Below are 115,343 nucleotides of genomic sequence, written 5' to 3'. Positions count from 1 at the left end.
TGCTGGGCTTGTTCGTAACGGCGTTTTTCTTCGCTGTTCTGCGGTTGCAATGGCGGGACGGCGGCGGGTTTGCGCTGGTCGTCCACCGCAACCATGGTGAAGAAGCAGCTGTTGGTGTGGCGCACCGAGCGTTCACGAATGTTTTCGGTCACGACTTTGATGCCTACTTCCATTGACGTGTTACCGGTGTAGTTCACCGACGCCAGAAACGTCACCAGCTCGCCGACATGAATCGGCTCGCGGAAAATCACCTGGTCAACCGACAGCGTCACTACATAGCGCCCGGCGTAGCGGCTGGCGCAGGCGTAGGCGACTTCGTCGAGGTACTTGAGCAGGGTGCCGCCATGCACATTGCCAGAGAAGTTGGCCATATCGGGGGTCATCAGCACCGTCATCGACAGCTGGGCGTTTCCGGGTTCCATAACGTACTCACGGTTCAAGGCAGCAATTTCGGGAGTGCACCTCTGCGGGTGCTGGAAGGTTTTCAAACTACCAGTATCGGGACGCTGCGCCTGTGGCTGCCGTCACGCCCCGGTGGATCTGTTTCCATATATTGCACTGTCTTTTTGTCGGAAGTCGCGGTGGTACCCTTCAAAAGCCCCTTGCAAGGGTATTTCCTACAAAGGAAACGGACTCGTCCAGCTCTGTGATGAGTCATTTGAACAGGGAGCCCCACCATGCATGCCATCAGTTTTATTCAAGACCTGGCGATCATCATGATGGCAGCGGGGCTGGTCACGGTACTCTTTCATCGTTTCAAACAACCCGTGGTGCTGGGGTACATCGTTGCAGGCTTCATCATCGGCCCGCATACGCCGCCTTTCGGTTTTATCCACGACGAAGAGACGATCAAGACCCTGGCCGAGTTGGGGGTCATCTTCCTCATGTTTTATCTGGGCCTGGAGTTCAGCCTGCGCAAGTTGTTCAAGGTGGGCGCCACGGCGTTCATCGCGGCGTTTCTCGAAATTGTGTTGATGATCTGGATCGGCTACGAAATCGGGCGCTGGTTCGACTGGAACACCATGGACTCGTTGTTCCTCGGGGCGATCCTGGCTATCTCCTCGACCACCATCATCGTCAAGGCTCTCAATGACCTGAAGATGAAGAACGAGCGCTTTGCGCAACTGATCTTCGGGGTCCTGATCGTCGAAGACATCCTGGGCATCGGCATTATCGCCTTGCTGTCGAGCATCGCTGTCAGCGGGACGGTCAGCTCCGGCGAAGTGTTCTCCACGGTCGGCAAATTGTCGTTATTCATGATTGTCGCCCTGGTGATCGGCATATTGCTGGTGCCCAGGCTGCTGGCTTACGTGGCGAAGTTCGACAGCGACGAGATGTTGCTGATCACCGTGCTGGGCCTGTGTTTCGGCTTTTGCCTGCTGGTGGTCAAGCTGGAATACAGCATGGTGCTGGGAGCGTTTCTGATCGGCGCGATCATGGCCGAGTCGCGGCAGTTGCTGAAAATCGAACGGCTGGTGGAGCCGGTACGCGACTTGTTCAGCGCAATCTTCTTCGTCGCCATCGGCCTGATGCTCGATCCGGTCATATTGCTCCAATACGCTTGGCCGATTGCCGTGATTACCGCCGCAGTGGTGCTGGGCAAGATGCTCTCTTGCGGCCTCGGTGCTTTTATTGCCGGCAACGACGGGAGGACCTCGCTGCGAGTCGGGATGGGCCTTTCGCAGATCGGCGAATTTTCCTTCATCATCGCATCGCTGGGGATGACCTTGCAGGTCACCAGCGATTTCCTTTATCCGGTCGCGGTCGCGGTTTCGGTACTGACCACTCTGCTGACCCCGTACCTGATCCGGGCCGCCGACCCTTTATCGGTCAGGCTGGCTGCCGTTATGCCACAACGGCTGTCGAGGGTACTGGGGATGTATGGCGAGTGGCTTCGCAGCATTCAACCCCAAGGGGAGGGGGCGCTGGTGGCCGCCATGATCCGGCGGATTTTGCTGCAGGTGGGCATCAATCTGGCGCTGGTCATCGCGATTTTTATCGCCGGTGGCTACTTTGCCGAACAGATGTCGGCCTATCTGCAAGCCTGGATCAGCGACCCGAGTTGGCACAAAGCACTGATCTGGGGCGGGGCGTTGTTGTTGTCGCTGCCGTTTTTGATTGCCGCGTATCGCAAGCTCAAGGCGTTGTCGATGCTGCTGGCGGAAATGGGCGTGAAGCCGGAGATGGCCGGCCGTCACACCCAGCGCGTGCGTCGAGTGATCGCAGAAGTGATCCCGATCCTCTCGCTGCTGATGATTTTCCTGCTCTTGGCAGCCTTGTCGGCCAGTATTCTGCCGACCAACAAGTTGCTGGTACTGATCGCGGTGGTGGCCACGGTGGTGGCGGCGTTGCTCTGGCGCTGGTTCGTCCGCCTGCATACGCGGATGCAGGTGGCCTTGCTGGAGACCCTGGACAATCACAAGGAATCGTCCGGGCATTGACCGGCGGCGGGCGTGCGGCGGATCAGCTTTCCAGCCAGACGTCCCGGGCCCAGTGCCAGACCGATTCCCAGGTTTCTTCGGCAATCAGCTCTTCTTCGGCCTGCCACAACACCACGGTCCCGTCTTCTTCGACGCAGTAATAGTCGTCGCCGTCCTGGCAGATCGGGATCAGGCTACGGTCGACACCGGCATCCCAGGCGTTGGCGGCCACATCTGGCAGATAGGTGTGGGACTGCGGATCGGTGACGGTCACGGGTTCCAGGCTGCCGTAGACAACATCGCTGACCGTCAGCAAAAACTCTCTGAATACGAACGGAATATCGATGAACAGCTGCTCTTCGATCTCCACCAGCAAGTCTTCGTCAGGTAACTCCAGTGGAACCGGCACGGGTTCGTTGGCTTCACGCAATTGTTCGATGATTTCTTCCACGTCCGGGATCCTCTTTCTCGATGGCGCGGTTTATATGGAGCGGTTTATACAGTAGCTCGCTATAGATGCAACCGCGAAATAGAAAACCCCGGCCTGAGCCGGGGTTCTTTTATTTCAACATGCAAAACGCGCAGAGGTTCAACCGTTCTGGCGGATACCGGCCACCAGCCAAGGCTGGTCATCGCCCTGGGGACGTTCCATGTTCCAGCTTTCGCTGAACGCTTCGCCTTTGTCGAAGCGCGAGTCCTTCGACACACCGCTGAAGGTCAGGGTGGCGATGGTCTTGTCGGCGCGATCATCGACACCGTCCAGCTGTACTTGCAGATTGTCGATGTAGGTCGACTGGAAGCCATCGCCCAGTTCGGCCCGCTCGCGCTTGAGGAATTCCAGCAGTTGCGGGGTCACGAACTCAGAGATCTTGTCCATTTCGTTCGCATCCCAGTGTTGCTGCAGGGACATGAAATGGTTGCGCGCAGCTTCGATGAAGCGCTCTTCGTTGAACCAGGCTGGCGCATTGATCACCGGTCGAGCAGCCACCGGTGCTGCCGAACCGCCGAAGATCGAACCACTGGCCGGTTGCTGGTTGAACACCTCACGTTGCATCGGCGCATGACCGGCCGGAGCCAGTTGCTCCTGCTGCTTGCGACGACGGGCGGCAATGAAGCGGAAGACCAGGAAGGCGATGACCGCCATGATCAGGATGTCGAAGATTTGCATGCCCTGGAAGCCGTCGCCCATGAACATGGAGGCGAGCAGGCCACCGGCGGCGATGCCGGCCAGGGGGCCGAGCCAGCGCGAAGCACCGCTGGCTTTGGTGGCGGCGCCAGCCGCACCGGCCGCGCCCGCAGTAGCCGCGGTAGAGCCGGCCGCAGAGGACGGCGCCATCTGGCTGGTCTGGTGGGTCGGGGCAGCGCCCGAACTTTTACCACCGCCAAAGCGCTTGGCGGCATTGGCGTCGATGGCCATCGTCAGGCCGATGCACAACGCCATGGCGATGCTAAGAAAACGTTTCATATAAGGGCATTCCCATTTGTGGATAGCACGCGCGCCATGTTGCACAGGTGAACTGTTGCTGGCTAGCGGCAGAGTGTTTCGGGCTTTTGCGTGACAGGTTAGGTTCAGCTTCAGCCGCGCAAGAGGGCTTGTTGGCTTTTGGCTGTAGGAAAGGGGGACAAGTTCTATCGGAAAGGCAGCAGGCGTGAGCAATCCGACCTGTGGGAGCGAGCCTGCTCGCGATCGCGGTGGGTCAGTCACTGTCAATGTTGCCTGATCCACTGCTATCGCGAGCAGGCTCGCTCCCACATAAAAAGCTTTCAGAACGCCTAGATCGCTTCCAACTTGGCATACCCCAGCATCAGCCACTTGCTGCCTTCGCTGAAGTTCACCTGAACCCGGGCCTGGGCGCCGGCGCCTTCGAAGTTGAGGATCACGCCATCGCCGAACACCGAATGTCGCACGGTCTGGCCGAGACTGAAGCCGGTTTCCGGAATGTCGCTGCCGCCAAACAGACTGCTGGTGCTTTGCTGCTGGCCGCCGCCGAACGGACGGCTGACGCTGTTGGACAGCCGCACCTCCTGAATCAGGCCTTTGGGCACTTCACGGACGAAGCGCGACACCTTGTTGTAGGTTTCGCTGCCGTACAGGCGTCGGGTCTCGGCGTACGTCAACACCAGGTTCTGCATGGCGCGGGTGATGCCAACGTAGGCCAGGCGTCGTTCCTCTTCCAAGCGTCCCGGCTCTTCCAGGCTCATCTTATGCGGGAACAAGCCTTCTTCCATTCCCACCAGGAACACGTAGGGGAATTCCAGACCCTTGGCACTGTGCAGGGTCATCAACTGGATACTGTCTTCATGCTCGTCGGCCTGGGTGTCGCCGGCCTCCAGAGAGGCGTGGCCCAGGAAGGCCGACAGTGGCGAAAGCTCTTCGTCTTCCTCGGTGTTCTCGAAGTTGCGTGCGGCGCTGACCAGTTCCTCGAGGTTTTCCACCCGGGCCTGGCCTTTCTCGCCCTTTTCCGCCTCGTGGTAGGCGATAAGGCCGGACTGCTCGATAACGGTCTGAGTCATCAAATGCAGCGGCATGTCCGTGCACTTGGTGGCCAGGTCGTCGATCAGGTCCATGAACGCCTTCAGCGCACCGGCGGCGCGGCCGGTCATGCCCTTGTTGGTGACCAGCTGGCGCATGGCTTCCCACATCGACACATGGCTGTGGCGCGCGTGGTCGCGAATCGCTTCGACGGTTTTCTCGCCAATGCCCCGGGTCGGGACGTTGATCACCCGCTCCAGGGCCGCGTCGTTGCCGCGTCCTTCGAGCAGGCGCAGGTAGGCCATGGCGTTCTTGATTTCGGCGCGCTCGAAGAAGCGCTGGCCGCCATAGATGCGGTACGGGATACGTTCGCGCAACAGGGCTTCTTCCAATACCCGGGATTGGGCGTTGGAGCGATACAGGATGGCGATGTCGCTGCGGGCCAGACCGGTTTTCAGCGCGCTTTCGATGGTTTCCACCACGTAGAGGGCTTCATCGTGTTCGTTGAAGGCGGCATAGAGGTTGATCGCTTCGCCTTCGCCGCCGTCGGTCCACAGTTCTTTGCCCAGGCGCCCGGTATTGTTGGCGATCAGGGCGTTGGCGGCCTTGAGAATGCCGGCGGTGGAGCGGTAGTTCTGTTCCAGGCGGATCACTTGGGCGTCGGGAAAATCCGCCGAGTACTGATGAATGTTCTCGATTTTGGCGCCGCGCCAGCCGTAGATCGACTGGTCGTCATCGCCCACCACCATCAGGCTGTCGCCGCCCTTGGCCAGCAGGCGCAACCAGGCGTATTGCACGGCGTTGGTGTCCTGGAACTCGTCCACCAGCACATGCCGGAAGCGCTTCTGATAGTGCGCCAGCAGTCCTGGATGATCGCGCCACAGGTCCAGTGCGCGCAGTAGCAGCTCGGAGAAGTCGATCACGCCAGCCCGCTGACACGCCGCCTCGTAGGCTTCATAGATGCTGCGCATGGTCGCCAGGAACAGATCGCCGCTGGCCTGGATGTGTTGCGGGCGCAGGCCTTCGTCTTTCTGGCCGTTGATGAACCACTGGGCCTGACGGGCCGGCCAGCGCTGTTCGTCCAGGCCCAGCTCACGGATCACCCGCTTGACCAGCCGCTGCTGGTCGTCGCTGTCGAGAATCTGGAAAGTCTGGCTCAGGCCGGCTTCCTGCCAATGCGCCCGCAACAAGCGGTGCGCCAGGCCGTGGAAGGTGCCGACCCACATGCCGGCCGGGTTGATGCCCATCAGTTGCTCGATGCGATGGCGCATCTCGGCAGCGGCCTTGTTGGTGAACGTCACCGACAGGATCGAATGGGGCGAGGCGTTCTCGACCTGGATCAACCAGGCGATACGGTGCACCAGCACCCGGGTTTTACCGGAGCCGGCGCCGGCCAGGACTAACTGACGACCCACGGAGGCCGCTACGGCCTGGCGTTGGGCATCGTTGAGGGAGTTCAGCAGAAGGGAGAGATCATCGCGCATCGGGGCATTCTAGGGTGCGGCGGCAGCCCGGGCAAACCGAGCTTTGCCCCAGCCGATAAAAGACCGGTCGGTGATGACCGGTCGGTCATGGGCCACAGGCATTGGCCGGGCTCGCTTGAAGGGCTCGCGACCCAATGAAATAGCGACTTTTTCAGCATTTTTATGAGCTTGGGCAGTGTGGGATGGCCGTTGCCTTGTGTATGCTCGCTGCATGTTTCGGGTTCTCCATGCTCCGCTGAATAAGAACAAGAACAGTGCCTATGACCCTAAATTCCGATCTGGCGGGCCCCTGTGTGGAGCCACGGATCATCTGCAAGCAGTACGCCACGGAAATGGCGGTCGAACGCACAAGGCTGTTGTATCAGGGTTCGCTGCTGCCCACGCTGTTCATGTTGGTCAACGGCCTGGTTTGCGCCGCGTTGTTGTGGGGGCCTTCGCGTCATTTTCAGGTCAGCGTCTGGCTGGTCTGGTTGCTCTCGCTGGTTGCGCTACGGGTCATTCAGGTGGCGGCCTTCGATTCGGCGATACCCAGCCGCCAGGCGCACCCGATATGGTTGCGAATGTTTTTGCTCGGCTCGGCGATGACCGGGCTGACATTGGCCGGAGCAGGTATTGCACTGGTACCGGCCGACAGCTTTCAGCAACAGGCCTGGGTATTCGGCCTGATTGGCGCGGCCACCTTGTCAGCCAGCGTTGCCTATGCCGTGAGCCTTCCGGCATTTTTGTCCTTTACCTTACCGTGCCTGTTGCCGGCCATCGGTTATCTCTTCTGGGGCGGCGATGAGCAGCAGCGCGGATGGGGCTGGCTCGGACTGGTCGTACTCGTCTCGCTCAGCGTGGTGGCCTGGCAGGTCAACCGGTTGATACAAAGTGGCATGCTGCGAAGGTTCCAGAATCAGGCGCTGATCGAGCATTTGCAGCAGGCGCAAGCGCGTAGCGCACAGCTCAACGAGGCACTCGGCCGGGAAGTCGAACAACGTCGCAGCGCCGAGGAAAAACTGCGGTCGGCCCAGGTAGGGCTGGAGGCGCGCGTGGTACAGCGCAGCCTCGAGTTGGAGGCGACCAGCCAGGCCCTGAGCAAGAGCGAAGCCCGTCTTGACCTGGCGCTCAAGGCCAGTGAGTTGGGGCTCTGGGATTGGAACCTGCAAACCGACGAAGTCCATCACACCCAGCTCAAGGAACTGTTCGGCCTGGAGCCTGAGTACATCACAGCGATGCTCAGTCACCTGACCCCGCGTCTGCATCCTCAAGACGTGCCGGCCCTCAAACGCGCCCTCGTTGAGCACCTCAAAGGCCGCAGCGAGGACTACCAGATCGAATACCGCGTACGTCACGGCGATGGCCATTGGGTCTGGATCGAAGACCGCGGTCGGGCTGTGGAGCGCAGCCCGAGTGGCCGCGTGTTGCGCATGGTCGGCACCCGGCGAGACATCAGCACCCGTAAAGAACTTGAGCAACAGCGCCAATTGGCGGCCACGGTTTTCGAGGCCGCCAGCGAAGGCATTGTGATTTTTGACCCGCATTACGCACTGCTGGCCGCCAACCAGGCGTTCACGCGGGTCACCGGTTTTAATATCGATGACATGCTGGGACGCAATGTCGTCGATTTGCCCTGCAGTCGTGATGCCCGCCGGCACTACCCGATCATCCGCCAGGCGCTCAAGCAACACGGCACCTGGCAAGGTGAACTGGTGGAGGCCCGGGCCAATGGCGAGTTGTATCCCCAGTGGCTGCAACTGAACGTGGTGCGCGATGCGCGGGGAAATGTGAGCCATATCGTGGGCTTTTTCGCCGATCTTTCGGCCCGGCGCGAGTCCGAAGAGCGAATGCGCTACCTGACCCATTACGATGAACTCACCGGGCTGGCGAACCGCTCGTTATTCCGTGAGCGCCTGCACGAAGCCCACCAGCGGGTGCGTCAGGGCGGACGACGCAGCCTGGCACTGCTGCATATCGACCTGGACCGTTTCAAGCTCCTCAACGATAGCCTCGGCCATGATGTTGCTGACCAACTGTTGCAGAAGATGGCCCGCCGCCTGATCAATGCGTTGCCCGAAGCGGACACCATCGCCCGCTTGTCTGGCGATGAGTTCGGGGTGCTGTTCGACGCCTACGGCAACCTTTCCAGCCTGGCGCGGGTGGCGACCCGCCTGTCCGCCAAGCTGCGCCTGCCGCTCACCATCGAGGGCCACGAACTGGTGGTCAGCGCCTCGATCGGCATCAGCATGTTGCCCGACAATGCGCGGGAGATTTCCACGCTGGTCAGTCAGGCGAACATGGCCATGCAACATGCCAAGCATCTGGGCGGCAACAATTTCCAGTTCTATACCGACAGCCTTCAGGCCAGCACGTTGGAGCGCCTGCAACTGGAGAATCAGCTGCGCAAGGCCCTTGAAGAGCAGCAGTTGAAGGTTTTCTATCAACCCAAATTGTGCCTGGCGACCGGCCGTCTGAACGCTGCCGAGGCGTTGGTGCGTTGGGATCATCCGCTCATGGGCCGAGTCCCGCCGGGAGACTTCATCAGCCTGGCCGAAGAGACCGGGCTGATCGGGCCGATCGGCGAGTTCGTGTTGCGCCAGGCCTGTTGGCAGGCGTGCCAATGGCAGCGTGAGGGGCTGGCGCCGATCAGGGTGTCGGTCAACCTGTCGGTGCATCAGTTGCGCCAGGGCAAGCTGGTCAGCCTGGTTCGGCAAGTGCTGGAGGAAACCGGTCTGGCGCCGCAATACCTGGAACTGGAACTGACTGAAAGCCAGTTGCTCGACAGCGTTGAGCACATCATCGCGACGTTCCAGCAATTGCGCGACCTCGGCGTCAAGCTGGCGATCGATGACTTTGGTACCGGCTATTCGTCTCTGAGTTATCTCAAACGCATCCCTGTGGATTACGTGAAAATCGATCAGGCGTTCATTCGTGGGCTGACGGAGGGTAGCGAAGACGCAGCCATTACCCGGGCAATCATTGCAATGGCCCATGGGTTGTCGCTCAAAGTGGTGGCCGAAGGCGTCGAGCGGCCAGAGCAGCTCGAGTTTCTGAAAGCTGAACAATGTGATGAGGTTCAGGGCTATCTCATCAGCCGACCGGTTGAAGCACAAGGGTTGGCCGCGCTGTTATGGGCTAATCGGGATGATTGCTAGCCCGCCGTTGCTACATGGCGTGCATGCGGCATGAAACCGGGAGATTGAGTTACGGATTGGGCGGGCAAAAAGCCGATTCTTGTAGTATAACTACAAGCTTGCTACATCCCGGCTTCTGCCAATAACAAGAGTCCAATCCCTTGAACCTGTTGCAACACATCGCCCAGTCACGCCATCTGCTGCGCAAGTCGGAGCTGAAAGTCGCCGATCACGTATTGCTTGATCCTGCGGCCGTGATGCACAGCTCCATGGCCGATCTTGCCCACAGCGTCGGCATCAGCGAACCGACCATTGTGCGTTTCTGCCGAGCCATCGGTTGTTCGGGTTTCCAGGACCTGAAACTCAAGCTGGCGCAAAGCCTCGCCGCGGGTGCGAGCTTCGGCCAGTTTGCGATCCATGAAGACGATTCGGTCGCCGACTACAGCCTGAAAATCTTCGACACGACCCTGCATACGCTGATGGAGGTTCGCGAGAAGCTTGATCCGGTGGCGTTGCAAAAAGCCGTCACGGCCATGTCCCAGGCCCAGCGTGTCGAGTTTTATGGTTTCGGCGCTTCGGGCGCGGTGGCGGCCGATGCCCAGCACAAGTTCTTCCGGCTACTGCTGACGGCCGCGGCTTATTCCGACCCGCACATGCAGGCGATGTCGGCGGTCACGTTGAAACCCACCGATGTGGCGATCTGCATTTCCCAGTCGGGCCGTTCCAAGGATCTGCTGATCACCGCCAACCTGGTGCGCGAAAGCGGCGCCTCGTTGATCACCTTGTGCCCGAGCCAGACGCCATTGGCCGAACTGTCCACGGTGAACCTGGCCATCGACGTGCATGAAGACACGGAGATCTACACGCCGTTGACCTCGCGCATCGCCCATCTGGTGGTGATCGATGTGCTGGCGATGGGCGTCGCCATGGCGCGCGGCCCAAGTTTGGTCAATCACCTCAAGAGCGTGAAACGCAGCCTGCGCAGCTTGCGGTTGTCACCCAAGTCGGTGAAAGCGCTGGACGATTGACCGCTGGTCTTGAAGTTGAGGGCATCTGTGGCGAGGGGATCTGCGAATTCATCGTTCTGTAACGCTCGCGCCGCCAAACCGTCATCGCGCGCCTTCATCGTAAAGCTCCCGTATACGTCTTGGGAGTCTCGACATGACCCAGTCCTACGAAGAACGCAGCGCCGTCAAAACCCGTCGTCAGCAGGAAGACCAGCGCCGCATGGCGTTTCGTCGTGCCATCGAAGACCGCTGTGAGCAGCGCCAGCTGCTGGCCGAAATCAGCGAGTTTCCGGACGCAGCAGAATTCAACTATTGGCAGGCAACATCGGCGGCTTCCCGTCGAAACGCTCAACCAGGCCAATGATCTGAGCACGCTCGCCGCGAACGAACGCCAGGAAGGCGTGAGCCACCGGTGACAAGCGTTTCGCCCTGGCTTGTACCAGGCACCAACTGCGGTACAGCGGCAGCTCCTCCACCGGCAACTCGATGAGAGCGCCGGACACCATCTCCCGGCTTACGGCGTGGCGCGTCAACAGCGCCACGCCCAGCCCTGCGAGAACGCATTCGCGTTGGGCCTCCGCCGACGCCACTTCCAGCGTCTGGGTGAAGTGCACCCGTTTCTCCTTGAAATATTCCTCGCAGGCCAGCCGCGTGCCTGACCCTGGCTCGCGCAGCAGCAGCGTATACGGCTCAAGGTCTTGCAAGCGCAACGGGCCCATGTGGCACAGCGGATGGTCGGGCGGCGCCACAGCGACGATCGGGTTATTGAGAAATGGCAGGAATTCCAGGCCCATGTCCTGAGGCACCATGGACATGATCACCAGATCGTCGCGGTTGTCCGAGAGCCTTCGGATCACTTGGCCGCGGTTGACCACCGTGAGGTTCAGGTTGACCTCCGGGTGCTGGCGCTTGAAGGCGGCGAACAGGTGCGGCACGAAGTACTTGGCGCTGGATTCCACCGCCAGCTTCAGTTGGCCTTGCAGCGAGCCCTGCATGTCCGACAACTGCATGTCGAGGTTTTCCAGGCGCCCGAAGATGTCCCGGCTGGCGCGTTGAAGGGCTTCGGCGGCTTCGGTCATGTAGAGTTTTTTGCCAACGTACTCAAACAGCGGCTGGCCAATCAGCTCCTCAAGTGATCGAATCTGTAGGCTAACGGCCGGTTGTGTGAGAGACATTTCGTCGGCTGCGCGGCTGTAGGACCTCAGGTCGCACACCTCATTGAAAATCTGCAGTTGACGCAATGTCATACGCATCAATGACTTACGCATTTTCTATAGGCTCTCGGGCGGGGCGGATGAGTCAACTATAAGTCTTTGCTTATGCACGACCCAATAAATATTCATTTTTGTTAATCAACAGCCAGGACTAGTGTGGTGCTGCGACCGATTGTTACATCTGGTCACGCGTCGACCTGAAGCTCCAGGTCGTGGTACCACCGGCTCAAGGGAACCTCCAATTGATAACAAAGATCCTGATCGCCAACCGTGGTGAGATTGCCGTCCGCATCGTGCGCGCTTGCGCCGAGATGGGCATTCGCTCGGTCGCGGTCTATTCCGACGCTGACCGTCATGCGTTGCATGTCAAGCGTGCGGACGAGGCCCACAGCATCGGCGCCGATCCGCTGGCCGGCTATCTCAACCCGCGCAAACTGGTGAACCTGGCTGTGGAAACCGGTTGCGATGCGTTGCATCCCGGTTATGGCTTTCTCTCGGAAAACGCCGAGCTGGCGGACATCTGCGCCGAGCGCGGGATCAAATTCATCGGTCCGTCGGCTGAAGTCATTCGCCGCATGGGCGACAAGACCGAAGCGCGTCGCAGCATGATCAAGGCCGGCGTACCGGTCACGCCGGGCACCGAAGGCAACGTATCGGGCATCGAAGAGGCCCTGACCGAAGGCGACCGCATTGGTTACCCGGTGATGCTCAAGGCTACGTCCGGTGGTGGCGGTCGGGGTATCCGTCGTTGCAACAGCCGCGAAGAGCTCGAACAGGCTTTCCCGCGGGTCATTTCCGAAGCCACCAAGGCCTTTGGTTCGGCGGAAGTGTTCCTGGAAAAATGCATCGTCAATCCCAAGCACATCGAAGCGCAGATCCTGGGTGACAGTTTTGGCAACGTGGTGCATCTGTTCGAGCGTGATTGCTCGATCCAGCGTCGCAACCAGAAGCTGATCGAGATCGCCCCCAGCCCGCAACTGACGCCTGAGCAGCGCGCCTACATTGGTGACCTGTCGGTGCGCGCCGCCAAGGCTGTGGGCTACGAGAACGCCGGCACCGTGGAGTTCCTGCTCGCCGAGGGCGAGGTGTACTTCATGGAGATGAACACCCGGGTGCAGGTGGAACACACCATCACCGAAGAAATCACCGGCATCGACATTGTTCGTGAACAGATCCGCATCGCCTCCGGCCTTCCGTTGTCGGTCAAGCAGGAAGACATTCATCACCGTGGCTTCGCGCTGCAGTTTCGGATCAACGCCGAAGACCCTAAAAACAACTTCCTGCCCAGTTTCGGCAAGATCACCCGCTACTACGCCCCCGGCGGCCCGGGCGTGCGCACCGACACAGCGATCTATACCGGCTACACCATTCCGCCCTTCTACGATTCGATGTGCCTGAAGCTGGTGGTCTGGGCGCTGACCTGGGAAGAAGCAATGGACCGTGGCCTGCGAGCCCTGGACGACATGCGTCTGCAAGGGGTCAAGACCACCGCGGCGTATTACCAGGAAATCCTGCGCAACCCGGAATTCCGTAGTGGCCAGTTCAATACCAGCTTCGTTGAAAGCCATCCTGAGCTGACCAACTACTCGATCAAGCGCAAACCCGAAGAGCTGGCCCTGGCCATCGCCGCCGCCATTGCCGCCCACGCAGGCCTGTAAGGAAAATAACAATGTCCAAGAAGATTCACGTAACCGATACGATCCTGCGCGACGCTCACCAATCGCTGCTCGCCACTCGCATGCGCACCGAAGACATGCTGCCGATCTGCGACAAGCTCGACAAAGTCGGCTATTGGTCGCTGGAAGTCTGGGGCGGCGCAACATTCGACGCCTGCGTGCGCTTCCTGAAGGAAGACCCGTGGGAGCGCTTGCGCCAACTGCGCGCGGCGCTGCCCAACACTCGCCTGCAAATGCTGCTGCGTGGTCAGAACCTGCTGGGCTATCGCCATTACAGCGATGACGTGGTCAAGGCGTTCGTGGCCAAGGCTGCGGTCAACGGCATCGATGTGTTCCGTATTTTCGATGCGATGAACGACGTGCGTAACCTGCGGGTCGCCATCGAGGCGGTGAAAGCCGCCGGCAAGCACGCCCAAGGCACCATCGCCTACACCACCAGCCCGGTGCACACCATTGAGGCTTTCGTAGCCCAGGCCAAGCAAATGGAAGCCATGGGTTGCGACTCGGTGGCGATCAAGGACATGGCCGGTTTGCTGACCCCGTACGCCACTGGCGAGCTGGTGAAGGCATTGAAGACCGAGCAGTCGTTGCCGGTGTTCATCCATTCCCATGACACCGCTGGCCTGGCCGCGATGTGCCAGCTCAAGGCGATCGAAAACGGCGCCGATCACATCGACACCGCGATCTCCAGCTTCGCCTGGGGCACCAGCCATCCGGGCACCGAGTCGATGGTTGCGGCCCTTAAGGGCAGCGAGTTCGACACTGGCCTGAACCTGGAATTGCTGCAGGAAATCGGCCTGTATTTCTATGCGGTGCGCAAAAAATACCACCAGTTCGAAAGCGAGTTCACGGCGGTGGACACCCGCGTCCAGGTCAATCAGGTGCCGGGCGGGATGATTTCCAACCTGGCCAACCAGCTCAAAGAGCAGGGCGCGTTGAATCGCATGAACGAGGTGCTGGCAGAGATTCCACGGGTGCGCGAAGACCTTGGCTTCCCGCCGCTGGTGACCCCGACCTCGCAGATCGTCGGCACTCAGGCGTTCTTCAACGTACTGGCCGGTGAGCGCTACAAGACCATCACCAACGAAGTGAAGCTCTATTTGCAGGGCGGCTACGGCAAGGCTCCGGGTTCGGTGAATGAGAAGCTGCGCCGTCAGGCCATCGGCAGCGAAGACGTGATCGATGTGCGTCCGGCCGACCTGCTCAAGCCGGAAATGACCAAGCTGCGTGGCGAAATCGGCGCACTGGCCAAATCCGAAGAAGACGTACTGACTTACGCCATGTTCCCGGACATCGGGCGCAAGTTCCTCGAAGAACGCGAAGCCGGCACCCTGACCCCGGAAGTGCTGTTGCCAATCCCTGAGGCGGGCAGTGTGAGCTCGGCGGGTGGTGAAGGCGTGCCGACCGAGTTCGTCATCGATGTTCACGGCGAAACCTACCGCGTCGACATCACCGGCGTGGGCGTCAAGGCTGAAGGCAAGCGTCACTTCTACCTGTCCATCGATGGCATGCCCGAAGAGGTCGTGTTCGAACCGCTCAATGAGTTTGTCGGCGGCGGCAGCAGCAAGCGCAAACAAGCCACTGCGCCGGGCCATGTCAGCACCACCATGCCGGGCAACATCGTCGATGTGCTGGTCAAGGAGGGCGATGTGGTGAAGGCCGGCCAAGCGGTGCTTATTACCGAAGCCATGAAGATGGAAACCGAAGTGCAGGCGGCTATCGCCGGCAAGGTCACCGCCATTCATGTCGCCAAGGGCGACCGGGTCAATCCGGGCGAGATCCTGATCGAGATCGAAGGCTGAGCTAACAGCCTCGATACAACCGTTTAACCTCGGGGGGGCATGTGCTCCCCTTTTTTTTGCCTGTCAGAACATCATTCGCCATTGGCCCATCAACGCCCCGTTACGGTTGTCCTGACCGGTTTCACCCTTATAACTCACCCCCAGGGTATGCCTGGGCGAAACGGCCAGGTCCAGCCCTGTTTCGAAGAGCAGGCTGTCACGGTCCAGTTCGACGCCTTCGACGGTATACGACTTGCCTGCGCCGACCAGGCCCTGGCGGGAAGCGCCTCGGGTCTCGCCGTAGAGATGTTTCCAACCGAGACTCAAGCGCGGCGTCAGTCGCATGCCCTGGTCAAGAGAGAATGACCGGGCGAGGTGCAGGCCCAGGTTGCTGTGGAAATAGTCCTGGGTCTGACCGTTGAACTGCAACGCCGCGTCGCCACCGTTCTCCGAATAGCGATCGCGTTGGTAGCGTTGGTAACCAAGGTCGATATAAGGCTCGATATCGAAGTGACCGATGTTCAGGTTGTAACCGAGCTGGCCAAAGACCTGCTGCGTATTGGCATCGTAGCGACCTTTGAGGCGATCCCTGAAACCGTTGAAGAGCACATGACGCTTGGTACTGCCGTCATGATTGCCGTAAACGGCGCCCAGGCGCAGCGCCCATGGCCCGTCCTGGCGCAAGGCGTAGGCGCCCAGGTGCCAACTGTCGAGCCGACCATCGAACTGCTGGCCGTCCAGCCGGGTTTGCGTCTTGCCGCCGATTATCCCCAGGCGCCAATCCGGGCTGATGGCCCAGTCGGTTCCCAGCATCACACCTTTTGTCGAGTGTTTCAGGGCATAGCTGCCCAATTGTTTGCCGATACTGCCGCTGTTCCCGATGGCCTGGACCCAGACTTGACCGTCAGCGTGCACGCTCCCGGGGTTTTTCTGGCCCATGGCCGAAAGCATTCCGCTGCTGATCGGCGCGATGCTGCTCAAGGTGGCGTTGCCCAGATCCGCAGTGTTGTAGCCACTCAGTTGGTCGATGGCGCTGGCGGCGGTCATCATATCGCTGCCGAGCAAGGCGTTGATGGCGGCGTTGGGTTTTGCGACTGGCTGGGTGGTTTGCAATTGGCCGGTGGGTTTGGGAGCGGTGCTGGTGATTTTGGGTGGCTCGACGGGTTTGATTGCTGGGGCTTCGATCACTGGTCGGGCACCAGCTGCCAGTGCAACGGTAGGCACGTCGATGGGGGCGGGCGCTGCTGGTTTGACCGGTTGCAGCGCTTCGATATGGGCCGCAAGTTCTTGCCCGTTTTCGGTAGTTGCTGCTTGCTTGAGGGGAACATCGTTGCGCGCGTAAGTCAGGTTGACTTGCGTATCGGTGGGGCTCAGCGTCGCCGTCATGAAGGCCAGATTGCTGGAGACCGTGCCGAACGTTCCTTCGATCTTCCCCGCGCGGATGACCGTGTGCTCGCGCGCCTCAATGTATTCGCCCGGCACGGCAGCGACGGTCAGCGTCGCGTTGTTGAGGAGCGCGGTGCCTTCAACGTTGATCGTGGAGCTACCACCATCTGCATTGACCCCGTAGATCAGTTCGGCACTCTCCGCCAACGAGAAGTCCTGAGTAATGGAGGGTGCGCCTATTTCGGGGCCGACTTCCAACTGGCCCGCGACACTCAAGAACTCCACAGTGCCATTGCCGCTGAAGCTGGCCCTTTCGCGTACATGAACCTGTCCATTGACCACGCCGGAGTTCGTCATGCTGGCACCTGGCTCGACAGTCACGCGATTGGCGACCACGCCCTGGTTGTCCAGCTTGCCGAGAACCCCTACCTGGCCGTCGATTCGGCCAGTATTAAGCAACGTGGCCTCTGGCTCGATCACCCCCCAGCCTGCGAAATGCCCGGTGTGTTGCCATTCACCTTGCGCAACCTGCAAAGCCATGAAGTTTCGGGTTTCAGCCAATATCGGATGCTTGGCGGCGTCCAGGCGCAGAACGTTTTTTCCACCGCCACCATCAATGATCCCGGGGAATTTTGCGTTTGCGCTGATGATGACCCAGTCATTTTTGCCCGTCCATTTCGCGTCGCCTTTACGGGAGGTGTTGGCATTTTGCCGCTTGGTATCCTTAGCTTCGGCGAAGGCCCTGAGGTGCTCTTGTTGCTCGGCGGTTGTGAGAATATCGGCTGATGGCTGAGCCATCGAAACATCGGCGCAGCCGAGCGCCAAGGCGATTGCCAGGGCAAGGTGTTGGGGTGGGTGTAAATGTTGGATAGACATCGAGTGCGGCCTCTCTTGAAAGAAGTCCGCACTTTAAAAATTCCACACCCGGTCACGCTGCCAGCTAACGCCGCGCCTTGGGCAAGCCACAGCAGATGGAATCTGTAGGCCGGTCGTGTTGCGATCCAGAGATCGTCGCGTTGGCTTCCATGACCTGAAGCGTCGCCCTACAAGATCCTCGGAACTGTCCTGTCAGCTGCGCTTGAGATAAGCCTTCCCATAATGCCGCTCCATCCGCGCCTGGATCAGCTCCAACGCGATGGACATCAACCAGTAAATGATCGCCGCCGTGGTGAGCATTTCGATGTAGCGGTAGCTGGAACGACCATAGGATTGCGCCAGGAACATCACTTCCCAGACGCCCATCACCGAGATCAGGGACGAGTCCTTGAGCATGGAGATGAATTGGTTGGTGGTCGGTGGAATGATGGTGCGCATGGCCTGGGGCAGGGTGACGCGCCAGAAGATCACGGTTTCACCCATGCCCAGCGCAAGGGAGGCTTCGCGCTGGCCGTGGGGGACGCCAAGGATGCCGGCGCGGAAGATTTCGCTCAGGTAGGCGCCGTAGTTCAGCGACAGGGCGATGATCCCGGCGGCAATCGCGCCCGGCACCAGCCCCAGTTGTGGCAGCCCGAGGTAGATCAGCAGAATCTGGATCAGCAGCGGCGTGCCGCGAAAGAACGACGCGTAGAAACTGGCGATGCCGAACGCCACCGCGCTGCTGGACAGCCGCGCCAGGGCGGTGATGAAACCCAGCAAGGACGAAGCGCCGATCGAACACAGGCACAGGAACAGCGTCAGCGCCGCGCCCTGCAGAAAGCCGTTGGGTGCCAGGTGCACGCCCAGCAGATTCGGCAGCTTGTCCAGGATGATGGAGAATTTCAGGTCGAAGCTCAGGAAAAAACTCGCGAACAACACCAGCATGGCTGCCCAGGTCAGGTACAACCGTGTGCGAAAACCGAAGATCTTTTTCAGGCGCGACTCGGCCACCGGTTGCGGTGGCCGAGAAGGGGATGGAAAGGAAGTCATTGGCTGATGTCGGCGCCGATCCATTTCTGGGAAAGCTTGCTCAAGGTGCCGTCCTGTTTCAACTGGGCGAACACTTCACGCACCTTGCTGTTCCACTCGGCGTCGCCTTTTTCGATGGCCACCGAGTTCGGCTCGGAATAGAGCGCCTCGCCCGCCAGTTTGAAGCGTTTGTCTTCGCTCAGGCGCGGCTGCGCAGTCACCAGGTTGGTCAGCACCGCGTCCAGCCGCACCCCGGCACCCAGGCCGAGATCCTGGAAGGCCACGTTGTCGGTGTCGTACGGGGCGATCTGCACGTCCTCGAAGGGGTAGCTCAAACGGGTGTCTTCGGCGCCTTCGATCACCAGGTTCTTGTTCAGGTAGCTCTCGTAGCTGGAGGCGCTGGTGAGGCCGACTTTCTTGCCGCTCAGGTCACTGGCGCCATGGATGCTGTCGTCCTTGGCGTTGACTACGATCACCGCTGGCGAGGCGTAATACTGGACCGGGAAATCGAACACCTCGGCGCGGGCCTTGCTTGGCGTCATGGAGCAGATGCAGATGTCATAGCGCCCGCTCCAGCGCCCGGCGGCAATCACGTCCCAGGAGGGGGTTTCCAGGCGCAGCTTCACGCCCAGTTTTTCGGCGACCGCTTTGGCAACATCCACGTCAAAACCGTCGAGCTGGTTCTGATCGTTGAGGAATGAGAAGGGCGGATAGCTTTCCATCAGCACGCCGACCAGTTCTTTTTTCTGCTCGATGCGATCCAGCGTGGCGCCTGCGAGCGCATGTGACGAAACGGCCAGTAGAGTCAGGCCGAGGGCCAGCAGCGGTTGAAATTTCACGAGAGATCCCTGGCTGAAAAATAAGTTGTGGTTAACCGATGGGTGCGTATTAAATAGTTATAAGAAGGACTCCGGTAGTGAGTATTTTTCATAAGCTTATGAGTGAATCGCATATGGGCGCAGCAACGATAGTCATCCTTGATGGCGGCATGGGCCGCGAACTGCAACGCCGGGGCGCCCCGTTCCGACAGCCCGAGTGGTCGGCGTTGGCCTTGAGCGAAGCACCCCAGGCGGTCGAAGCGGTACACGCGGCCTACATCGCCAGCGGCGCCAACGTGATTACCAGCAACAGCTACGCCGTAGTACCGTTTCACATCGGAGAGGAGCGCTTTGCAGCCGAGGGCCAGGCATTGGCGGCGCTGGCTGGGGAGCTGGCGCAGCGGGCGGTACAGGCCTCAGGCAAATCAGTACGGATTGCCGGGTCGCTGCCACCGTTGTTCGGTTCCTATCGACCCGATTTGTTCGATGCTTGCCGTGCCAATGAATTGCTGGCGCCGCTGGTGACAGGCCTGGCGCCTCATGTTGACCTGTGGTTGGCCGAAACCCAAAGCTCCACGGTTGAAGCGCGAGCGATCCACGCCGGGCTGCCGAAGGACGGCAAGCCGTTCTGGCTGTCATTCACCCTGAAAGATGAAGACACCGATGAAGTGCCGCGCCTGCGTTCCGGTGAGCCGGTGGCGGACGCGGCGGCAGTGGCCGCCGAGCTCGGCGTCGAAACGCTGCTGTTCAATTGCAGCCAACCAGAAGTGATCGGCGCAGCAATCGATGCCGCGCGGGACACCTTCGAGCGTCTGGGGGTGAAGATCCACATTGGAGCCTACGCCAACGCGTTCCCACCGCAGCCGAAGGAGGCGACGGCCAACGACGGGTTGGACCCGCTGCGCGAAGACCTTGATCCACCAGGGTACCTTCAGTGGGCGGCTGACTGGCGCAAGCGCGGGGCAAGCCATCTGGGCGGCTGCTGCGGGATTGGGCCGGAGCATATTGCGGTGCTGGCGCAAAAGCTGGTCTGAGCCTGGTTCATCGTACTGTGGAATAACCCTGTGGCGCGGGGCTGCGCAGCGGCCCTAAGAACTTGCGGTTGCTGCGCAACCGAGCGCAAGCGCCTTCGCCACGGAGTCGTGAGATTCTGCTGACATTTGGACTTACGCTTTTCCCCGAACCCTCTAACCCCTCCATACATATGTATGTCATTTCCGCTCGAACGGCGCGATAGGGTCCCAGCCCTGATCACAACCGGACACTGAAATGACTGTTTTCTCTGAAAATGAACGTGGCGTGCCTTCTTTCGCGCGCTTGAAACCCATCAGCCTGTTACCCAACGGGAGCCGATTTCAACCCCATACATTTGCCGATCAATGGTTAGCCCAATGGGGCCTCACCGGCGAGGCGCAGGTTCAGGTCACTTATCTGGAGGTCGAGACTGTTGATTCGGCCGCTGAACGCAAAACCGCCGCGGTGGCGTTGCGGGACGCCGTGACACAAGGCTTTCTGAGAGCCCATCAAAGCCGGGCTTCCTCCTCCGCCTTGTCCCCGCGAGAGGGCTGGGTTTATCCCCACCGAAGTCAGATGTCCCTGGACTTTTCGTCACTGCGGGCCAACGGTAAAGCACTCTCGCAAGACGTCCTGCAGCAATTGCGAGCCGGCATCGAGCCCGGTTATCAGGGCACTGGACAGCCCCTCATCACCGAGGTGGATGCTCACGGCAATCTGCTCGGCGCCCGTGAAAAAGAGCAGCTCCGGCAATTGGGGCTTCTGGATGCCAATCAGGTGAAGCTGGCCCGGTTGCTCGCCGCGCTTCCAACGTTCGACACGGTACTCAAGAGTCTGCTGGTCGGCAGAATCAAGGCAAAGCTTGCGCAAGGGAAATTCCGTGCCTCGGCGTTTGAGCACCTGGACCCGGATCACTGCTACGTGAACCACTTTAGCGTCGACTCGACGGGTAAGCGTGCGTTGATCTCCTCGCAGCGTTTTACCGACGTCATGTTGAGCTGCCTGACAACGGACACACGGCCCACCTACACGGTCGATGGCGTGGGATTCTTCAGTCGTGCGGATACGGTGGAAGAGGCTGACAGCCTATTTGTCAGCCCATTGGATCGGAAAACTGCAGCGATCATGGAGTCGGCATTCTATGTCGCTCAACCGGCCACCAACGAAAGTCTCAAGCGGCAGTTTCAGGATGACCTCCTTGCGTTTCGCACGGGTAAGTACGTAGCGGACTGGCTCGATACACCAAGCCCATCCACAGCTGAAGCGGCGCTTGCTTTTTTGCTGTCCCGGCGCTTCTTGTATTTGTTCGATCTGTACAAGGCTGATCGGGATCCGGCCCTCCAATTGACTCTGAGTGAGCGCAACCTGCAGAACGATGAGGATCGCCTGCTGGACCTCATCACGACCCATCCTCGCATGACGGACAGAAACCGCCTGTTGCGGGCGCCCATTCCCCATGTTTATGCCGTCATGCTCGACATGGGTGCCGCAGCGCCCCGCAAATGGCCCGCTGCAATGACCATCAAGCGGGCCGATCAGTCCGCATTGTTCCTGTACTCGCTGGAAGGAGGGATCCAGAAATTCCGTTCCTTCAAGGATCTGGTCAATAAGGTCAGCCCTGTCTATGAGGGACAAAAACGCAGGATTCGGGATATCGCCTCTGAATTGTCTGGACACGCCTTTGAAATCGCCGCAGATGACCTGCTGCGGTTTCAAAGTGCCGCGCTGGAAACGTTTCTGAATGCGCCTGTAAACGAAACACTCGCCTTGCCTGCCTTTGCCCTGAATGTCGAAAATGCGCTGGACCTGCCCATGCTGTCCCTTGCCGGGCCACTGGCTGCGCGCCAGGAAACCCTGGTTGAAGACAATCGCCCTGATTTCTTTAAAACGGCGACCTCTGCGGAAAAATCGCATTATCGCGGTCTGGAGCTGCTGGTATTGGAAGCCGCCTATAAATCGGCAGCCAGTGATATCCAGACGTTGTTGCAGTTCACCCGCCAGAAGATCAGGCAATATCTGCAAAGGGTCGTGCACGCGGACATAGACCCCGATCCGGACCTGTCCATGGTTACGTTTTTCTATGGGAAGAGGGCCAACCCGGGGCAGTCCCGTGTCAGCAGCCTGACCCAGTTGCTATTGGATAACCTGCGACCGTCTCAGCACCCGAATGCAATGAGGGAGGTACTGAGCGCTTACCTGATCGATTCCGACGGCGAACGTATCCGCAACCCGGCCAACGGCTATTTCATTACGTTGAGCGGGCGCGAACTGGCCAAGATGGTGACGAGCATCGATGCCGGTGGCAGTTATGAGGCCATGCTCAGGGAGCAAATGAATAAACCGGCCTACAAGAAGGCCTGGCAGACAGCGTACCTGGCCAATCTGAAATTCAAAGGCTATGAGGCCTCGCTCAAGGGCGACACAGTGTTCAAGGCCCTGGTGGTCGATAAGACCTTCAACCCACCCAAATCAACGAAGAAACTCGCCCTCTGGCTGGACACTGTCCTGAGCTCGCCGTCGGTAGAGGCCCGCGCCTCCGTCATGGGGCGCAGCGTGCATGTGTACGGTCTGATGTTGGGTGGAAGCATGGCCGTCGGCGGCCGACACGCCCATATGGGCAATGCGGTCAGCATCAATGGTGTGCTGGTGTTTTCCGATCAGGAAGGGCCGGATATCAAGGGCACCGTGGGGGTTTATTTTCCCGACAGTCCCGAGGGCGAGGACTTCCACGAGTTTGCCGATCTGAGCGAGGGCGTTGCCGAGCTGTTGTCACGGGAGGATTGGCAGGCGTATTTCCGTTCGCGTATCTCCACGCGTAACCCTTCCGAGATAAAACGCACGCTGGGGCAGCAAGGGGGGCGTCCGCTGATTCGCGGTTCGTTGATCACCGGCGATCTTCTTGAAGCCCTCCACCGGGCGCACATCAACTTTCACAGTGCCCATGCCGATCAGCGTTCCAACAGTAACCGCGATGTCCGTCATCAAACCTATGGCAGGTTCGGGCAGATGGCGATCGAGGTTGTCATGGAGTTGGCCGGTATGTTCCTGGCGCCGGGTTTCCAGATGCTCAAGAGCGCCGTCAAGACCGGCTTGCTGGTGTACAGGACCGGGGCTATTCCGCTGAACCTGAAGACTCTGGCGCTTGTGCATGCGGTAGCGAACCATGGCGGATCGCGTCTTGCCCGAGGCACCGTGCCCTCCCGGGGCCAATCTTTTTTCCGCGCGGTGACCGCGCGCCAGAGTCAGGATGAAGCGCTGTCCGGGTTGCCATTGGACATGGCGATCTATGCTCCTTATGCGGTGAAGGATGTCTCGGTGATCCGTGGGCTGACCGCGGACGCGCGAGGCTTTTATCGTGCCACGATCAGCAATGTGGCCACCGGCAGTGTGACGGCTCGCCCCGTGTATGTGCGACAACCCGACGGGACGGTGTTCCGTGTGCATGACCACACGAAGCTGGATGCAACCGAAGCCACCCTGGTCAACCCGATGACGGGGCTGGACATCCGCTCCAGTGGGGTGATGCGCAGCACCGTGGCGCGCATGTCCGATGGGCAGTGGCGTGCCGTGGGCTTTGGCCGGGGCGGCGGCAAACGGCCGGCGCAGACGCCTGCCCAACCGGGCCCGTCAAAGAAGCCTGCCCTATCGGTTTCCGCTGTTTCCAATTCGATACGCACGCCGGGCAGTTGGAACAATCGGATCATAGACCTGGTGCCGTCAATCATGACGCGCCTGGCGATCTGGCCACAAAACCGCAGCTTGCTGATCATTGATGAAATATCCGCACAACGTGCCTGGTCGGTGCGTTTTACCCCGGGGCAACATGAAACGATTTATCCGGTGGCCGAGCATCCGGATAGAGCAGATACAGATGTCGTTTTGAGACGAACCGGTCATGACCATTACAGTTTGCTCTTGGGTGAGCGCGTGGTGGATATCGATGCCGATGGTGATTGCCTATTCAAGGCCTTGGCGGCTGGGTTGAATGAAGGGCAGGCCCAGGAGACGTTCACGATGCAGGGGCTGCGCGATGCGGCAGCCGATCATGTCGATCTACATCCGGAGTTGAGTCAATACGTGGCGCCGCCAGTCTCCAGAGTGCAGCAAGCGCTCTTTGAAAATGCGCCATCGCTGGTCAATCTTCTGGACAATGCGGCGATGCTCGATCTCACCCGGATCGTCTACGGAACGCCCAACCCGCAGCGCTTGTTCCAACCGACCTTGGATTACTTGGACCTGCATGCAAACAGAACTGTTCGTATGGCAATTACTGGGGCGCCAGGGACTAAGTTACCCCCTGAGATCCTGCAGGAAGTCGGCCGCATGTTATCGCCCCGGCCCCCGGCAAATCTGGCGGCAGGCACCAGCGGCCCTTTTTCCGCGCAGGAAAAAGTCACCATGAAGCAACTGTTCGAGGACATTCTGCTGCCGCCTGTCGATGATCAGAACATTCTCCGGCTGCTCGATGACAAGTACCTGCTGGTTTCCAAAGACGTGGCCCATATCATGTTGGAGTATGGGGTCACCGCCCGGCAGTTGGTCGGTCATCATCCCCGCAATAGCCTGGCCTATGTCAGGCATGAGGAGGCACTGCACAATCATTTGGACCCGGATGAGCTTGAAAGGCTGCTGGACGGTGCCCGTCTCGTGGATCGCAATGATTTGGATGACGTAAAAGACCAGCTGATGCGCGTTCGGGACAAGTTCGTCGATGACGATGCTGAGCTGTTTGATCAGTTCATGTATGCCGACATGGTCGAGCGGACCGTTGATTTATTCAGAACGGCCCTTGGGCGCTTCCCTGATCTGCTGCGGCGGGCCAACATTATCCTGAGATCCCGCGTTATCGCTCACAACCTCGGTGGCATGTTGTCCGTGAGTGACGTCGCGAGGTGGATCCGTAATCCGGCGCTGTCCGACAGGCGCTTTGAACTCATTGCCGCGTATGCAGACGCCCGTTATGCCGAACTGGAGCGTACGGGACGCATCGACCTTGACTGGATGCAGGTGTTCAATGATCAGAACCTGCAAAACATTCTCGTTTATCGACTTAATTTGATGGCGTTCATGAAGTTCCTGGGCGGGGCGCGGAAGAACGTTGAGAGCATAGACGTACCTGCCGTCGCGAAGTTGTTTAGCCCTCCAGGGGAGTCGCCGTCCAATAACCGGGTGGCCATCTTGTTAAATACCCCGGGTTTAGTGGGAAACCTTATGCGTCTGCGAGCCGATTACGCCATGCAGATCTGGCTTGACCTGATTGGGCCGCATTTTAGCGATGCGACTATTCGGCAGGCGCTTGGACGACCGGGATCGCTGCGTTCTGGACTGGAATTTGGATTGGCATTAAGAGAAAGCCTGGGGGCAGAAGAAGCCCGTGCGAATCGAATCATCCAGACCCTGTTCGCCATCGGCCAACGACGGGCCCAGCTCTATCTCTACAACTTTAACTTCCCAGCTAACCGCTTGGGGCATAGCCGTCTGGATTTTGCCGTGTACCTGGAAAGTCATCTGAGCATCCCGCAATGGGCCTGGCAGTATGCACGACGGGGCGTAACTCCTGACTCGCTCAAGCAGTTTGGTGAGGTGAAGCGCAAGTCGGAGTGATTTGACGGTGGGCAGGCGACGAATGTGTCGACTGCCCACTAGCCATCGCGAGCAGGCTCGCTCCCACAAGGGATTGGCGGCGAATACAGATTCTGCATTCGCCCTGGGCTCCTGTGGGAGCGAGCCTGCTCGCGATAGCTGACTGTCAGGCGAAACAATTCAAGAGCGACACTCCACCAACCCAAGCACCTGCCCACCCGCGCTCTGGTTCTCCTCACTCAGCCAGCGCTCGAATCCTGCCCGGATCGCCGGCCACTCCGAATCCAGCATCGAGTACCACGCGGTGTCGCGGTTCTGGCCCTTGACCACCATATGCTGGCGGAACACCCCTTCAAAGCTGAAGCCCAGCCGCTCGGCAGCGTATTTGGAACGGGCATTGGCGTTGTTGCACTTCCACTCCAGGCGCCGATAACCCAGAGCGAAAGATTCCTTGGCCAACAGATAAATCGCCTCGGTGCTTTTCGGCGAGCGCTGCATCGGCGCGCCGAAGGTCACATGGCCGATCTCGATGCGGCCTTGTGCTGGCACGATCGACATCAGGCTGAGGATGCCCTGCACCTCGCCGCTGGCGCGGTCGATCACGCTGAAGAAGTACGGGTCGACGTTGGCGGCGTGATTGGCCAGCCACGCATCGAACGCACTGCGATCCTTGAACGGGCCGTAGGGCAAGTAATCCCAGAGTTTCGGGTCGGCACCGGGCCCTTCGAGGGCTTGCCACAGGCCGTCGGCATGGCGCGCCGGATCGAGTTTTTCCAGGCGGATGAAGCGCCCTTCGAGCAACTGCGTAGACGGCGCCGGAGCGCCTTTCCAATCGGCAGGGGAAATCGACATGCTGCGCTCCTTACAGGGCTTTGCGAAATTGAATGAAACCCGGGCGTTCGGCGATGCGCTCATAGAGCTGGATCGCCGTCGCGTTGGTTTCGTGGGTCAGCCAATGCACCTTGCAGCAACCATCGGCCTTGGCGGTGGTGTAGACAAATTCGATGAGCTGGCGACCGACCCCGGTGCCGCGGCTGTGCTCTGTCACCAGCAGGTCTTGCAGGTAGCAGGAGTTTTCGATGCTCCAGTTCGACCGGTGATAAATGAAGTGCACCAGGCCTACCGCCGTGTCGCCGTTCCAGGCGAGGGCGCCGTGGGTCGGCTCGCGATCATCGAGCAGGCGTTGCCAGGTGCTTTGGCTCACGGCCTGCGGCAGTTCGGTGTTGTAGAAACGCAGGTAGGCCTGCCACAACGGCAACCAGGCGGCGTGATCGTCAGCGCTGACGAGGCGGATCTGGGGATGGCTCATGTTCACTCCTTGGAGGATAGGTCATGCATCAGGTGTGCGAGGGCCTGGTCCTGCGGGTCCAGGCTGGCGGCAAGACCCTGGCGCACCCCGCTGATGTCCGCGGGGCTGCGGTTCTGGCTGAGTTTGCGTTTGCCTTCCAGGCGCTGGATGGGCAGGGTGAAACCGACGATGGCCTTGAGCATGCTGTCGATGTACTGCGCCGGTGCATCATCGATTTTCCAGGGCTGGGCGCGGCCGGCTTCGTGACGATCGGTCAGGGCGCCCACCAGGTTACGCAGGCGATGGGGATCGCTGAACACCTCTGCGCGGCCATAGGCGTGTACGGCCAGATAGTTCCAGGTCGGCACGACTTTGCCGTGTTCGGCCTTGCTGGGATAGAAACCGGGACTGACGTAGGCGTCGGCCCCGGCGAAAACCACCAATGCTTCGGCACCGGCTTCCAGGTCATGCCATTGTGGATTGGCCCGGGCCATGTGGCCGTAGAGGCTTCCGTTCGGGCCTTGTTGCGGGTCCAGCAACAACGGCAAATGACTGGCTTGCAAGCCGTATTCACCTTGAGTGATCAAGACGGCCAGGCGGCAATCACCCATCATGGCATGCAGTTGGGGCAGGTCTTCGACGACAAAGGCTTGTGGGTTGTACATGACGATTTTCCTTGGCGAATGCGAGCATCCTAGGCAGGCTATTGGTCTGTTGTAAGAGCCACTTATGACCAATTCGATAGGTCCATTTTCGAGGACTCTCATGAACAATGCCGTGCCGCCACTGTCGTTCAACCCCGCCGGCATTGAGCTGGACCGCCGTCAGGGGCTCAGTCGCCAGCTTTACCAGGCTTTGCGTATGCGGGTGCTGGATGGGCGGTTGGCCAGCGGTACGCGTCTGCCGGCCAGTCGCGATCTGGCGGCGGCCTTGGCGATTTCCCGCAATAGCGTGGTGCGGGCCTATGACCAGCTCTACGCCGAGGGTTTCATCGAAGGACGGGTCGGTGACGGCACTTATGTGGCAAAACTGTCGTCGACGGCCCTGCCGCTGAAAAACATATCCACAAAAGTATCCACAGGGTTTTCAACAGGCTTATCCACTGGTTTATCCACAGATTGGCTGGATTTACCTGTGGGTCCATCCAGTAAAGTTATCCACAGCGGTGCATTGGAACGGGTCGGAAAGCACCATTTGCCCCAACCACCCCTGGGTCCGCCAAGGGCATTTCGGGTCGGTGTTCCGGCGTTCGATCTGTTTCCTTTCGAGGTTTGGGCCAAGCTGAACGCGGCTTTCTGGCGCAAGCCGGATCTGCAACAACTGTGCTATGGCGATTCCCAAGGTGATGCGCGCTTGCGCGGTCTTATCGCAGCGTATCTGCGCAGCTCCCGAGGCCTGCACTGCACAGCTGAACAAATTGTGATCACCAGCGGAGCTCAGCAGGGCATTAGCCTTTGTGCACAGCTACTGGTGGACCCGGGTGACGTCGTGGCTGTGGAAAACCCCGGCTATCGCGCTGCCGGGCATGCGTTCTCGGTCGCCGGTGCCGAGGTCAGAGGGGTGCCCGTGGATGGCGATGGTCTGGATTGCGCGGCGCTGGGTACGTTGAACCACTGTCGGCTGGCTTATGTCACGCCGTCCCATCAGTACCCGACCGGGGTCGTCATGAGCCTTGCGCGGCGCTTGGAGCTGCTGACCTGGGCCGAGCGCAATAATGGCTGGATCGTCGAGGATGACTATGACGGCGAGTATCGCTACAGCGGTGCGCCGCTGGCGCCTCTGGCTGCACTGGATCGCCAGGGGCGGGTTCTTTATGTCGGGACGTTCGGCAAAGTCGCGTTCCCGGCCTTGCGCCTGGGTTATCTCGTGTTGCCACCCGGCCTGGTAGACGCCTTCGCCCGACGTCGCGCGGTGGATGTACGCCACTCTGAAGTCAGTACCCAGGCGGTGATGGCCGAATTCATGGCCGCCGGGCATTTCCAACGGCACATCAGGCGTATGCGCCGGGCCGCCCTGGCCCGGCGTGACGCGCTGCTGGCCGGCTGGCCGAAGGCGGTTCCAGGCGTTGGCGCCATGCCCACGGTGGTGGCGGGCCTGCACGTCACTGTGCCGGTGGACAGCGTCGAGCGTGAGCAAGAGCTGATAGCCCGAGCGACCCATGCCGGTGTCGAAATCAATGGCTTGAGTGGTTATTGGTTGCCCACCACAACGACGCCAGTGCGAGCCGGGCTGGTGCTGGGGTTCGCGGCCGTCCCGCCAGCAGCGATTGGCACCGCGCTGGCGAGCCTGGCCAAGGCCTGGAGAACAGGAGGCTGAGCGCCTGGCACAATCCCTGTGGGAGCGAGCCTGCTCGCGAAGACGTGGGCGCATCCAACATGGCGGCTGGCTGATCCACCGCTTTCGCGAGCAAGCCCGCTCCCACAGATTCAGATCCTGACCGTTATGAGGGCCGCTTTGGAAAGAACACTTCCCTGGCCTGATCCACCGCAATTTCGCTGCGGTAAAGATCGATCAATTGACGCTGGGTGAGATCCTGGGTGGCGTCGGCGCGTGCTCCCTTGTTGACTTGTTCCGGTGTTTTCAAGCGACCGGAAAGGTAGGCGTGGGCGGGGACCCAGTCGGTGGAGTAACGGAAATCGGCAAACCAAAGCGTTTTGTTTTCCTTCACGTCCCTGATCTCATACCGGTCGAGATAGCCGCGAAGAGGGCCTTTGTTTTTTTGTCGGTTCTTTAGTTTGGTGATGGAAATACGGTTGCGGCTTTTAAGCCAAATGACGCCATCCATGGTCGGAGGGCGATGTTTGATGACATTCAGTACGGCATCGAAGGCTTCCTCGTACAGGGCCTTCGCTTGCGTCTTGAGTGCCATGCGCAGGGCTTCGGCGGTACGCTTTTGTTTTACTGACACTTCAACGGTTTCGTTCGAGGCACTGTCCACTGCCTTTTTGATTGCAATGCCGACTTTCTCCATCCTGTTTGCATGGGCGTTCAGGATCATTCCGAGACCGGTGGGCGATCGGCCTGGCGCATTCATGTGCTCCTCGACCTGCGCCTGGAACGCCTCCAGCCCATCGATCAGGGCTTGGCCCTTTGCGAGGCTGGTTGCCAGTGGCGGGACGATCTGCGGCGTGTCGGCGAGCGCATGGGGCACCCACTCACCGGTTCCCTTGCGGTGGAAGGTGGCGATGATCTTGTCCGTGACCGGGTTCTTCACATCGACCCAATCGGTTTCTTCCTGCATTTTCGTTAAACGAGGCTCACCACTGACAAGGCCCCAAAAGCGTGCCCTGATGAACTTCTTCCTGAACCTGGGGCGTGGCTCGTAAGGGTTGCCCATGCTGCGCCGGTTGCTTCTCTCATCCAGGGCCTGGGCCAAATGTTGCAGTGCCCGTTTTTTCAGGCCGCCGATCTGCTTGTTCAGCCGATTGAGTTCGGCCGGCCGGGCGCTGTCCTTGTATTCAGTGCCCACGTATTCGAGTTGTTCTTCAAGGGCGGTGAACTGTTCGGTGAGACTGCCAAATGCATCGATTTGCTCATCCAGCCGGATCACGCTGCGTTCCTCAATGGTGTCGTGCAGGCTTTGGAAGGCGATCGTGGCGCTATCAACCAGTTGGTTAATGACCGCCCAACCTTCGGGCACTGTATTGATGCTGTCGAGCGACAGGCAGAGGTGGCGATACATGTCCAACTGGATAAGACGAATACCGTCGCTCTTGTAGGTCGGCATTCTTCCACGGTGTTGCCGGATAAACTCAAAACCTTCACGCCCCAGTATCTTGAGCCTGGAAAAACGGGTCTCCATGTAATCCAGGCGCTCGTTCATGTCCTCGCCGACCCGGATCATGCTTTCGGCTGCATCGACGTGCTGCTGCTCCACGACCGCGACGCCGGTGGTGGCCATGTCCATGGCTGTTCTCAGGGCAGGGGTAAACCGCTCTTTCAGCGCGTCTATCTCTTCGAACGTGAAGTTGATCTGTGCGTTCAGGTAGCCAAGCCTGGCTTTAGGCGCGTCGGGTCTTGATTGGAAGACGGGCCATTGCGTCAGTATGTTCAGCGCTTCTTCATAGCTTTCGCGCTGGGTTTTCAAGGTGCTCAAGTAAACGTTGCGCTTGGTCTCCTTGGCGGAGCCCGAGGCGCTGTTCAATTCTTGTGCATTCATTGTCAGCAGTGCCTGGTGCTCCGGTTTTTTTTCTTCGAAGCGGTTCAGTTCGGCCAGCAGTTGAACGCTGCGGCGGTGAGTGTCGGCGATGACTTTTTCCATCGCACCTTTTGAGCCCGTTCCGCGCAGGCGCAAACGGATGTCGATATGCCAATTGCCGTGTACATCCAGCCTCAGGGGAGGGCCCAGGCGCGAGGGATTCTTCCCGTCGACGACGCAGACCTTATCGCCCACCATCAGCACGTTGAACCATTTTTCTCCCACTTTGGCGTACCACCGCCCCTGTCGTTGATAGAGCCCTTTGGACATGCCATCGGTATGGGCCTGCCCTGGTGTTTCGGGCGCGTCGACACTGAAACTCTCAAGGAGCTTGGCACCCTCTCCCGATTTGCCTGTCAAGGCACCGCTGGAATGGATGGACTCATAGTGTTCGGGGTGCGGTTGCTTAGCGGTGGAAGGCGCGAGTTTTTCGATAATGAGCTTGGGTTTAACCAGCTTGACCGGCTCCTCTAACACCTCCGGCGCCGCTGCCCTGCGACTGCGTGTGCCTTCTCTGGCATGGTCGATAGCGTGGGTGGTGATCGCCATGGCCAGGTTCAGCAGCAGGTCGACGAATGCCTCCCATGTGGCTTGGTCGTTGGCGTGTTCGCTGTCCTGCATCAGCGTTTCAATGTCATCCAGAATTTGCCAGAGCCAGACGGCGGTGCCCACGGCAGCGCCCAGATAAGGCAGGGCCAGGTTGAAAATCAGCCAGCCTGCCTGCTTGAACGTACTCCAGCGGGTTTCGCTGTTGGAGACCGATTGCCGGTCTGCAAGCTCGACCAGGGCATTGGCATTGGCCTTGAACAACAGTGGCAGGAAATCGGGGCCCAGGGTTTTTTCGCTCAAACCGACGGGGGCGCTATCGAGCCATGATGTAAAAGGGTCCGTCGCAAACTCAACGATGACCCAGGGTGAGGGCAGCGGGCCCGAGAAAATGTATCGGCTGTAATTACTGCGCACCTCATCGGGCAGCCAGGCCAGGACCGATTGGCGCAATTCAGGGATTTGCCTGATCGCATACAACAGGTTGCTGGAGGAGGGGTACTGGCACAACTGCGGCTCAAGCAGCGGTCGATAAAGCAGGCAGGGACCGGCGTCTGGATTCTTCGGACCGATCACGAACATGTTGGTCACGATGTCTTCCGAGGGGATCAGTTTCTGTTGGGATATGAAGGCCAGCCTGCGCAAGACGATGGGTTGTCCGTCGACCTTGCGATCGGCTTCCTCCGGTTCCATCAGTGCGGCGACATAACGGTAACCCCGTTCGTCGATGTTCCCACGCCCTCGGATCTTTCCCTCCAGCGCCAGCATGGGCAGTTGAATGCGCAACTGGGAGGTGTACAACTCTTCGCGGCGGGCCGATTCGGTCGGATCGTCGAGCAGTTTGCTCTTCACCAGATCGGGATAGACGCGACCGATATCGATTTTGGTGATCAGGGTTTCGATGTAGTCGGTCGTCATCCAGGTGGGCAACACCTTGCCGGTGAGGGACCTGACGGTTTTGTTGCCCAGGGGCAGTGCAATCAGGTTTTGCAAGGCCAGCTCAACGAGATTGAACCGGGTGGTCTCGAATTTGCCCGGAACGATAAAAGACCCCCAGGCCACGAGGCTGCGAATCTGGATCTCGATTTTTTCCGGATCGAGTGTCGCAGCGTCGGCATGGTCCGCTTGCATCTGCTTCTTGAGGGCGTTCAAGGCAAACTCCTTGATAGGAGCAATATCGTCCAGGTAGGTCTTGCCGGCATGGGAACTGCTCAACGCCGAAAGGTTTTTCATGTGCTGGGCGAACAGAATCTGATCGGATATCGACGCTGCCAGCAGCCAGTCGGGGATCTTTTTATCGAACCAGGTCGCGCCAAGACCTTTTTCTGCGTCCAGCCCGCTGGTCACTGGCTGGTCGTCTTCGATGGATGCAACTTTTTTCAGAAAGCTGGAGGAACCGAGGATCTTGACCTGCATGGCGATCAGGCCGCAGGCCTTTTGATCGAAGATGTTGCCGGTGGGCTCATACAGCCGCCACTGGATTTTCTTGCGGAACGTGGTGTCCAGTTGCGTCGGGAGAAATTGCCCCAGCGCCTGCTGTGAATCGAATTTTTTATAGCTGTCGCGCAGCGAGTACGTAAGGATGACCTCTTTACTGGCGATGGTTCCGATCAGTACCACCAACGAATTTTCGTTCAGGCGGCTCACTTTGGTCCCGTCAACTTCATCGATGTCGATCAGGTACGCGTGAGTGTCGTAGCGATCATGTTGCTTGCGGTCCTCCGGGTTGGGGTAAAGGAACAATTGCCTGGCCATGTCGCATTCGGTCGTGGTCCAGCCATTGACCTCTTTGACGTCCCAGATCTTGCGCAGCGTTCTGGAGAGCTCATGCCAGCGTGGGCCGGATGTGCCCACTGGCGCGTTCCAGTACGCCAGTTGTTGTTCCTGGCAGGCGGACAACATGACGGGCTCCAGTTCGTTGATCAGGGCTCCGATCTGTTCGATACGTACCGGCAGATGCACCTCCGGGGTGCTGATCGGTAGCTGAGTCAAAAAGTGCACGCCTTCAATCAGCATGGTCGAATCGCTCACGCCTACTCGTTCGGCCACCATATCGCTGAGGGTTTCGTAACGGGTGGGCAGTTCCAGGATTTCGCCGTCGACAATGTCCCAGCGAGGCTCGCCAACGACTGTGTTGAGCGGATCGAGGTCCAGTGTCGGATACATTTTCTTGAGGGCCCTGCGCAGGAGCACGGCGGCAACTTCCGGGGAGGTGGGCCCCGCGAGTAGCTGGTTGAGCACAGCATTCTTGAGACTGGCTTCAGGTGTTGTGTTCGTGGTTGTAGAGGTTTTTTTCATCTGACGCTCCCTGTCTTGCGATAGGTGGAATCCCCGTCGCTGAATGCTTCGGGGATTCCATGCTAGGGAGGTACAAGACAGGGAAGGTGGTAACTATGTATAGGCCGCCTCACTATGCCTGGGTGGGAATAAATCCCCTTGCCACAGGTGCCTTACTGCCCGGATTTGATCCGGGTCCAGGCCCGTGTCCGCGCGCGCTCGGCATCCCGGGGCAAGGGTTGCAGGGTATACAGCGTGGCCATCGCCGCCTCGGTCGGATACAGGTTGGGATTGTTGCGGATCGCCGGGTCGACCATGTCCGTGGCGTCCTTGTTCGGGTTTGGATAGCCGACAAAATCGCTGACCGGTGCGATCACCTCCGGTTGCAGCAAGTAGTTGATAAAGGTGTAGGCGTCGTCCGGGTTTTTCGCCCCTTTAGGGATGGCGAGCATGTCGAACCAGATTGGCGCGCCTTCCTTGGGCAGGCGCATGTCCACGGTCACGCCGTTCTTGGCATCCTTGGCGCGGTTGGCCGCCTGGGAGAAGCTGCCGGAGTAACCGACCGCCACGCAGATATCGCCGTTGGCGATGTCAGCCATGTACTTGGACGAGTGGAAATAGGTGATGTGCGGGCGGATCTTCATCAGCAGCGCTTCGGCCTTGGCATAGTCCGCCGGTTGCTTGCTGTTGGGGTCCAGGCCCAGGTGCTGCAAGGCCAGGGGCAGGATCTCCGACGGTGAGTCGAGCAGCGCCACGCCACACTGCTTGAGCTTGCTGATGTTCTCTTCCTTGAAGATCAGGTCCCAGCTGTCCACCGGCGCGTTGCCACCCAGGGCAGCTTTGATTTTGTCCGGGTTGAAACCGATCAGGATGGTGCCGTACATGTAGGGCACGGCGAATTTGTTGCCGGGGTCGTTGGCTTCGATCAGCTTCATCAGCTTGGGATCGAGGTGGTTCCAGTTTGGCAGTTTGCTGCGGTCCAGGGGCTGGAACACCCCGGCCTCGATCTGCTTGGCCAGGAACACGTTGGACGGCACCACCACGTCGTAGCCGGAATTGCCGGTCAGCAGCTTGGCCTCCAGCGCTTCGTTGGTGTCGAAGATGTCGTAGACCAGTTTGACCTGGCTGTTCTGCGCCTTGAAGTCGTCCAGGGCCTTGGGCGTAATGTAGTCGAACCAGTTGTAGACACGCAGGGTGCGCTCTTCGGCCTGGGCAGCGCCGCACAGCAGCGCGGCGCACAGGCTGGGAACCATCAAACGCTTGAGTCTGTTCATGCTGTTATTTCCTCATTGGGCGCTTTGAAAACCTTCGAGAACGTTCACGGCATTGATGCCGATTTCTGCCACCGCGTAGCCGCCTTCCATCACAAACAGGGTCGGTTTGCCGAGCGCCGCGATGCGTTTGCCCATCGCCAGGTAATCCGGGCTATCGAGCTTGAACTGCGAGATCGGGTCGTCCTTGAAGGTGTCCACGCCCAGGGACACGACGATGACATCGGCGTCGTAGCCTTGGATTTGCCCGCAGGCCTGCTCCAGCGCGGCGCTCCAAGTGTCCCAGCCTGAGCCGGCCGGCAAAGGATAGTTGAAGTTGAAGCCCTCACCGGCGGCTTCACCGTACTCGTCGGCGTAGCCAAGGAAGAATGGAAACTCGGCTTCCGGGTGGCCGTGGATCGAAGCGAACAGCACGTCGCTGCGCTCGTAGAAAATCGACTGGGTGCCGTTGCCGTGGTGGTAATCGACATCGAGGATCGCGACCTTCTTATGGCCCTGGTCGAGAAACGCCTGGGCGGCGATGGCGGCGTTGTTGAGGTAGCAATAGCCGCCCATCAAGTCGCCGGCGGCGTGGTGCCCCGGCGGGCGACACAGCGCAAAGGCACTGCGGGCGCCGCGCTGGATCTCGGCCTGGGCGGTGAGGGCGACTTGCGCGGCGCTGTAGGCTGCCTGCCAAGTGCCGGCGGTAATCGGCGCGCCGGCGTCGAAACTGTAATAACCCAACTGGCCGTGCAGGCTCGTGGGTATGACCGTGCGAAAGGTCCGCGCCGGCCAGGTGAAGGGCAACAAATCGCCCTCGCGGTTGTACTTGGCCCAGCGGTCCCAAGCACCTTTGAAAAATTCCAGATACGCCGCGCTGTGGATGCGCTGGATCGGCCCCAGGCCAAAATCCTGCGGCGCCTCCACCGGCCCCAGTCCCCGCGCCTTGACCCGCTCCAACACATGATCGGCCCGGGACGGCATCTCGAAGCAGGGCATCAATTGCCCGTCCATCAACTCGCAACGCCCGTGGTGCAGGTGGTGATCGTCGGAATAGATCGTCAGCATTTTTTTGTTCTCCGCAAGGCTGGTCGGTTTGAACACAGTCTTGCGGCGTGCGGCGTTTCAGAGAACGGCAGGAGAGGCCAAAAGGGGATCGAAATGGCCAAAAGGTTTGACCGTAAATCGCCCCTTGTTGGCGCGGGTGTGCGAGGGGTTGGGGCATGGAGCCCCTGTGGGAGCGAGCCTGCTCGCGAAGGCGGCAGCACATTACACCTGATCTGAAGGCATACACGGCATGTGGCGAGGGAGCTTGCTCCCGCTCGGCGGCGTAGCCGTCGTAAACCGGCTGATGCGATTTGTCTGGAGAATGCGTCAGCCTGTTTTGGGGCGGCTTCGCCACCCAGCGGGAGCAAGCTCCCTCGCCACGGGGTTGATGGTGTAACGGCTAGCGTGGCTCGACGTTATCCAGCGCTCGGTTCGCCAGCATTGAACTCAGTTCGATCAGTTGCTGGATGCCGAGGAGGAAGTGGCGGTGCGAGCCTTCCAGATCGAAAGCCAACTCGTTGACCATCGCGTCGGCAGAAGCCAGAGTTTCGCTGAGGTTGGCCAGCAGGCATTCGTTGTCGAGGCCTTTTACGACGGAGAATAGCTGGCCGGGTTGGATGGTTTCCGCGGGTTTTGCTGGTTTGGCCGCCAGGTAATAGTCCAATGCGCGTTTGGAGGCTTCGTCGAGCTTTTTTGCGTTGAGACCGTCCAAGTAGGGGGAGTTGGGATCTGCTTCTGCTGGGTTTGGTTTGATCTTGAACATAGTGAAGCTCCTTTCACGTGAGGAACTTTCGTCAACAGGGCCGCCAAACCCGTTCGCTGGTGTCAGCGACAGGGAGACGATAGGTGGTGAGGGCAAGGCGCACAAGCAGGCGGATTCTGGCGTAGTTGTAGGCAACTGCGCAGGGTTGCGTGGGGTGGTGGAAGTGTGACGGCGGGTGGGTAAACAGAGCTTCGTGTCGCTCTGCGATTCGTGGCGAGGGAGCTTGCTCCCGCTCGGCGGCGCAGCCGTCGTAGACCGGTTGTTGCGGTCTACCTGGCGTCAGCCTTTAGGACGCCGGATGTGTCTGAGCGGACGCCATCGCGGGCAAGCCTTGCTCCCACAGGGTTAGGTGTTGTGCGTGAAAGCGGCGATTCCCGAAGGTTCAGGACCTGAACTGACTCGGCGCCACCCCACTCCAGCGCACAAAGGCATGTCGAAAACTGGCGGTTTCGCTGAAACCGAGCATTTCGGCAATCTGATAGATCGGCAATTTATCCTCGCACAGCATCTGCTTGGCCCGTTCGAAGCGCAGTTCGTCGAGCAGTTCCTGATAGCTGCAGCCCATATTTTTGAGGTGACGACGCAAGGTGCGCGACGAGCAGTTCATTTGTTCTGCCAAGCCTTCCAGGCCGGGAGCGGCGTTCAATTGTGCACTGAGCAGTTGGCGAATCCGCCCCAGCCAGGCCTGGCGACCGGTGAACTCGGTGTTCTGCCGACGGCAACGTTCGGCCATGGCGTGGTGGGTGATGAGGTCGGCCAGGGGCAGTGGTTGTTCCAGCCAGTGACGGTCGAAGGCGAACGCGTTGTCGACGCTGTCGAAACGCACCGGGCAGTCGAAGAGCGCTGCGTAGCGCGCCTGGTAATCGGGCGCCGAATGTTCGAAGCGCGCCGCGCGCAGAGGCAGCGTCTGGCCGAGCAGGTCGTTGCAGATGACTTTGAGCGAAACCATGCAGAACTCGGCGTTGAACACCGCCAGGGCCGGGTTCTCCCGATAATCGCTGGCGCTGAGCCAGACCGTTTCATGGCCTTCTTCCAGGTGCAGGTCGAAGAGTGTTCCCAATAGCGCCGGATAGCGCAGCGCCAAACGCAAAGCGTCACCCAAAGTGGCACTGCTGAGTAGGGCATACCCCAGCATCCCGTAGGACGACACGTGCATGCGCAAGCCCAGTTCCAGGCCGATGTCGCGCTTGAGGGCCACGGCATTGGCGCAGACCTGCATCTCCTGATTGGTGGTGATGCGCGTGTCGGCCCGGCTCAGATCCGCCGCGCTGATGCCGCTGCCGGTCAGCAATGCATCACTGGGCAGGCCTTCGTGCTTGAAGGTATTGAGTACCAGGGAGACGGCGTTGAGTGTGGTCAGGTGGGAGTGCAGCATGTTCGTTTCCGGCCGGAGGAGGCTGGAAATGGAGCAAGTTGTATGCCGAACGAAGATTGCCAGGCTTGAGCGAACCCCTGTGGGAGCGAGCTTGCTCGCGATAGCGGTGGAACATTCAATATTGATGCTGAATGAAAGTCAGCCATCGCGAGCAAGCTCGCTCCCACAGGTTTTGCCGGGTGTCAGCTCAACTCGCCACACAGATCCAGCTCAACCAGCCGCCGAACCTCATCCACCGGCAGCCCAGCGCCAATCAACGCCTGCAACTTGCCGAATGCCGCCTCACGGGTCATGCCGCCACCGGACAGCACGCCGACGCCACGCAAGCGACTGCCGGCCTCGTACACGTCCAGCTCGACGCCACCTTCATGGCATTGGGTCACTGCCACCACGACCACGCCGCTGTCCCGCGCCCGCTCGAGGCTGGCGAGGAAGGCCGGGTTGTCGCTCGGGCCGGTGCCGCTGCCGTAGCATTCCAGCACCAGGCCCTGGATGCCGCTGCCCAGCAGGCCATCGAGAATTTCGGCGCTGATGCCGGGAAACAGCGGCAGCGCCGCGACGTTCGCCAGTTGCTTGGGCTGGTCGTAATTGAGCTGTGCCGGCAGCGAGGTTGCCTTGATGCCACCGCCCTGACGCTCCAGGCGTTTGAACGGATGGCGACCGAAGCTGCGCACCTTGGCGCAACGGGTCGGGGCCAACAGCTCGCCGTGGAAATACAGATGCACACCCGGCGCCAGCCCCTGGCCGAGGGCGACCAGCGCGCCACTGAGGTTTTCCCAGGCATCGCTGTCGGTCACGCCGGCGGGCAACATGGAGCCGGTGAAACACACCCGCGCATGCAGGCCGAGTAACTGGAAGCTCATGGCGGCCGCGCTGTAGGCCAGCGTATCGGTGCCGTGCAGGATCAATACGCTGTCGCAGCCTTGCACATCCACGGCGTCGACCACTGCTTCGCGCAGTTGCTGCCAGTAGGCCGGGGTCATGTTGGCGCTGTCGATCAGCGGCGACATTTCCCGGAAACGCCATTGCGGGATGACGAGTTCGGGTTGGCTGTGCAGGTAATCGCGCATCCGTGCTTCGAAACCGGATGCCGGGGCCAGGCCATGGGCGCTGGCCTGCATGCCGATGGTGCCACCGGTGTAGAGCACCATGACGTGCTGGGCGGCAGGGTAGGTCGAGAAATTCATGGGTGTTCTCCGAGGACGAAAGCGACAGCTCATCGGGCTGTCACAACATAAGGTCGAGCATGACGCCGACCTTACGCTGTGTCACGCCGGGCGCAGAGGGTGCGCCCGGCTTTTTCCAATCAGCCTACCGATCAGCGTTGCGCGGCGGCCACGCCTGCCGAAGCCTTTCCAGGCGCGGCTACTGGTGCCGAAGGGTTGGCTGGCCAGGCCTTGCGGTCCAGATCCAGGTCCGGGAACTTGCTGGAATCGAAAACCGGAACCTTGATGCCGGCCGAACGCTGGTCATCGTAGTCACGCAGGATGCGCATGCCGACCTTGAACAGCAGGAACAGCGCGATCAGGTTCACGAACGCCAGCAGGGTCATGGTGATGTCGGCGAAGGCGAACACGGTGCCGAGGTTCTCGATGGCACCCCAGAAGATCAACACCAGTACCAGGGTGCGGTAGCCGATCAGCACCTTGCGGTTTTCGCCGACCATGAAGCGCAGGTTGTTCTCGCCCAGGTAGTAGTTGTAGAGGATCGAGGTAAACACGAACAGCGACAGGGCCACGGAGATGAATACCCGCCCCCAGTCACCCACCACGGCGGCGAGGGAGTTCTGGGTCAGGGCAATACCGTCACCTTCGAAGCCCGGGGTGTAGAAGCCCGACAGCAGGATCAGCAGCGCGGTGCAGGTGCAGATCAGAAAGGTGTCGAGGAACACGCTGAACGCCTGAATCACACCCTGAGCCACCGGGTGCTCGACCGAGGCCACGGCGGCGACGTTTGGCGCACTGCCCAGGCCCGCTTCGTTGGCGAACACGCCACGCTTGACGCCCATGACGATGGCGCTGCCGATCAGGCCGCCAAAGGCCTGGTCAAGGCCGAAGGCGCTTTTGACGATGGTGGTCAGCATGGCCGGAACCTGATCGAACTGCAGCACGATCACGTAGAGGGTGACGCCGATGTACGCCAGGGTTTTGACCGGCACCAGCAGGTCAGCGACCTTGGCGATGCGCTTGATCCCACCGATGAACACCAGGCCCAACAGCACCGCCAGGCCAATGCCTGTGTAGGTGGTGTCGAAACCGAAAGCGTTGTTCAGCGAGTGAGTCACGGCATGGGCTTGCAGGCCGTTGAAGGCGAAGCCGAAGGTGATCAGCAGCAGGAACGCCATGATCATGCCCAGCCAGCGCTTCTGCAGGCCGTGCTGGATGTAATAGGACGGGCCACCACGGAACTGGCCTTCGGCGTCGCAGCGCTTGTAGAGCTGGCCGAGGGAACATTCGAAGAAGCTGCTGGACATGCCGACCAGCGCGGTCACCCACATCCAGAACACCGCGCCGGGCCCGCCGAGGGTGACGGCGATGCCGACACCGGCGATGTTGCCCGCGCCGACACGACCGGCCAGGCTGAGCATCAGGGCCTGGAAGGAACTGAGCTGGCCGGCGCTGCTTTTGAGGCTGTCACGGAATACCGCGAACATGTGAAAGAAGTGGCGGAACTGGACGAAACGCGAGCGGATCGTGAAGTAGCTACCGAGCCCGACAATGAGCACGATCAGCACTTTCCCTGAGAGGAAGTCGTTGATGACTTCGAGCATGAGTATTCCTCGCTGTTTTTTGTTTAAGCAAATGCTGGCCATTTGGAAACATCGTGTTACATCGGTCGGCGCGCGGCACGACAGGTGAGGCGATGTTTCGTCCCGGTCCATATTGCGGGTTTGTTATTAGTTCGGTTTTCGCATGTGTTGGGGGTCTCGTTTCTGACGACCGCTCACGCGAAGAGGGGCGGCACTATACCTACCAGTGCGGCGCCCGTCTGCACGATTGTGGTGCGTGCGACGAAACGGACCTTTGAATCACCTGGCCTCGCGGTCAGGTTCTTGCGGGGGCGAGCCTGCTCGCGATGGCTGGCGACGCGGTTTTTTCAAACGGCAGCGCGTCATCGTTTATCGCGAGCAGGCTCGCTCCTACAGGTTCTCTAATCGTTTGTAGCTATCAGTTAAAAAAAAGGGCTTGGGGAATAAATCCCCAAGCCCTCAAAAGGTGAGAGGTGTCTAGTCCCTCGACCTGGTGAGCAGTCATTGCGTCGATCACGCCTTCAGCGGGACGAGACGCGGAGCAATCATGTTTTCGGGGCGCAGGATGTCGTCGAGCATGGCGTCGTCGAGCAAGCCTTCTTCGCGCACCAGTTCCAGTACGCCGCGGCCGCTTTCCAGCGCAACACGGGCGATACGGGTGGCATTTTCATAGCCGATGTACGGGTTCAGGGCGGTGACCAGGCCGATTGAGTGCTCGACCAGTTCGCGGCAGCGCGCTTCGTTGGCGGTGATGCCGACGATGCAGTGTTCGCGCAGCATGTCCATGGCCCGTTGCAGCAGGCGGATCGAGTCGAAGATCTTGAAGGCGATCAACGGCTCCATCACGTTCAATTGCAGTTGCCCGCCTTCGGCCGCGATGGTCAGGGCCAGGTCGTTGCCGATGATCTGGAACGCTACCTGGTTGACCGCTTCGGGGATCACCGGGTTGACCTTGCCCGGCATGATCGAGCTGCCTGGCTGGCGAGCCGGCAGGTTGATCTCGTTGATGCCGGTGCGAGGACCGCTGGACAGCAGGCGCAGGTCGTTGCAGATCTTCGACAGCTTGACCGCGGTGCGCTTGAGCATGCCGGAGAACAGTACGAAGGCACCCATGTCGGACGTGGCTTCGATCAGGTCGGCGGCCGGTACCAGCGGCTGGCCGCTGATGGTTGCCAGGCGCTGCACGGCCAGGGCCTGATAGCGCGGATCGGCGTTGATGCCCGTGCCGATGGCGGTGCCGCCCAGGTTTACTTCGGTGAGCAGTTCAGGCGCCAGGGTTTTGAGGCGTGCCAGGTCTTCGCTCAGGGTGGTGGCGAAGGCGCGGAATTCCTGGCCGAGGGTCATCGGCACAGCGTCCTGCAGTTGGGTGCGGCCCATTTTCAGGACGTGGCTGAACTCTTCACCCTTGGCGGCAAAGGCTTGGATCAGGCTGTCGAGGCTGGCCAGCAACGCGTCGTGACCCAACAGCAGACCCAGGCGAATCGCGGTCGGATAGGCGTCGTTGGTGGACTGCGCCATGTTCACGTCGTTGTTGGGGTGCAGGTACTGGTATTCGCCTTTGTTGTGGCCCATGGCCTCCAACGCAATGTTGGCGATGACTTCGTTGGCATTCATGTTGGTTGAAGTGCCAGCGCCGCCCTGGATCATGTCCACCACGAACTCTTCGTGGAAATCGCCGCGGATCAGTCGTGCACAGGCTTCGCTGATAGCGGCGTGCTTGGCTTCGCTGAGTTGGCCCAGCTCGCGGTTGGCATCAGCGGCGGCCTGTTTGACCATTGCCAGACCGACCACCAGCTTGGGGTAATGCGAGATCGGGACGCCGGAGAGACGGAAGTTGTTCACCGCTCGCAGGGTCTGGATGCCGTAATACGCTTGCGCCGGTACTTCAAGTACGCCAAGCAGGTCTTTTTCTGTGCGGAATGATGCAGCGGAAGACATGATAGAAATCATCTCGATAAGGACCCGGTCTGAGCCGGAACGCTGTGAATCCTAGGCTTTCAGAAAAATTAGGGCCAATGCTGTTAAACACTGCCCTATGCACATTCGGCATAATGCGGGTGTGACGCCGACGGTACGGCGAGCGTGTGACCTGTTTTGGTGCGTGCCTTGGGAGGACGTGATGAATCTAGAAAGCAAATGGCTCGAGGACTTCAGTGCCCTGGCCGCGACTCGCAGTTTTTCCCAGGCGGCCGAACGGCGCTTCGTGACGCAACCGGCCTTCAGCCGACGCATCCGCAGCCTCGAGGCGGCGCTGGGGCTGACCCTGGTCAACCGCTCTCGCACACCGATCGAACTGACAGCAGCGGGGCAGTTGTTCCTGGTGACGGCGCGCACCGTGGTCGAGCAACTGGGTGAAGTGCTGCGTCATCTGCACCATCTGGAAGGCGGGCAGGGCGAAGTGATGCAAGTGGCGGCCGCGCACTCCCTGGCGCTGGGCTTCTTCCCGCGCTGGATCGCACAACTGCGCAACGAAGGCTTGAACATCGCCACGCGGCTGGTGGCGACCAACGTCGGCGACGCCGTGCATGCGTTGCGTGAAGGGGGTTGCGATCTGATGCTGGCCTTCTATGACCCGGATTCGGCCATGCAAATGGACCCGGAGATTTTCCCCTCGCTGCACTTGGGCCAGACCGAAATGCTGCCGGTGTGTGCCGCCGATGCTGAGGGCAAACCGCTGTTCGACCTTGAAGGCGAGGCCAGCGTGCCCTTGCTGGCCTACAGCGCCGGTGCATTTCTCGGACGCTCGGTGAACCAGTTGCTGCGCCAGCGGGCCCTGCGTTTCACCACGGTTTACGAAACGGCCATGGCCGACAGCCTCAAAAGCATGGCGCTGGAGGGCCTGGGTATCGCCTGGGTGCCACAACTGAGCGTGCGTGCCGAACTGGCCCGGGGCGAACTGGTGGTCTGCGGCGGCGCGCAATGGCACGTGCCCCTGGAAATCCGCCTGTACCGCTGCGCGCTGGTGCGCAAGGCCAACGTGCGCTTGTTGTGGCGCAAGCTCGAGGGCGGCGCGGCGCAAGGCGTGACTGGCACCTGATACCACGAAGATCTTCTGTCGGAGCGAGCTTGCTCGCGATAGCGGTGTGTCAGGCAACGTTGATGTTAAATGTCAGTCCGCTATCGCGAGCAGGCTCGCTCCCACAGGGGAATTGTGGTGCTTTTTCGCTGACCTGAGAGTCAATAAAACCGCCGTTTAACCACAAATGACAGATGGTCGCGACAGGGGCTGTTTATCTATTTCATTGAGGTATACTGCGCGGCCTTCGGCCGGTCCAGATCGGCCATAATTCGTACAACAAGCCACGCCGGTTTCCTGCGTGGCTTGTTGTTTTTTGACGCGCCTGCGGGCGCCCAGAGAGAAGAGGCACGACGATGAGTGCACTGGTTGGCGTGATCATGGGCTCCAAGTCCGATTGGTCCACCCTTAGCCACACCGCCGATATGCTGGAAAAGCTCGGCATCCCTTACGAGGTGAAAGTGGTCTCCGCCCACCGCACCCCGGACCTGCTGTTCCAGTACGCCGAAGAGGCTGAGGCGCGTGGCATCGAGGTGATCATCGCCGGTGCCGGTGGCGCGGCCCACCTGCCAGGCATGTGTGCGGCCAAGACTCACCTGCCGGTGCTGGGCGTGCCGGTGCAGTCGTCGATGCTCTCGGGCGTCGATTCGCTGCTGTCGATCGTGCAGATGCCGGCCGGCATTCCGGTCGCGACCCTGGCCATTGGCAAGGCCGGTGCGATCAACGCGGCCCTGCTGTCGGCGAGCATCCTGGGCGCCAAGCACCCACAATTTCATACCGTGCTGAAAAAATTCCGTGCTGAGCAGACAGACAGCGTCCTGGACAATCCAGACCCACGCATTGCCTGAGGTGGTTGACGAATGAAGATCGGTGTAATCGGTGGCGGCCAGTTGGGTCGCATGTTGGCCCTGGCGGGAACGCCGCTGGGAATGAACTTCGCTTTCCTCGATCCGGCACCGGACGCCTGCGCCAGCGCGCTGGGTGAACATCTGCGGGCCGACTACGGTGATCAGGACCATCTGCGCCAACTGGCCGATGAAGTCGATCTGGTGACCTTCGAGTTCGAGAGCGTCCCGGCCGAAACCGTTGCCTTCCTGTCCCAGTTCGTCCCGGTCTACCCGAGTGCCGAAGCCTTGCGCATCGCCCGCGACCGCTGGTTCGAAAAGAACATGTTCAAGGACCTGGGCATCCCTACACCCGCGTTCGCCGACATCCAGTCCCAGGCCGACCTGGAAGCCGCCGTTGCTTCCATCGGTCTGCCGGCGGTCCTCAAGACTCGCACCCTGGGCTACGACGGCAAGGGCCAGAAAGTCCTGCGCAATCCTGAGGATGTGGCCGGCACGTTCGCCGAGCTGGGCAGCGTGGCCTGCCTGCTGGAAGGTTTTGTACCGTTCACCGGGGAAGTCTCGTTGATCGCCGTGCGGGCTCGCGACGGGGAAATCCGTTTCTATCCGCTGGTGCACAACACCCACAAGGACGGCATTCTCAAGCTGTCCGTTGCCAGCACCGATCATCCGCTGCAGGCCCTGGCCGAGGACTACTCCAGCCGTGTGCTCAAGCAACTGGACTATGTCGGCGTGATGGCGTTCGAGTTCTTTGAAGTGGACGGCGGCCTCAAGGCCAATGAAATCGCCCCGCGCGTGCACAACTCCGGGCACTGGACCACCGAAGGCGCCGAATGCAGCCAGTTTGAAAACCACCTGCGGGCGGTGGCCGGGCTGCCGCTGGGCTCTACCGCCAAAGTCGGCGAAAGCGCGATGCTCAACTTCATCGGCAAGGTGCCGGACAGCGAGAAAGTCCTGGCGATTGCCGATTGCCACCTGCATCACTATGGCAAGGCGTTCAAGGCCGGGCGCAAGGTCGGCCACGCCAACCTGCGCTGCGCTGACCGGGCCACGCTGGCCCAGCAGATCATCAAGGTCGAGACACTGATCGCCGAACAATAGTCTTCAGTGTCGGTGGAACCATTGGTCGGCTAACTTCTCTGATGGCTAGGTGCCAAAGCCCGAACGGGCTTTGGTCTAGCGACTTACCTCAGAGGGAAATGCCATGGGAATCATTGGAACCATCTTTATCGGCTTGATCGTGGGCCTGCTGGCGCGCTTCCTGAAACCGGGCGATGACAGCATGGGCTGGATCATGACCATCCTGCTCGGTATCGGCGGTTCGTTGGCAGCCACTTACGGCGGCCAGGCCCTGGGCATCTACCAGGCTGGCGAAGGCGCCGGTTTCATCGGTGCCCTGGTGGGCGCGGTGGTGTTGCTGGTGATCTACGGTCTGATCAAAAGAAACTGATTCTGTGACAAAGCCCCCTCTGCGTTGGCGCGCAGGGAGGGCTAGAATGCCCGGCGTCGCACTTCCTACTTATTGCCGAGCCCATTCATGCGCCGTTTAGTCTTGACCCTCCTTCTGCTGGGCAGCGGCCTGGCCCACGCCGCCGAACTGCCGGAAACCGACTGGCTCGAACTGATGCCCAAGTCGGACCAGAAAGCCCTCGAGGCCATGCCCGAGATTGACCACAACACCCCCGAAGCCAGCGGCACCTTCACCGAAAAAGGTGGCTTGAAACAAAGCAAGGGCTTACCGGCGGTGATGTATTCGAGCAAGACCGTGGCGTCGATGAACGACCGGCATATCCGCCTGGGCGGCTACCCGGTGCCGCTGGAGTCCGACGCCAAGGGCCGCAGCACGCTGTTCTTCCTGGTGCCTTACCCCGGTGCCTGCATCCACGTCCCGCCACCTCCGCCCAATCAACTGGTACTGGTGCGCTATCCCAAGGGTTTGAAGCTGGACGACATCTACACACCGCTCTGGGTGACCGGCACGCTGAAGATCGAAAAGGTCGACAACGACCTGGCCAGTGCGGCGTACGCGCTGGAAGCGGAAAAGGTGAGGGTGGTGCAGGAGGCGGATCTGTAACGGCCGGCTGGCCTGATACAAATCCCAATGTGGGAGCGAGCCTGCTCGCGAAGCGGTGGGTCAGTCTCAACGATATTGACGGTCAGTCCGCTATCGAGAGCAGGCTCGCTCCCACAATGGTTTTTGTGGTGTGGCTTAGAGCGGCTTGCTACCGATGCTCACCCCGAGGGTATGACTGGCCTGCGGCAACAGCGTTACCACATCGTCCATCACGTTCGCCGTCTCGATACACAGCATGCGCTGCCAGCCATCGTCGGCCATGTCGCTGAAGGCCTTGGCGCGTTCGGTCCAGGGGTTCCAGATCACCGCCGAGCGTGAACCGCTGCTGGTCAGTTCGATGCGTCGTTCCCAGTGCGGGTCAACGATGCTCAGCTTCGCTGGGGTATCGAGATAGATGCGATCAGTCTCGCCGGCAAAGTGCAGATCGCCGGCCTGGGTCACGGTATTCCAGTCGTCCAGTGTTTCGATATAACGCAAGCCATCCACGCCTTCGACATGCACGTTGCGCACGTCACTGACAGCGAAGTAACTGTGCAGCGCCTGGCTCAGACTGACGGTTTCGCTGCCGCGGTTATGGCTGGTGAGGTGGATGTGCAACTGCTCGTCCATCACGATAGTCAGCGTCAGGTCCACCTGATGGGGCCAGCCCGAGAGGCCGTTTTCGGGGTAGGGCAGCACGAATTCCACTTTCAGGCTCTCGCCCTGGGCTTCGATGCCCTTGAGCTCCCAATCCATGGCCCGCACCAGGCCGTGAGCGGTGGCCGGATCGTTGCTCACGCGCATGGCCTGCACGCTGTCGGGGTTGCGCGTCAGGTTGCCGAACCACGGCCAGCACACCGGCACCCCGGCACGGATGCTCTTGCCCGCCTTGAACGTTGCCTGGTCGTTGAGCCAGATCAGCGGCGGCTGGCCGTCGACCTGATAGCTGAGGATGTGCGCGCCTTGCTGGGCCACCAGCAACTCGGCCTGACCGTGGCGGATGCGCCAGCCGTTCAGTTCATCCAGTTTGACGGCTTCGACATGGGGCGTAGGCATACTGCAAGTCTCGCTCAGGAACATGAACTGCAATGGACCGCAAAACGGCCCCCGTGTTTAACGGGCGCGCGGCGGAACCGAGCGGGTACGGCCACTGCCATCGATGGCGACGAACACAAACACCGCCTCGGTGACCTTGCGCCATTCGCTGGACAGCGGATCGTCACTCCAGACCTCGACCATCATCTGGATCGAACTGCGGCCGATCTCCAGCGCCTGGGTATAAAAAGACAGCTGGGCACCCACGGCCACCGGCACCAGAAACGCCATGCGATCGATCGCCACGGTGGCCACGCGTCCACCGGCCACTTTGCTGGCCATGGCCGTGCCGGCCAAGTCCATCTGGGAAACCAGCCAGCCGCCGAAAATATCGCCAAAGCCGTTGGTTTCGCGGGGAAGCGCGGTGATTTGCAGGGCCAGGTCGCCTTGCGGGATTGGATCTTCCTGTTCGAGCTCTATCATGCCGGGGGTGCCTCTGACCCGTAACTCTGTCTTATGTATCAGGTGAATAGCCGTCTTTGAAAAAAACGATTCAGCCCGAACATGCGTTCGTCACGTTTTTCGTAAAGGCGTGCCAAAGGGAAACTCTGCGAAACCGGCTGGCAGGTTACTACGCCACCAACGACGTTTTCGCACAGCAACCCCTTACAGAGTGTTGCAAGGTTGCGAGTATATCGAGCGATAGACGTCGAGACGACCACCCGGTTCCGATTTTGACTGTCAATTACGCACCTCTATGTGCTTTTTTGAACAATTTGCTATCGTGCCGAGCCTGCCCACCGTTGTCCGGGGTTGCAGAACTGACTATAAGAGAAGCCCTTGCCATGACCACTGCGCCTTCGAGCACGGCGACACCCGTTCAATCGGCTCGTCCGTTGACCCGTAACGATTACAAGACCCTGTCGCTTTCTGCCTTGGGCGGTGCGCTGGAGTTCTACGATTTCATCATTTTCGTGTTCTTCGCCACCGTGGTTGGCAAATTGTTCTTCCCCGCCGAAATGCCTGAGTGGCTGCGCTTGATGCAGACGTTCGGCATTTTTGCCGCCGGTTATCTGGCCCGGCCGCTGGGCGGGATCATCATGGCTCACTTCGGTGACCTGCTGGGACGCAAGAAAATGTTCACCTTGAGCATTTTCATGATGGCCGTGCCGACCCTCATCATGGGGTTGCTGCCGACCTATGCCCAGATCGGCATGTGGGCGCCGATTCTGCTGTTGCTGATGCGCGTGATCCAGGGCGCGGCCATTGGTGGTGAGGTGCCGGGGGCCTGGGTGTTCGTTTCCGAGCACGTTCCGGCGCGCCACATCGGCTACGCCTGCGGCACGCTGACGTGTGGCCTGACCGTGGGGATTTTGCTGGGGTCGCTGGTGGCCACGGCCATCAACAGCATCTATTCGCCGGTGGAGGTCGCGGATTACGCCTGGCGGATTCCGTTCCTGATGGGGGGTGTGTTCGGCCTGTTCTCGGTGTACCTGCGCCGTTGGCTGCACGAAACCCCGATATTCGCCGAGCTGCAACTGCGCAAGGCCCTGGCTGCGGAAGTACCGCTGCGAGCGGTGCTGCGTGATCATCGTGGCGCCATTGCCCTTTCGATGTTGCTGACCTGGCTGCTGTCGGCCGGCATCATCGTGATCATCCTGATGACCCCGACCGTGCTGCAAACGGTGTATCACTTCAGCCCGACCACCGCGTTGCAGGCCAACAGCCTGGCGATCGTATTCCTGAGCTTTGGCTGCATCGGCTCGGGCGTGCTGGCCGACCGCTTCGGTGCCGGACGAGTGTTCGTGTTCGGCAGCGCGTTGCTGTTGATCACCTCCTGGACCTTCTATCACAGCCTGTTCAACCACCCCGACTGGCTGTTTCCGCTCTATGCCCTGAGCGGGCTGCTGGTGGGCACCATCGGCGCGGTGCCCTATGTCATGGTCAAGGCGTTCCCGGCCGTGGTGCGCTTCAGCGGCCTATCGTTCTCCTACAACCTGGCCTATGCAATCTTCGGCGGCCTGACTCCGATGATCGTCACCCTGCTGCTCAAGGAAAGCCCGATGGGGCCGGCCTATTACGTGGCGGTTATCTGCGGTATCGGGATTGCGGTGGGGGCGTATCTCTGGAAGGAAGGTCGTTAAGCAGTTATTGACTGTATTGACTTCATCGCGAGCAGGCTCGCTCCCACATTGGATTCTGTGTTCACCGCACATCCCCTGTGGGAGCGAGCCTGCTCGCGATTGGGCCTGCTCGATCGTCTTTTAAATCTCAATAATGGCCTTTCATCCAATTGTCATATTTCAGCCATAGAGTGTTCACACGGCTTACCGATACTTGGCCGACTTAACACACCTATCTGCTAGGAGTAAGGCATGAAACTGAAGCGTTTGATGACGGCAATGACCTTTGTCGCCGCTGGCGTTGCGACCGCCCACGCGGTTGCCGCTGTCGACCCAGCCATCCCGAGCTACACCAAGACCACCGGTGTGTCGGGCAACCTGTCCAGCGTCGGCTCCGATACTCTGGCCAACCTGATGACCCTGTGGGCCGAGAACTACAAGAAAGAATACCCGAACGTAAATATCCAGATTCAGGCCGCCGGTTCTTCCACTGCGCCACCTGCGCTGACCGAAGGCACCTCCAACCTGGGCCCGATGAGCCGCAAGATGAAGGACAACGAGCTGCAGGCCTTCGAAACCAAATACGGTTACAAGCCTACTGCTGTTCCAGTGGCCGTGGACGCCCTGGCTGTGTTCGTACACAAGGACAACCCGATCAAAGGCCTGACCATGGCTCAGGTCGATGCAATTTTCTCGTCGACCCGCCTGTGCGGCGCCAAGGCTGACGTCAAGACCTGGGGTGACCTGGGCGTGACCGGTGACCTGGCCAACAAGCCAATCCAGCTGTTCGGTCGTAACTCGGTATCCGGCACCTACGGCTACTTCAAAGAAGAAGCCCTGTGCAAAGGCGACTACAAGTCCAACGTAAATGAACAGCCTGGTTCGGCGTCGGTTGTACAGTCCATCAGCAGCTCGCTCAACGGCGTTGGCTACTCGGGCATCGGCTACAAAACCGCCAGCGTGAAAACCGTTGCTCTTGCCAAGAAAGAAGGTGGCGAGTTCATCGAAGACACCGAAGAAAACACCCTGAACGGCAAGTACCCACTGTCGCGTTTCCTCTACGTTTACATCAACAAGGCTCCGAACAAGCCTCTGGCCCCGCTGGAAGCCGAGTTCCTGAAGCTGGTTCTGTCCAAGCAAGGTCAGGAAGTTGTGGTCAAGGACGGCTACATCCCACTGCCAGCCAAGGTTGCCGCCAAGGCCCTGGCTGACCTGGGTCTGTCCGAAGGCGAAGGCTCCAACGTCGCCAAGAAGTAATACCTGAGCCCGGGCCACACCCGGGCTTTTGTGGGGGCGAGCTAGCTCGCGATAGCGGTAGGTCAGTCAACATTGAGGTTTGAATGTGATGACCCCATCCCGAGCAAGCCCCCCACACCCCAATTTCTGTCCGCTGCCGGTATTCACGGGCGGCGGATTTGTTGCGTCACTGCATTGTCATCTTTCTGTCATACAGGATCGCTAGGGTGTGCGCATGAATGATCTGGCCAATTCCACAATGACTACGACTTCCCCTCCCAAGCGCATTGACTTCAATACGCCTGAACTGCAACGCAAGCGCCGCATCCGCGCGCTCAAGGATCGCCTGACCCGCTGGTACGTTCTGGTCGGCGGGCTCGCCGTGCTGGCGGCCATTACCTTGATTTTCTTCTTCCTGGCGTATGTGGTCCTCCCGCTGTTCCAGGGCGCGGACCTGACCTCCAAGGACTCGATTACTCCTGCCTGGATGCAGGACGCCGGCAAACCGCTGATGATCGCCATCGAAGAGCAGAACCAGGTGGCGATGCGGATTTCCGACAAGGGCCAGGCGCTGTTCTTTGATGTAGACACCGGGGCAGAGCTGCGTCGTGTCGACCTGCCGGTGCCGGCGGGTGCCAGCGTGACCTCCATCGGCGAAGACCAACCCGGCAGCCCGCTGGTGGTGATCGGTCTGTCCAACGGCCAGGCACTGGTGGTGCGTCATACCTATAAAGTCAGCTATCCGGACGGCAAGAAAACCATTTCGCCGGCCATCGAGTACCCGTACGGCGAAACGCCGATTGTGCTCAACGAGCAGGGCGCGCCGCTGGAGCATGTATCGCTCAACGCCACTGATTCGACCCTGTTGCTCGCCGGTTCCACGGGCGCGCAACTGCAGGTGCTGTCGATCACCAGCGAAGAAAACATGATGACCGGTGAAGTCACCAGCGAGCAGACGCGTATCGAGCTGCCGCAGATGACCGAGCCGGTCAAAAACATCTTCGTCGACCCGCGTCAGCAATGGCTGTATGTAGTCAACGGGCGTGCCCAGGCCGATGTGTTCAGCCTGCGGGACAAGAGCCTCAACGGCCGCTACAAGCTGCTTGAGAACGGCGACGCCCAGGTCACCGCCAGCACCCAGTTGGTAGGCGGGATTTCCCTGATCATTGGTGACTCCACAGGTGGCCTGGCTCAGTGGTTCATGGCCCGCGATGCGGACGGTGAGCAACGCCTGAAACAGATTCGTACGTTCCAGATGGGCACTGCGCCGATCGTTGAGATCACCGCCGAGGAACGGCGTAAAGGTTTCGTGGCCTTGGACGCTTCCGGCAAACTCGGCGTGTTCCACAGTACCGCTCACCGCACCTTGCTGGTGGACCAGGTGGTCGACGGCCAGGGCCTGTTCGGCATGTCGCCTCGGGCCAACCGTCTGATCGTGGAGCAAGGCGGCAAGTTGCAACCGTTGCTGCTGGATAACCCGCACCCGGAAGTCTCGTGGAGCGCGTTGTGGGGCAAGGTCTGGTACGAAAACTACGACGAGCCTAAATACGTCTGGCAATCGACCGCGGCCAACACCGATTTCGAACCCAAGATGAGCCTTTCGCCGCTGACCTTCGGCACCCTGAAAGCGGCGTTCTACGCGATGCTGCTGGCGGCGCCGCTGGCGATTGCTGCCGCGATCTACACCGCGTACTTCATGGCCCCGGGCATGCGCCGCAAGGTCAAGCCGGTGATCGAACTGATGGAAGCGATGCCGACGGTGATCCTCGGTTTCTTCGCCGGCCTGTTCCTGGCGCCCTACGTCGAAGGGCACCTGCCAGGTATCTTCAGCCTGCTGATGTTGTTGCCCGTTGGCATCCTGGTGGCCGGTTTCGTCTTCAGCCGCTTGCCTGAGTCCGTGCGCCTGAAGGTGCCAGAGGGCTGGGAAAGCGCGATGCTGATCCCGGTGATCCTGTTTGTGGGCTGGCTCTCGCTGTACATGAGCCCGTACATGGAAGCCTGGTTCTTCGGTGGCGACATGCGCATGTGGATCTCCCATGATCTGGGCATCACCTACGACCAGCGCAACGCCCTGGTAGTTGGTCTGGCGATGGGTTTTGCGGTCATCCCGAACATCTACTCCATCGCTGAAGACGCCGTGTTCAGTGTGCCGCGTGGCCTGACCCTGGGCTCGCTGGCCCTCGGTGCCACGCCGTGGCAGACCATGACCCGCGTGGTGATTCTCACCGCCAGCCCCGGCATCTTCTCGGCGCTGATGATCGGCATGGGCCGTGCGGTCGGTGAAACCATGATCGTGCTGATGGCCACCGGTAACACGCCGGTCATGGAAATGAACCTGTTCGAAGGTCTGCGCACCCTGGCGGCCAACGTGGCGGTGGAAATGCCTGAGTCGGAAGTCGGCGGCAGCCATTACCGCGTGCTGTTCCTGTCGGCGCTGGTGCTGCTGCTGTTCACCTTCATCATGAACACCCTCGCCGAGCTGATCCGTCAGCGTCTGCGCAAGAAATATTCGTCGCTTTAAGAAAGGTAGAAGTCTGTGAAACAGAACTCCCTGAAAGGATGGTTCAAGAGCGGCGCCCCCGGCGTCTGGATCAGCGGTGGCGCGGTGTCCATCGCGGTCATCATGACCATTGGCCTGCTGGCAGTGATTGCCGTGCGCGGTCTGGGCCATTTCTGGCCGGCGGACCTGATCCACGCCAGCTACAACGTGCCGGGCATGCCCGCGCATCTGGTTGTAGGCGAAGTGGTGCAGAAGGAATCAGTGCCCCGCGAGCGTCTGAAAAGCGCTGGCCTGCCGGTGCCGGACGAAGGCCCCGAGTTCATGACCCGCGAGTTGATCAAGGTCGGCAACCGGGACCTCAACGGAACGGATTTCACCTGGATCGTCGGTGACTGGCTGACCAACCAGACCACGCCGCCGGAGCTGATGGCCATCGAGCGTCGTGAGTGGGGTAATTTCTACGGCTACCTGGTCAACGTCAAAGAGAACGGCAAGGTCATCGCCGAAGGCGAAGCGGCCTGGCCGGAACTGCAAGCTCGCGTGGCCCGGGTCAACAAACTCGCGGCTGAGCTCAAGACCCTGGAAAAATCCGACATCGGCGCAATCAACGCAGGGCTTGAGCGCATTCGTCTCAAAGGCCGCAAGCTGGAGCTGGAAGGCAAGCTGGACGCTGCTGCACAAGCGGACCTGGACGCTGACCGCGCCGAGCTCGATGCCCGCTACAAAGACATCGAAGCGCGTCTGGGCGACCTGCATTCGCAGTTCAACCGCGACAGCCTGACCGCCCGCGATGCCAATGGCAAAGAACTGGAAATCGAGATCGGCAAAGTGGTGCATGCCTACCAGCCGAACGGCATGGGGACTTTCACCAAGATCGGTTTCTATTTCAGCAAGGTCTGGGAATTCCTCAGCGACGATCCTCGTGAAGCCAACACCGAAGGCGGGATCTTCCCGGCGATTTTCGGCACCGTCATGATGACCCTGATCATGGCAATGGTGGTGACGCCATTCGGTGTGCTGGCAGCGGTGTACCTGCGCGAATACGCTCGCCAGGGACCGATGACCCGCCTGATCCGCATCGCGGTGAACAACCTGGCGGGCGTACCGGCCATCGTCTACGGTGTGTTCGGCCTGGGCTTCTTCGTTTATGTGTTAGGTGGTTCGGTTGACCGGTTGTTCTTCCCCGAAGCCCTGCCGGCACCGACATTCGGTACCCCGGGCCTGCTCTGGGCGTCCCTGACCCTGGCGCTGCTGGCGGTGCCGGTGGTGATCGTCGCCACTGAAGAAGGCCTGGCGCGTATCCCGCGTACTGTGCGCGAAGGCTCCCTGGCCCTGGGCGCGACCAAGGCTGAGACACTGTGGAAAATCGTGCTGCCCATGGCGAGCCCGGCGATGATGACCGGCATGATCCTCGCGGTGGCTCGCGCCGCGGGTGAAGTGGCGCCATTGATGCTGGTAGGCGTGGTGAAACTGGCCCCGTCGCTGCCGCTGGACGGCAACTACCCGTACCTGCACCTGGACCAGAAGATCATGCACCTGGGCTTTCACATCTATGACGTAGGCTTCCAGAGCCCGAACGTCGAAGCGGCGCGACCGCTGGTATACGCCACGGCGCTGTTGCTGGTGCTGGTGATTGCCACGCTCAACCTGTCGGCGGTGTGGATCCGTAACCACCTGCGCGAGAAGTACAAAGCACTCGATAGCTGATTTCACACTGATCTTTTGTGGGAGCGAGCCTGCTCGCGATGGCATCACCTCGGTTTTAAAGCCAAACCGAGTTGCCTGAATCGCGAGCAGGCTCGCTCCCAGACAACCGAACCGAATTTGTTAGCACAGGGAGCCTCCCATGCAACACGAGACACAAGCACGCGGCATCAACATGTCGGCCCTGGGCCGCGACAAGCAGAGCCTGGACCTGGCTCAGGAAACCGTCGCCATCGAAGTGCCCGGCCTGAACCTGTTTTACGGCCAGAAGCAGGCGCTGTACGACGTCAGCCTGAACATTCCGAAACAGCGCGTCACCGCGTTCATCGGTCCGTCGGGCTGCGGCAAGTCGACCTTGCTGCGCACCTTCAACCGTATGAACGATCTGGTGGACGGCTGCCGCGTCGAGGGCGAAATCAACCTCTACGGCAACGACATCTACCGCAAGGGCGAAGATGTGGCCGAGCTGCGTCGTCGTGTGGGCATGGTGTTCCAGAAGCCTAACCCGTTCCCCAAAACCATCTACGAGAACGTGGTCTACGGCCTGCGCATCCAGGGCATCAACAAAAAGCGCATTCTTGACGAAGCCGTGGAATGGGCGCTCAAGGGCGCGGCGCTGTGGGACGAGGTCAAGGATCGTCTGCACGAATCGGCACTGGGCCTGTCCGGTGGTCAACAGCAACGTCTGGTGATTGCCCGTACCATCGCCGTTGAGCCGGAAGTCTTGTTGCTCGACGAACCTTGCTCGGCCCTGGACCCGATCTCGACCCTGAAAGTCGAAGAGCTGATCTACGAGCTCAAATCCAAATTCACCATCGTCATCGTGACCCACAACATGCAACAGGCGGCGCGGGTTTCCGACTACACCGCCTTCATGTACATGGGCAAACTGGTGGAATTCGGCGACACCGACACCCTGTTTACCAACCCGGCCAAGAAGCAGACCGAAGACTACATCACCGGTCGTTATGGCTAGTCGAGGCCGCTGCAAGCCGCACGTTTGACGCGGCGATACAGAAGCGGTGCGGTATCAGGATCAACATTCAACTGCTTGAAGCTTGCAGCTTGAAGCTTGCAACTTTCGCGGAGCGCACAAGATGATTTCGAAGGAAGGCCTTACTCACCACATTTCCGCACAGTTCAATGCCGAGCTCGAGGAGGTGCGCAGTCACCTGCTGGCCATGGGCGGGCTGGTGGAAAAGCAGGTCAACGACGCGGTGACCGCGCTGATCGAGGCCGACTCCGGCCTGGCCCAGCAAGTGCGCGAGATCGACGACCAGATCAACCAGATGGAGCGCAACATCGACGAAGAGTGCCTGCGCATCCTGGCCCGTCGTCAACCGGCCGCTTCCGACCTTCGCCTGATCATCAGCATCTCCAAGTCGGTGATCGATCTGGAACGAATCGGCGACGAAAGCACCAAGATCGCCCGTCGCGCCATTCAGCTGTGCGAAGAAGGCGAGGCGCCGCGCGGTTACGTCGAAGTTCGTCACATTGGCGACCAGGTGCGCAACATGGTGCGCGACGCACTGGATGCCTTCGCCCGTTTCGACGCCGACCTGGCACTGTCGGTGGCCCAGTACGACAAGATCATCGACCGCGAATACAAGACCGCGCTGCGTGAGCTGGCGACCTACATGATGGAAGACCCGCGCTCCATCTCCCGGGTGCTGAGCATCATCTGGGTGCTGCGTTCTTTGGAACGTATCGGCGATCATGCGCGCAACATCTCGGAACTTGTGATCTACCTGGTGCGCGGCACCGACGTGCGTCACTTGGGGCTCAAGCGCATGAAGGCCGAAGTGGAGGGCACCTCGTCCGAAACCGCTAATGTTCCGGGCGAAACTGACGATAAGTAAGATTGCCCAAGAAAAGCGCCCGGCCTTCTGGTCGGGCTTTTTTTTGCGGCTTTTTTAATCGAAAGCAGCACCCCGCGAACGAAGAGTCCCGGCGTGACTGAAGGTTTTTTGGCAATATGCCATCAGTAAAAGCGGTATGCTTGCCGGGATTTTTTAGAGGTGTATCTGGATGAGTAAGGTCAGTGTGTTGGTCGTGGACGACGCTTCGTTCATTCGTGACCTGGTGAAGAAGTGCCTGCGCAACTACTTCCCGGGCATCCGCATCGAAGATGCGGTGAACGGTAAGAAAGCCCAATCCCTGCTGGCCCGTGAGGCGTTCGACCTGGTGCTGTGCGATTGGGAAATGCCGGAAATGTCGGGCCTGGAGCTGCTGACCTGGTGCCGCCAGCAGGACAATCTCAAGGGCATGCCGTTTGTGATGGTCACCAGCCGCGGCGACAAGGAAAACGTGGTCCAGGCGATCCAGGCCGGCGTTTCCGGCTACGTCAGCAAGCCGTTCACCAACGAGCAACTGCTGACCAAGGTCAAGCAGGCCCTGCACAAGGTTGGCAAGCTCGACACCCTGATGAACAGCGCTCCGACCAAGATGAACTCGGCGTTCGGCAATGATTCGCTCAGCGCGCTTACCGGCGGCAAGGCGGCTCCGGTTGCGGCGGCGGCTCCGGCGGTCAATCCATTTGCCAAGCCTGCTGTCGTTGCAGCTGCCGCGCCCGCCGCTGTTGCTGCTCCAGCCCGCGGCATGCTCAACAGCCCGCCGGTCAAGGCGCCTTCAGCCTCCACCGCCCCGGCTGGCGCCAACCGTGGTCAGGGCCAGTTGCGCCTCTCCAGCGGCACCCAGCAATGCGTGATCAAGGCCCTGAGCCTCAAGGAAGCGCTGCTGCTGGTCAAACGCACCGACACCCTGCCACAGGTGCTGGAAAGCGCCGTGCTGGACATGGAGCAGGGCGACAACGCCGAAACTGCTCGCCTCAACGGTTACTTGCACGCCATCGTTGCTCACGAGCAGACCCCCGACAGCGAATGGCTGCAACTGACCTTCCGTTTTGTCGATAAAGACCCACAGAAGCTCGACTACATCTCCCGCCTGATTGCCCGCGGTACAGCGCAGAAGCATTTCGTACCTGGCGCCTGATTCGGCGGCGTCCTTCAGTCAGTCATCGCGAGCAGGCTCGCTCCCACAGTGATCTCTGTTGTTCACAAAATTTGTGTCCACAGCAGATCCAGTGTGGGAGCGAGCCTGCTCGCGATGGGGTCACCAGCGACAATAGCGCCCTATCGGCCAACCCATTTTGAAACATCCGTCGACTACGCTGGTCCATCCAGCTGCTAGGCTGCTGTACAGGCCTTCATTTCGACAGAATTTTTGCCCATGTTTTTGCCCCTGCTGTTTGCCTGTGGTCTTGTCCTGGCCTCCACCTCGGCCGTGGCCATGACGATCTACAAATCCACCGATGCCAATGGCGTGGTGTCCTACAGCGATCGCCCCAGCAAGGGCGCGCAGGTGTTCGTGTTCCGTGATCGCATGGTCGAACGTCTCGAGCGCCAGGTGTTTCTCGATATCAAGAAACAGAAGGGCGCGGACGCGGTGTTCGTGCGCAACGACTTGTACGCGCCGGTGGAGATCGAATTGAGTTTTGCCGGGCTACGCAACGTCAGTGGGGCGCCGAGCCGGCCGATCCGGCGGGTGCTGCCGGCGCGCAGTAACCTGCGTCTGGCGCTGCTCACGGCCACGCGCCCCGGAAAGCCTTTGGTGTACACCCCACGGTTCGAATACTCCCTGGGCGACCCTGCAGGCACGGCGCAGGCCTATCGATACCCGCTGCCGTGGCGTGGCGGTCCGTTTCGGCTGAGCCAGGGGGCCAACGGTCAATACAGCCACTATGGCCCCAAAAACCGTTATGCCATGGACATCGCCATGCCCGAGGGCACGCCGATCATCGCGGCGCGCGGCGGCGTGGTGGTCAAGACGGAAAATCACCAGACCGGCCGTGGCACCGACCCGTCGGGCAACTTCGTGCGGGTGCTGCACGATGACGGGACCATGGGCGTGTACCTGCACCTGCAAAAAGGCTCGGTGAGCGTGCGGGAAGGGCAACGGGTGATGGTGGGAACGCCGCTGGCGCTGTCGGGCAATACCGGCAACAGTTCAGGTCCGCACCTGCATTTCGTGGTGCAGCGCAATACCGGGTTGGGGCTGGTGTCGATTCCCTACCAGTTCAATCAACCGGTGGGCGACTTGCCCAACTTTGCGTTGGGCAAGCAGTAAGCGGCTGGCGCCGATCTACTGTGGCGAGGGAGCTTGCTCCCGCTGGGTCGCGAAGCGGCCCCAAAAGCGACGACTGCTTCGCAGCCGAGCGGGAGCAAGCTCCCTCGCCACAGAGATTGCGCATGCCTTGTAGAAAGGTGGGGCTCAACCGAGCATCAACACCTTCGCCAGAATAATCTTCGGTCCTTTCATCTTCTTGATGATGATCCGCAGGCCTTCGACTTCCAGCACTTCTTCCTCTTCCGGCACGCGCTTGAGGGTTTCATAGACCAGCCCGGCGAGGGTCTCGGCCTCGATGTGGTCCAGGTCGATGCCCAGCAGGCGCTCGACCTTGAACAACGGCGTGTCACCGCGCACCAGCAGCTTGCCCGGCTGATAGGCCAGGATGCCGCGCTCGGCCTTGCGGTGTTCGTCCTGGATGTCGCCCACCAGCACTTCGAGCACGTCTTCCATGGTCAAATAACCGATGATGTTGCCGTCGGCTTCTTCAACCAGGGCGAAGTGCGAGCCGCCCTTGCGGAACTGCTCCAGCAGCTGCGAGAGCGGCATGTGCCGCGACACGCGCTCCAGTGGGCGGGTGAGTTCGGCCAGGTTGAACGACTCGGGAATGTGATCCAGGGCCGCCAGTTCCAGCAGCAGGTCCTTGATGTGCAGCAGGCCGACGAACTCCTGGCGATCGCTGTCGTACACCGGATAGCGGCTGAACTTGTGGCGACGGAACATCGCCAGGATCTCCTTGAGCGGCGCATTGAACTCCAGCGTCACCAGGTCTTCCCGGGAGTTGGCCCAGTCCACCACTTCCAGCTCGCCCATTTCCACGGCCGAGGCCAGCACACGCATGCCCTGGTCGCTTGGGTCCTGGCCACGGCTGGAGTGCAGGATCAGTTTCAGTTCTTCACGGCTGTAATGGTGCTCGTGATGCGGGCCGGGTTCGCCTTGGCCGGCGATACGCAGGATGGCGTTGGCGCTGGCATTGAGCAGGTAGATCGCCGGGTACATGGCCCAGTAGAACAGGTACAGCGGCACGGCGGTCCACAGCGACAGCAGCTCGGGCTTGCGGATCGCCCAGGATTTGGGCGCCAGCTCACCGACCACGATGTGCAGGTACGAAATGATGAAGAACGCGGTGAAGAACGACACGCCCTTGATCACTTCCGGCGACTCAACGCCGACCGCGCCCAGCAGCGGCTCCAGAACGTGGGCGAACGCCGGCTCACCGACCCAGCCCAGGCCCAGGGAGGCCAGGGTGATACCCAGTTGACAGGCCGACAGGTAAGCATCGAGCTGGCTGTGAACGGTACGCAGGATATGCCCGCGCCAGCCGTTTTTCTCAGCGATGGCCTCGACCCGGGTCGAGCGCAGTTTGACCATGGCAAATTCGGCCGCAACGAAAAAGCCGTTGAGCAGAACCAGGATCAGAGCAAAAAGAATCATGCCGAATTCGGCGAAGAGTGTTGCCAGGGACAAGCCAGGGGAAGGGTCCATGATGGAGTTTTGCGGGTTCCGTATATTCGAAAGGATTGGAAATGAGTGCCTGAAAAGGCAGGCACAAGTCAGCCAATGTAGCGGCTGACTGGGCCGTTGCCTAGTGGCGAGTGCTGGCCGGTCTCAATCGGCGGCGCGGGTGAGGCGCGCGCGAACCGTCTGTGCCGGGGCAAAATGGCAGGTAAACGTACTGCCGTGGCCGGGCACGCTGCTGATTTCCATGCGCCCGCGATGCCGCAGTAACACGTGCTTGACGATCGCCAGGCCCAGCCCGGTGCCGCCGGTATTGGAGTTGCGGCTGGAATCGACGCGGTAGAAACGTTCGGTCAGGCGCGGCAGGTGTTTGCTGTCGATGCCGATGCCCGAATCCTGCACGCTCAGGTGTGCGCCTTGGCCGTCGCCCCACCAGCGAACGTGAATCCGGCCTTGTTCCGGCGTGTATTTGACGGCATTGAACACCAGATTGGAGAAGGCACTGCGCAGTTCGGCCTCGCTGCCCTTGAGCTGCACGTTCGGGTCGGCTTCAAGGGTGATGGTCTGCTGCTTGGGCCCGGAGAGTTCCTGGGCATCCTCAACAATGATTTGCAGCAAGTCGTCGACAGGCACCGGCTGGTTGTCCGAGGGGTAATCGGTGGCTTCAAGTTTGGCCAGCAGCAGCAGGTCATTGAGCAGGGTCTGCATACGCCCGCTTTGCTGGTGCATCTGCTGCAACGCGCGGCTCCAGCGTGGGTTCACTTCCTCGACATTGTCCAGCAGGGTTTCCAGATACCCGCAGATCACGGTCAACGGCGTGCGCAACTCATGGGAGACATTGGCGACGAAGTCTTTGCGCATCTGTTCCAACTGATGGATGCGCGTCACGTCACGCACCAGCATCAAGTGCTCGTTGTTTCCGTAGCGCGTGAGGTACAGCTGAATGCGCACCCGGTCATTGGTGGGCGAAGGAATCTCCAGCGGCTCGGCGTAGTTTTCCTGTTCGAAGTATTCCTTGAAGCGAGGGTGGCGCACCAGGTTGGTCACCGGCTGGCCGCTGTCTTGAGGGGTCTTGAGGCCCAGCAGGGTTTCGGCGGCGCGGTTCCACCATTCCAGGTTGCCATCGCTGTCGAGCATGATCACCGCGTCCTTGAGCGCCGCAGTGGACTCCTGGACCCGGTCGATCACCGCTTGCAGGCGGCCACGCACGCGCTGGTCACGCCGTTGCAGGTGATAGATGCTGTCGAATACCTCACCCCACAGGCCATAGCCGTCGGGCGGGGCCTCGTCGGGTTTATGCAGGCGCAGCCACTCATGCATGCGCAGCAGTTGCTTGAGCGTCCAGGCCAGGTACAGCGCCAGGCCCGCAGCCAGACTCCAGCCGTAGAAGCCGGTGATCAGGCCCACGACCAGACAGCCGGTCACTAGCAACAACATGTGGCGAATCAGGGTGCCATGCCAGTTTTGATTCAATTGAACGCGCGTCCTTGTCAGCTTGTCGGGCGGTAAGGGCTCGGGTCAGGCCTTGGTCGAAAAACGATAACCGGTGCCGCGCACAGTTTGTACCAGATTCTCATAGGCATCGCCGAGGGCTTTGCGCAGGCGACGAATGTGCACGTCCACGGTGCGCTCCTCGACATAAACATTACCGCCCCAGACCTGGTCCAGCAGTTGCCCACGGGTATAGGCGCGCTCCTGGTGGGTCATGAAAAATTGCAGCAGGCGGTATTCGGTCGGGCCCATCTCGGCGGGTTTGCCGTCGATGGTCACGCGGTGGCTGATGGGGTCCAGCAGCAGGCCGCCGACTTCAATCGGGGCCTCGCCATCGGTCGGACCGGCGCGCCGCAACACGGCCTTCAGGCGTGCCACCAGCTCCCGTGGGGAAAACGGCTTGGTGATGTAGTCGTCGGCGCCGACTTCCAGGCCCTGGATCTTGTTGTCTTCTTCGCCCTTGGCGGTGAGCATGATGATCGGGATATCACCGGTCAGCTCATCGCGCTTGAGGCGTCGCGCCAGTTCAATGCCAGACGTACCGGGAAGCATCCAGTCCAGCAGAATCAGGTCGGGCTTGCGGTCGACGATGATGGCGTGGGCCTGTTGGGAGTTTTCTGCTTCCATGCAGTCATAGCCGGCCATCTCCAACGCAACGGCGATCATCTCGCGGATGGGCGCTTCGTCGTCGACGATCAGAATGCTCCTGCCAACCATGGGGTAATCCTCTTGTCATTTAACTGTCTTGCGCCGCATTAGATAACGGAATTATTGCAGTCGTGTGACACTTGTCTCGGCACCCGGCAGTGTAGAGGATCCTGGACTAAGCTTTTGAGTCCGATTCCTGACAACTGCAAAAGAAGGTTTCCATGACTTACCTTACCCAATCCATCAAGGCTCTGGGCCTGGCGGTTGCCTTGGTGCTGCCGGCGCTGGCGTACGCGGCTGACGAACCGGCGATGATCAAAGATGGCATGCTGACCGACCACAAGGGCATGACGTTGTATACCTTTGAAAAAGACCAAGGCGGCAAGTCAGCGTGCGTCGCCAAATGTGCCGAGAACTGGCCACCGCTCAAGGCTGAAAGCGCTGCCATGCCCATGGGTAAATGGACCGTGATTACGCGCGACGACGGGTCGTCGCAGTGGGCCTACGACGGCAAGCCGCTGTACACCTTCGTGAAGGACGAGAAAGAAGGAGACAAGACCGGTGACGGCGTAATGGGCGGTGCCTGGAAGGTTGCCAAGCCCAAGTAGCTGATCGGTGCTAAAACGCTTTTGTGGCCGGGGAGCAAGCTCCCCCGCCACAAAGATTTCATGACCGTGGGTTCAGCGCTGGGTCAGCGGTCTCACCGCAACGCGTAATCCAGCACAATCCCCACGAAAATCGCCAACCCGGCCCAATGGTTGTGCAAAAAAGCCTTGAAGCAGCGCATCCGGTCTCTGCTGCGGGTGTACCAGAATTCCCAGGCAAAACACCCGGCAGCGGCCACCAGCCCCAAGTGGAACCAGCCGCCCAACTGGAATTTCGACCCGGCCAGCAGCAGGCAACCCAAGGCCAGGCCCTGCAGCGTCAGGATGATCACCCGGTCGGCATCGCCAAACAGAATGGCCGTGGACTTGACGCCGATCCGCAAGTCATCGTCCCGGTCAGTCATCGCGTAATAGGTGTCGTAGCCCACCGTCCACAGCAGGTTGGCGATGTACAGCAGCCAGGCCGCCGCCGGCAAATGCCCGGTTTCGGCAGTGAACGCCATCGGCATGCCCCAGGAGAACGCTGCCCCCAGCACCACTTGCGGATAGTAGGTGTAGCGCTTCATGAACGGGTAACTGAACGCCAGCGCCAGCCCGCCGAGGGACAGCAAGATGGTCGGTGCATTGGTACACAGCACCAGCAGGAAGCTCACGCCCATCAGCACCGCGAAGAACACCAGCGCCTCTTTCGAACTGATCTTGCCGCTCACCAGCGGGCGCTGTTCGGTGCGTTTGACGTGGCCGTCCACCTTGCGGTCGGCCCAGTCGTTGATCACACAACCACCGGCGCGCGTCAGGACCACGCCAAGCACGAAAATCACGATGTTGGCCAGGGACGGCGAACCTTCCCCGGCAATCCACAAAGCCCACAACGTCGGCCATAACAGCAGATAGATGCCGATGGGCTTGTCCAGGCGCGTCAGTTGCACGAAGTCCCACGCCCGCGGGTTCAGGCGGTTCAAGGATTTGAGCAGTTGCACGTACATCAGCAGTTCTCCGAATAGGCGCGGGCGACGGTCCACAGGCGCGGCAGGAAAATTTCCGCCACCAGCACACTCAACGTTCCGCGATCAAAACGCGAACGGCGGCCCCACAGTTCACGAGCGCGCACCTCAGCCGGCAACCATTGTTCGGGGTAATGGCAAACCTCGATGGCCCGGCGCTGGAACGCCTGGTCGCAAAACAGCAACTCGCCCAGGGAACGACTGCCCAGCTCGTCCATCTGCAAACCGTCGCCCTGCAACGCGCTACGCGCCGCCACACTGCGGGCAAACACCCAGGCCTCGCCATGGCCGCGCAGATACACCTCGCGTACCCAGCCTTCGCTGCCCTCGGCCAGATCCAGCGCGGCACATTCATCGGCCCGCAAGGGTTGCCAACCTTCGAACAGCGGCGTCACGCTGAAACGCTCATCCGACAGCCGCGTCAGGCGCCGGGTCAGGGACCCTTCGTCGAATAGCCAGTCGAGCACACAGGCGTCAGGGCGAGGCGACAGCAGGGGCTGGGGCAACCATTGGAGTGTAGGAAATATCGAATTTGTATGCGGCACAGAGGTCTTGAATGGCAGCAAATGAGGCCGCGAGCTTACCATGTCGGTTGGCGAATTTGATTCAGCGGGGCGGTCTTAGCGTCGATCATGCTTGCATCTATCGCGACCGATCAGTACAAAACGCCCTGAGCCGGAAGGGGCAGCTTTACATCGACCCAACCATACCGGCAAATGCCGACACCTGAGGAAGTACCTGAATGAAAAAGTGGCAATGTATTGTCTGCGGCCTGATCTACGATGAAGCCCTTGGCTGGCCGGATGACGGCATCGCGCCCGGCACTGCCTGGCAAGACGTACCCGAAGACTGGCTCTGCCCGGACTGCGGCGTGGGTAAATCGGATTTCGAAATGATCGCTATCTGATCGTTTCCTGCATGGAGAGCTACATGGAGAGCAACATGAGTGCACCTGTCGTCATCGTCGGTACGGGCCTTGCCGGTTACAACCTGGCCCGGGAGTTTCGCAAACTCGACAGCGAAACTCCGCTGCTGCTGATCAGCGCCGATGACGGTCGCTCCTACTCCAAGCCGATGCTCTCCACAGGCTTTGGCAAAAACAAAGACGCCGACGGCCTGAGCATGGCCGAGCCGGGCGCCATGGCCGAGCAACTGAACGCCGAAGTGCGCACCCACACCCGCATCAGCGGCATCGATCCGGGCCACAAACGCTTGTGGATCGGCGAAGAAACGGTGAACTACCGCGACCTGATCCTGGCCTGGGGCGCAGAAACCGTGCGCGTGCCGGTACAGGGTGATGCCTCGGACCTGATCTTCCCCATCAACGATCTGGAAGACTACGCACGCTTTCGCGCAGCGGCCGCCGGCAAGCGCCGGGTGCTCTTGCTCGGTGCCGGGCTGATTGGCTGCGAATTCGCCAACGACCTGATCCTGGGCGGTTACGAAGTGCAACTGGTCGCGCCGTGCGAGCAAGTCATGCCGACCCTGCTGCACCCTGCGGCCGCCGCTGCGGTACAGGCCGGGCTGGAAAGCCTCGGTGCGCGTTTCCACCTGGGGCCGGTGCTCAATCGCCTGCAACGGGTGGCCGACGGGCTGGAGGCGCACCTGTCCGACGGCCAGGTGATCGCCTGCGACCTGGTGGTCTCGGCCATTGGCCTGCGCCCCCGCATCGACTTGGCCGCCGCTGCCGGCCTGGTGGTCAATCGCGGCGTGGTGGTCGATCGCCACCTGAAAACCTCCCACGCCAACATCTACGCCCTGGGCGACTGCGCCGAGGTCGACGGCTTGAACCTGCTGTACGTCATGCCGCTGATGAGCTGCGCCCGTGCCCTGGCCCAAACCCTGGCCGGCAACCCGACCGCGGTGCGCTACGGTGCCATGCCAATTACCGTGAAAACCCCGGTGTGCCCACTGGTGGTTTCGCCACCACCACGGGGCAGCGAAGGCGTGTGGAGCGTCGAAGGGCAGGGCTGTGACATCAAGGCCCTGTGCCGCGACGCCAACGGCAACCTGCTGGGTTACGCCCTGACCGGCGCGGCGGTGATGGAAAAACTGGCACTGAACAAAGAGCTTCCAGCGCTGCTGGCGTAAATGCCAGTCCTTCTGTCGTAAATACCCTGCTTTCGGCGCGACAAAGGCCGCCCTGACACTGGCGCCGCCTGCGGCCCCGTGCCATCCTCACTCCCGTCTGCCGCAGAGTAGAGCCTGCGGCGCCTTAGGGGCTGTTTCCATGAGTACAGCCCAGACATAACAACAAAAAAACCGTCAAAAGGGGCTTCATTCATGCGTAAACCAGAACTCGCCGCCGCCATCGCGGAAAAGGCTGACCTCACTAAAGAGCAAGCCAACCGCGTCCTCAACGCCGTTCTCGAAGAAATCACCGGCGCCCTGCACCGCAAGGACAGCGTCACCCTGGTAGGCTTCGGCACCTTCCTGCAGCGCCACCGCGGCGCGCGTACCGGCAAAAACCCACAGACCGGTGAGCCGGTGAAGATCAAGGCCAGCAACACGGTCGCCTTCAAGCCGGGCAAAATGTTGAAGGACAGCGTCAATCCATAATCGCCGCGGGTTCCCCGGTTAGGGGGCAAACGGTAGAAAAAAAGGGCATGCCGATTGAGTCGGATGCCCTTTTTTTATGCTTGTGTCCCGAACGTCGAAGGCACCCAACCGCCAATGTGGGAGCGAGCCTGCTCGCGATGGCCGCCTGTTGGTTGGGCGAGGGGATTTATCCCCGCTCGGCGGCGCAGCCCAGATTAACGCCCGTATACCTTCTGCAACTGCGCCTCTGTCAGCGCATCCTCGAACGGCACCGGCACTGATTTCACCGCGCCGTAGAGGTTGCGATAACGCCAGTAACTGCCGTTGTGGGCCAGTTGATAACCGCGCTCGACCACGCGCTGACCATCGAGCACATAACGCAAGGTTTCCTGGGCGGCTGGCGGTGGGGTCGGCAGCATCAGGTCGGTGGTCAGCACGCGCATCGATTCGTCGATGCACTCGTCCAGCACCGCCGTGACTTGCGTCAGATCCAGGCTGCCATCATCAATGCAGCGGCTGCCGCAACGCCGAATCGGCTGGCTGGTGACTTCGATGCGCATGCGGTACAGCGCCGAACCGGCAATATCCTGGACCTGCACCTGATTGATCAGCACGAAACTGCCGCGATCGGGGGTGAGCATCAGTTTAGGTTCGACCAGTAGGCGCGCGGTCACGGGCCCCATTCCCTGCTTGAGGCCGGCCGCCAGCGAAGCCTGCTGGAAACGCTGTTGCAGACGTTCCTGCAACGGCACGCCCGCCAACAGGTCGGCCAGCGGGCGCGACTCCTTGGCCGCAGCGGTTTCCGCATCCCGCTGCAAGCTGCCGCTGCCCATCTGGGTATTGATCAGGCTGGCGACCAGCAAACCGGCAAGCCCGGCGGTGTTGCCGGAACTGGCGATCAGATTATGGCTCGACGACGCGGCCTGCTGCGCGGCCTTGGCGTCGACCACAGTGCTGGCCCCCACGAACGCCGGCGGCAGTTGTACATCCACCTTGACCCCATGGGCCTGGACGTAAGTCACCGCCTCTTGCGACTTGAAACCGGCCGGCGGCGCAGGCTTCTGCGCGCAACCGGCCAGCACCAGCAGGGCCAGCGTGGCGGCCGCTAACAGCGCCCGTTTCATTGTTGTTCGAACGGGGTGATCATTTGCTGGCGGCTGGTATCCATCGCCTGGTAGAAGGCGTTGGTCAGATTGGCGTAGTTAGGCTCGTCCCACTCACCCTGAGCGGCCTGCACGACGGCAAAAGGTTTGAACCACAGCAGCTTGTTGTCGGCCAGATCAACCACCATGCCTTGCCCGCCCACCTGCGCCATCGGCACGCTGGTCGGCACGACGCTGTAATAGCTGCGAGTGGCGCCGGTAGCCAGAATGTTGACCAGCAACAGGCGATCCACCCCGTAAGTCGCCTTGAGCGGCGTCAGGTCGCGGACCGTGTAGCCTTCGCGGAAACTGACTTCCTTATAGACCTTCAGATCCACCGGCTCGTCGATTCGTTTGGCCTTGTAACCCTTGGCCTGCAACTTGGCGACAATGGCGTCCGGCAGCGTGTTGAGGTCCTTGACTTGCCATTTCTCGACACTGTCGCTGAGCGTGCTGTTAACGCCCTTGTTGATGGCAAAATCCAGAAGACCCTGATTGCCGGTCAGCGCCAGCACAGGCTCCGGCACGACGGTAATCGCCACGCCGATAGTCGGCTCCTTGGCGTCCCAGAATTGATGATCCAGCGGTACTGGTGGTTGAACGTGGGCGCAGCCGGTGAGCGTGAGGCAGGCGAGCAACGTCAGTGCAGCGAGGGTGCGGAAGGTGTGAAAAGACATGCATCAAGTCCCTATGATTAAAAACGATGCTGCCTGTGTCGGCAGCATCGGGCGGAACAATAATGGCAGATTGATATATTTTTTTCAGCTGGGCTACAGCTAGGAGTGGGAAGTGACTTCGTCACCCTGCGGAAATTCAGAGTCTGCAGCGCCAGCCAGAGTTCTTGAGTCAAATGATCGAATCAACATCCAGTGTGTAATGTTTACCGACGGAGTACCCGTGCGCACCGCTTATTAATTCGATATCAACCTCCTCAGTCGGCTCCATCGCCAGTTGCTCGGCGACCCTGTTCTGCGGATGTTCGTGCCAGCGGGCTAAACTTTGCGCCAATCGTTCGGGATGCTCGGACAAACTTCCATAAACGTCTTTTTCGTTGACTGACGCCGTACGCAGTGTGGCTAGACGAGCGCGGGTGGTTTGGATCTTGTCTATCTCGCGAGCGAGTGCAATGTTAACGGGCCTTTCGCTACGCCTATTTGGTGCCGAGCGTCTCGTCTGGTGACGGTTTTCGTCGCGTAACTGCTGGGTAATCCGTTCCAGCGCACTACCTATCCATTCATATTCGAGCTTTGTCACTAGGCTGTCTCCAGTAGCCTGCGCTTGCTGCCAGCGGCGCAAGGTCGCCCAACAAGCGGGGATATAGCTGGGGATCATGAAATGGTTTCTAACGTCGAAGAGTTGAGATAGGAATGAAGGACGATCCGGCAAGCCGCGCTTATGGTGAAGGGCTATTTCGCAGGCGGCGTGTTGAGTAATGGTGTCGCAACTGGGTGTCCAGAGAATCGAGGACTTCTCCCCGCGACCGAGTTCAACCGGCAAGAAATGTCGCAAGATACCGTGGTGTTCGTAGGCCTCGCCCGTCCAGTTCGTGATGCCTGCCACGAACATTGAAAGGCCGAGCGGCACGTTGGCGAACATCAGTGCCGTGCCGACGCCATACACACCTGTTCTGGTGTTCATCCAACTGCCGGGTAAGCTGGGTACCGGGTCGTTGTGGTTGACCATGCGATAGTGCAACAGGGGGCCGGCGTTTTTAATGAACGTGGAATCGGCGGCGCGGGGTGCGCCGTAGGTGTAGAGCTGGATGCTGTAGCTTTCATGTCTGCAACGCAGCATCTCGGAAAGTAATAACGCCACTGCGCCTCCCAGGCTGTGGCCGCAGATCAGCAGTTTTTGTCCTGCGTAGAATCGGTCCAGATAACTCGTCACGAAGGTCGCGGCATGTTTGGCGGCCCGATAGAAACCTCGATGCACATGGCCCGCACCTTCTTCAAAAGATACTTGGAGTGCATCGGCGTCGCGCAGGCCGTCGGCGAATTGCTGGGTTCCACGCACTGCGATCAGGATCAATTCGTCGTTGTGGGTGATGAAGGCTTGGGTGTCCGTGCTGTCTTGCTCGTCGGTGTCGTCGAAAAAATGAATGTTGGCGGGATGTTCCTGATGTACGCCTGACTCTGGATCGTTGGCCGCGTAAAGAGTTGGGTCGAACGGGACGATCTCCAGGCGCTTGGAGTAGGGCACGTCCTCGTACAGAGGGTAGAAGTAAGGTTCTGTTTGCTCTGGGTTGAGCTTCCAGATCTCTTCGAATTTGGCCAAAGCATCCGCGAACCAATGACCCATGCTTGGCTGTTGGGTGAAACTTACCGGTGTTTCTATCGGCGATTTGTCAGGTGTCTGGCCGAAGGGGCAATAGGTCAGGGTCGACATGAGCGCCAGTTGGTATAAGTTGAGCGCGCAGAACTCGGGTGCGGTGGACAGCATGGGCCGCAAGGCCCGCAGTGGACGTACCTCCAGCACGGTGTGCCTTTGGGGCATCAAGGCCACCCCGAACTTGCCATGTTCTCCCATGAGTCTCGCAGGCCCCGTGCCGGGTGGGTAGTGACGGTTCACCTCTGGTGGCAGATGCGTGGAATGTTGGACCAAGTGGCGCACTTCCACTTGGAAAAATTCATCAGCGCTGGTTTGCGCGGGTTTTTCTCGGGTGCGGGAGGCGTTGCTGTTCAGGTAGCGTGTTTGTTCGGCGCGAACTTGCAGTTCGGTAATTTTGAGGGGGTAATGCTCCCTGTTAATCAGTTCGTTGTACCCTGCGTCGTTGCCTTGATAGAGTTCAGTGAACACAAGGGCAATGGGCCCCGCACAATGGTTGGCCACTTTCCCTGCCCCATCAGTGTCTAGCTGGCCGTGATATTCAAGCCCTTCGGCATCAGTCGCGGTATACGCCAACCCGGCATACGGTTCGCCTGAACCGAACTCGTCAATGAGTTGAAAAGTGGTCCACTTGCCTTGTCGAGGGCAAGAAACCATTCGTCCATTTAAAGAAGACGTCATTTCCTTATTTGAAACTGCCATTGAGTCCTTTCCTTATTCGATGCATCCGGGATAGACGGAGCAGATACGGCCGTCAATCATTTGAAATGTGCTGAAGTCTTTAAAGTTTCCGAGACAGAAAGCGTGTTGATCTTCAAAGCCCTTGCCCATACAGCGTTTATATCCATTTTTGAACTTCACCCATTTACCGGTGAAGTAGGGTTCCTCCTCCGGCGCCAGGGAAATTTTCATCTTCACGGTCTTGCCTGGTAGCTGTTCGAGGGCGTACGCAGTGAAAGGACGCCCGTGTCCAGGTTCGCCGAGTGGGTTGGTTTTTTTACAATCGAGGATTTTTCTGAGAATGCGAGGCTTTCCTGAGGTACGAAATAGCCATTGGCATTGACCAAAAAAGAGGCTTTCTCCCGCTTCGTTGAAAGTCCCCTTATATGTGTTTTCCAACTCATCACGAATAACGACGTTGGCCGTGTCATGACTGACATCGCTCCAGTCTTGGCCGTAGGCGGAGTTGATTTTGAGTTTGATGCGGTTGATCACCAGCGGACAGCCCTTACGGGTGGTTCGAATAGTGATCCGGGAGTCAGGTGTGTATTCCTTTCGCCACTCTCTGTTAAACACGGGGGCTTTGTTGTCCCTTTTCTCTACGGTGCAGCTCTCACCCCTGGCGGGGGAGTAGTACACCGCCGCAACGTAGGCAAAGTCGGGCGGCAAGTCAGCGGTAAAGATGAAGGTATTCACCTGTTCCTGGGCGCAACCCGCCGTTATCGCCAGGCATAAGCCAAGGTTCATCATCCGCAGGTGATTGTTCATTGCGGCGCGTCCCCTTGCCAAACCTGCGCCGCCAAGCGCACTCGTTCAAAGTGTTCGTCGGGGGGTTCGCCAGGACGCGCATGCCAGTGCGACGCCAGCTTCTGGGTGAGGGCTTGCAGGCTTTGGGTGAGCAAAAACTCCAGAGGGTCGGGCGCCAGCCAATTCCATGCCTCGGCCTGATCAAGCGTGGCGCGCAACCATATCTGCGGATCCTGTTGTTCGGCGAGCTGAGCGTAGGCCTGAAGATGCTCGGCCAACAAAAAGCGGTGGGCGTTGATCAGGCGAGTTTTCATCGCTTGCTGTTGAGCAAGTGGTAGCTGTAGCCAAAGAGGAAAGTCAGGCACCGCAATAGTGCCTGGCGCCGGGTTATCCGTGCATTCCCAACAGGTGCCCTGCCAATAGCACACGCTGATCGCCGGCCCGAGGTAGCCCGGATAGGCCTCAACGGGCAGATTCCTGAGAGCCTTGGCCAATACTCGATTGTCCTGAAAGCGATACAGTGCCTGATGCGGGCGATCTCCGATGATCAACCGTTTGCGCCAGTGTTCCACAAACATGGGCATGTGCCCTTTGGGAACGCTGGCAAACCACCCCCAGTCACTGTCCGGGCGCATGAGCAACTCGTTGATATTTTTGTCGCCGGGATCGACCGTGAAGACAAACGGCCCGGCATCACAGAGGTCTGCGACCACCGTTTGCCCATAGACACTGAGGTACTGGTGAGGGCGGCTGTTCTTCAGCAATGTCTGGCGTATCTGGCGCTCATTTTCGGAGTCCAGAACGAGACACAAGGTGTGGCCGAGACTCTGGTGTGTGAGTAACCATTGATAAGGGCGTGAATGAGTCATGCAGCGGCTTCCATTGGGCAGATACCCTCCCGGCAGGCCTCGCAGATAGGGCAAAAGTCGGACCCTAAGGCTTTACTGGCCGCCATCAGGGCGCGTTGAGTAGGCGCAAGCAGCGGGAGCTGATCCGGTAACGTTGCCAGGGGGGGCGCTAATCCGGGCTTGAATGACGGGGCGGTTGCACCGGACAGTGGTGATCCACCGATCTGGATTTCACTGCTGCTATGGATACCGCTGTGGTCGATCACCAGGTGTTGGCCCCCGGCATTCAAACTGAGGGTTGCGCCTGCCTGGAGAACCACATGGGCGCCTGCCTTGATATGTACTTGCTGTCCGGCCTCAACGACCAGTGTCTGTTCAACGCTCGTGTGACGGTTGGCGACACGCAGATAGTCGTTGCCTCCAATCTGGGTTACGCGATCGGCAGCCGTGGTTCGATACTCACCGGCTTGCAGTACAGTGGTGCTGTTGCCCTTGATAATCTCTCGTCGTTCGTTGCCAACCTCCAGACGACTGTCGTTCTCAACCTTCTGCTCCATGTCACGCTGAGCATGCAGGTAGACCAGCTCCTGACCCACGCGGTCTTCCAGATGCAACTCATTGAACCCCTTGTTGCCTGGCGAGCTGCGAGAGCGAAACACCGTGCGGGTCTTGTGTGCAGGGAGCGGGTAGGGCAAAGGGTTGACGCTGTTGGTCAGGCATCCACTGATCAAGGGTTTGTCGGGGTCGCCCTCCATAAAGGTCACCAGCACCTCCATGCCCACCCTTGGAACCGTGACACTTCCGTAGCCGTTGCCGGCCCAACTGGACGCAACTCGTAACCAACAACTGCTACGGTCATTGAGATGACCCGCGCGATCCCAGAAAAACCTGACCTTGACGCGACCATAGGGGTCGCAATGGATGTCTTCGCCTTCAGGACCAGTGACTATGGCGGTCTGGCTGCCCGATATGTGTGGTTTCTGATGGACCCGCTGCGAACGGTAGGTTGCATCCCAAGGTGTGGCAATGAAACGATTGCGGTAGCTCTGATAGAAGTCGCCTTCATTCGCGGAGGGGGTGTAGGTGAGGTTTTCTTCCAGCACTTGCGGTTGCCTGCCTTGATGATGCACTTCGGTCAGCAGCCAAAGATCATTCCATTCCTGGCGAGGGTGCCCACTCAATGCCAGGAAGTGTCCCGTAGCCAGCTCCGGTTGATTACTTTTGCCTTCAGCCTGGCGGTAGTCGGCACGATGCCGTTCCAAGGCTCGTTGACTGAGTAACCTGCCGCGTTTGTCCTGAGCAAAATCGGCGGGGTAATCGTAGTCTTCCAAGTCTGGCCAGATGCTGTCGCTGTCTGGCTGACAGCCGTTCTCCAAAGGAAATGCCGCCTTCCTGAAATCGTAATTACGACGAGTGACCCTGCTGGGTCGTATCTCCAATCGCAGATCAAAACGCTGGATAACCGGTTCGTCGTTAACCAAGTCCCTTTCGTGCCTATAAACAATGGACCGTTTCAGTCGGCGAAACACCGTTTGATCATCGCCAAATACCAAGCGATGGTCCGATGCACTGTGTTGGAAGTGATAATGCAAGCCTTCTTCGTGACACAGACGCTCAATGAAATTTAAGTCAGACTCGTGGTACTGCACGCAGTAATCACGTGGCGGATAGTTGGAGTTTAATTGAAAGCGATGAGCGTCGGCGAGAATGCCATGTTCTTTTAAGATTAATGAGATGATTTGCGGGACATTGATGTGTTGGAAAATTCGTTGATTAGTACGGTGCTGCAAATAAGCCAGTCGTGGAACCAACCTGATCGTGTAATGAGCCAGACGCTCACCGAACTCACGTTGTACAACGCGATAAATTAGTCCATGTACACCGCGGCCCTGTTTGTTTAAACAAGAAATGCCCGTTTATTTAATAAGCTTTCAAGGTCCATGTTCTTTCGTTCGCTGACGAGGTCAATATCGAAAGAATAAGCCGTACTAATGGCTTCATAACCATTGAAGGCCAAGACCTGTAGATCATGGTCGAGGTCAGGAATCGAGAGGTGAAAATTGGGTAACTCAATAGTGGAGTGCATCAGTTCATCCTTGGGTAATGGCTTCGGCTCCTTATTCCATTGAAGCAGCCCCCGATGCCCGACAAGGTCTGAAGCTTAAAAAAAGAAAAGGATGTAGGAATTTTCTCCGAGATAAATGCATCGGCGTCCAGAAATTATTTGAAGTAACTTAAAATTGACTGGATGGCGTATTTCAGTAGGCAGATGCGGCAGTGGAGGGAAAAAATTCTGATCATTCGATTTGTTATTATTCTCTTGCGAAAGGAGAAAATTCCTACTTTTTTATGTTCCGTATTTTGGCATTCTTGGCGGCATCCGAGTGATTGGAGAGCGATGTAATATTTTGTGTTGAAGGGGCTCGATTGTATTGGGTGAAAACCCTACGAGTGACATCGAATGCTGACCTTAAATAATCATGCTGTCCTAACTACTTTGCCTCCCTAACTGAATTCCCTGAATCGAGAAGTGAATGCCGTATTCCGGAAAACTGCCCGCCCATTATCTGGCTCTCGCCGAGTCTCCTGTGTCTGCAGAGAGTTTCGCCGGTGCGGACGTGCGTTTTTCTAATGAATACGAAGCGTTGGAAAGCGAGCTGGGTAAATCCCAGTCGATGCATCAGGGCGGTCAGGTCGATTGGCTAAAAGTACTTGAACAAAGTGAAGCCCTGTTGCGAACCCAGTCGAAGGATCTGCGCGTAGCCGTCTGGCTGACATGGGCGTTGTATCAGCGTGAATCTCTACAGGGGTTGCTTGCCGGCCTTTGTGTCCTGCAATACCTGTGTAAAAACCATTGGTCCGAGATCTACCCGGCCAAGGCCCGAACCCGCGCCGCGAGCATCAATTGGCTGGTGCCTCGCCTGGAGCAGGCGATAGGGGATGACATCGCGATTAGGGACCAACTGGCGTTGTTCCGACATCTGGTGGAGCAACTGGAAGGCCTTGACGCCGCTTGCACCGCTCACTTGGGCGATGAAGCGCCGTTGTTGTTGCCGCTGTGCCGGCGACTCAGAAATATGATCCGGCGCGTTTCTGAAAATCGACCGCAATCCGGCGTGGTTGGGGATGTAGCGGTTCAGGTGGAGCAGGCAGCAACACAGATGCTCGCAGTCGGTGTCGTGATAGAGAACGAAAAAGAGGCCCAAAAGGCCCTGCGAGTACAGCAGGACGGCGCTCGTATGTTGTGCACCTGGTGGCTCAAACAGAAAGCGACTGACGTTCGCGCTCTTCGCCTGAATCGCACGCTGATTTGGCTGCCCATCGACGCTTTACCCGAGCGCAACGCTGAGCAGATTACGTCGCTGCGCGGGCTGCCTACGGACAAACTCAAAAGTTATCAGGACAATCTCCAACAAGGCCATTTTGCGGATTTGTTGTTGGAGATCGAAGGTAGCCTGGCGAAGTCCCCGTTTTGGCTCGACGGCCAGCGACTCGCGTGGGAGTGCCTGCAAGGCCTGAACGCTGAGTTGGCCATGCGTGAAGTGGAAGTCCAATTCGCATTGTTCATTCAACGGCTAGAGGGGATTATCGATCTTCGTTGGCATGACGGCGCGCCGTTCGCCGATCCGGCTACCCGAGCCTGGATTGCTGCCCAGGTCATGCCTCATCTACAAAACCACACCCCGCAGCCCAAAGCTGATGTCACCGGCAGTCAGATGCTTTGGGAGCTGGCTCTGGAAGAGGCTCAGTTGGTCCTGCGTCAGGGGGGCCTGAAACCCGCCATCCAGATGCTCAAACAAGGTATGCAAAACGCTTACGGTGCGCGCGAGCGGTTCTGCTGGCGTTTTGCGATGGCTCGTTTGTGCTTCTCGGCCAGGAAATACGAACTTGCCAAGGTCCAGCTTGAAGCCCTCGATCAGACGCTACAGAACGCGGACTTGAATGCCTGGGAGCCCGATCTCGTGTTGCAGGTGCTGCATCTGTTGCATAACTGCTGTGAGCTGCTGCCCCAAAACCATGCAGTGCGCGAGCGCAAGGAAGAGACCTACCGCAGGTTGTGTCACCTCGACCTCGAACGGGTCATTGAATAGGCCTCCAGGCCTCAATCGTTAGGAGAAAGTCATGGCCAAAGAAGGCTCGGTCGCCCCAAAGGAACGCATCAACGTCACCTTCAAACCCGCTACCGGCGGAGCTCAGGAAGAGATCGAGTTGCCGCTGAAGTTGTTGGCAATCGGTGATTACACCCACCGCAAGGACGAACGCAAGGTCGAGGATCGCAAACCGATCAGTATCGACAAGATGACCTTCGACGAGGTGCTGGCCAAACAAGAGTTGAACCTGACGCTGAGCGTGCCAAATCGTTTGCAGACCGAGAGTGGGACAGAAGAGCTGTCCATGCATTTGCGCGTCAATTCGATGAAGGACTTCAACCCGGCCAACCTGGTCGATCAAGTGCCTGAGCTGCGGAGGCTGATGGAGTTGCGCGACGCGCTGATGGCCCTCAAAGGCCCCTTGGGCAACGCACCTGCGTTCCGCAAAGCCATTGAAGGCGTACTCGCCGACGACGAATCGCGTGCACGTGTACTGGGTGAGCTGGGCCTGAGCGCCTAAGCCCAGCAAGCCTGAGTCCCTATCAGTCAAGGAAACCTCCACTATGAGCACCCGAGCAGCGCAGCAAAAGAACAGTGAATACGGCGGATACAGCATTCTCGACAGTATCATCGCCGAAACCCGCCTGACCCCGGATGACGAAGCCTACGACATCGCCAAGCGTGGTGTGTCGGCGTTCATCGAAGAACTGCTCAAGCCGCAAAACAGTGGTGAGCCGGTCAAGAAAGTCATGGTTGACCGCATGATCGCCGAGATCGATGCCAAGTTAAGCCAGCAGATGGACGAGATTCTTCATCACCCGGCGTTCCAGGCGCTGGAGTCGGCGTGGCGCGGTTTGCAGTTGCTGGTCGAGCGCACCAACTTCCGTGAGAACATCAAAATCGAGATCCTCAACGTTTCCAAGAATGATCTGTTGGACGATTTCGAAGATTCGCCGGAGGTGATGCAGTCGGGGTTGTACAAGCACATCTATACCGCGGAGTACGGCCAGTTCGGTGGCCAGCCGGTGGGCGCAATCATCGCCAACTACTACATGTCTCCGAGCTCACCAGACGTGAAGTTGATGCAGCACGTGTCCAGCGTCGCTAGCATGTCCCATGCGCCGTTCATTGCTGCCGCCGGCCCAAGCTTCTTCGGTCTGGAAAGCTTCTCCGGCTTGCCGGACCTGAAGGATCTGAAAGACCACTTTGAAGGTCCGCAATTCGCTAAGTGGCAGAGCTTCCGTCAGTCGGAAGACGCTCGCTACATCGGCCTGACCGTGCCGCGCTTCCTGCTGCGCAACCCATACGACCCGGAAGAAAATCCGGTTAAGTCATTTGTGTACAAGGAGACCGTAGCCAATAGCCACGAGCACTACCTGTGGGGTAACACTGCGTACGCATTCGGCACTCGCCTGACCGACAGTTTTGCCAAGTTCCGCTGGTGCCCGAACATCGTGGGCCCTCAAAGTGGAGGGGCGGTCGAGGATCTGCCGCTGCACCACTTCGAGAGCATGGGAGAAATTGAAACCAAGATTCCCACCGAGGTGCTGGTTTCCGACCGCCGCGAATACGAGTTGGCGGAGGAGGGCTTCATTTCCCTGACCATGCGCAAAGGGAGCGATAACGCCGCATTCTTCTCCGCCAGCTCCGTGCAGAAGCCCAAGTACTTCGGGATCAGCGCCGAGGACAAGCATGCAGAACTCAACTACAAGCTCGGCACCCAACTACCGTACATGATGATCGTCAACCGCTTGGCTCACTACTTGAAAGTGTTGCAGCGCGAGCAACTCGGTTCGTGGAAAGAGCGCACCGATCTTGAGCTGGAACTGAACAAGTGGATCCGCCAGTACGTCGCCGACCAGGAAAACCCAAGCGCCGAGGTTCGTGGTCGTCGTCCACTGCGTGCTGCCCAGATCACTGTCAGCGATGTGGACGGCGAGCCGGGCTGGTATCGCGTCAGCTTGAATGTGCGCCCGCACTTTAAATACATGGGGGCCGATTTCACCCTCTCGTTGGTTGGCAAATTGGATAAGGCATAAGCGGGCGTCGTCTATGGCTGGGTACGGCAGTCTTTTCGAGCGCTTGAACGGCGATGTCGAAAAACGTTCAGGTTTGAGTCGCGATGTCTGCGTCATGGCTTCTGTGGCTGCACATCTGGCCAAGATGCTCAGCACCCGTGCGGGTAGCGTGCAGACGTCTCCCGATTATGGATTGCCGGATCTCAATGACATGCGCTTGAACCCGCACGATGCCCGGAGCCAAGCCCGCAAGGCGATCAAGGCGCTCATCGAGTCCTACGAGCCACGTCTCAGTAGTGTTTGTGTCGCGTCAGTGCCAAGTAGCGCTGATCAGCTCCGGCTGTCCTTCAACATCGACGCTTTGTTGGTTATGGACGGTGACAAGCAGCAAGTGAGTTTTACCGCGTGCCTGGACGGTCGCGGCCAAATCAAGGTCAGCCAAGGATAGCTATCGATGTCGTTCAACCATTACTACCAGAGCGAGCTGACCGCACTTCGCCAACTGGGTAGGCGTTTTGCTGAGCGAAACCCGGCATTGGCGCCATTCCTGGGGCACGCCGGGCGTGACCCGGACGTGGAGCGGTTGTTGGAAGGGTTCGCCTTTCTGACAGGGCGCTTGCGCCAGAAACTCGATGACGAACTGCCGGAACTGAGCCATTCGCTGATGCACCTGTTGTGGCCAAACTACATGCGGCCTTTACCGGGGTTCAGCATAGTGCAGTTCGATCCGCTCCAGCGATCCGGCCCTGCCATTCGGGTGGCGCGTGACACGTCGGTCGAGAGCAAGCCGGTACAGGAGGTACGCTGCCGTTTTCGTACCTGTTACCCGACCGAAGTGCTGTCGCTAGACCTTACCGGGTTGAGTTACTCGATGCAGGGCGATGGTTCGCTATTGAGCCTGCGTCTGGAGATGGGGTGCGAGGGGCATTTGGGTGAGTTGCAACTGAGCAGTCTGCGTCTGCACCTCGCCGGCGAGCGTTATATCAGCCAGATGCTTTACCTCAACCTGTTGCGCAACCTCAAAAGCATCGAGCTGATCCCGCTGAATGGCGCTGGCATGCCCTTGAGCATTGCAGATGGCTCGCCCCTAACCTTCAGGATCGGTGCCGACCGTGTCCAGCCAGTAGGGTTTGCCGAAGAAGAGGCCCTGATTCCCTATCCGCTTAATACCTTTCGCGGCTATCGTTACCTGCAGGAATATTTTGCCTTCCAGGACAAGTTCCTGTTCGTCGATGTCCACGGGCTGGACGTTCTCAGCGCGTTACCGCAAGAGACCCTCAAGCAGATGCGCGGCCTGGATCTGCGCTTCGATATTGGCAAGTGCGGTGTCCAGCAGCTGCGTCCGACGCTGGATAACGTGAGGCTTTATTGCACGCCTATCGTCAATCTGTTCACCCATGATGCGCAGCCGATCCGTCTGGATGGCAAACAGGACGAGTACCTGCTTCTGCCAGCCAATTATGACCGGGAGCACTGCGGTGTGTTTTCTGTCGAAAGTGTCATCGGCTGGAACCCCGGCGGTTTGGGTTATCAGCCCTATGTGCCGTTCGAGTCGTTTGAACACGACTCAAGCTTCGAAGCGCCCCATCACCGCCCCTATTACAGTGTCCGCCAACGTCTGTCCTTACTGCACGGCGGCCTAGACACCTGCCTGGGCTTTGATGTTCGGCACGCTCAGCCCCATGAGACCCTGTCGATCGAGCTGATGTGCACCAACCGGAACCTGCCGCAGCAACTGCGTGTGGGTGACATCGACCAACCCGGTGAAGGCAGCCCTGAATCGCTGAGCTTTCGCAACATCCGCCCGGTCACTCCGAGTTTCGCCCCCCCGCTCAACCGCGACTTCCTCTGGAAGTTGGTCAGCAACATGTCACTCAATTATCTGTCGCTGGCGGACGTGAACGCCCTCAAGGTGATTCTCGAAACCTACGATTTCCCGCGTTATTACGACGAGCAGACAGAGAAGGTCAGTAGGCGTCTGCTGGACGGACTCAAATCAATCAGGCATCAGCACGTCGATCGCCTGCACCGAGGGTTGCCGGTTCGTGGCTTGCGCACCGAACTGACCATCGACCCGCAAGGGTATATCGGCGAAGGCGACTTGTTCGTTTTCGCCTCGGTCCTTAACGAGTTTTTCTCGCTATACGCCAGCCTCAATTCGTACCACGAACTGCGGGTGAGCAGCACTCAGGGAGAGGTGTATCAATGGACACCCCGCATGGGCCAGCAGCCGCTTCTATAAGCGCGCTGACGCAAGGGATACGTGAGTACTCGCTGTTTCAGGCCGTGCTGCTGGTCATTGATCGGCTGCGTGAGGTCTGCCCGTTCTTGAATGATGAGGAACTCTATGAGCGTCTGGAGTTTCAGGCTAATCCAAGCCAGGGATTCCCTGCGAGTGACATCGATCGTGTGGAGTTTTTTGAGGAGCATGGGCAGGTACGGGCTCGTTTGTGTCTGAATCTGATCGGCTTGGTGGGTACAGGCTCGCCGCTACCGGCGTTCTATGGTGAGCAGGCCCTCGGAGAGGACGGGAACGGCAATCCGACTCGCCATTTCCTTGATCTGTTTCATCATCGACTTCATCGGCTGATGCTGCCGATCTGGCGTAAATACCGCTATTGCGCCAGTTTTCAGAGCGGTGCCGACGATCCATTTTCCGAGCAATTGTTCGCGTTGATCGGCTTGGGCGGCGAAGAAATCCGCAAGTCCACTCAATTGAACTGGAACCGTTTGTTGCCGTATCTGGGCCTGCTGAGTCTGCGGGTTCATTCGGCGGCGTTGATCGAAGCCGTACTGCGTTACTACTTCAAGCACGCCGAGATGAACATCGAGCAGTGTGTTGAACGCTGTGTAGACATCCTGGATGAGCAACGCAATCGTCTTGGAAGTTCCAATAGCCTGCTGAGCGCAGACCTGGTCCTGGGGGAGCAGGTTCGTGATCGCAGCGGCAAGTTCCGGATCCATATCCACGAACTGGATTGGCAACGCTTCCATGAATTTCTGCCCATCGGAGTCGGTTATCAGCCGTTGTGCTCGCTGGTGCGTTTCACCCTGCGTGCCCCCCTTGAATATGACATTCGCCTGGTCCTTCACCAGCGAGAGATACGTGAACTGCGTATCGGTGAAGGGAATACCTGTCGCCTCGGCTGGACCAGCTGGATGGGGCAAGAACACGCCGATGGTGTAGTGACCCTGGGCAGTAAATTCATTTGGAATGGATGACATGATCAACGTAGATCTACAGCAACTTATTCAGGCGTTGGACGCCGATACGCGCAGAGACTTGGAGCGTTCTGCCGAGCGCTGCGCGTCTCGTGGTGCCAATAAAGTCCTGGTGGAAGATCTGTTGCTGGGCTTGTTGGAGCACCCGCAGGGTCTGCTCGCGCATGCCTTGCTGGATGCCCGGATAAGCGCCAGCGAACTGAGCGCCGCCCTGCAACCGCGGATTGAACACGGCGCTTCCCATAACCCGGTATTCGCACCTGAGTTGGTGCAATGGCTACAAGATGCATTGCGAGTGGCCGATCTAGAACTGAGGCAAAGCCAGGTCGGGCAAGCCGCTTTGATCCTGGCAATGCTGCGTAATCTGGATCGTTACGCAGACAGCCCTTATCAGGCATTTCTCGCTCGGATGAACGCCGGGCGCTTAAAGGCGCTGGTCTTGTCGCGAGGAGCCCAACCGGGTACGAATCAATTGATCGCACCAGACGATTCCCTACTGCAGCGCTTCACTCAAAACCTGACCCAGCAGGCACGCGACGGCCATCTCGACCCTGTGCTTTGCCGGGATGACGAGATCAGGCAAATGATCGATATCCTGGTTCGTCGCCGCAAGAACAATCCGATCGTGGTCGGCGAAGCGGGAGTGGGCAAAACTGCCATTGTCGAAGGACTGGCCTTGCGCATTGCCGGCGGGGAAGTGCCGTCTGTACTCGAAGCCGTTGAAGTGCTGTCGCTGGATATGGGGTTGCTGCAGGCCGGAGCCAGCATCAAGGGCGAATTTGAGCGACGCCTCAAAGGTGTGATCGACGGGATCAAAACTTCACCTAAGCCTATCATCCTGTTCATCGACGAGGCTCATACGCTGATCGGCGCGGGCGGTAACGCTGGCGGCTCCGATGCGGCCAACCTGCTCAAGCCAGCCCTGGCTCGAGGTGAGCTTTGCACCATAGCGGCTACCACCTGGACTGAATACAAGAAATATTTTGAGAAAGATCCGGCTCTGGCCCGGCGTTTCCAGCCCGTGCGAGTGAACGAACCTACCGTCGGTGACGCAGTGACGATTTTGCGGGGGCTGGCTAGGGTTTATGAGGCCAGTCACGGTATTTACCTGCGAGATGATGCGGTGGTCGCTGCAGCACACTTGTCGGCCCGCTACCTGGCCGGCCGTCAACTGCCGGACAAGGCTGTCGATGTGTTGGACACTGCCTGCGCTCGAGTGCGCATCAGCTTGGCTACTGCGCCGCAAAGCCTTGAACGATTGCGGGGTGAATTGGCCGAAGGCGAGCGGCAGCGCCAGGCGTTGCGACGTGACGCAGAGGCTGGCCTGTCGATTGATATCCCGCAACTGGCGGCCCTGGAGGCACGTCTGGTTGCTGTTCAAGACGAGTGTCAGGTGCTGGAAACTCGCTGGACGGAGCAACGAACACTGGCCGAACACCTCCTGTCGTTGCGCCAACAATTGGCCGGTACGCGCTCAGCAGCAATGGATCAAGCACTGAGTGTCGAAACCCTGGAAGTGTCGTTGCACGAGACCCACAGCGCGTTGATGGCTGCGCAGGTTCACGAGCGCCTGATCAGTTTCGAGGTTTGCCCACGACTGGTAGCCGAGGTAATCAGCGCCTGGACGGGTATTCCGTTGGCGCAACTGGCAAGGGAGCACAACGCAAGAGTCGCCAGTTTCTCTGCTGACTTGCGCGCTCGCATTCGCGGTCAGGAGCAGGCCGTGCAGGCACTTGATCGCGCAATGCGCGCTGCCGCTGCTGGCCTGAACAAACCCGACGCCCCGGTGGGCGTATTTCTGCTGGTGGGACCGAGCGGGGTCGGAAAGACTGAAACGGCGCTGGCCATGGCCGACCTGCTGTACGGGGGCAGTCGCTTCATTACCACGCTCAATATGGCAGAGTTCCAGGACAAACATACCGTCTCGCGGCTGATCGGCGCGCCACCGGGTTATGTCGGTTTTGGTGAGGGCGGCATGCTTACAGAGGCAGTGCGGCAAAAGCCCTATTCAGTGCTGTTGCTTGATGAGGTCGAAAAAGCCGACCCGGATGTGCTGAACCTGTTCTACCAGATATTCGACAAAGGTCTGGCAAATGACGGGGAAGGGCGAGAGATTGATTTTCGTAACACCCTGATTCTGCTGACGTCGAACCTGGCCAGCGAACTCATCAGTGATCTGTGCGAAAACGGCGTGCAACCGAGTGTCGAACATCTCGAAACAACCATTCGCCCGATACTCAGTAAACATTTCAAACCGGCACTGCTTTCGCGCATGTGTGTGGTGCCGTACTACCCGGTAAGCGGGCCGGTACTGCGCGAGCTGGTGGAAATCAAATTGGATCGCTTGGGAGAGAGGCTGCTTCGTCGGCAGTTGGGGTTCAGTTATTGCGGGCGCCTCGTTGATCAATTCGTCGAGCGCTGTACCCGCAGCGACAGTGGCGCGCGGCTGATTGACCATTTGCTTGACCGACAACTAATGCCGCTGGTTGCCGACCGCTTGCTCGCGGCCATGGCGGGTGGTGAACAACTGCGACACGTACACGCCACGCTCACCGGTGAAGCAAGCGTAACTTGCGAGTTCACTTGATGGGCACGATGTTCAAGCAGGTTGCGCAACCGCTGGCCTGCGCTGAAGCCCTTCTGGCGCAGTTTTCCCGCCTGTCGCGGGCGGTGGATGATGCTGCATTGTCGGCCGATTTCATCCTGGGTGTGGCGAGTCTCAGTGGCTGCGAATTGGCGCAGTTGTACGTGTTTGACGCTACTCACTCTCGCCTGGAAATGCACACCGAATGCCTGGAAGGCCAGTTGCAGTTTCGTGAGCGCAGCAGCCTCCCTTCCGATTACAGCAGTGAGCAACTGTTGCAGTTCGCCTTGGATCAGAATCGCGTGGTGTGTCTTGGCACATTGAGTGGCAGCCTGCACAAAATAAGTTTTCTGCCGACGCGGGCAGCACCGTGGCAGTCGCTGCTCTGCGTGCCTCTCGTCAATCAGCAGGAAACCGTAGAAGGTCTGTTGTTATGCGCTAGCGATCGGCATATGGACCTGCATGGGTTTGCCGAGCCTCTGGGGGACCTTGGGGCGTTCGCCCTCAACCGGATGCATCAGTTACAGCGTGTGCCTCGTCCAACCCGGCCCGTCCCCACAAGCTTGCCCGGCGTAGATGGCTCTGGCCTGGTCGGCAACAGCGCGGCAATGCGCCAGACCTGGTCATTGATCAGCAAAGTCCTGCACAGCCCTTACACCATCCTGCTGTGTGGTGAGACCGGCACAGGCAAGGAAGTGGTGGCTCGGGCGATCCACGATTGCGGTGGACGGCGTTCCAAGGCGTTCATCGTCCAGAACTGCGCGGCAGTTCCCGAACATTTGCTGGAGAGCGAGCTGTTCGGCTATCGCAAGGGGGCTTTCACCGGGGCCGATCGGGACCGCCCAGGGCTGTTCGATGCGGCCAACGGAGGCACTCTGCTGCTCGATGAAATTGGCGACATGCCGTTGTCCCTTCAGGCCAAGCTGCTGCGGGTGTTGCAGGAGGGAGAGGTCCGTCCGCTGGGGTCCAACGACACCCACACAATCGACGTGCGCATCATTGCCGCTACGCATCGCAACCTGAAGCAGTTGATGGAGGAGGGAAAGTTCCGCGAGGACCTGTATTACCGCCTTGCTCAGTTTCCGATCCAGTTGCCGGCGTTGCGTCAGCGCGACGGAGACATCCTTGAGCTGGCGCGGCATTTCGCCGACAAGGCTTGCACGTTCTTGCGACGAGATCCGGTGCGCTGGTCCGACGCGGCGCTGGGCCACTTGGCTGCGTATGGTTTTCCCGGAAATATCCGTGAACTCAAGGCCATGGTGGAAAGAGCCGTGCTGCTGTGTGAGGGCGCAGAACTATTGGTCGAACATTTTGCTTTGCACATCGAAACTCCTCCAGACCAAGACCACTTAAGTCTGCGTGAACGGATGAGGCAGATCGAACGTAAGTTGCTGATCGATTGCCTTCGCAAAAACGCCGGTAATCAGACGCTTTCCGCCCGCGAACTCGGCTTGCCGCTGCGCACACTGCTGTATCGCCTTGGGCGCCTGAAGATCTGTCGCAGGGACTTCGATGAATGACTCTCGCTCTTGTTCACTCCTACCTATCCCTGTCTGCTCCTTTCACTTCTGGAGACTTTTTTCCATGTCTGTCTATTCCCGGCAAACCGTCCTGCTGACCCTGGCGGTGTTACTTGGCCTCGGCGGTTGCAGCGGTAATTACAAATTCAATGACAGCAGTTATCGCCCACTGGGCGATCCGCAGGCGGTCAATCGCGGCAAATGACCGCAAGGAGCTCATCAATGGAACTTGTTTTCGAAATATTGAACGCCAGACAGTTTGTCGCGGTGCAGTCGTGTCAGAAGACTTTCGGACCGGTCGGCGGCGTGATCGGACGGGGCGAGAGCTGCGACTGGGTTATTCCCGACCGTCAGCGATTCCTGTCCAAGCGTCATGCACAGATCAGTTTCCATGAAGGTGTGTTTTTTCTCACCGACATCAGTGGCAACGGCGTGACCGACAGTGAAAGTGGTGCGCGCCTGCCCAAGGACGAGCCGGTACGTATCAAGGATGGTAAAGCCTACCTTCTGGGCGATTTCGAAATTCGGGCCCGGTTGATATCCGGCCCTGCGAGCAGCCGTGCTGAACCCCAACGTGCGGTACCGGCCGGCAGCCTGATCCCTGACGACATGTTTTTGGATCTAGACCCGCTGAAGGCCATGGACCAACGAGAGCAGATGTTTTCTGATATCGATAATCTGATAAAACCCGCTGCGGTCCCGTCCGACACCCCGTGGCGTTCGGACTACGCTCGTATCGATATGGAAAGCCTGCTGCTGCCGGACCTGATCGACGCCGTGACCACACCTGAGCCGGTCACGGGCCTCCCGTCCGGCGCATTGGAACCCTCAAGCGATAGTTTCTGGGAGCGCTTCGGCAGCGCGCTGGGCATGGACCTCAATAGCCTGGACGGCGAGACCCGCGAAGCCTTGGCGATCAACGCAGCTGTGCTGCTCAAGCAAAGCGTCAAGGGTTTGCAGCGGAGTCTGCGGATTCGTTCGGAGTTGAAAAACGAACTGCGTCTGGCCCACACCGTCGCCGAGGGCGAGCAGAAGAACCCGTTGAAATTCGCCGACGACAGCCATCACGCGCTGCAGATGCTGTTGCGGTCGGACAAGCCTGGTCAGCTGTCGGCCGAACAAGCCGTCGCTCGGGCATTTCGCGATCTACAGGCCCATCAAGTGGCCTTGCTCAGTGCCAGTCGCGCGACCTTGCGTGCAACGCTGGAACATTTTTCACCCCGGCAATTGATTCTTCGTCTGGAGCTGGGTGACAAGCCACTGGTCAATACCTCGGGCCGCTACTGGAGGGCTTACGGCCGCTATCACCAGTCCCTGTGCCAGGACGATGAGTGGACCGATCGTCTGCTGGCTCGCGACTTTGCCCAGGCTTATGAAGAACAGATTCGTTTAATTTCCACTCTGCACAACGATTGCCACGGATGATGGACATGTCTCGCTGCACGATGTTTTTTCTCCGAAGTTTGACAGCGCTTGTCACTACGGTGCTGTTGGCCGGTTGCGCCTCTCTATCGCCATTTTCGACGATAACCAAGCTCAACCTCACGCTGACTGCCACTGATCAACTCAACCCGGACCTCAATGGACGACCATCGCCAGTGGTGGTGCGGTTGTTTGAACTCAAGCATGCGGTGGCTTTCGAGAGTGCGGATTTCTTCAGTCTGTATGAGCGCGCCAGGGAAACCTTATCGCCCGATCTGGTTTCCAGCGAAGAACTGGAGCTGCGTCCGGGTGAAACCATCGAACTAAGGCTTGGCATCGTGGGGGGCGGTCGTTATGTCGGCGTGCTGGCAGCGTACCGCGACCTGCCGCAAACCCGATGGCGCTACACACTACCACTCGCCGCGGCGCAGGTGACCGAAGTGAACCTGACTCTCGATCAGGAAGGTATCGCTAGCACCCTTGAAAAAACAGCCAAGGTAGATGACCGATGAATCACGATAAAGTCATCTGGCAGGAAGGCATGCTGCTGCGTCCGCAGCATTTGCAGCACAACGATCGCTACTTCGATCACCAGTTGAAGGTCCGCACCCGCTTGTTGGCCAGTTATGCCTGGGGTTTTCTGGCGCTGGAAATCGATGCTCAGTTTCTTGGCATGGGCCAGTTGGTGGTCAGCCATGCTTCGGGGGTCCTGCCGGACGGCAGTTTGTTCGAGTTGGGTAGCAACGCCGAACCAGTGACCCTGGAGGTGCCATCCAATACCCGCAATACGTCGATTTACCTGGCCCTGCCGCTGGTGACCGGCAATCACATCGAGGCCCGCCGCCCAGAGCAGTCTGATGTGGTGGCCCGCTTCACGACCTATGAATCGCGGGTCACCGACTCCAATGCAGGAGATGCTAACGCAAGCGTGATCAGTTGTGGTCGCGCGGACTTGCGCCTGCTATTGGGCGAGCAGCAAAGCGACCAAGCGTTTGTGAGGCTCAAGCTCTGTGAGGTACTCGATACGACGTCTGATGGAGTGATCAAGCTCAATCCAGACTTTGTGCCAACGTTTATCCAGGCTCGGTCATCCAGTTATCTGCTGTCATGCCTCAAGGAAGTCGTCGGCATGCTTGCCTATCGGGGTGACAGCCTAGCTGATCGGATTCGTACCAATGGCAAGACGGGGGGCGCACAAGTCGGCGATTTCATGATGCTGCAGATGATCAACCGCACCGAACTGTTGCTGCGTCATTATCTAGAGCAGGAACAGGCACATCCCGAAACGCTATACCGCGCCCTATTGGCTCTGTTAGGTGATTTGGCGACTTTCTCCAGTGACAACAAGCGCCCGCCGCTCAACAACCGCTACCAGCACAATGATCAGGGCGCGTGCTTTCGAAGCCTGATGCAAGCGATCCGCCAGATGCTGTCGATGGTGCTTGAGCAGCATGCTATCGAGCTGCAATTGCAGGTGCGTCAGTACGGGATCATGGTCTCGTCGATACCGGATCTTTCGTTACTGGACTCGGCTTCGTTCGTATTGGCGGCAAGTGCCAACTGCGACGGCGAAGCTTTGCGCCATCGCTTGCCTGCGCACCTGAAGGTCGGTCCGGTGGAACGCATTCGCCAATTGGTCAACCTGCATCTGCCTGGCATCAAGATCCGGCCTTTGCCCGTGGCGCCGCGGCAGATTGCGTTTCATGTCAACAAAACCTATTTCATCCTCGAACCCAGTCCCGAAGACCTTGCTCAACTGAAGCACTCTGCGGGCTTTGCTTTCCATGTTTCCGGGGAATTTGCTGACCTTGAACTGAATTTTTGGGCCATCAGGAACTGAATGAAATGGATAAGGAAAATCCTCAGGACGAAACAACGGTTCTGCTCGATCATCATGGCCAACGCCCCGGCTCCGGGCCATTGACCGACGCTATCCCACCGCCACGTATCGAACAGTTGCAAGATCGAATGGTCTACGCCGCTCACCTATCGCCGTCCCGGACATTGAATCTCAGCCTCAATCCACTGGTGGCGGCGGCATCCGGCTTGCTGTCGCAAGTGGTGCGGCTCAAACACGGTCGTGATCGAGAAGATCTGCAAACGCTCAAGCGTGAACTGACCTGGGGCTTGGAACAGTTCGAAGCCCGGGCCTTGCAAGGTGGTGTTGAAAGCAGCCAGTTGATCGCCGCTCGTTACGTGCTGTGCACAGTGATTGATGAAGCGGTAGCTACCACGTCATGGGGTCATGGGAGCGGTTGGTCGCAAATCAGTCTACTCAGTACCTTTCACAACGAGACATTCGGCGGAGAGAAAGTCTTCCAGTTGCTCGATCGCCTGTCGAAAAATCCCATCAAGCATCTGCCGATGCTTGAGCTGCTGTACTTGTGCCTCTCCCTGGGTTTCGAAGGCAAGTATCGGGTTCAGGCCCGTGGAGTTCTTGAGCTCGAAGGCATTCGTGACGCGCTTTACCGAATGATCCGTCAGGTCCGAGGTGACATCCCTCGTGAACTGTCACCCCACTGGGAAGGCCTCGATGGCGTACCTCGCACTCCGGTGCGCATTGTCCCGGCCTGGACAGTGGTGGCCTTCACCCTGGTATGTCTGGGGGTGATGTATTGGAGCTTCACCTGGGTACTGGACGAGCATCGCGAAAGCGTACTGCAACCTTATCAATCGCTTGAGCCGGTCACCGCTCAGCCGCGACCGTAAACAGGGACGTGTCATGAAATCGTTTTTCCGAAAAGCCGGTGCTTGTGTGCGTCGAACCTGGGTCTGGACGTTGCTGCTGGTATTTTGTGCGGGGTTGTTGGTCTGGTTCGTCGGACCGCTGCTGGCGGTCAATGATTACAAGTTTTGGTCGACCCCGACGGCACGGCTGCTGTCGATCAGCATCTTGCTACTGGGTTGGGGGCTGGGCATGGTTTTCGTTAATGGGCGAGCCGGCGCGAACCTGAGAACCAAGGAGGTCACCAGCGACCGGGATGCCATTCGGCGCCAGACCAGCATTGACGATGAGCAACGCGAACTGCGCTCGCGCTTCAAGCAGGCGTTAAGAACGCTGAAAACCTCACGTTTTTACTCTGGTCGTGGCGGGTGCTGGCGAAACGAACTGCCTTGGTATCTGCTGATGGGGCCGTCCGCTGGTGGCAAGACTAGTCTGCTGGACCGCTCGGGGCTGGAGTTCCCCATCAACAGGCATGAGCAAAAGCCGATGGCTGATGTATCGGGCACCCGCAGTTGCGACTGGTACTTTGCCGAGCACGCCGTGCTGGTAGACACGCCCGGGCGCTACTTGAGCCAGGAGGATTCCGATGCCGACGGCAGTGCCTGGGTGGCTTTGCTGGAGCTGCTGCGCAGACGTCGCCGCTATCGGCCCTTGAATGGCTTGCTGATGGTTGTGCCGATCGACGTCCTGCTGCTGGCCCGTGAGGATGAAGTCACTATGTTGGCCTGCCAGATTCGTGGCCGCTTGCAGGAGGTACGACGTCGGTTGCACGTTGATGTGCCGATTTATCTGGTCCTTAGCAAAGCGGACAGCGTGCCTGGCTTTAACGAGTTCTTCGATTCGCTGACTCGCGAGGAAAGTGATCAGGTGCTGGGCGCGAGTTTCAGCCAGGACCAGCGCGGCAACGATGGGGCGGTGTTGCAAGCCGAATTCGAGGCGTTGCTGCATCGCGTTAATAGTCAGGTACTCATGCGCATGCATCAGGAGCGCGATACTCGACGCCGTGGTCAGATCCTTGATTTTCCTCATCAACTGGGGCATATCGGGGCCACTTTGCGGCTGCTGGTGGAGATGGCCTTCACCGGCGATGTTTGCCAGTTACGCGGGTTCTACCTGACGTGCGCTTCCCCGCCAGCCTTTGGCAGGGGCTCGGCCGTCCAAGGCGATGCCAGTCTACGCAGTACGGCTGTGGCACCTGGAGGACGTTCGCGATTTGTCCAACATTTGCTCAGGAAGGTGATTTTTCCGGAGGCCGACCTCGCGGGCCTCGATCAGCGCGAACGCAGACGTATTCATTGGGGCCAGCGTGCTTTGTACCTGGGAGCGCTGGCGGTCCTTGGGGTGTTCGGGTTGTTGTGGGCGAATGGTTTTTCGGCCAATCATGAGCGTCTGGAGAGCTTGCGTACGTTGGCGCAACGTTGGGATCAGCAGCGCTCGGTTCTGGTGGCCGGTGATGACGCGATGCTCAAGTTCCTTGATATCCGTTACGAAGCCACGCGGGTTTTCCCCCATGAGGGGGAGGTACCGTTGTATGAGCGTATCGGTCTGTACCAGGGCCAAGCGAGTAATCCAACGGTGGTCGGCGCTTACGAGCGTGAATTACAAGCTCACCTGCTGCCTCGGGTCGCCCAGATGCTTGAGGCGCACATCCGCGGCAATTTGAATAGCCGCGAACATTTGCTCAATAGCTTGCGCGCGTACTTGATGCTAAACCTGCAGGAGCGTCGCGACACTGCGTGGCTAAAGGATCGGCTTGCCAGCGACTGGTCGCTGCGTTACGCCGGCAATACGGCGGTGCAGGATGGCTTGAATGCTCACTTCCAGCGCCTGCTTGACCAGCCGTTCACCTATTTGCTTGACGAGTCGCTGGTGGCCAGTGCCCGTGAGACCCTGCGCAGTGAGTCCCTGGCGAGCGTCGTTTACCGAGTGCTCCGAGAACAGGCCAGTCACCTGCCGCAATACCGTCTCAGTCAACATTTGGGACCACAGGGTGTGTTGTTGGCAGGCACTGATCATGTGATCCCGGGTTTCTACACCCGCCAGGGGTACGAGCGATACTTTTCAGTTCAGGGTGCAACTCTGGTCACGGAGTTGCTGCGGGACAATTGGGTACTGGGCGAGGGCGCTGGTCTTAGCGGCATGGACATGCGGCGACTGATGATCGAACTGGAGCAACTGTACTTTAGCGACTATGCCGACCAATGGAGCGAAGCAGTTGGCCGGGTTACTCTGCAATCGATCGGCGATATGGGGGAGGGTGCCGAGCAACTGGCCGGATTGACCTCGGCTCACTCGCCGATCCTGCGGATGCTGGTGCAGGTGCGTGAGCACACGCAAATCCTGAGCGTTGCAGAGCGTATCGATGATGTGAAGTCTGCGGTCGGGAGCGGTGGACGTGCCATGACACACATCGTTGCCATAACTGAGAAAACGGCTGATTCCTTAGCCGGAAATCTGCCGGACACCGCGCAAAAATCATTGCGACGGCGTTTCGAGCCACTGCACCGTCTGCTGGATCTTGATGATAGTCCGATGCCCGAGCTGACTCAGGCCTTGCAGGCGCTGGACGAGGTGCAATTACAACTGGCTAACCTTGTCCGTGCCGGTACACCGGAGCAGGCTGCGTTCGAATGGGCCAAGCGGCGTATGGGCGGTCAGCGTGATGCACTGAGTAACCTGCGCAGCGCCTCGGCTCGTTTGCCGCGTCCGGTCAGCCAATGGTTTTACGTTCTGGCCGAGGACAGCTGGCGCTTGGTGCTCAATGATTCCTACCGTTACCTGAACCAGCGCTACCAGAGCGAGATTTACAACTTCTACGGCAAGGCAATCTATAAGCGATATCCGTTCAGCGCTCACAGTGCCAGTGACGTGGCGGTCAACGACTTCCGAGAGTTCTTCAAGGATCAGGGCGTTGTCGATCGATTCTTCGAGAGTTACATGCGGCCCTTCGTCAGCGGTCATCCTGGGCACTATCGCCTGCGCAGCATCGACGGCCAAAGCTTGCCGGTGTCCAAGGCCTATCTCGACCAGATGACTGCGGCGAACACCATCCGCCGGAGTTTTTTTGCCGAAAATCCGGCCGAGCCGCAGGTGCAGTTCAAACTTGAGCCGTACACGCTGGATCCGGCTGTGAGTCGGGCCGAATTCCGTTTTGGCGACAAGACGCTTGAGTACCGTCATGGTCCGATCTTGCCTGTGACATTCACCTGGCCAAGTGATGCCCAGGATGGGCGAACCGCCCTGGTGCTGGACAAAATGGTCGGGCGAGGGCTGGGTATCGAGAAAAATACGGGGCCATGGTCGCTTTTTCGTTTGTTTGACCTGATGCAGACCGAGTACCTGACCGGGCGCGATGTGCGCGTACTCAAGGCAGACCTGGGCGGCTTGCGAGCCAATTATCTGTTAACGAGCCAACGCACCCCCAACCCTTTCGACACGAGCGTGCTGCGCACTTTTCGAATGCCGGTGCAGCTTTGATGCAGGCTGTGGATCGATGGCGCAGCGCCGCACGTACAGACCCTGGCAAGGTTCGGGGGCGGAACGAGGATGCCTTTCTCGAATCTCCACAACAGGGGCTATGGGTGGTGGCCGACGGGATGGGCGGTCATGCGCGGGGTGACATCGCCAGCCAATTGATTGTTGCCAATCTGGCGGAGTTGCCGCTGTACCGAGACCTCGACAAGCGTTCGAAAGCGGTGCGCCAGTGCCTGCGCTGGATCAATCGGCGATTGAACCAAGAACTGACTGTCACAGGACGTCATTGCGCAATCATGGGCAGCACCGTGGTGGCATTGTTGCTGGAAGGCAACCGTGGAGCGTGTATTTGGGCAGGCGATAGCCGATGTTATCTGTGGCGCGACCGACGGCTTTATCAGTTATCCAGGGACCACTCACTGCAACAGCAAATGATCGACAAGCAACACATCGATATTCATGAGGCCCGTGCCCACCCGGCAGCGAAGGCGTTGACTCGCGCCGTCGGCGCTGCGCAAGAATTGAGCCTGGAGGTTTTGGAGCTGGAGATTCATCCGCACGATACGTTTTTGTTGTGCACTGACGGCTTGTATCAGGATCTAAGTGCACAAGCCCTGGGGGACGCGTTGAGCCTTGCTTCACCTTGCACTGCCTTGGAGTGTCTTTTCGAGCAAGTACTGCGTGGCGCTGCGAAGGACAACTTGACGGCGGTGGTGATTGGCCAGTGAAAGAAGAGGGGAGCCACCACACATATTTCGCCTTCTCCAACGCTCTGCATTCGACGACATTGCGCGAGCGCTGTGTCAGCGACATGCCCGAAATACTCGCAGGTCGCTATCGCCTAGAACGCCTGCTCGGAGCAGGAGGCATGGGGCTCGTGTATCGCGTACGGGACCTTCTACACGAACAATACGGTGATCCCGATCCATACGTTGCGTTGAAAATGCTCAGTGAGCAATTCGATGGCTCGCCTGACGCCAGCGCGCTGCTCTACAGCGAGTTCGCCCTGAGCAGACGATTGCATCACCCGAACGTGTTGCGTCCATACACCTTCGAAGTGGACGCTGACCATCGACGGGCTTTTATCACCATGGAACTGATGCGCGGCTTGACCTTGGACAAACTGCTTTGCGAGCGGCCGCTGGGTTTGCCCTGGCATGAACTGCAAGCCATCGCCGCGCCGCTGCTCGACGCCTTGGCGTATGCCCACAGCCGGGGCGTGTTGCACGGGGACATGAAGCCAAGCAACGTCATGCTCAGCGAGGAGGGGGTGCGTTTGTTCGATTTCGGCTTGGGCCTGGCGCAAGAGGGCCCGTTGAAGGGTCTGCCAAACCTGAGTCGAGACCGCCTCAACGCCTGGACCCCGAGCTACGCCGCCCCTGAGTTGCTTGACGGCGCACCGTTGTCAGAGGGGGCCGATGCCTATGGGGTGGCTTGCTTACTGTATGAGCTGGCGAGCGGCAAACACCCGTTCCGCCGTTTACCTTCAACCCAAGCTCGAGACGCCCGCATGGAGCGCGAACTCAAAGCTCCGCGCAATTTGCCCAGGCGTTGCTGGGCGGCGTTGCGCTTGGCGCTGACGTTTGATCCGGGACAGCGCCGCATTACTGCGGCGCAGTTGCGTGACGCCTTGGGTGCTGAGTCGTCCTGGTGGTGAGTTGGTTGCGAGCAATGTCATGAGCGTGCCGGCAATGCATCTTGTGGCCGGCAAGCCATGTGCATTCCCTTAGTTTCGGCTCTGCTGGAAGCTCCACTCCTCAGCCCGAACTAGCCGGCAGAACGGCCCTTCAAGAGTCGCATTGTGATGAGCAACGATGTCCTTGGCTTTCATTACTGGCGTGTCTGAACAGGTATGGCCTTCGGCGACAAGTACCGCGTCGAAGCCAAGATCACGAGCAGCACGACAGGTGCTATCGACGCAGTATTGGGTTTTCATGCCAGTAATCACCACGCCGGTAGCCCCGAGAGACCGCAAATTGTCCGCCAGGTCGGTCATTTCAAAGGCGTTGGGCCGCCGTTTTTCGAATACCACCTCTTCACCCAGAAGCTTCAGTTCCTGCGCAATCATCGTCAACGGGCTGCCTGGTCCGATTGGAGATCCCTCGGGCCCAATGTGGCGCGCGAGAAAAATCGGGGCGCCAGCGCTGCGTGCCTTGTCCATCAGGGTATTCACTGTTGCCAACAACTCTTCGCAGCACCATGGTTTTTCCGGGCCGTGAACAAGCCCGACTTGGATATCGAGTATCAATAGGGCGTACATGAGTGCATCTCCTTGCGTTTGAGCCAGCGACACAAGGGCGTAAAAAAGGCCCTGTCCATCGCTGGCGGGCCTTTGAAGTTCGTCTGCTATTGGCTCACGACACCTCGCACGCTCCGCTTTCAGCGGTCGTGGTGGTGGTAGTCGAGGTGAGGCAATAATGGGTCATAGCTCGACACTAGCACACAAAGCCCCAAAAAAAGGCGCTTCCCCACTCAAGGAGAAGCGCCATCCTTTAAGTGAACAGCATTCCGCCGGCTGGCGGGGTTGCTTATCAGGCCGTTGCAGGCCGCAGCGAGTAGGTCTTGAGTTGGTCAGCGAAGTCGCGCAGGGACTGGATGCCGCTGGCCTCGGCTTCGTGGATCCATTCCTTGATGGCCGCGAGCATGTCGTGGCCGTTGCTGCTGGTCTTGGCCCAGATCTGCTGCAAGGCCAGGCGTTTTTCGTAGATCACCTTCAACGCCTGACTGTGTTCCAACATGCTCTGGATGCGCGCGTGGTGACGCTCATCCAGCAGGCTGGTTTCCCGCGATAACAGGCGTTTGGCCCGGTGGAATTGGTGGCGGACCGAGTGATCGACCTTTTCCAGTTCCTGCTTGACCAACGGCGCGATGACCAGCCTGCGGTACTGGGCCATGATCTGGAAACGGTTGTTGAGGATCGCCATGGCGGTGTCCATGTCCAGATGCCCCTTGCCCTCGACACGGTGGGCGATCGGCGCGACGCGCTGGACCTTGGCCAGGCGCAGGAAACTGAATACCTGGATCCAGGCCCAGCCCAGGTCGAACTCCCATTTGCGTACCGACAGCTTGGCCGAATTGGGGTAGGTATGGTGATTGTTGTGCAGTTCTTCGCCACCGATCAGGATGCCCCAGGGCACCAGGTTGGTCGCCGCGTCGCGGCATTCGAAGTTGCGGTAGCCCACGGCATGACCCAGGCCATTGACCACGCCGGCAGCCCAGACCGGAATCCACATCATCTGGATGGCCCAGATGGTGATGCCGATGGTGCCGAACAGCAGCAGGTCGATGACGCCCATGATCGCCACACCCATGAGTGGGAAGCGGCTGTAGAGATTACGCTCGATCCAGTCATCAGGGCAGTTCTTGCCGTAGATGCGCAGGGTTTCGGGGTTTTCCGCTTCGGCGCGATAGAGTTCGGCGCCTTTGCGCAGCACGGTGGACAGGCCTTTGATCACCGGGCTGTGGGGATCATCGACGGTTTCGCATTTGGCGTGGTGCTTGCGGTGGATAGCGGTCCACTCGCGGGTGTTCTGCGCCGTGGTCAACCACAGCCAGAAGCGGAAGAAATGTTTGAGGCCGGCGTTGAGCTCCAGGGAGCGATGAGCCGAATAACGGTGCAGGTAGACCGTGACGCCAATGATCGTGACATGGGTCATCAGCAGGGTGACTGCCACCAGTGACCAGGGCGACAAGCCAAGAAAACCTTCGTACCACATAGGCTATAGGGCCCTCGATAAAGATAGAAACAGCCGTTGCATTATCACCTGCCGCACAGATAAAACCAGTCGGCCTTTCAGATAACAGTGGCAGGATGTTTCTTACTCTATAATTCCCACCTCTTTGTGGGGACATGGATCGCCGAATGACCGTCTATCACCGCAGCGCCATGCGTGGAGCGCTGCTTTATCTCGTGCTGTCGGTCGTCTGGCTGCAGCTGGTTGGTTATTTATTGAGCAGCTTTTTCGATCAATCTGCCGATCAGCTTCGCTGGCAGTTGATCAACGGATATGCCTGGGTCCTGGTCAGCGCCGGATTGGTTTTCCTGGCGGGTGTGCGGATATCCCGGCTTTTCGGAAAAGGCGAACACCGTGCCGACGGCGAACGTTTGCGCCAGGCCGCCGCCGTCTTCGATTGCACGCGCGAAGGGGTGTTGGTGACGGACCCGAACGGCCTGATCGTGCACGTCAATCGGGCCTTCATGACGATTACAGGGTATGCCCGGGATGAGGTGTTGGGCCGGCGGCCCAACCTGTTCAAGTCTGGCCGTCACGGGGCGGATTTCTACCAGGAGATGTTTGCGTCCCTGGGCAGCCGTGGCGAGTGGAGCGGCGAGATCTGGAACCGACGTAAAAGCGGTGAGATCTACCCGCAATGGCAGACGATCCGCGTCGTTCGCGACGATAACGGTCAGGTCAGCCATTACGTCGCGGTGTTCTCGGACATCAGCGCGATCAAGGATTCGGAGCACGAACTGGCGTACCTGGCCCACCACGATCCGCTGACCGGTCTGCCCAATCGCCTGCTGTTTTCTGATCGCGCCGAGCAGGCGCTGGCGTCGTCGCAGTTGCACAAACGCGGCTGCGCCTTGTTGCTGGTGGACCTGGACCATTTCAAGAACATCAACGACAGCCTGGGGCATCACGTTGGCGATCAATTGCTCAAAAGCGTGGCCGAGCGATTCCGGGGGTTGTTTGCGCCCGGCGTGACCCTGGCCCGGCTGGGGGGCGACGAGTTTGCGGTGCTGGTGGAAAATTGCTCGCAGCCGGCGCAGGCGGCGGTGCTGGCCCAGCGCATTATCGATGCCCTGAAAGAACCGTTGCGCCTCGAAAACCAGCTCTTGTTCATCAATGCCAGCGTGGGCATCAGCCTGTTTCCCGGGGATGCCCTCAGCGCGGGGCAACTGCTGCGCAATGCCGACTCCGCGTTGTTCAAGGCTAAGAGTGCCGGGCGCGATGGCTACGCCCTGTATACCGAAGAACTCACCGCTCATGCCCAGCAACGAGTCGAGATCGCCTTCGAACTGCGACGCGCGCTCCAGCAGCAGGAGCTGCGGGTTCATTACCAGCCGGTACACGATCTGGCGACCAGCCGCCTGATCGGTGTCGAGGCTTTGGTGCGCTGGGAACATCCCGAGCGCGGCCTGGTTTCGCCGGCCGAGTTCATTCCCATCGCCGAGCGCACCGGGCTGATCGCCCAAATCGATGCCTGGGTCATGGAGCAGGCCTGTCGACAGATGCGTCAATGGCAGGAGGCCGGGGTGGCGTTATCGTTTGTCGCGGTCAACGTTTCCAGTCGGCTGTTCGCCCGTCGCGAGTTGTACGAACAGGTCGCGCGGGTGCTGCACTTTTCAGGCCTGGACCCGGCCTGTCTGGAATTGGAAGTGACCGAAAGCGCGGTGATGGACGATCCGGAGGTGGCCCTGGAGCAAATGCACCGTCTGCGGGAATTGGGGGTGCGACTGGCTATCGATGATTTTGGTACCGGTTATTCGTCGCTGCTGCGACTCAAACGCTTGCCCGTCCAGAAGCTCAAGATTGATCAGGGCTTTGTGGCCGGGTTGCCGTGGGATGAGGACGACGCAGCGATTGTCCGGGTAATCATCGCCCTGGCCCGCAGCATGGGTATGCAAGTGCAAGCCGAAGGCATCGAGCAGCGCGAGCAGGCAGCGTTCCTGCTGGAACATGCCTGTGGGATGGGGCAGGGCTACTGGTTCGGACGACCCGTTGCCGCGCAACAGCTGGATTGGGATCGCGCGCCCGCAATCAATTAATTTGCCTTGCACATCGGTTGATTGTGTTTTTGGTTATATAAAAATTCTTAAACAGTCTTTTTAAGAATATCTACGCCTATCTAGTATTGCTCCTACGCCACAAAACGGTGCCGCCCACTTCCAGGCATTCAAGGAGCAATAGCATGAGCGCATCTCTACGCAGCGTTGACGGTCAGGACGAAGCAACTCTGTTGCGCGAGATCCTCAATGCCTTGCGGGACCTTCGTTTTGGCGCGGTGGAAATCACTGTGCACAACGCGCAAGTCGTCCAGATCGAGCGCAAGGAAAAATTCCGGTTGCAGCAGCCGAGCCACAAACCGGGTTGAAGACCAACACTTCACAAACATAAAAAAACCGGAATTCCAGGAGTTTTCACCATGCCGTCAATTCGCCGTTATGCCTTGGCCGTCTTGGCCAGCGCTGTTTTTGCAGGTTCCGCTTTTGCCAAGGATTACGAGTTGCTTAACGTGTCCTACGACCCGACTCGCGAGCTGTACCAGGATTACAACGCCGAATTCGCCAGTTTCTGGAAGAAAGCGCACCCGGACGATAGCGTGAAGATCCAGCAATCTCACGGTGGCTCGGGCAAGCAGGGTCGGGCGGTGATCGATGGCCTGCGGGCTGACGTGGTGACCCTGGCTCTGGCTGGCGACATCGACGAAATCGCCAAGCTGGGCAAGTCCCTGCCGGCGGATTGGCAAACACGCCTGCCGGAAGCCAGCACACCGTACACCTCGACCATCGTTTTCCTGGTGCGTAAAGGCAATCCCAAGGGCATCAAGGACTGGGGCGATCTGATCAAGGATGACGTGTCGGTCATCACCCCGAACCCGAAGACCTCCGGCGGTGCTCGCTGGAACTTCCTCGCCGCCTGGGCCTATGGCCTCAAGGCCAACGGTGGTGACGAAGCCAAGGCCAAGCAATACGTTCAAGCACTGTTCAAGCATGTGCCGATCCTCGACACCGGCGCCCGCGGCTCGACCATTACCTTCGTCAACAACGGTCAGGGCGACGTGTTGCTGGCCTGGGAAAACGAAGCCTTCCTGGCGCTGAAAGAAGACGGCGGCGCGGACAAGTTCGACATCGTCGTGCCGTCGTTGTCGATCCTCGCCGAACCGCCGGTGGCGGTAGTGGACAAGAATGCCGAGAAAAAGGGCAACCTGGAGATCGCCGAAGCCTACCTCAAGCACCTGTACAGCCCGGCCGGCCAGGAAATCGCCGCAAAAAACTTCTATCGTCCACGTGACAAGGACGTGGCCGCCAAGTACTCCCGGCAGTTCCCGAAATTGGACCTGGTAACCATCGACAAGGACTTCGGTGGCTGGAAAACCGCCCAGCCGAAATTCTTCAACGATGGCGGCATTTTCGACCAGATCTATCAGGCGCAGTAAGCTGGGCAGGCCTGAATGAGCTGATTACAAGCTAAGGCCGGACACTGAATCTGTGGCGAGGGGATTTATCCCCGTTCGGGCGCGAAGCGGCCCTGAATCTGGCATGTCTTTATGCTCAGGTGAATTGAGTCGGCTGCTTTGGGGCTGCTTCGCAGCCCAACGGGGATAAATCCCCTCGCCACAGTTTTTGCGCGTTCTCAACCAAGGACCTTTATGTCGCGTCGCATATCCCCCGTCATACCCGGCTTCGGGCTGACGCTGGGCTACACCCTGGTGTACCTCAGTCTGATTGTGCTCATACCACTGGCGGCAATGTTCGTACATGCCGCCCAACTTACCTGGGAACAGTTCTGGGCGATCATCTCCGCGCCACGGGTGCTGGCGGCCTTGAAGCTCAGCTTCGGCACTGCTCTGTGCGCGGCGATCATCAACGGTGTGATCGGTACGCTGTTGGCCTGGGTGCTGGTGCGCTACACCTTCCCCGGTCGCAAGATCATCGATGCAATGATCGATCTGCCGTTCGCCTTGCCCACCGCCGTGGCGGGTATTGCACTGACGGCGTTGTATGCGCCGACCGGCCTGGTCGGCCAGTTTGCCACCGACCTGGGTTTCAAGATCGCCTACACCCCGCTGGGCATCACCCTGGCGCTGACCTTCGTGACGCTGCCGTTCGTGGTGCGCACGGTGCAGCCGGTGCTGGCCGATATCCCCCGTGAAGTCGAAGAGGCCGCCGCCTGCCTCGGTGCCAAGCCGTGGCAGGTGTTCCGCCACGTCCTTGTGCCGGCGTTGTTGCCGGCCTGGTTGACCGGCTTCGCCCTGGCTTTTGCCCGTGGCGTGGGCGAGTACGGGTCGGTGATTTTCATCGCCGGCAACATGCCGATGAAAACCGAGATCCTGCCGCTGCTGATCATGGTCAAGCTCGACCAATACGACTACACCGGCGCCACCTCCATCGGCGTGCTGATGCTGGTGGTTTCCTTCGTCCTGTTGCTGCTGATCAACCTGCTGCAGCGGCGCATCGAAACCCCATAAGGAGGCGCGAACATGTCCCAATCGTCTATTTACGCGGCCTCCACCAACGCCGCCCGCCGCGGCAGTGCAACATCGCGGCGAGTCCTGATCGGTCTTGGCTGGTTGATCTTTGCGCTATTCCTGCTGCTGCCGCTGTTCATCGTGGTCTCCCAGGGGCTGAAGCTGGGCCTGGGGGCGTTCTTCGCCGCAATCTTCGAACCCGATGCGCTGTCGGCGCTCAAGCTCACGGTGATCGCGGTGCTGATCTCGGTGCCGCTGAACCTGGTGTTCGGGGTCAGCGCCGCGTGGTGCGTGAGCAAATATTCATTCCGTGGCAAGAGCATGCTGGTGACCCTGATCGACCTGCCGTTCTCGGTGTCGCCGGTGATCGCCGGCCTGGTCTATGTGCTGATGTTCGGTGCCCAGGGCCTGTTCGGGCCGTGGCTGTCGGATCACGACATCCAGATTGTGTTTGCGCTGCCGGGCATCGTGCTGGCGACGATCTTCGTCACCGTGCCGTTCGTGGCCCGTGAGCTGATCCCGCTGATGCAGGAGCAGGGCACCCAGGAAGAAGAAGCCGCGCGCCTGTTGGGTGCCAATGGCTGGCAGATGTTCTGGCATGTCACCGTGCCGAACATCAAGTGGGGGCTGATCTATGGCGTGGTGCTGTGTACCGCCCGGGCCATGGGCGAATTCGGCGCGGTATCGGTGGTGTCCGGGCACATTCGCGGGGTCACCAACACCCTGCCGCTGCACGTCGAGATCCTCTACAACGAATACAACCACGTGGCCGCGTTCGCTGTGGCGAGCCTGTTGCTGATCCTGGCGCTCTTCATCCTGCTGCTCAAGCAGTGGAGCGAAAACCGAATCAACCGCCTGCGCGCCAGCGCCGCGGAGGAATAAGTCATGTCGATCGAAGTTCGTAACGTCAGCAAGAATTTCCACGCCTTCAAGGCCCTCGACGATATCAGCCTGGACATCCAGAGCGGCGAGTTGGTGGCCCTGCTGGGGCCGTCGGGTTGCGGCAAGACCACTTTGCTGCGGATCATCGCCGGCCTCGAAACCCCGGACCAGGGCAACATCGTGTTCCACGGCGAGGACGTTTCCGGCCACGACGTGCGTGATCGCAACGTCGGTTTCGTATTTCAGCACTATGCCCTGTTCCGCCACATGACGGTGTTCGACAACGTTGCCTTCGGCTTGCGCATGAAGCCCAAGAACCAACGCCCGAACGAAAGCCAGATCGCGACCAAGGTCCACGAGTTATTGAACATGGTGCAACTGGACTGGCTTGCCGACCGTTACCCCGAACAGCTTTCCGGCGGCCAGCGCCAGCGTATCGCCCTGGCCCGCGCCCTGGCGGTGGAGCCCAAGGTGTTGCTGCTGGACGAACCCTTCGGCGCCCTCGACGCCAAGGTTCGCAAGGAACTGCGGCGCTGGCTGGCACGGTTGCACGAGGACATCAACCTGACTTCGGTGTTCGTGACTCACGACCAGGAAGAGGCCATGGAAGTCGCGGATCGGATCGTGGTGATGAACAAGGGTGTGATCGAGCAGATTGGCTCACCGGGCGATGTCTACGAAAACCCGGCCAGCGACTTTGTGTATCACTTCCTCGGCGACTCGAACCGCCTGCACTTGGGTGAAGACCGGCATGTGCTGTTCCGCCCTCACGAAGTCTCGCTGTCGCGTTCGGAACTGGAGGATCACCACGCCGCCGAAGTGCGCGACATTCGCCCGCTGGGCGCCACCACCCGGGTGACCCTGAAGGTGGAAGGCCAGAGCGAGCTGATCGAAGCTGAAGTGGTGAAGGACCACGACAGCCTGGTGGGCCTGGCGAAGGGCGAGACGCTGTTCTTCAAGCCGAAGGTCTGGCAGAAAGTCGCTAACCTCTAGGATCAAAAGCATCGCGAGCAAGCTCGCTCCCACAGTAGAACTTCAGTGAACACAATATTTGTGTACCTATGAAAATCCACTGTGGGAGCGAGCTTGCTCGCGATGGCGCCCTCACTGACACCCCGAGCCGAATCCGAATAACCCCGCTTGGCCTTGCTTCGATCGGTTCTACTTCTGCACCTGGCCTTGAACCAAACCCTACCTAGACTCTGACTTGCCAGGAGGCAGTAAGAGTCCAATGACGGACCGGTGTTATCTCCTGGCGCCCTGATGCCAAGGAGATAAAGCATGAGAATGGAAGTCAGTCGGCATGGCCCGTTTGGCTGTGCCTTGCTAAGCGTTTTATTGAGCCCATCCGTCAGCGCCACCCCCTCGTTGTCACCGCAGATACCCTTCGATGTCACGGTTGCCGAGGAACATCCCACGCTGGCCAGCCTTCAGCGCGACTTCGATGACCTGTCATGGCAGACCTTCATTGCCTTGAACTGGCCGGCGCTGGACAACGGCAATCCCAATACCGGCACTCCCATCGGCAAACAGGATGGGGCCACGGTGTGGGAAAGCTGGAAAGAGAGCTACCAGATCTTCCGGGCCAAGGGTCAGGCGCCGTTGGCCTGGGACGCGCCGGCGACGATTCCCGAAGCGTGCAAGTCGCTCAAGTCCGGGCGCCTGTTGCAGCAGATGGGCAAGGTGCCCGATGTACTGGATGAGTTTATCCAGCCTTTCGAGAGCGGCCCGCTGGTGGATCAGAACGGGGCCTATACGCGCAACGAAATCGTGGTCAACCGATCGATGTTCAATTCCATTGTCGACAATGGTCTGTACAGCATCGAAGGCCAGCAGAAGTTTTTTGCCGCAAACCCGACCAACGCCGTGGCTTTCAGTTGCGGCTCGGCCAAGACACAGGACGTCGGCGCGCTGATGGTGAAAGCATCGTGGAAAGTGCTGGGCGCCAATGATCGTCCGCAGGATTTTCACACCGTCGATGCGCTGGTCTATACACCGGGAAACAGCGACCCGAGCAAAGGACCCATTGTCGGGGAGTCGTGCAAGTCCGAACCGGTGGGGTTGGTGGGACTGCACATCGTTCACAAGACCGACAGCGCCGCGCAGTGGGTCTGGTCGACCTTTGAACATGTAAAAAACGTACCCGAACAGACCACCCCCCCGGCCCAACGGGTGGGACCTTATCTGTTCTACAACGCTGCCAGCCAAAGTGATATCAACCAGCCGCCGCCCCGGCCCTGGAACCCGGCGGTCAAGGCAACACCCTCGCAGATCGTGCGTGAGATACCGCTGACCGAAGCCACCAAAACCCTGAACGCCACCTATCAAGCCCTGTTGCGTACGGTCAACCCACAGAGCGTCTGGGCGAACTATCAATTGATCAGTACCCAGTGGCCGTCGGCACCACAGCCCAACTGTCAGATATCAGCCGCCAACCCGCTGGGCAATCCTGCCCCGTTGTTCCTGGCCAACGCCACACTGGAAACCTACATCCAGGGCACCGTGCCCCAAGCGTCTTCCAGTTGCATGGCGTGTCATGGCAATGCGGCAACCCATGTCACCGAATCGCCGCGCACCAGCTTCGCGGATTTCACCTATTTGCTCGAACGCGCGCAGTCCACGACTGGACAAGGAGTCAAGCATGAGCAGTGATCTGGAAAATTTCGTAGGCCTTTCATCGGTCCTGACTGGCATTTCCACTGAGCGATTGGCACCGGCGATCGACCAGGTGGGTTTGCCTCCGCTGTTTCTTGAATTCATCACGCCAAGAATCACGCCTGATGTGCTCAGTACATTGCTGACTCAATACGCCAACCTGGCGGGGGACAATCAATCCCCGGATCAGATCGCCCAAGCGGTGTTGATGAACGGAGCGCTACCGGCCGACACGCCGACCGCCAAAGCCGCGCGTTCGATCATGAAGCTGTGGTTGCTGGGCGTCTGGTACCAACCCTATGACGCGGCGAGTTTCAAAAAGGATGAGCAGACGGTGGTGTCCGACCAGGCTTATATCAATGGATGGGCCTGGAAAGCCGCCCAGGCTCACCCTATGGGCTACAGCGAGATGTTCTTCGGCTACTGGAACACGACGCCGCCCAGCCTTGAGGATTACACCGGAGTAGCCGCCAACGCGCAGCAAGGAGCTTCGTCATGAGTACCGAACAAGCAGAGGTGGTCATCGTTGGTGCGGGGCTGGCCGGCAGCATCATCGCTTATCAGTTGGGCATGGCTGGCGTGGATGTGCTGGTGCTCGAATCGGGCCCGGAGATTCCGGCCAATCGTACGCAGTATCTGGAGCGCTTCTACACGGCGACCCTGAAAACCCCGGAGTCGCCCTATCCTCCGGTATCGACCCTGGACACACCGCGCGATCCGACCAAGGAAAATGCCCCGCGGGCAACCATCGCCGATCTGATCCTGGGGTGGGACAAACCGGAAATCAGTTACCTGGTGCAGAAAGGCCCGTTGCCCTTCAACAGCACCTACGAACGGGTGGGCGGCGGGACGACCTGGCATTGGGTCGGGACGTGCCTGCGCATGGTGCCGAACGATTTTCGTCTGAAGAGCAAATACGGCGTCGGGGTGGACTGGCCGATCGGCTACGACGATCTGCAAAGTGCCTATTGCCGGGCCGAGGCGGAAATCGGTGTGTCGGCCAATGTCGCCGACCAGGCATATCTGGGCATGACCTTTCCCGAGGGCTATTCATTCCCGATGCACAGCATTCCGCTGTCACTGGTTGACGGCAGTTTTGTCAGCGCCGTGACCGGGCAGACGTTCGACGGCTTGCCGCTGGTGGTCAGTCCGACCCCGGCGGGGCGCAATTCCCAGCCCTACGCCGGGCGCCGGGTGTGTGCCGGCAATACCAACTGCACGCCGATCTGCCCGATCCAGGCCAAGTACGACGCCACGGTGACCATGAACAAGGCCCGGGCCACCGGCAACGTCCGGGTCATGTACCGGACCGTGGCCAGCAAAGTGACCGTGGGCCCGGACAAGAACATCAATGGCATCGAATTCATTCAATATCAGCTTGGCGAGGAACCGAAGACGGGAAACGGTGTGGCCATCGGGCAGCGTTACGTGATCGCGGCCCATGCCATCGAAACCCCTAAATTGTTGCTCAACTCCAAGACCCCGGACTGGCCCAAAGGTGTGGCCAACAGCAGCGGGCAGGTGGGACGCAGCCTGTCCGACCATCCGATTTACCTGGCGTGGGGGCTGATGCCGGAAGGCAAGACGGTTTTCCCATATCGTGGCCCGGTGTCCACGGCGGGCATCGAGAGCCTGCGTGACGGTGCCTTCCGCAGCCAGCGAGCGGCATGGCGCATCGAAATCGGCAATGAAGGCTGGAACTGGCCGGTTGGCGATCCTTACGTCACCGTGGCCGATTTTATCGACGGGAAGAACATAAGTCGCACCAATCCATTGCCGGCGAAAGAGACACCGGCGCCGCCCACTGAAGCGCTTTACGGCACGGCACTGATCAAAAAACTCAACGAACTGTTCATCCGCCAGTTTCGGATCGGCTTCCTGGTGGAACAGGTGGAAGACCATCCCGACCAGTCCAACAGCTACATCGTGCCCTCGACGGATAACTACAAGGACGGGCTCGGCATTCTTCGGCCGGAAATCCACTACGACCTGTCCGATTACACCAAGGAAGGTTTCAGGCAGGCGAAGATACTGGCGAGCCACATCATCAAGGACCTGCTCGGCGCCGTGGAACTGACAGCACCCATTGGCAAAGGGACCTTCAACTACAAAGGCGAAGATTACAGCTTCCAGGGCGCCGGACACCTGATGGGGACCTATCGCATGGGCGATGATCCAGCCAAGTCGGTGGTGGACAAATACCAGCGCAGTTGGGACCACAAGAACCTGTTCCTGGTGGGCGATGGCGTGTTCCCCAGCACGGGCACCTCGAACCCGAGCCTGACGATTGCGGCGCTGTCGTTCCAGGCCGGGGACACCGTGGCCAACGACCTGAAGGCGGTGACCATGCAGGTCCAATCCAACATCGCCTGGCAGGGCACTGGAGTGCAGATCAACGGGTTGATACCGCGCGTGGTTCGCTACGTCAGTGGGTTATGGTGTGCCAGCCCGCAGGGCGGCAATGTCGATGGAAAGGGCGGTTCGCGGCACATCGACTACAGCAGCTATGCCTTGCCCGGTGCCGCCGAAGGCGCCTTGATCGGTCGTGTGGGCAACGATGGAACGCCGTTCCTGGTGGGGGATCTGGCGCAGGTTCCGGGCGACCAGCAAGGGGAACTGCAACTGTGCATCAACGATGACCTGACCGGGCAACATGGGTCTGGTTTGAAAGATAACACCGGCGCGCTGACGATACGGGTCGAGTTTGGTGCGCTGTAACTTGAGCGGTAAGGCCTGACTCTTGTGGGAGCAGGCCTTGCTCCCACAGATTCAGACGGCCGAGCGTTGGTGACGCAAGGCCACGGGCCCGGCGCGTTCTTCAATGGCCCGCTTCAGTTCGCTACGAAGCCCCAGCAGGAAGCCCGCCTCCACCACCACGAACAGCGGCCCGACAATCAACCCGGTGAGGTCATCGACGAACGCCGGTTTACGGCCTTCGTAATAGTGACCGACGAACTGGATCACCCAGCCCACCACGAACATCCCCAAGCCACTGCCCAGCCATACCAAGGTGCTTTGCGCGGCGAGCACCTGGCCCAGCCATAGCGCCAGGGCCAGCAGTACCGTCATCAGCACCCCCAGGCGCAACTCAAGGCGCAGATAGAACCAGGCACTGGCTACCGCTATCAGCAGCGCCGGCGACACCAGGAGCACGCCCACCGGCCAACCCGGCCGTGACAGCAGTACGGCGACGGCGACGAAAATCAGCGGAATACCGATGAAGTGCGTGGCGATGTTGCGTGGATCGCGGTGGTAGGCGGCGTATTGACTGAGATGATCAACGAGGCTTTTCATTGTTGTTCCTCCTGAGGTGATGCCTGCATGATGCCCGGGCCCCACGAGGTGTTCTGTCAGCTAGCCGACACTTGTCCCGGAGTTTTCATGAATACGCATCCCTGGCACTCGCACCTGTTGGCCGGTCACTGGTACAGCCACTTGCCCGCTGAGTTACAGAATAGTCTGTTGGGCATGTCGCGGGTGCGCCGACTGGTGCCGGGGCATCGGTTGTTCCAGCGCGGTGACCCGCCCTGCGGGATGTACGCCGTATTGGAGGGCGCGGTACGGATCGGCGCAGTGAACGAACAGGGCAAGGAAGCGCTGCTCAGCGTGGTGGAAGCGCCCCACTGGTTTGGTGAAATCTGCCTGTTCGATGGCCAGCCGCGCACCCATGACGCGGTGAGCGTGGGCCAGTGCACCTTGCTGCACTTGCCTCAGGCGCCGTTGATGGCGTTTCTGCAAGAACATCCGGTCTATTGGCGAGATATTGCGCGGCTGATGAGCCACAAACTGCGCCTGACCTTCATCAATCTCGAACACCTGAGCCTGATGCCCGCCCCGGTACGTGTTGCCAATCGCCTGCTGATGATCGCCGAAGGCTACGGCGAAATCGAACCGGCGCGACGGGTCTTGCAACTGCCCCAGGAGCAACTGGCGCTCATGCTCTCACTGTCGCGCCAGACCACCAACCAGATCCTCAAGGACCTTCAGGCCCAGGGCATTGTGCAGTTGGCTTATGGTGAGATTGAAATCCTGGATATCGAGCGGTTGCGGGCATTGACCACGATCTGAAGGCCTGTATCGACTGATCCACCGCTATCGCGAGCAGGCTCGCTCCCACAGCGTTGGTGGCGGGCCTGAATGTTGAGTTCACCTCAAGACAATGTGGGAGCGAGCCTGCTCGCGATAGGGCCGGCCCAGCCAACGCAAACCCCTAGCGCAACCCGTCCCGAAACTGCCCCGGGGTCATTCCGGTCCAGCGCTTGAACGCCCGGCTGAAGCTGCTGGCATCGGCAAAACCCAGGAGATAACCGACTTCACTCAGTGAGCACTGTGGGTCGCGCAGGTGCAGCAGTGCCAGGTTTTCCCGACATTCGTTAAGCAGCGTGTCGAAGCGGCAGCCTTCATCGGCCAAATGCCGTTGCAGGCTGCGCAGGCTCAGGTGCATGGCCTGGGCGATGCGCTCGGCGCTGGGTTCGCCTTCGGGCAGTTGGGCCTCGATAGCGGCTCGCACCTTGCGCTCCCAGGTCAGCGGCTGGAGCTGGGCGAGGGTGCGCTTGAGTACCGTCTCGTTGTGTTCAGCCAGCTCCGGATTGGCGTCGTCCAGGTGGCTGTCGAAATCGACGAGGCTGAATTCCAGGCAATCTTGCTCGGCGCCGAAATACACAGGTGAACGGAACACTTTATGCCAGGGGCCGGGGTCCGTCGGTTCCGGGCGCCGCAAGTACACCGCCAGCGGCGCGTAGTCGCGGCCCAGTCGGTTGCGACACGTGCGCACGTAAATCGCGGCGAACGCATCGATGGCTTCAAAGGCCGGCGTCGCCCGGCCCTGGGGCACGTCGAGCGTGAAGCGGTATCGGTCTTCGCAGCGGCTCAGTTGCAGCATCAACGCATCGCTGACCACCGGGTGATAACGCACGATTCGCTCAAACACTTCTCGCAAACTGCCGCTGGCCACCAGGGCATAACCCAGAGCGTGGAACGTGGTGGGACTGACGAAGCGCGAAACCCGCAGGCCGATCGCCGGATCACCGCTGGCCTGCACGGCCAGTTCCCACAGGCGCGTGGTGGCCGAGAGCGGATAACGGGCATTCGGGTCGTCCATCAACTGCGGATCGAGCCCGGCCTCCAGGCACAGGGCATGGCTGTCCAGGCCCAACGCATCAAGCTGTTTGCGCAGGGCGCGGGTCCAACTGGCGAGGGAGGTGGGTTCAGTCATGGCGATTGGCGCTTGCGGTCAACAGGTTGGCGTTTACGGCTACCACCCTAGGGGGCATCGCCCGGCAGGATGAGCACATCGATAGAAGAGGATGTAAGCCATGCACGGCACTTGCGCAAGCCCCGAGCGATTGAATGCACAACAGCGATCGGCCCATATTCGCCAGGTGGTCTTGGCCCGAGGCGAAGAACTGCGCCAGCGCTACCCGATCCTGCGTCATCAGGATGCGTTGGGCGCGGGCATCCTGGCGTTCGCCCTGGCCGGGATGGTCGGTTCGGCGCTGCTCTACATCAACGGTCACCTGGCCGGTTGGGCATGCCTGCTGCTCAACGCTTTTTTCGCTTCACTGACCCACGAGCTGGAACACGACCTGATTCACAGCATGTATTTTCGCAAGCAACGCGTACCCCACAACCTGATGATGGGCCTGGTCTGGCTGGCGCGGCCCAGCACCATCAACCCGTGGATCCGCCGCCATTTGCACCTCAATCATCACAAAGTGTCCGGCAGCGAGGCCGACCTGGAAGAGCGGGCCATTACCAATGGCGAGCCCTGGGGGCTGGCGCGCTTGCTGATGGTGGGCGACAACGTGATGTCGGCCTTCATTCGCCTGCTGCGGGCCAAGACCTGGGCGCACAAGCGCAGCATCCTCAAGCGCACGCTGAAGGTGTATTTCCCGCTGGCGCTGTTGCACTGGGGCGCGTGGTACGTGTTTCTCGGTTTCCATGGGGCCAACGCTGTCGCCTATCTGCTTGGCACGTCGATTGATTGGTCGGCAACCACGCTGGTAGTGATGCACGTGATCGATATCGCAGCGGTGGTGATCATCGGCCCGAACGTGCTGCGCACCTTTTGCCTGCATTTCATCAGCTCGAACATGCATTACTACGGCGACATCGAGCCGGGCAATGTCATCCAGCAAACCCAGGTGCTCAACCCCTGGTGGCTGTGGCCATTGCAGGCGTTCTGCTTCAACTTCGGCAGTAGCCACGGGGTCCATCATTTCGTGGTCAAAGAGCCGTTCTACATCCGCCAGATGACGGTGCCGGTGGCCCACAAAGTGATGCGTGAGATGGGCGTGCGGTTCAATGATTTCGGCACGTTTGGGCGGGCGAACCGGTTTGTGCGGGAAGAGGGTGTGGTGCGGGAGGAAGGGGATGCGGTGCGGGTTTGACGCAAACAGGTTCGAGAAGTAAAAACCGAACCTTGTGGCGAGGGAGCTTGCTCCCGCTGGGTTGCGCAGCAGCCCCAAAAAAAACAGGGCCGCTTCGCGTCCAGCGGGAGCAAGCTCCCTCGCCACAGAGAATGAGTTACCAAAGAGAACGGGTCAGAACTGGTAACTCACCGTAGCCGCCACGTTGCGTTCTTCGCCCAGGTAGCAGTAGCTCAGGCTGGCGCAGGAGGCGACGTAGGTTTCGTTGGTCAGGTTGTTTGCGTTCAGGCGCACGTCCACACCTTTCAAGCCGACCTTGCCCAGGTCATACCCCACCGACGCATCGAACAGCGTATAGGACGGCACCTTCATGGTGTTTTCCGCATCGGCCCAGCTGTAGCCGACATAACGTACGCCACCGCCCAGTCGTAGGCCATCGAGCGCGCCGCTGTCGAACTTGTAGTCCGCCCACACCGAAGCCATGTGGCGTGGGGCCTGGGTCGGTGAGTTGCCTTTGTTTTCGATGATGTCGGTGGTGGTGCTCAACGTGCTGATCATCGATTTCGAATATTCGATATCGGTGAAGGTGTAGCTGCCCAGCACTTTGAACTGCTCGGTCAGTTGCAGGTGCGCTTCCAGTTCCAGGCCCTGGGAGCGAACGGCACCGACGGCGCGGTAGAAGTTTTCCTGGGGCAGTTTGGTCGCCAGGTTCTCCTGGTCGATGCGGAACAGCGAGGCGGTGTACAGGTCATCCGTACCCGGTGGCTGATACTTCAGGCCCAGTTCCCATTGCTTGCCATCGGTCGGCGACAGCGGGTTGCCGGCGCTGTCGGCGTAGGAGTTGGGGTTGAACGACTCGGAGTAGCTGACGTACGGCGCCAGGCCGTTGTCGAACAGGTACAGCGCCCCGGCGCGGCCTGTGAGCTTGCTGCGTTTGTCGTTGATCTCGGTGCCTTCCGGGCGGCCGAACTCAGCGATGCGGTTTTCATCCGAGGTTTTCACCCAGTCCTGACGCAGGCCCAGGGAGAAACGCCATTTATCCATCTCGATCAGGTCTTGCAGGTAGACACCGGTCTGTTCCAGGCGTCGCAGGTAGCTGGTGGGGCTGAAGTAGGTGATAGCCGAGTTGCCATAGACCGGGTCGAAGGCGTTGATCGGGGCCAGGCTGCCGCTGGTCCAATCCACCACGGTCTTGCGCCGCTGATAGTCAGCGCCCATCAGCACGGTGTGCTTGGTCGCCCCGCTGAAAAATTCAGCCTGCAGCATGTTGTCGACGATGAACGAATGCAGTTTTTCTTCGGCACCGGTGTAGTAGCGGTTCAGCTCGTTGCTGGTCGGCGTGGTCCAGCCGTAGGCGTAGACCTGATCATTGGTGACTTGGGAGTCCAGGTAACGGAAGTTCTGCCGGGCGGTGAAGACATCGTTGAAACGGTGTTCGAACTGGTAGCCGAACGACTGCTGATCACGTTCATAGCCATCGACGCCCGGCTCGCCTTCGAAGAAATTTTCCGAGATACGCTTGCCGTTGCGCTGATGCAAGGTGCCGTCGGCTGGCATGCCGCCGTGATAACCCCCGTCGGGGTCGTGCTGCAGGTAGGCCTGAAGTGTCAGCGACGTGTCTTCGGTAAAGTCGATGCTCACCGTGGGGGCGAGGGCAAAGCGCTTTTCCTTGGTGTGGTCGAACTGCGTGTCGGACGTATCCGCCAGGCCCACCAGGCGATAGGCGATGCGTTTGTCATCATCCACCGGCCCGGTAAAGTCGAAGCCCATGCTGCGTTGGCCCTGGGTGCCGACCGTGGCCTGGATTTGGTGATAAGCCTCGTACAGCGGTTTCTTGCTGGTGAGCGCCACCAGGCCGCCGGGCGAGCTGCGACCGTAGAGCACCGAGGACGGGCCTTTGAGAATGTCGACCCGCTCGAGGAAGTACGGATCGACTTGCATGGAGCTGTAGGTGCCGCTGTCGCCCATGGACTTGAGGCCGTCGAGGTAGATGTTGTCCACCGAGCCATCGTTGAAGCCGCGCATCGCCACGTAGTCGTAGCGATGGGTCGCGCCGTAGGGGTTGGTCAATACCCCTGGGGTGTAGCGCATGGCCTGGGAAACGGTTTGCGCGCCTTGGTCGTCCATTTGCTCGCGGGTGACCACGGAAACGCTTTGCGAGGTTTCCCGCAGGGCGGTACTGGTCTTGGTGGCGACCTGGCTGTGGGTGGCGTTGTAGCCCGCCATGCTGCCCAAGGCGTTACCCAGGGCAAACCCTTTGATGTCGGTGGTCGGCAGCGCCAACGTGCCGCCCGAGGCCTCGGTTTGCAGTACATAGCTGCTGCCATCGGGGCTGACGGCGGTCAGGCCCGAAGCGCTGAGCAGATGGCTCAGGGCCTGGTCCGTCGAATACTCGCCGTGCAGTCCCGGGGACTGGATGCCGCTCGTCTGCTGCGGAGTGCTTGCCAGGGTGATGCCGGCCTGACGAGCGAACTGGTTCAGCACATCGTTCAGGGGGCCGGCGGCAATGTTGTAGCTCTGGCGCGCGGTGGTGACACCGTCTTGCGCCGCGACGGCGAACATCGGCACGGCGCCCGCACTCAACACCGTGCAGAACAGTGCCGCACGGATGGCATGGCGCAACAGGCCTGTTTGCGAGGAGCAGCCAAAGGGGATGTTGAGGTTTACGCGCTCAGTCATT

Annotated in this window: 90 protein-coding genes and 1 pseudogene (1 of these 91 running past the window's edge); 54 read left to right on the top strand and 37 right to left on the bottom strand. The window is 59.6% G+C overall.

What is annotated here, in order from left to right; all coding sequences use genetic code 11:
• Positions 1-422 carry the 5' portion of an acyl-CoA thioesterase gene (locus GKKCFE_RS25645; RefSeq protein ID WP_047226692.1) on the bottom strand. Its footprint begins 64 nt before the window's first position, so 422 of the gene's 486 nt are visible here — the first part of the coding sequence; its start codon is at positions 420-422; its stop codon lies beyond the left edge, outside the window.
• A 255-nt stretch (positions 423-677) separates the two neighbouring features.
• Between GKKCFE_RS25645 and GKKCFE_RS25640 the strand changes: the two genes are divergently transcribed.
• Entirely contained in the window at positions 678-2,441 is a 1,764-nt protein-coding gene (locus GKKCFE_RS25640) for a cation:proton antiporter (protein WP_139048673.1), read from the top strand.
• 22 nt (positions 2,442-2,463) lie between these two features.
• Here the strand turns inward: GKKCFE_RS25640 and GKKCFE_RS25635 are convergent, their stop codons facing one another.
• From GKKCFE_RS25635 to uvrD, 3 genes are all read right to left on the bottom strand, one after another.
• Positions 2,464-2,871, bottom strand: coding sequence for an SMI1/KNR4 family protein (locus GKKCFE_RS25635; protein ID WP_003187120.1), 408 nt, complete (start codon positions 2,869-2,871; stop codon positions 2,464-2,466).
• A gap of 138 nt (positions 2,872-3,009) precedes the next feature.
• Positions 3,010-3,885 (bottom strand): Tim44 domain-containing protein, encoded by an 876-nt coding sequence (locus GKKCFE_RS25630; protein ID WP_047226694.1) that lies wholly within the window; start codon positions 3,883-3,885, stop codon positions 3,010-3,012.
• Positions 3,886-4,193: 308 nt separating this feature from the next.
• Entirely contained in the window at positions 4,194-6,377 is a 2,184-nt protein-coding gene (gene uvrD, locus GKKCFE_RS25625; RefSeq protein WP_445577260.1) for a DNA helicase II, read from the bottom strand.
• Between the two features lie 260 nt (positions 6,378-6,637).
• Here uvrD and GKKCFE_RS25620 point away from each other — a divergent pair, with 260 nt between their 5' ends.
• The 3 genes from GKKCFE_RS25620 (at position 6,638) to GKKCFE_RS25610 (ending at position 10,861) form a co-directional block, all read left to right on the top strand.
• Complete coding sequence (locus GKKCFE_RS25620; RefSeq protein WP_445577259.1) at positions 6,638-9,511, top strand: putative bifunctional diguanylate cyclase/phosphodiesterase; 2,874 nt, start codon at positions 6,638-6,640, stop codon at positions 9,509-9,511.
• A gap of 140 nt (positions 9,512-9,651) precedes the next feature.
• Positions 9,652-10,518 (top strand): transcriptional regulator HexR, encoded by an 867-nt coding sequence (gene hexR / locus GKKCFE_RS25615; protein ID WP_003187110.1) that lies wholly within the window; start codon positions 9,652-9,654, stop codon positions 10,516-10,518.
• Positions 10,519-10,651: 133 nt separating this feature from the next.
• Positions 10,652-10,861 carry a PA3496 family putative envelope integrity protein gene (locus GKKCFE_RS25610; protein WP_047226697.1) on the top strand — a complete coding sequence of 70 codons (210 nt, stop codon included), beginning with the start codon at positions 10,652-10,654 and terminating at the stop codon, positions 10,859-10,861.
• Here the strand turns inward: GKKCFE_RS25610 and GKKCFE_RS25605 are convergent.
• Positions 10,803-11,765, bottom strand: a complete 963-nt coding sequence (locus GKKCFE_RS25605) for a LysR family transcriptional regulator (RefSeq protein WP_047226698.1) — start codon at positions 11,763-11,765, stop codon at positions 10,803-10,805. The two genes, GKKCFE_RS25610 and GKKCFE_RS25605, sit on opposite strands and share 59 nt — an antisense overlap.
• A gap of 188 nt (positions 11,766-11,953) precedes the next feature.
• Here GKKCFE_RS25605 and GKKCFE_RS25600 point away from each other — a divergent pair, with 188 nt between their 5' ends.
• Both GKKCFE_RS25600 and oadA read left to right on the top strand, forming a co-directional pair.
• Entirely contained in the window at positions 11,954-13,369 is a 1,416-nt protein-coding gene (locus tag GKKCFE_RS25600; protein ID WP_047226699.1) for an acetyl-CoA carboxylase biotin carboxylase subunit, read from the top strand.
• 11 nt (positions 13,370-13,380) lie between these two features.
• Positions 13,381-15,189 (top strand): sodium-extruding oxaloacetate decarboxylase subunit alpha, encoded by a 1,809-nt coding sequence (gene oadA / locus GKKCFE_RS25595; RefSeq protein WP_047226700.1) that lies wholly within the window; start codon positions 13,381-13,383, stop codon positions 15,187-15,189.
• 63 nt (positions 15,190-15,252) lie between these two features.
• On the opposite strand, the gene GKKCFE_RS25590 is transcribed toward oadA, so the two are convergent.
• Positions 15,253-16,911: an autotransporter outer membrane beta-barrel domain-containing protein gene (locus GKKCFE_RS25590; protein ID WP_339491104.1), complete on the bottom strand. Its 1,659-nt coding sequence runs from the start codon at positions 16,909-16,911 to the stop codon at positions 15,253-15,255.
• Between GKKCFE_RS25590 and GKKCFE_RS25585 the strand changes: the two genes are divergently transcribed.
• Positions 16,876-17,340 carry a hypothetical protein gene (locus GKKCFE_RS25585; RefSeq protein ID WP_445577258.1) on the top strand — a complete coding sequence of 155 codons (465 nt, stop codon included), beginning with the start codon at positions 16,876-16,878 and terminating at the stop codon, positions 17,338-17,340. The genes GKKCFE_RS25590 and GKKCFE_RS25585 overlap by 36 nt on opposite strands.
• Positions 17,341-17,622: 282 nt before the next feature.
• Here GKKCFE_RS25585 and GKKCFE_RS25580 read toward each other — a convergent pair whose 3' ends face one another.
• Entirely contained in the window at positions 17,623-18,459 is an 837-nt protein-coding gene (locus GKKCFE_RS25580) for an amino acid ABC transporter permease (RefSeq protein ID WP_322834559.1), read from the bottom strand.
• Positions 18,456-19,277, bottom strand: coding sequence for an ABC transporter substrate-binding protein (locus GKKCFE_RS25575; RefSeq protein ID WP_445577257.1), 822 nt, complete (start codon positions 19,275-19,277; stop codon positions 18,456-18,458). The genes GKKCFE_RS25580 and GKKCFE_RS25575 overlap by 4 nt, the downstream gene beginning before the upstream one ends.
• A 113-nt stretch (positions 19,278-19,390) precedes the next feature.
• On the opposite strand from GKKCFE_RS25575, the gene GKKCFE_RS25570 reads away from it, so the two are divergent.
• Both GKKCFE_RS25570 and GKKCFE_RS25565 read left to right on the top strand, forming a co-directional pair.
• Entirely contained in the window at positions 19,391-20,290 is a 900-nt protein-coding gene (locus tag GKKCFE_RS25570; protein WP_047226704.1) for a homocysteine S-methyltransferase family protein, read from the top strand.
• Positions 20,291-20,525: 235 nt separating this feature from the next.
• Positions 20,526-25,874, top strand: a complete 5,349-nt coding sequence (locus GKKCFE_RS25565; RefSeq protein ID WP_445577256.1) for a dermonecrotic toxin domain-containing protein — start codon at positions 20,526-20,528, stop codon at positions 25,872-25,874.
• A 159-nt stretch (positions 25,875-26,033) separates the two neighbouring features.
• On the opposite strand, the gene GKKCFE_RS25560 is transcribed toward GKKCFE_RS25565, so the two are convergent.
• Genes GKKCFE_RS25560 through GKKCFE_RS25550 form a run of 3 tightly spaced genes read right to left on the bottom strand, consistent with a single transcriptional unit; the run spans position 26,034 to position 27,806 of the window.
• Positions 26,034-26,705, bottom strand: coding sequence for a GNAT family N-acetyltransferase (locus GKKCFE_RS25560; RefSeq protein ID WP_445577255.1), 672 nt, complete (start codon positions 26,703-26,705; stop codon positions 26,034-26,036).
• A gap of 10 nt (positions 26,706-26,715) precedes the next feature.
• The gene (locus GKKCFE_RS25555; RefSeq protein WP_281459698.1) at positions 26,716-27,162 is read right to left on the bottom strand and encodes a GNAT family N-acetyltransferase; all 447 of its coding nucleotides are present in this window, start codon (positions 27,160-27,162) and stop codon (positions 26,716-26,718) included.
• 2 nt (positions 27,163-27,164) lie between these two features.
• Positions 27,165-27,806, bottom strand: a complete 642-nt coding sequence (locus GKKCFE_RS25550) for an FMN-binding negative transcriptional regulator (RefSeq protein ID WP_445577254.1) — start codon at positions 27,804-27,806, stop codon at positions 27,165-27,167.
• A gap of 100 nt (positions 27,807-27,906) precedes the next feature.
• Between GKKCFE_RS25550 and pdxR the strand changes: the two genes are divergently transcribed.
• Positions 27,907-29,457 carry a MocR-like pyridoxine biosynthesis transcription factor PdxR gene (gene pdxR, locus GKKCFE_RS25545; protein ID WP_047226709.1) on the top strand — a complete coding sequence of 517 codons (1,551 nt, stop codon included), beginning with the start codon at positions 27,907-27,909 and terminating at the stop codon, positions 29,455-29,457.
• A gap of 124 nt (positions 29,458-29,581) precedes the next feature.
• Here pdxR and GKKCFE_RS25540 read toward each other — a convergent pair whose 3' ends face one another.
• The 8 genes from GKKCFE_RS25540 to aspA all read right to left on the bottom strand — a co-directional run bounded on the left by GKKCFE_RS25540 (position 29,582) and on the right by aspA (position 43,284).
• Complete coding sequence (locus tag GKKCFE_RS25540) at positions 29,582-34,183, bottom strand: dermonecrotic toxin domain-containing protein (RefSeq protein WP_445577253.1); 4,602 nt, start codon at positions 34,181-34,183, stop codon at positions 29,582-29,584.
• 152 nt (positions 34,184-34,335) lie between these two features.
• A complete protein-coding gene (locus GKKCFE_RS25535; RefSeq protein ID WP_445577252.1) occupies positions 34,336-35,436 on the bottom strand; it encodes a polyamine ABC transporter substrate-binding protein in 1,101 nt (366 codons plus the stop codon).
• 12 nt (positions 35,437-35,448) lie between these two features.
• On the bottom strand, positions 35,449-36,480 hold the full coding sequence (locus GKKCFE_RS25530) for a histone deacetylase family protein (protein ID WP_188251876.1): 1,032 nt from the start codon (positions 36,478-36,480) through the stop codon (positions 35,449-35,451).
• Between the two features lie 379 nt (positions 36,481-36,859).
• Positions 36,860-37,222 carry a DUF6124 family protein gene (locus tag GKKCFE_RS25525; RefSeq protein WP_445577251.1) on the bottom strand — a complete coding sequence of 121 codons (363 nt, stop codon included), beginning with the start codon at positions 37,220-37,222 and terminating at the stop codon, positions 36,860-36,862.
• Between the two features lie 382 nt (positions 37,223-37,604).
• Positions 37,605-38,597: an AraC family transcriptional regulator gene (locus GKKCFE_RS25520; protein ID WP_445577250.1), complete on the bottom strand. Its 993-nt coding sequence runs from the start codon at positions 38,595-38,597 to the stop codon at positions 37,605-37,607.
• A 182-nt stretch (positions 38,598-38,779) separates the two neighbouring features.
• Positions 38,780-39,784, bottom strand: a complete 1,005-nt coding sequence (locus GKKCFE_RS25515; protein ID WP_139048659.1) for an asparaginase — start codon at positions 39,782-39,784, stop codon at positions 38,780-38,782.
• Positions 39,785-39,915: 131 nt separating this feature from the next.
• On the bottom strand, positions 39,916-41,367 hold the full coding sequence (locus GKKCFE_RS25510; RefSeq protein WP_047226715.1) for an alanine/glycine:cation symporter family protein: 1,452 nt from the start codon (positions 41,365-41,367) through the stop codon (positions 39,916-39,918).
• Between the two features lie 492 nt (positions 41,368-41,859).
• Entirely contained in the window at positions 41,860-43,284 is a 1,425-nt protein-coding gene (aspA, locus tag GKKCFE_RS25505) for an aspartate ammonia-lyase (protein ID WP_025216214.1), read from the bottom strand.
• 181 nt (positions 43,285-43,465) lie between these two features.
• Here aspA and GKKCFE_RS25500 point away from each other — a divergent pair, with 181 nt between their 5' ends.
• The 5 genes from GKKCFE_RS25500 to GKKCFE_RS25480 all read left to right on the top strand — a co-directional run bounded on the left by GKKCFE_RS25500 (position 43,466) and on the right by GKKCFE_RS25480 (position 47,281).
• The gene (locus GKKCFE_RS25500) at positions 43,466-44,383 is read left to right on the top strand and encodes a LysR substrate-binding domain-containing protein (protein WP_047226716.1); all 918 of its coding nucleotides are present in this window, start codon (positions 43,466-43,468) and stop codon (positions 44,381-44,383) included.
• Positions 44,384-44,718: 335 nt separating this feature from the next.
• Positions 44,719-45,210 carry a 5-(carboxyamino)imidazole ribonucleotide mutase gene (purE, locus tag GKKCFE_RS25495; protein ID WP_003196369.1) on the top strand — a complete coding sequence of 164 codons (492 nt, stop codon included), beginning with the start codon at positions 44,719-44,721 and terminating at the stop codon, positions 45,208-45,210.
• 12 nt (positions 45,211-45,222) lie between these two features.
• Positions 45,223-46,308 carry a 5-(carboxyamino)imidazole ribonucleotide synthase gene (locus GKKCFE_RS25490; protein ID WP_047226717.1) on the top strand — a complete coding sequence of 362 codons (1,086 nt, stop codon included), beginning with the start codon at positions 45,223-45,225 and terminating at the stop codon, positions 46,306-46,308.
• A 103-nt stretch (positions 46,309-46,411) separates the two neighbouring features.
• Positions 46,412-46,657, top strand: a complete 246-nt coding sequence (locus GKKCFE_RS25485) for a GlsB/YeaQ/YmgE family stress response membrane protein (protein WP_039593587.1) — start codon at positions 46,412-46,414, stop codon at positions 46,655-46,657.
• 87 nt (positions 46,658-46,744) lie between these two features.
• Positions 46,745-47,281, top strand: coding sequence for a DUF3299 domain-containing protein (locus GKKCFE_RS25480; RefSeq protein WP_076383207.1), 537 nt, complete (start codon positions 46,745-46,747; stop codon positions 47,279-47,281).
• Between the two features lie 135 nt (positions 47,282-47,416).
• Here GKKCFE_RS25480 and GKKCFE_RS25475 read toward each other — a convergent pair whose 3' ends face one another.
• On the bottom strand, positions 47,417-48,316 hold the full coding sequence (locus tag GKKCFE_RS25475; protein ID WP_047226719.1) for a D-hexose-6-phosphate mutarotase: 900 nt from the start codon (positions 48,314-48,316) through the stop codon (positions 47,417-47,419).
• Positions 48,317-48,373: 57 nt separating this feature from the next.
• Positions 48,374-48,778, bottom strand: coding sequence for an acyl-CoA thioesterase (locus tag GKKCFE_RS25470; protein WP_003177184.1), 405 nt, complete (start codon positions 48,776-48,778; stop codon positions 48,374-48,376).
• A gap of 362 nt (positions 48,779-49,140) precedes the next feature.
• Here GKKCFE_RS25470 and GKKCFE_RS25465 point away from each other — a divergent pair, with 362 nt between their 5' ends.
• The 8 genes from GKKCFE_RS25465 (at position 49,141) to GKKCFE_RS25430 (ending at position 59,983) form a co-directional block, all read left to right on the top strand.
• The gene (locus GKKCFE_RS25465; RefSeq protein WP_445577249.1) at positions 49,141-50,439 is read left to right on the top strand and encodes an MFS transporter; all 1,299 of its coding nucleotides are present in this window, start codon (positions 49,141-49,143) and stop codon (positions 50,437-50,439) included.
• A 231-nt stretch (positions 50,440-50,670) separates the two neighbouring features.
• A complete protein-coding gene (locus tag GKKCFE_RS25460) occupies positions 50,671-51,675 on the top strand; it encodes a phosphate ABC transporter substrate-binding protein PstS family protein (protein WP_047226721.1) in 1,005 nt (334 codons plus the stop codon).
• 466 nt (positions 51,676-52,141) lie between these two features.
• Positions 52,142-54,175 carry an ABC transporter permease subunit gene (locus GKKCFE_RS25455; RefSeq protein ID WP_173407507.1) on the top strand — a complete coding sequence of 678 codons (2,034 nt, stop codon included), beginning with the start codon at positions 52,142-52,144 and terminating at the stop codon, positions 54,173-54,175.
• Positions 54,176-54,190: 15 nt separating this feature from the next.
• Positions 54,191-55,861 (top strand): phosphate ABC transporter permease PstA, encoded by a 1,671-nt coding sequence (gene pstA / locus GKKCFE_RS25450; protein WP_047226723.1) that lies wholly within the window; start codon positions 54,191-54,193, stop codon positions 55,859-55,861.
• A gap of 139 nt (positions 55,862-56,000) precedes the next feature.
• Positions 56,001-56,834 carry a phosphate ABC transporter ATP-binding protein PstB gene (pstB, locus tag GKKCFE_RS25445; RefSeq protein WP_047226724.1) on the top strand — a complete coding sequence of 278 codons (834 nt, stop codon included), beginning with the start codon at positions 56,001-56,003 and terminating at the stop codon, positions 56,832-56,834.
• 121 nt (positions 56,835-56,955) lie between these two features.
• Complete coding sequence (gene phoU, locus GKKCFE_RS25440) at positions 56,956-57,717, top strand: phosphate signaling complex protein PhoU (RefSeq protein WP_047226725.1); 762 nt, start codon at positions 56,956-56,958, stop codon at positions 57,715-57,717.
• Between the two features lie 169 nt (positions 57,718-57,886).
• A complete protein-coding gene (locus tag GKKCFE_RS25435; protein ID WP_047226726.1) occupies positions 57,887-58,849 on the top strand; it encodes a response regulator in 963 nt (320 codons plus the stop codon).
• Positions 58,850-59,086: 237 nt separating this feature from the next.
• Positions 59,087-59,983, top strand: a complete 897-nt coding sequence (locus tag GKKCFE_RS25430; RefSeq protein ID WP_047226727.1) for a peptidoglycan DD-metalloendopeptidase family protein — start codon at positions 59,087-59,089, stop codon at positions 59,981-59,983.
• 144 nt (positions 59,984-60,127) lie between these two features.
• On the opposite strand, the gene GKKCFE_RS25425 is transcribed toward GKKCFE_RS25430, so the two are convergent.
• The 3 genes from GKKCFE_RS25425 to phoB all read right to left on the bottom strand — a co-directional run bounded on the left by GKKCFE_RS25425 (position 60,128) and on the right by phoB (position 63,649).
• The gene (locus GKKCFE_RS25425; protein ID WP_047226728.1) at positions 60,128-61,468 is read right to left on the bottom strand and encodes a hemolysin family protein; all 1,341 of its coding nucleotides are present in this window, start codon (positions 61,466-61,468) and stop codon (positions 60,128-60,130) included.
• 123 nt (positions 61,469-61,591) lie between these two features.
• Positions 61,592-62,878 (bottom strand): phosphate regulon sensor histidine kinase PhoR, encoded by a 1,287-nt coding sequence (phoR, locus tag GKKCFE_RS25420; RefSeq protein ID WP_230682609.1) that lies wholly within the window; start codon positions 62,876-62,878, stop codon positions 61,592-61,594.
• A gap of 81 nt (positions 62,879-62,959) precedes the next feature.
• Positions 62,960-63,649 (bottom strand): phosphate regulon transcriptional regulator PhoB, encoded by a 690-nt coding sequence (gene phoB / locus GKKCFE_RS25415; protein WP_003177195.1) that lies wholly within the window; start codon positions 63,647-63,649, stop codon positions 62,960-62,962.
• 152 nt (positions 63,650-63,801) lie between these two features.
• Between phoB and GKKCFE_RS25410 the strand changes: the two genes are divergently transcribed.
• Positions 63,802-64,188, top strand: a complete 387-nt coding sequence (locus tag GKKCFE_RS25410) for a COG4315 family predicted lipoprotein (protein WP_076383212.1) — start codon at positions 63,802-63,804, stop codon at positions 64,186-64,188.
• 92 nt (positions 64,189-64,280) lie between these two features.
• Here the strand turns inward: GKKCFE_RS25410 and ubiA are convergent, their stop codons facing one another.
• Positions 64,281-65,171, bottom strand: coding sequence for a 4-hydroxybenzoate octaprenyltransferase (gene ubiA / locus GKKCFE_RS25405; RefSeq protein WP_047226731.1), 891 nt, complete (start codon positions 65,169-65,171; stop codon positions 64,281-64,283).
• Positions 65,171-65,734: a chorismate--pyruvate lyase family protein gene (locus tag GKKCFE_RS25400; protein ID WP_047226791.1), complete on the bottom strand. Its 564-nt coding sequence runs from the start codon at positions 65,732-65,734 to the stop codon at positions 65,171-65,173. Before GKKCFE_RS25400 ends, ubiA begins: the two co-directional genes overlap by 1 nt.
• A gap of 197 nt (positions 65,735-65,931) precedes the next feature.
• On the opposite strand from GKKCFE_RS25400, the gene GKKCFE_RS25395 reads away from it, so the two are divergent.
• The 3 genes from GKKCFE_RS25395 (at position 65,932) to GKKCFE_RS25385 (ending at position 67,748) form a co-directional block, all read left to right on the top strand.
• The gene (locus GKKCFE_RS25395) at positions 65,932-66,096 is read left to right on the top strand and encodes a rubredoxin (protein WP_047226732.1); all 165 of its coding nucleotides are present in this window, start codon (positions 65,932-65,934) and stop codon (positions 66,094-66,096) included.
• 35 nt (positions 66,097-66,131) lie between these two features.
• Complete coding sequence (locus GKKCFE_RS25390; RefSeq protein ID WP_445577248.1) at positions 66,132-67,280, top strand: NAD(P)/FAD-dependent oxidoreductase; 1,149 nt, start codon at positions 66,132-66,134, stop codon at positions 67,278-67,280.
• A gap of 192 nt (positions 67,281-67,472) precedes the next feature.
• Complete coding sequence (locus GKKCFE_RS25385; RefSeq protein ID WP_024777879.1) at positions 67,473-67,748, top strand: HU family DNA-binding protein; 276 nt, start codon at positions 67,473-67,475, stop codon at positions 67,746-67,748.
• Positions 67,749-67,942: 194 nt separating this feature from the next.
• Here the strand turns inward: GKKCFE_RS25385 and GKKCFE_RS25380 are convergent, their stop codons facing one another.
• From GKKCFE_RS25380 to tssI, 6 genes and pseudogenes are all read right to left on the bottom strand, one after another.
• Positions 67,943-68,851: a hypothetical protein gene (locus GKKCFE_RS25380; protein WP_445577247.1), complete on the bottom strand. Its 909-nt coding sequence runs from the start codon at positions 68,849-68,851 to the stop codon at positions 67,943-67,945.
• Complete coding sequence (locus tag GKKCFE_RS25375; RefSeq protein WP_139048653.1) at positions 68,848-69,546, bottom strand: hypothetical protein; 699 nt, start codon at positions 69,544-69,546, stop codon at positions 68,848-68,850. Before GKKCFE_RS25375 ends, GKKCFE_RS25380 begins: the two co-directional genes overlap by 4 nt.
• 169 nt (positions 69,547-69,715) lie before the next feature.
• Positions 69,716-71,896 (bottom strand): lipase family protein, encoded by a 2,181-nt coding sequence (locus tag GKKCFE_RS25370; protein WP_445577246.1) that lies wholly within the window; start codon positions 71,894-71,896, stop codon positions 69,716-69,718.
• A 12-nt stretch (positions 71,897-71,908) separates the two neighbouring features.
• The gene (locus GKKCFE_RS25365) at positions 71,909-72,682 is read right to left on the bottom strand and encodes a hypothetical protein (protein WP_188251868.1); all 774 of its coding nucleotides are present in this window, start codon (positions 72,680-72,682) and stop codon (positions 71,909-71,911) included.
• A complete protein-coding gene (locus GKKCFE_RS25360; RefSeq protein WP_188251867.1) occupies positions 72,679-73,530 on the bottom strand; it encodes a DUF4123 domain-containing protein in 852 nt (283 codons plus the stop codon). Before GKKCFE_RS25360 ends, GKKCFE_RS25365 begins: the two co-directional genes overlap by 4 nt.
• Positions 73,527-75,595 (bottom strand): annotated as a pseudogene (gene tssI / locus GKKCFE_RS25355) (type VI secretion system tip protein TssI/VgrG). The gene GKKCFE_RS25360 and the pseudogene tssI overlap by 4 nt, the downstream one beginning before the upstream one ends.
• A gap of 448 nt (positions 75,596-76,043) precedes the next feature.
• On the opposite strand from tssI, the gene tssA reads away from it, so the two are divergent.
• From tssA to GKKCFE_RS25275, 16 genes are all read left to right on the top strand, one after another.
• On the top strand, positions 76,044-77,600 hold the full coding sequence (gene tssA, locus GKKCFE_RS25350; RefSeq protein WP_445577245.1) for a type VI secretion system protein TssA: 1,557 nt from the start codon (positions 76,044-76,046) through the stop codon (positions 77,598-77,600).
• Positions 77,601-77,631: 31 nt separating this feature from the next.
• The gene (gene tssB, locus GKKCFE_RS25345) at positions 77,632-78,120 is read left to right on the top strand and encodes a type VI secretion system contractile sheath small subunit (protein WP_047226741.1); all 489 of its coding nucleotides are present in this window, start codon (positions 77,632-77,634) and stop codon (positions 78,118-78,120) included.
• Between the two features lie 43 nt (positions 78,121-78,163).
• Entirely contained in the window at positions 78,164-79,639 is a 1,476-nt protein-coding gene (tssC, locus tag GKKCFE_RS25340) for a type VI secretion system contractile sheath large subunit (RefSeq protein WP_188251864.1), read from the top strand.
• Between the two features lie 13 nt (positions 79,640-79,652).
• A complete protein-coding gene (tssE, locus tag GKKCFE_RS25335) occupies positions 79,653-80,066 on the top strand; it encodes a type VI secretion system baseplate subunit TssE (RefSeq protein WP_445577244.1) in 414 nt (137 codons plus the stop codon).
• Positions 80,067-80,072: 6 nt separating this feature from the next.
• On the top strand, positions 80,073-81,860 hold the full coding sequence (gene tssF, locus GKKCFE_RS25330; RefSeq protein WP_445577243.1) for a type VI secretion system baseplate subunit TssF: 1,788 nt from the start codon (positions 80,073-80,075) through the stop codon (positions 81,858-81,860).
• Positions 81,824-82,840, top strand: coding sequence for a type VI secretion system baseplate subunit TssG (tssG, locus tag GKKCFE_RS25325; RefSeq protein ID WP_445577242.1), 1,017 nt, complete (start codon positions 81,824-81,826; stop codon positions 82,838-82,840). Before tssF ends, tssG begins: the two co-directional genes overlap by 37 nt.
• Before the next feature lies 1 nt (position 82,841).
• Entirely contained in the window at positions 82,842-85,427 is a 2,586-nt protein-coding gene (tssH, locus tag GKKCFE_RS25320; RefSeq protein ID WP_445577241.1) for a type VI secretion system ATPase TssH, read from the top strand.
• A gap of 8 nt (positions 85,428-85,435) precedes the next feature.
• A complete protein-coding gene (locus GKKCFE_RS25315) occupies positions 85,436-86,944 on the top strand; it encodes a sigma-54 interaction domain-containing protein (RefSeq protein WP_445577240.1) in 1,509 nt (502 codons plus the stop codon).
• Positions 86,945-87,008: 64 nt separating this feature from the next.
• Positions 87,009-87,149, top strand: a complete 141-nt coding sequence (locus tag GKKCFE_RS25310; protein WP_092399422.1) for a type VI secretion protein — start codon at positions 87,009-87,011, stop codon at positions 87,147-87,149.
• 17 nt (positions 87,150-87,166) lie between these two features.
• A complete protein-coding gene (gene tagH / locus GKKCFE_RS25305; RefSeq protein ID WP_445577239.1) occupies positions 87,167-88,369 on the top strand; it encodes a type VI secretion system-associated FHA domain protein TagH in 1,203 nt (400 codons plus the stop codon).
• A 5-nt stretch (positions 88,370-88,374) separates the two neighbouring features.
• A complete protein-coding gene (gene tssJ, locus GKKCFE_RS25300; RefSeq protein ID WP_445578072.1) occupies positions 88,375-88,878 on the top strand; it encodes a type VI secretion system lipoprotein TssJ in 504 nt (167 codons plus the stop codon).
• Entirely contained in the window at positions 88,875-90,206 is a 1,332-nt protein-coding gene (gene tssK, locus GKKCFE_RS25295) for a type VI secretion system baseplate subunit TssK (RefSeq protein ID WP_445577238.1), read from the top strand. The genes tssJ and tssK overlap by 4 nt, the downstream gene beginning before the upstream one ends.
• A 5-nt stretch (positions 90,207-90,211) precedes the next feature.
• Positions 90,212-91,075, top strand: a complete 864-nt coding sequence (icmH, locus tag GKKCFE_RS25290) for a type IVB secretion system protein IcmH/DotU (protein ID WP_445577237.1) — start codon at positions 90,212-90,214, stop codon at positions 91,073-91,075.
• A 13-nt stretch (positions 91,076-91,088) separates the two neighbouring features.
• Positions 91,089-94,568 carry a type VI secretion system membrane subunit TssM gene (tssM, locus tag GKKCFE_RS25285; RefSeq protein WP_445577236.1) on the top strand — a complete coding sequence of 1,160 codons (3,480 nt, stop codon included), beginning with the start codon at positions 91,089-91,091 and terminating at the stop codon, positions 94,566-94,568.
• Positions 94,568-95,293, top strand: coding sequence for a PP2C family protein-serine/threonine phosphatase (locus GKKCFE_RS25280; protein WP_188251855.1), 726 nt, complete (start codon positions 94,568-94,570; stop codon positions 95,291-95,293). Before tssM ends, GKKCFE_RS25280 begins: the two co-directional genes overlap by 1 nt.
• A 44-nt stretch (positions 95,294-95,337) precedes the next feature.
• Positions 95,338-96,222 carry a serine/threonine-protein kinase gene (locus tag GKKCFE_RS25275; RefSeq protein ID WP_445578071.1) on the top strand — a complete coding sequence of 295 codons (885 nt, stop codon included), beginning with the start codon at positions 95,338-95,340 and terminating at the stop codon, positions 96,220-96,222.
• Between the two features lie 69 nt (positions 96,223-96,291).
• On the opposite strand, the gene GKKCFE_RS25270 is transcribed toward GKKCFE_RS25275, so the two are convergent.
• Both GKKCFE_RS25270 and desA read right to left on the bottom strand, forming a co-directional pair.
• Positions 96,292-96,825 carry a cysteine hydrolase family protein gene (locus GKKCFE_RS25270; RefSeq protein ID WP_445577235.1) on the bottom strand — a complete coding sequence of 178 codons (534 nt, stop codon included), beginning with the start codon at positions 96,823-96,825 and terminating at the stop codon, positions 96,292-96,294.
• Between the two features lie 271 nt (positions 96,826-97,096).
• On the bottom strand, positions 97,097-98,281 hold the full coding sequence (gene desA / locus GKKCFE_RS25265; RefSeq protein ID WP_076383221.1) for a delta-9 fatty acid desaturase DesA: 1,185 nt from the start codon (positions 98,279-98,281) through the stop codon (positions 97,097-97,099).
• A gap of 146 nt (positions 98,282-98,427) precedes the next feature.
• Between desA and dibA the strand changes: the two genes are divergently transcribed.
• From dibA to GKKCFE_RS25220, 9 genes are all read left to right on the top strand, one after another.
• Positions 98,428-100,335 carry a phosphodiesterase DibA gene (gene dibA, locus GKKCFE_RS25260; RefSeq protein ID WP_445577234.1) on the top strand — a complete coding sequence of 636 codons (1,908 nt, stop codon included), beginning with the start codon at positions 98,428-98,430 and terminating at the stop codon, positions 100,333-100,335.
• Positions 100,336-100,478: 143 nt separating this feature from the next.
• A complete protein-coding gene (gene oscA, locus GKKCFE_RS25255) occupies positions 100,479-100,661 on the top strand; it encodes a sulfur starvation response protein OscA (protein ID WP_047230313.1) in 183 nt (60 codons plus the stop codon).
• A 51-nt stretch (positions 100,662-100,712) separates the two neighbouring features.
• Positions 100,713-101,726: a sulfate ABC transporter substrate-binding protein gene (locus GKKCFE_RS25250; protein WP_047230312.1), complete on the top strand. Its 1,014-nt coding sequence runs from the start codon at positions 100,713-100,715 to the stop codon at positions 101,724-101,726.
• Between the two features lie 213 nt (positions 101,727-101,939).
• The gene (gene cysT, locus GKKCFE_RS25245) at positions 101,940-102,758 is read left to right on the top strand and encodes a sulfate ABC transporter permease subunit CysT (RefSeq protein ID WP_047230311.1); all 819 of its coding nucleotides are present in this window, start codon (positions 101,940-101,942) and stop codon (positions 102,756-102,758) included.
• Between the two features lie 12 nt (positions 102,759-102,770).
• Entirely contained in the window at positions 102,771-103,640 is an 870-nt protein-coding gene (gene cysW / locus GKKCFE_RS25240; protein ID WP_107321447.1) for a sulfate ABC transporter permease subunit CysW, read from the top strand.
• Positions 103,641-103,643: 3 nt separating this feature from the next.
• Positions 103,644-104,633, top strand: a complete 990-nt coding sequence (locus tag GKKCFE_RS25235) for a sulfate/molybdate ABC transporter ATP-binding protein (protein ID WP_047230309.1) — start codon at positions 103,644-103,646, stop codon at positions 104,631-104,633.
• A gap of 288 nt (positions 104,634-104,921) precedes the next feature.
• On the top strand, positions 104,922-106,292 hold the full coding sequence (locus tag GKKCFE_RS25230; protein WP_139048646.1) for a cytochrome C: 1,371 nt from the start codon (positions 104,922-104,924) through the stop codon (positions 106,290-106,292).
• Complete coding sequence (locus GKKCFE_RS25225) at positions 106,282-106,794, top strand: sorbitol dehydrogenase (RefSeq protein WP_445577233.1); 513 nt, start codon at positions 106,282-106,284, stop codon at positions 106,792-106,794. Before GKKCFE_RS25230 ends, GKKCFE_RS25225 begins: the two co-directional genes overlap by 11 nt.
• Positions 106,791-109,013: a GMC oxidoreductase gene (locus tag GKKCFE_RS25220; protein ID WP_445577232.1), complete on the top strand. Its 2,223-nt coding sequence runs from the start codon at positions 106,791-106,793 to the stop codon at positions 109,011-109,013. Before GKKCFE_RS25225 ends, GKKCFE_RS25220 begins: the two co-directional genes overlap by 4 nt.
• 51 nt (positions 109,014-109,064) lie before the next feature.
• On the opposite strand, the gene GKKCFE_RS25215 is transcribed toward GKKCFE_RS25220, so the two are convergent.
• Positions 109,065-109,589, bottom strand: coding sequence for an Mpo1 family 2-hydroxy fatty acid dioxygenase (locus GKKCFE_RS25215; protein ID WP_339491114.1), 525 nt, complete (start codon positions 109,587-109,589; stop codon positions 109,065-109,067).
• An 87-nt stretch (positions 109,590-109,676) separates the two neighbouring features.
• On the opposite strand from GKKCFE_RS25215, the gene GKKCFE_RS25210 reads away from it, so the two are divergent.
• Positions 109,677-110,363: a Crp/Fnr family transcriptional regulator gene (locus GKKCFE_RS25210; protein ID WP_047230304.1), complete on the top strand. Its 687-nt coding sequence runs from the start codon at positions 109,677-109,679 to the stop codon at positions 110,361-110,363.
• Between the two features lie 142 nt (positions 110,364-110,505).
• Here the strand turns inward: GKKCFE_RS25210 and GKKCFE_RS25205 are convergent, their stop codons facing one another.
• A complete protein-coding gene (locus tag GKKCFE_RS25205; RefSeq protein ID WP_047230303.1) occupies positions 110,506-111,510 on the bottom strand; it encodes an AraC family transcriptional regulator in 1,005 nt (334 codons plus the stop codon).
• Positions 111,511-111,610: 100 nt separating this feature from the next.
• Here GKKCFE_RS25205 and GKKCFE_RS25200 point away from each other — a divergent pair, with 100 nt between their 5' ends.
• The gene (locus tag GKKCFE_RS25200; protein WP_188251847.1) at positions 111,611-112,684 is read left to right on the top strand and encodes a fatty acid desaturase; all 1,074 of its coding nucleotides are present in this window, start codon (positions 111,611-111,613) and stop codon (positions 112,682-112,684) included.
• 153 nt (positions 112,685-112,837) lie between these two features.
• Here the strand turns inward: GKKCFE_RS25200 and GKKCFE_RS25195 are convergent, their stop codons facing one another.
• Entirely contained in the window at positions 112,838-115,342 is a 2,505-nt protein-coding gene (locus GKKCFE_RS25195) for a TonB-dependent siderophore receptor (RefSeq protein WP_445577231.1), read from the bottom strand.
• Position 115,343 lies beyond the last annotated feature (1 nt).

This window comes from Pseudomonas sp. E141 (assembly GCF_052659885.1).
This window is presented reverse-complemented; position numbering and strand designations above follow the sequence as displayed.

Coding starts and splice junctions, on each gene's coding strand:
- GKKCFE_RS25640 (WP_139048673.1), top strand. CDS start 678: ATGCATGCCATCAGTTTTATTCAAGACCTGGCGATCATCATGATGGCA.
- GKKCFE_RS25630 (WP_047226694.1), bottom strand. CDS start 3,885: ATGAAACGTTTTCTTAGCATCGCCATGGCGTTGTGCATCGGCCTGACG.
- uvrD (WP_445577260.1), bottom strand. CDS start 6,377: ATGCGCGATGATCTCTCCCTTCTGCTGAACTCCCTCAACGATGCCCAA.
- GKKCFE_RS25620 (WP_445577259.1), top strand. CDS start 6,638: ATGACCCTAAATTCCGATCTGGCGGGCCCCTGTGTGGAGCCACGGATC.
- GKKCFE_RS25610 (WP_047226697.1), top strand. CDS start 10,652: ATGACCCAGTCCTACGAAGAACGCAGCGCCGTCAAAACCCGTCGTCAG.
- GKKCFE_RS25605 (WP_047226698.1), bottom strand. CDS start 11,765: ATGCGTAAGTCATTGATGCGTATGACATTGCGTCAACTGCAGATTTTC.
- oadA (WP_047226700.1), top strand. CDS start 13,381: ATGTCCAAGAAGATTCACGTAACCGATACGATCCTGCGCGACGCTCAC.
- GKKCFE_RS25585 (WP_445577258.1), top strand. CDS start 16,876: ATGAACCTGTCCATTGACCACGCCGGAGTTCGTCATGCTGGCACCTGG.
- GKKCFE_RS25590 (WP_339491104.1), bottom strand. CDS start 16,911: ATGACGAACTCCGGCGTGGTCAATGGACAGGTTCATGTACGCGAAAGG.
- GKKCFE_RS25580 (WP_322834559.1), bottom strand. CDS start 18,459: ATGACTTCCTTTCCATCCCCTTCTCGGCCACCGCAACCGGTGGCCGAG.
- GKKCFE_RS25570 (WP_047226704.1), top strand. CDS start 19,391: ATGGGCGCAGCAACGATAGTCATCCTTGATGGCGGCATGGGCCGCGAA.
- GKKCFE_RS25565 (WP_445577256.1), top strand. CDS start 20,526: ATGACTGTTTTCTCTGAAAATGAACGTGGCGTGCCTTCTTTCGCGCGC.
- GKKCFE_RS25560 (WP_445577255.1), bottom strand. CDS start 26,705: ATGTCGATTTCCCCTGCCGATTGGAAAGGCGCTCCGGCGCCGTCTACG.
- GKKCFE_RS25555 (WP_281459698.1), bottom strand. CDS start 27,162: ATGAGCCATCCCCAGATCCGCCTCGTCAGCGCTGACGATCACGCCGCC.
- GKKCFE_RS25550 (WP_445577254.1), bottom strand. CDS start 27,806: ATGTACAACCCACAAGCCTTTGTCGTCGAAGACCTGCCCCAACTGCAT.
- pdxR (WP_047226709.1), top strand. CDS start 27,907: ATGAACAATGCCGTGCCGCCACTGTCGTTCAACCCCGCCGGCATTGAG.
- GKKCFE_RS25540 (WP_445577253.1), bottom strand. CDS start 34,183: ATGAAAAAAACCTCTACAACCACGAACACAACACCTGAAGCCAGTCTC.
- GKKCFE_RS25535 (WP_445577252.1), bottom strand. CDS start 35,436: ATGAACAGACTCAAGCGTTTGATGGTTCCCAGCCTGTGCGCCGCGCTG.
- GKKCFE_RS25530 (WP_188251876.1), bottom strand. CDS start 36,480: ATGCTGACGATCTATTCCGACGATCACCACCTGCACCACGGGCGTTGC.
- GKKCFE_RS25525 (WP_445577251.1), bottom strand. CDS start 37,222: ATGTTCAAGATCAAACCAAACCCAGCAGAAGCAGATCCCAACTCCCCC.
- GKKCFE_RS25520 (WP_445577250.1), bottom strand. CDS start 38,597: ATGCTGCACTCCCACCTGACCACACTCAACGCCGTCTCCCTGGTACTC.
- GKKCFE_RS25515 (WP_139048659.1), bottom strand. CDS start 39,784: ATGAATTTCTCGACCTACCCTGCCGCCCAGCACGTCATGGTGCTCTAC.
- GKKCFE_RS25510 (WP_047226715.1), bottom strand. CDS start 41,367: ATGCTCGAAGTCATCAACGACTTCCTCTCAGGGAAAGTGCTGATCGTG.
- aspA (WP_025216214.1), bottom strand. CDS start 43,284: ATGTCTTCCGCTGCATCATTCCGCACAGAAAAAGACCTGCTTGGCGTA.
- GKKCFE_RS25500 (WP_047226716.1), top strand. CDS start 43,466: ATGAATCTAGAAAGCAAATGGCTCGAGGACTTCAGTGCCCTGGCCGCG.
- purE (WP_003196369.1), top strand. CDS start 44,719: ATGAGTGCACTGGTTGGCGTGATCATGGGCTCCAAGTCCGATTGGTCC.
- GKKCFE_RS25490 (WP_047226717.1), top strand. CDS start 45,223: ATGAAGATCGGTGTAATCGGTGGCGGCCAGTTGGGTCGCATGTTGGCC.
- GKKCFE_RS25485 (WP_039593587.1), top strand. CDS start 46,412: ATGGGAATCATTGGAACCATCTTTATCGGCTTGATCGTGGGCCTGCTG.
- GKKCFE_RS25480 (WP_076383207.1), top strand. CDS start 46,745: ATGCGCCGTTTAGTCTTGACCCTCCTTCTGCTGGGCAGCGGCCTGGCC.
- GKKCFE_RS25475 (WP_047226719.1), bottom strand. CDS start 48,316: ATGCCTACGCCCCATGTCGAAGCCGTCAAACTGGATGAACTGAACGGC.
- GKKCFE_RS25470 (WP_003177184.1), bottom strand. CDS start 48,778: ATGATAGAGCTCGAACAGGAAGATCCAATCCCGCAAGGCGACCTGGCC.
- GKKCFE_RS25465 (WP_445577249.1), top strand. CDS start 49,141: ATGACCACTGCGCCTTCGAGCACGGCGACACCCGTTCAATCGGCTCGT.
- GKKCFE_RS25460 (WP_047226721.1), top strand. CDS start 50,671: ATGAAACTGAAGCGTTTGATGACGGCAATGACCTTTGTCGCCGCTGGC.
- GKKCFE_RS25455 (WP_173407507.1), top strand. CDS start 52,142: ATGCAGGACGCCGGCAAACCGCTGATGATCGCCATCGAAGAGCAGAAC.
- pstB (WP_047226724.1), top strand. CDS start 56,001: ATGCAACACGAGACACAAGCACGCGGCATCAACATGTCGGCCCTGGGC.
- phoU (WP_047226725.1), top strand. CDS start 56,956: ATGATTTCGAAGGAAGGCCTTACTCACCACATTTCCGCACAGTTCAAT.
- GKKCFE_RS25435 (WP_047226726.1), top strand. CDS start 57,887: ATGAGTAAGGTCAGTGTGTTGGTCGTGGACGACGCTTCGTTCATTCGT.
- GKKCFE_RS25430 (WP_047226727.1), top strand. CDS start 59,087: ATGTTTTTGCCCCTGCTGTTTGCCTGTGGTCTTGTCCTGGCCTCCACC.
- GKKCFE_RS25425 (WP_047226728.1), bottom strand. CDS start 61,468: ATGGACCCTTCCCCTGGCTTGTCCCTGGCAACACTCTTCGCCGAATTC.
- phoR (WP_230682609.1), bottom strand. CDS start 62,878: ATGTTGTTGCTAGTGACCGGCTGTCTGGTCGTGGGCCTGATCACCGGC.
- phoB (WP_003177195.1), bottom strand. CDS start 63,649: ATGGTTGGCAGGAGCATTCTGATCGTCGACGACGAAGCGCCCATCCGC.
- GKKCFE_RS25410 (WP_076383212.1), top strand. CDS start 63,802: ATGACTTACCTTACCCAATCCATCAAGGCTCTGGGCCTGGCGGTTGCC.
- ubiA (WP_047226731.1), bottom strand. CDS start 65,171: ATGTACGTGCAACTGCTCAAATCCTTGAACCGCCTGAACCCGCGGGCG.
- GKKCFE_RS25395 (WP_047226732.1), top strand. CDS start 65,932: ATGAAAAAGTGGCAATGTATTGTCTGCGGCCTGATCTACGATGAAGCC.
- GKKCFE_RS25390 (WP_445577248.1), top strand. CDS start 66,132: ATGAGTGCACCTGTCGTCATCGTCGGTACGGGCCTTGCCGGTTACAAC.
- GKKCFE_RS25385 (WP_024777879.1), top strand. CDS start 67,473: ATGCGTAAACCAGAACTCGCCGCCGCCATCGCGGAAAAGGCTGACCTC.
- GKKCFE_RS25380 (WP_445577247.1), bottom strand. CDS start 68,851: ATGAAACGGGCGCTGTTAGCGGCCGCCACGCTGGCCCTGCTGGTGCTG.
- GKKCFE_RS25375 (WP_139048653.1), bottom strand. CDS start 69,546: ATGTCTTTTCACACCTTCCGCACCCTCGCTGCACTGACGTTGCTCGCC.
- GKKCFE_RS25370 (WP_445577246.1), bottom strand. CDS start 71,896: ATGGCAGTTTCAAATAAGGAAATGACGTCTTCTTTAAATGGACGAATG.
- GKKCFE_RS25365 (WP_188251868.1), bottom strand. CDS start 72,682: ATGAACAATCACCTGCGGATGATGAACCTTGGCTTATGCCTGGCGATA.
- GKKCFE_RS25360 (WP_188251867.1), bottom strand. CDS start 73,530: ATGACTCATTCACGCCCTTATCAATGGTTACTCACACACCAGAGTCTC.
- tssA (WP_445577245.1), top strand. CDS start 76,044: ATGCCGTATTCCGGAAAACTGCCCGCCCATTATCTGGCTCTCGCCGAG.
- tssB (WP_047226741.1), top strand. CDS start 77,632: ATGGCCAAAGAAGGCTCGGTCGCCCCAAAGGAACGCATCAACGTCACC.
- tssC (WP_188251864.1), top strand. CDS start 78,164: ATGAGCACCCGAGCAGCGCAGCAAAAGAACAGTGAATACGGCGGATAC.
- tssE (WP_445577244.1), top strand. CDS start 79,653: ATGGCTGGGTACGGCAGTCTTTTCGAGCGCTTGAACGGCGATGTCGAA.
- tssF (WP_445577243.1), top strand. CDS start 80,073: ATGTCGTTCAACCATTACTACCAGAGCGAGCTGACCGCACTTCGCCAA.
- tssG (WP_445577242.1), top strand. CDS start 81,824: ATGGACACCCCGCATGGGCCAGCAGCCGCTTCTATAAGCGCGCTGACG.
- tssH (WP_445577241.1), top strand. CDS start 82,842: ATGATCAACGTAGATCTACAGCAACTTATTCAGGCGTTGGACGCCGAT.
- GKKCFE_RS25315 (WP_445577240.1), top strand. CDS start 85,436: ATGTTCAAGCAGGTTGCGCAACCGCTGGCCTGCGCTGAAGCCCTTCTG.
- GKKCFE_RS25310 (WP_092399422.1), top strand. CDS start 87,009: ATGTCTGTCTATTCCCGGCAAACCGTCCTGCTGACCCTGGCGGTGTTA.
- tagH (WP_445577239.1), top strand. CDS start 87,167: ATGGAACTTGTTTTCGAAATATTGAACGCCAGACAGTTTGTCGCGGTG.
- tssJ (WP_445578072.1), top strand. CDS start 88,375: ATGTCTCGCTGCACGATGTTTTTTCTCCGAAGTTTGACAGCGCTTGTC.
- tssK (WP_445577238.1), top strand. CDS start 88,875: ATGAATCACGATAAAGTCATCTGGCAGGAAGGCATGCTGCTGCGTCCG.
- icmH (WP_445577237.1), top strand. CDS start 90,212: ATGGATAAGGAAAATCCTCAGGACGAAACAACGGTTCTGCTCGATCAT.
- tssM (WP_445577236.1), top strand. CDS start 91,089: ATGAAATCGTTTTTCCGAAAAGCCGGTGCTTGTGTGCGTCGAACCTGG.
- GKKCFE_RS25280 (WP_188251855.1), top strand. CDS start 94,568: ATGCAGGCTGTGGATCGATGGCGCAGCGCCGCACGTACAGACCCTGGC.
- GKKCFE_RS25270 (WP_445577235.1), bottom strand. CDS start 96,825: ATGTACGCCCTATTGATACTCGATATCCAAGTCGGGCTTGTTCACGGC.
- desA (WP_076383221.1), bottom strand. CDS start 98,281: ATGTGGTACGAAGGTTTTCTTGGCTTGTCGCCCTGGTCACTGGTGGCA.
- dibA (WP_445577234.1), top strand. CDS start 98,428: ATGACCGTCTATCACCGCAGCGCCATGCGTGGAGCGCTGCTTTATCTC.
- oscA (WP_047230313.1), top strand. CDS start 100,479: ATGAGCGCATCTCTACGCAGCGTTGACGGTCAGGACGAAGCAACTCTG.
- GKKCFE_RS25250 (WP_047230312.1), top strand. CDS start 100,713: ATGCCGTCAATTCGCCGTTATGCCTTGGCCGTCTTGGCCAGCGCTGTT.
- cysT (WP_047230311.1), top strand. CDS start 101,940: ATGTCGCGTCGCATATCCCCCGTCATACCCGGCTTCGGGCTGACGCTG.
- cysW (WP_107321447.1), top strand. CDS start 102,771: ATGTCCCAATCGTCTATTTACGCGGCCTCCACCAACGCCGCCCGCCGC.
- GKKCFE_RS25235 (WP_047230309.1), top strand. CDS start 103,644: ATGTCGATCGAAGTTCGTAACGTCAGCAAGAATTTCCACGCCTTCAAG.
- GKKCFE_RS25230 (WP_139048646.1), top strand. CDS start 104,922: ATGAGAATGGAAGTCAGTCGGCATGGCCCGTTTGGCTGTGCCTTGCTA.
- GKKCFE_RS25225 (WP_445577233.1), top strand. CDS start 106,282: ATGAGCAGTGATCTGGAAAATTTCGTAGGCCTTTCATCGGTCCTGACT.
- GKKCFE_RS25220 (WP_445577232.1), top strand. CDS start 106,791: ATGAGTACCGAACAAGCAGAGGTGGTCATCGTTGGTGCGGGGCTGGCC.
- GKKCFE_RS25215 (WP_339491114.1), bottom strand. CDS start 109,589: ATGAAAAGCCTCGTTGATCATCTCAGTCAATACGCCGCCTACCACCGC.
- GKKCFE_RS25210 (WP_047230304.1), top strand. CDS start 109,677: ATGAATACGCATCCCTGGCACTCGCACCTGTTGGCCGGTCACTGGTAC.
- GKKCFE_RS25205 (WP_047230303.1), bottom strand. CDS start 111,510: ATGACTGAACCCACCTCCCTCGCCAGTTGGACCCGCGCCCTGCGCAAA.
- GKKCFE_RS25200 (WP_188251847.1), top strand. CDS start 111,611: ATGCACGGCACTTGCGCAAGCCCCGAGCGATTGAATGCACAACAGCGA.
- GKKCFE_RS25195 (WP_445577231.1), bottom strand. CDS start 115,342: ATGACTGAGCGCGTAAACCTCAACATCCCCTTTGGCTGCTCCTCGCAA.